Annotated in this window: 101 protein-coding genes, 6 tRNA genes, 1 pseudogene and 1 riboswitch (2 of these 109 running past the window's edge); of the genes and pseudogenes, 26 read left to right on the forward strand and 82 right to left on the reverse strand. The window is 60.0% G+C overall.

What is annotated here, in order from left to right; genetic code table 11:
- Together rapA and rluA are read left to right on the forward strand one after the other, a co-directional pair.
- Positions 1-2,587, forward strand: the 3' portion of a protein-coding gene (gene rapA, locus I6L41_RS14155) for an RNA polymerase-associated protein RapA (protein WP_216959597.1). It extends 281 nt beyond the left edge of the window; only the last 2,587 of its 2,868 coding nucleotides appear in the window; its start codon lies beyond the left edge, outside the window; the stop codon is at positions 2,585-2,587.
- Between the two features lie 115 nt (positions 2,588-2,702).
- Positions 2,703-3,359 (forward strand): bifunctional tRNA pseudouridine(32) synthase/23S rRNA pseudouridine(746) synthase RluA, encoded by a 657-nt coding sequence (rluA, locus tag I6L41_RS14160; protein WP_069528708.1) that lies wholly within the window; start codon positions 2,703-2,705, stop codon positions 3,357-3,359.
- A gap of 60 nt (positions 3,360-3,419) precedes the next feature.
- Here the strand turns inward: rluA and I6L41_RS14165 are convergent, their stop codons facing one another.
- The 5 genes from I6L41_RS14165 to treR form a co-directional block, all read right to left on the reverse strand.
- A complete protein-coding gene (locus I6L41_RS14165; protein ID WP_005336040.1) occupies positions 3,420-3,608 on the reverse strand; it encodes a hypothetical protein in 189 nt (62 codons plus the stop codon).
- Positions 3,609-3,728: 120 nt separating this feature from the next.
- On the reverse strand, positions 3,729-4,328 hold the full coding sequence (locus I6L41_RS14170; RefSeq protein WP_216959600.1) for a sugar O-acetyltransferase: 600 nt from the start codon (positions 4,326-4,328) through the stop codon (positions 3,729-3,731).
- A 3-nt stretch (positions 4,329-4,331) separates the two neighbouring features.
- Entirely contained in the window at positions 4,332-5,993 is a 1,662-nt protein-coding gene (gene treC / locus I6L41_RS14175; RefSeq protein ID WP_216959602.1) for an alpha,alpha-phosphotrehalase, read from the reverse strand.
- 66 nt (positions 5,994-6,059) lie between these two features.
- Positions 6,060-7,490 (reverse strand): PTS trehalose transporter subunit IIBC, encoded by a 1,431-nt coding sequence (gene treB / locus I6L41_RS14180; RefSeq protein ID WP_005336043.1) that lies wholly within the window; start codon positions 7,488-7,490, stop codon positions 6,060-6,062.
- Between the two features lie 201 nt (positions 7,491-7,691).
- A complete protein-coding gene (gene treR / locus I6L41_RS14185) occupies positions 7,692-8,630 on the reverse strand; it encodes a trehalose operon repressor TreR (protein ID WP_216959604.1) in 939 nt (312 codons plus the stop codon).
- Between the two features lie 137 nt (positions 8,631-8,767).
- Here treR and I6L41_RS14190 point away from each other — a divergent pair, with 137 nt between their 5' ends.
- From I6L41_RS14190 to pbpG, 6 genes are all read left to right on the forward strand, one after another.
- Entirely contained in the window at positions 8,768-9,718 is a 951-nt protein-coding gene (locus I6L41_RS14190; protein WP_216959606.1) for an AEC family transporter, read from the forward strand.
- Positions 9,719-9,780: 62 nt separating this feature from the next.
- On the forward strand, positions 9,781-9,975 hold the full coding sequence (locus I6L41_RS14195; protein WP_005336048.1) for a heavy-metal-associated domain-containing protein: 195 nt from the start codon (positions 9,781-9,783) through the stop codon (positions 9,973-9,975).
- A gap of 130 nt (positions 9,976-10,105) precedes the next feature.
- Complete coding sequence (gene ansB, locus I6L41_RS14200) at positions 10,106-11,164, forward strand: L-asparaginase 2 (RefSeq protein WP_005348754.1); 1,059 nt, start codon at positions 10,106-10,108, stop codon at positions 11,162-11,164.
- Between the two features lie 243 nt (positions 11,165-11,407).
- Complete coding sequence (locus tag I6L41_RS14205) at positions 11,408-12,700, forward strand: hemolysin family protein (protein ID WP_216947898.1); 1,293 nt, start codon at positions 11,408-11,410, stop codon at positions 12,698-12,700.
- Positions 12,701-12,718: 18 nt separating this feature from the next.
- Entirely contained in the window at positions 12,719-13,384 is a 666-nt protein-coding gene (locus tag I6L41_RS14210) for a DedA family protein (protein ID WP_005336051.1), read from the forward strand.
- Positions 13,385-13,543: 159 nt separating this feature from the next.
- Positions 13,544-14,371: a D-alanyl-D-alanine endopeptidase gene (gene pbpG, locus I6L41_RS14215; protein ID WP_158110306.1), complete on the forward strand. Its 828-nt coding sequence runs from the start codon at positions 13,544-13,546 to the stop codon at positions 14,369-14,371.
- Positions 14,372-14,714: 343 nt separating this feature from the next.
- Here the strand turns inward: pbpG and I6L41_RS14220 are convergent.
- The 12 genes from I6L41_RS14220 to pncC all read right to left on the reverse strand — a co-directional run bounded on the left by I6L41_RS14220 (position 14,715) and on the right by pncC (position 22,252).
- Positions 14,715-14,791 (reverse strand) — tRNA-Arg (locus I6L41_RS14220).
- Positions 14,792-14,819: 28 nt separating this feature from the next.
- Positions 14,820-14,896: transfer RNA gene (locus I6L41_RS14225), tRNA-Arg, on the reverse strand.
- Between the two features lie 29 nt (positions 14,897-14,925).
- Positions 14,926-15,002, reverse strand: a tRNA-Arg gene (locus I6L41_RS14230).
- Between the two features lie 29 nt (positions 15,003-15,031).
- Positions 15,032-15,108: transfer RNA gene (locus I6L41_RS14235), tRNA-Arg, on the reverse strand.
- 100 nt (positions 15,109-15,208) lie between these two features.
- Positions 15,209-15,285, reverse strand: a tRNA-Arg gene (locus tag I6L41_RS14240).
- Positions 15,286-15,288: 3 nt separating this feature from the next.
- Positions 15,289-15,381, reverse strand: a tRNA-Ser gene (locus tag I6L41_RS14245).
- Between the two features lie 213 nt (positions 15,382-15,594).
- Positions 15,595-15,783: a carbon storage regulator CsrA gene (csrA, locus tag I6L41_RS14250; RefSeq protein ID WP_005305164.1), complete on the reverse strand. Its 189-nt coding sequence runs from the start codon at positions 15,781-15,783 to the stop codon at positions 15,595-15,597.
- A 103-nt stretch (positions 15,784-15,886) separates the two neighbouring features.
- Complete coding sequence (locus I6L41_RS14255) at positions 15,887-17,125, reverse strand: aspartate kinase (RefSeq protein WP_216959609.1); 1,239 nt, start codon at positions 17,123-17,125, stop codon at positions 15,887-15,889.
- A gap of 16 nt (positions 17,126-17,141) precedes the next feature.
- A complete protein-coding gene (gene alaS / locus I6L41_RS14260; protein ID WP_216959611.1) occupies positions 17,142-19,766 on the reverse strand; it encodes an alanine--tRNA ligase in 2,625 nt (874 codons plus the stop codon).
- 295 nt (positions 19,767-20,061) lie between these two features.
- Positions 20,062-20,571 (reverse strand): regulatory protein RecX, encoded by a 510-nt coding sequence (locus I6L41_RS14265; RefSeq protein ID WP_139742581.1) that lies wholly within the window; start codon positions 20,569-20,571, stop codon positions 20,062-20,064.
- 44 nt (positions 20,572-20,615) lie between these two features.
- A complete protein-coding gene (gene recA / locus I6L41_RS14270) occupies positions 20,616-21,680 on the reverse strand; it encodes a recombinase RecA (RefSeq protein WP_040068994.1) in 1,065 nt (354 codons plus the stop codon).
- Between the two features lie 80 nt (positions 21,681-21,760).
- On the reverse strand, positions 21,761-22,252 hold the full coding sequence (pncC, locus tag I6L41_RS14275; protein ID WP_216959613.1) for a nicotinamide-nucleotide amidase: 492 nt from the start codon (positions 22,250-22,252) through the stop codon (positions 21,761-21,763).
- A 322-nt stretch (positions 22,253-22,574) separates the two neighbouring features.
- On the opposite strand from pncC, the gene mutS reads away from it, so the two are divergent.
- Positions 22,575-25,094, forward strand: a complete 2,520-nt coding sequence (gene mutS, locus I6L41_RS14280) for a DNA mismatch repair protein MutS (RefSeq protein ID WP_216963967.1) — start codon at positions 22,575-22,577, stop codon at positions 25,092-25,094.
- A gap of 76 nt (positions 25,095-25,170) precedes the next feature.
- Here the strand turns inward: mutS and I6L41_RS14285 are convergent, their stop codons facing one another.
- The 4 genes from I6L41_RS14285 to I6L41_RS14300 all read right to left on the reverse strand — a co-directional run bounded on the left by I6L41_RS14285 (position 25,171) and on the right by I6L41_RS14300 (position 28,369).
- Positions 25,171-26,034 carry a patatin family protein gene (locus I6L41_RS14285; protein ID WP_216959615.1) on the reverse strand — a complete coding sequence of 288 codons (864 nt, stop codon included), beginning with the start codon at positions 26,032-26,034 and terminating at the stop codon, positions 25,171-25,173.
- A 277-nt stretch (positions 26,035-26,311) separates the two neighbouring features.
- Positions 26,312-27,211, reverse strand: coding sequence for a hypothetical protein (locus I6L41_RS14290; protein ID WP_216959619.1), 900 nt, complete (start codon positions 27,209-27,211; stop codon positions 26,312-26,314).
- A gap of 74 nt (positions 27,212-27,285) precedes the next feature.
- A complete protein-coding gene (locus I6L41_RS14295; RefSeq protein WP_005341581.1) occupies positions 27,286-27,975 on the reverse strand; it encodes an LrgB family protein in 690 nt (229 codons plus the stop codon).
- Positions 27,968-28,369, reverse strand: coding sequence for a CidA/LrgA family protein (locus tag I6L41_RS14300; protein ID WP_041202734.1), 402 nt, complete (start codon positions 28,367-28,369; stop codon positions 27,968-27,970). Before I6L41_RS14300 ends, I6L41_RS14295 begins: the two co-directional genes overlap by 8 nt.
- Positions 28,370-28,503: 134 nt before the next feature.
- On the opposite strand from I6L41_RS14300, the gene I6L41_RS14305 reads away from it, so the two are divergent.
- Complete coding sequence (locus I6L41_RS14305) at positions 28,504-29,388, forward strand: LysR family transcriptional regulator (protein WP_216959623.1); 885 nt, start codon at positions 28,504-28,506, stop codon at positions 29,386-29,388.
- Here the strand turns inward: I6L41_RS14305 and I6L41_RS14310 are convergent.
- From I6L41_RS14310 to ybaK, 4 genes are all read right to left on the reverse strand, one after another.
- A complete protein-coding gene (locus tag I6L41_RS14310; RefSeq protein ID WP_216959626.1) occupies positions 29,382-30,266 on the reverse strand; it encodes a transporter substrate-binding domain-containing protein in 885 nt (294 codons plus the stop codon). The two genes, I6L41_RS14305 and I6L41_RS14310, sit on opposite strands and share 7 nt — an antisense overlap.
- Before the next feature lie 111 nt (positions 30,267-30,377).
- Positions 30,378-31,169 (reverse strand): ABC transporter substrate-binding protein, encoded by a 792-nt coding sequence (locus tag I6L41_RS14315; RefSeq protein WP_216959630.1) that lies wholly within the window; start codon positions 31,167-31,169, stop codon positions 30,378-30,380.
- Between the two features lie 68 nt (positions 31,170-31,237).
- Positions 31,238-32,131, reverse strand: a complete 894-nt coding sequence (locus I6L41_RS14320; protein WP_139494800.1) for a hypothetical protein — start codon at positions 32,129-32,131, stop codon at positions 31,238-31,240.
- Between the two features lie 147 nt (positions 32,132-32,278).
- Positions 32,279-32,743 carry a Cys-tRNA(Pro) deacylase gene (gene ybaK, locus I6L41_RS14325; protein WP_113740402.1) on the reverse strand — a complete coding sequence of 155 codons (465 nt, stop codon included), beginning with the start codon at positions 32,741-32,743 and terminating at the stop codon, positions 32,279-32,281.
- A gap of 218 nt (positions 32,744-32,961) precedes the next feature.
- On the opposite strand from ybaK, the gene I6L41_RS14330 reads away from it, so the two are divergent.
- The 3 genes and pseudogenes from I6L41_RS14330 (at position 32,962) to I6L41_RS14340 (ending at position 34,590) form a co-directional block, all read left to right on the forward strand.
- The gene (locus I6L41_RS14330) at positions 32,962-33,390 is read left to right on the forward strand and encodes a GNAT family N-acetyltransferase (protein ID WP_139495009.1); all 429 of its coding nucleotides are present in this window, start codon (positions 32,962-32,964) and stop codon (positions 33,388-33,390) included.
- Positions 33,390-33,722 (forward strand): annotated as a pseudogene (locus I6L41_RS14335) (GNAT family N-acetyltransferase); the annotation flags it as partial. The gene I6L41_RS14330 and the pseudogene I6L41_RS14335, both read left to right, overlap by 1 nt.
- Positions 33,682-34,590, forward strand: coding sequence for a helix-turn-helix domain-containing protein (locus I6L41_RS14340; RefSeq protein ID WP_216959631.1), 909 nt, complete (start codon positions 33,682-33,684; stop codon positions 34,588-34,590). The pseudogene I6L41_RS14335 and the gene I6L41_RS14340, both read left to right, overlap by 41 nt.
- 219 nt (positions 34,591-34,809) lie before the next feature.
- On the opposite strand, the gene I6L41_RS14345 is transcribed toward I6L41_RS14340, so the two are convergent.
- The 10 genes from I6L41_RS14345 to I6L41_RS14390 all read right to left on the reverse strand — a co-directional run bounded on the left by I6L41_RS14345 (position 34,810) and on the right by I6L41_RS14390 (position 45,904).
- Positions 34,810-35,349, reverse strand: coding sequence for a transposase (locus tag I6L41_RS14345; RefSeq protein WP_139430450.1), 540 nt, complete (start codon positions 35,347-35,349; stop codon positions 34,810-34,812).
- Positions 35,350-35,928: 579 nt separating this feature from the next.
- Positions 35,929-37,149 carry a 2-iminoacetate synthase ThiH gene (gene thiH / locus I6L41_RS14350; protein WP_216959632.1) on the reverse strand — a complete coding sequence of 407 codons (1,221 nt, stop codon included), beginning with the start codon at positions 37,147-37,149 and terminating at the stop codon, positions 35,929-35,931.
- Positions 37,150-37,169: 20 nt separating this feature from the next.
- Positions 37,170-37,937, reverse strand: coding sequence for a thiazole synthase (locus I6L41_RS14355; RefSeq protein ID WP_139748027.1), 768 nt, complete (start codon positions 37,935-37,937; stop codon positions 37,170-37,172).
- A 1-nt stretch (position 37,938) separates the two neighbouring features.
- Positions 37,939-38,145 (reverse strand): sulfur carrier protein ThiS, encoded by a 207-nt coding sequence (gene thiS, locus I6L41_RS14360; RefSeq protein ID WP_005308183.1) that lies wholly within the window; start codon positions 38,143-38,145, stop codon positions 37,939-37,941.
- Positions 38,142-38,936, reverse strand: a complete 795-nt coding sequence (locus I6L41_RS14365; RefSeq protein WP_216959633.1) for a HesA/MoeB/ThiF family protein — start codon at positions 38,934-38,936, stop codon at positions 38,142-38,144. The genes thiS and I6L41_RS14365 overlap by 4 nt, the downstream gene beginning before the upstream one ends.
- The gene (thiE, locus tag I6L41_RS14370) at positions 38,926-40,533 is read right to left on the reverse strand and encodes a thiamine phosphate synthase (protein WP_216959634.1); all 1,608 of its coding nucleotides are present in this window, start codon (positions 40,531-40,533) and stop codon (positions 38,926-38,928) included. The genes I6L41_RS14365 and thiE overlap by 11 nt, the downstream gene beginning before the upstream one ends.
- A complete protein-coding gene (gene thiC / locus I6L41_RS14375; protein WP_302054508.1) occupies positions 40,530-42,521 on the reverse strand; it encodes a phosphomethylpyrimidine synthase ThiC in 1,992 nt (663 codons plus the stop codon). Before thiC ends, thiE begins: the two co-directional genes overlap by 4 nt.
- 280 nt (positions 42,522-42,801) lie before the next feature.
- A riboswitch (TPP riboswitch) is annotated at positions 42,802-42,914 on the reverse strand.
- A gap of 271 nt (positions 42,915-43,185) precedes the next feature.
- Complete coding sequence (gene aerA, locus I6L41_RS14380; protein WP_216963973.1) at positions 43,186-44,649, reverse strand: aerolysin AerA; 1,464 nt, start codon at positions 44,647-44,649, stop codon at positions 43,186-43,188.
- Positions 44,650-44,909: 260 nt separating this feature from the next.
- Positions 44,910-45,395, reverse strand: a complete 486-nt coding sequence (locus tag I6L41_RS14385) for a hypothetical protein (RefSeq protein ID WP_005357761.1) — start codon at positions 45,393-45,395, stop codon at positions 44,910-44,912.
- Between the two features lie 86 nt (positions 45,396-45,481).
- Entirely contained in the window at positions 45,482-45,904 is a 423-nt protein-coding gene (locus I6L41_RS14390) for a hypothetical protein (protein ID WP_005340092.1), read from the reverse strand.
- 88 nt (positions 45,905-45,992) lie between these two features.
- On the opposite strand from I6L41_RS14390, the gene I6L41_RS14395 reads away from it, so the two are divergent.
- Together I6L41_RS14395 and I6L41_RS14400 are read left to right on the forward strand one after the other, a co-directional pair.
- Entirely contained in the window at positions 45,993-46,661 is a 669-nt protein-coding gene (locus I6L41_RS14395; protein ID WP_005340090.1) for a response regulator transcription factor, read from the forward strand.
- The gene (locus tag I6L41_RS14400) at positions 46,658-47,902 is read left to right on the forward strand and encodes a HAMP domain-containing sensor histidine kinase (protein WP_216959635.1); all 1,245 of its coding nucleotides are present in this window, start codon (positions 46,658-46,660) and stop codon (positions 47,900-47,902) included. Before I6L41_RS14395 ends, I6L41_RS14400 begins: the two co-directional genes overlap by 4 nt.
- 95 nt (positions 47,903-47,997) lie before the next feature.
- On the opposite strand, the gene rimK is transcribed toward I6L41_RS14400, so the two are convergent.
- Both rimK and metH read right to left on the reverse strand, forming a co-directional pair.
- On the reverse strand, positions 47,998-48,894 hold the full coding sequence (gene rimK / locus I6L41_RS14405; RefSeq protein WP_005340088.1) for a 30S ribosomal protein S6--L-glutamate ligase: 897 nt from the start codon (positions 48,892-48,894) through the stop codon (positions 47,998-48,000).
- A gap of 231 nt (positions 48,895-49,125) precedes the next feature.
- Positions 49,126-52,821 (reverse strand): methionine synthase, encoded by a 3,696-nt coding sequence (metH, locus tag I6L41_RS14410; protein WP_216959636.1) that lies wholly within the window; start codon positions 52,819-52,821, stop codon positions 49,126-49,128.
- 216 nt (positions 52,822-53,037) lie between these two features.
- Between metH and I6L41_RS14415 the strand changes: the two genes are divergently transcribed.
- The gene (locus I6L41_RS14415; RefSeq protein ID WP_021231596.1) at positions 53,038-54,315 is read left to right on the forward strand and encodes a sodium:proton antiporter; all 1,278 of its coding nucleotides are present in this window, start codon (positions 53,038-53,040) and stop codon (positions 54,313-54,315) included.
- A gap of 506 nt (positions 54,316-54,821) precedes the next feature.
- Positions 54,822-54,998: a hypothetical protein gene (locus tag I6L41_RS14420; protein WP_005340085.1), complete on the forward strand. Its 177-nt coding sequence runs from the start codon at positions 54,822-54,824 to the stop codon at positions 54,996-54,998.
- A gap of 153 nt (positions 54,999-55,151) precedes the next feature.
- On the opposite strand, the gene I6L41_RS14425 is transcribed toward I6L41_RS14420, so the two are convergent.
- Positions 55,152-55,649, reverse strand: coding sequence for a GNAT family N-acetyltransferase (locus tag I6L41_RS14425; protein ID WP_042081371.1), 498 nt, complete (start codon positions 55,647-55,649; stop codon positions 55,152-55,154).
- 128 nt (positions 55,650-55,777) lie between these two features.
- The gene (locus tag I6L41_RS14430) at positions 55,778-56,599 is read right to left on the reverse strand and encodes an HDOD domain-containing protein (RefSeq protein ID WP_005357745.1); all 822 of its coding nucleotides are present in this window, start codon (positions 56,597-56,599) and stop codon (positions 55,778-55,780) included.
- A 168-nt stretch (positions 56,600-56,767) separates the two neighbouring features.
- Here I6L41_RS14430 and I6L41_RS14435 point away from each other — a divergent pair, with 168 nt between their 5' ends.
- On the forward strand, positions 56,768-57,034 hold the full coding sequence (locus tag I6L41_RS14435; RefSeq protein ID WP_033112538.1) for a hypothetical protein: 267 nt from the start codon (positions 56,768-56,770) through the stop codon (positions 57,032-57,034).
- Between the two features lie 77 nt (positions 57,035-57,111).
- Here the strand turns inward: I6L41_RS14435 and aphA are convergent, their stop codons facing one another.
- Together aphA and I6L41_RS14445 are read right to left on the reverse strand one after the other, a co-directional pair.
- Complete coding sequence (gene aphA / locus I6L41_RS14440) at positions 57,112-57,831, reverse strand: acid phosphatase AphA (protein ID WP_216959639.1); 720 nt, start codon at positions 57,829-57,831, stop codon at positions 57,112-57,114.
- Positions 57,832-57,937: 106 nt separating this feature from the next.
- A complete protein-coding gene (locus I6L41_RS14445) occupies positions 57,938-58,612 on the reverse strand; it encodes an adenine nucleotide alpha hydrolase (protein WP_216959642.1) in 675 nt (224 codons plus the stop codon).
- Positions 58,613-58,790: 178 nt separating this feature from the next.
- Here I6L41_RS14445 and I6L41_RS14450 point away from each other — a divergent pair, with 178 nt between their 5' ends.
- The 3 genes from I6L41_RS14450 (at position 58,791) to I6L41_RS14460 (ending at position 61,330) form a co-directional block, all read left to right on the forward strand.
- Positions 58,791-60,107 carry an MFS transporter gene (locus tag I6L41_RS14450; RefSeq protein WP_216959645.1) on the forward strand — a complete coding sequence of 439 codons (1,317 nt, stop codon included), beginning with the start codon at positions 58,791-58,793 and terminating at the stop codon, positions 60,105-60,107.
- Positions 60,108-60,246: 139 nt separating this feature from the next.
- Positions 60,247-60,963 (forward strand): MarC family NAAT transporter, encoded by a 717-nt coding sequence (locus I6L41_RS14455; protein ID WP_216959649.1) that lies wholly within the window; start codon positions 60,247-60,249, stop codon positions 60,961-60,963.
- 163 nt (positions 60,964-61,126) lie between these two features.
- Positions 61,127-61,330 carry a hypothetical protein gene (locus tag I6L41_RS14460; RefSeq protein ID WP_033112613.1) on the forward strand — a complete coding sequence of 68 codons (204 nt, stop codon included), beginning with the start codon at positions 61,127-61,129 and terminating at the stop codon, positions 61,328-61,330.
- A gap of 123 nt (positions 61,331-61,453) precedes the next feature.
- On the opposite strand, the gene tldD is transcribed toward I6L41_RS14460, so the two are convergent.
- The 26 genes from tldD to I6L41_RS14590 all read right to left on the reverse strand — a co-directional run bounded on the left by tldD (position 61,454) and on the right by I6L41_RS14590 (position 90,980).
- Positions 61,454-62,902 carry a metalloprotease TldD gene (tldD, locus tag I6L41_RS14465; protein ID WP_042032236.1) on the reverse strand — a complete coding sequence of 483 codons (1,449 nt, stop codon included), beginning with the start codon at positions 62,900-62,902 and terminating at the stop codon, positions 61,454-61,456.
- Positions 62,903-63,035: 133 nt separating this feature from the next.
- Entirely contained in the window at positions 63,036-63,854 is an 819-nt protein-coding gene (locus I6L41_RS14470) for a carbon-nitrogen hydrolase family protein (RefSeq protein ID WP_216959652.1), read from the reverse strand.
- Between the two features lie 25 nt (positions 63,855-63,879).
- A complete protein-coding gene (locus I6L41_RS14475; RefSeq protein ID WP_110304192.1) occupies positions 63,880-64,200 on the reverse strand; it encodes a Dabb family protein in 321 nt (106 codons plus the stop codon).
- Between the two features lie 34 nt (positions 64,201-64,234).
- A complete protein-coding gene (locus tag I6L41_RS14480; protein WP_216959655.1) occupies positions 64,235-68,128 on the reverse strand; it encodes a YhdP family protein in 3,894 nt (1,297 codons plus the stop codon).
- Positions 68,129-69,598 carry a ribonuclease G gene (gene rng, locus I6L41_RS14485; RefSeq protein WP_005340056.1) on the reverse strand — a complete coding sequence of 490 codons (1,470 nt, stop codon included), beginning with the start codon at positions 69,596-69,598 and terminating at the stop codon, positions 68,129-68,131.
- Positions 69,599-69,693: 95 nt separating this feature from the next.
- On the reverse strand, positions 69,694-70,281 hold the full coding sequence (locus tag I6L41_RS14490) for a nucleoside triphosphate pyrophosphatase (RefSeq protein WP_005340055.1): 588 nt from the start codon (positions 70,279-70,281) through the stop codon (positions 69,694-69,696).
- A 2-nt stretch (positions 70,282-70,283) separates the two neighbouring features.
- Positions 70,284-70,769, reverse strand: coding sequence for a rod shape-determining protein MreD (mreD, locus tag I6L41_RS14495; RefSeq protein WP_005340054.1), 486 nt, complete (start codon positions 70,767-70,769; stop codon positions 70,284-70,286).
- Positions 70,769-71,659, reverse strand: a complete 891-nt coding sequence (gene mreC / locus I6L41_RS14500; protein ID WP_100647004.1) for a rod shape-determining protein MreC — start codon at positions 71,657-71,659, stop codon at positions 70,769-70,771. The genes mreD and mreC overlap by 1 nt, the downstream gene beginning before the upstream one ends.
- Before the next feature lie 42 nt (positions 71,660-71,701).
- Positions 71,702-72,742, reverse strand: coding sequence for a rod shape-determining protein (locus I6L41_RS14505; protein WP_005340051.1), 1,041 nt, complete (start codon positions 72,740-72,742; stop codon positions 71,702-71,704).
- 204 nt (positions 72,743-72,946) lie between these two features.
- The gene (locus tag I6L41_RS14510) at positions 72,947-77,368 is read right to left on the reverse strand and encodes a DUF6701 domain-containing protein (protein WP_216959659.1); all 4,422 of its coding nucleotides are present in this window, start codon (positions 77,366-77,368) and stop codon (positions 72,947-72,949) included.
- Positions 77,369-77,502: 134 nt separating this feature from the next.
- Complete coding sequence (locus I6L41_RS14515) at positions 77,503-77,928, reverse strand: MSHA biogenesis protein MshP (protein WP_216959662.1); 426 nt, start codon at positions 77,926-77,928, stop codon at positions 77,503-77,505.
- Between the two features lie 37 nt (positions 77,929-77,965).
- Positions 77,966-78,895: a PilW family protein gene (locus I6L41_RS14520; RefSeq protein ID WP_216959666.1), complete on the reverse strand. Its 930-nt coding sequence runs from the start codon at positions 78,893-78,895 to the stop codon at positions 77,966-77,968.
- Positions 78,895-79,455: a prepilin-type N-terminal cleavage/methylation domain-containing protein gene (locus I6L41_RS14525; protein ID WP_158113706.1), complete on the reverse strand. Its 561-nt coding sequence runs from the start codon at positions 79,453-79,455 to the stop codon at positions 78,895-78,897. The genes I6L41_RS14520 and I6L41_RS14525 overlap by 1 nt, the downstream gene beginning before the upstream one ends.
- Entirely contained in the window at positions 79,442-79,930 is a 489-nt protein-coding gene (locus I6L41_RS14530) for a prepilin-type N-terminal cleavage/methylation domain-containing protein (RefSeq protein ID WP_159142878.1), read from the reverse strand. The genes I6L41_RS14525 and I6L41_RS14530 overlap by 14 nt, the downstream gene beginning before the upstream one ends.
- Before the next feature lie 57 nt (positions 79,931-79,987).
- A complete protein-coding gene (locus I6L41_RS14535; RefSeq protein WP_100647010.1) occupies positions 79,988-80,422 on the reverse strand; it encodes a prepilin-type N-terminal cleavage/methylation domain-containing protein in 435 nt (144 codons plus the stop codon).
- Positions 80,423-80,436: 14 nt separating this feature from the next.
- A complete protein-coding gene (locus I6L41_RS14540) occupies positions 80,437-81,108 on the reverse strand; it encodes a prepilin-type N-terminal cleavage/methylation domain-containing protein (RefSeq protein ID WP_159142877.1) in 672 nt (223 codons plus the stop codon).
- 77 nt (positions 81,109-81,185) lie between these two features.
- A complete protein-coding gene (locus tag I6L41_RS14545; RefSeq protein ID WP_115522196.1) occupies positions 81,186-81,647 on the reverse strand; it encodes a hypothetical protein in 462 nt (153 codons plus the stop codon).
- A gap of 87 nt (positions 81,648-81,734) precedes the next feature.
- Positions 81,735-82,955 carry a type II secretion system F family protein gene (locus I6L41_RS14550; RefSeq protein ID WP_019446485.1) on the reverse strand — a complete coding sequence of 407 codons (1,221 nt, stop codon included), beginning with the start codon at positions 82,953-82,955 and terminating at the stop codon, positions 81,735-81,737.
- 3 nt (positions 82,956-82,958) lie between these two features.
- Complete coding sequence (mshE, locus tag I6L41_RS14555) at positions 82,959-84,668, reverse strand: MSHA fimbrial ATPase MshE (RefSeq protein ID WP_216959669.1); 1,710 nt, start codon at positions 84,666-84,668, stop codon at positions 82,959-82,961.
- Between the two features lie 74 nt (positions 84,669-84,742).
- Positions 84,743-85,837: a tetratricopeptide repeat protein gene (locus tag I6L41_RS14560; protein ID WP_216959672.1), complete on the reverse strand. Its 1,095-nt coding sequence runs from the start codon at positions 85,835-85,837 to the stop codon at positions 84,743-84,745.
- Positions 85,834-86,724 (reverse strand): MSHA fimbrial biogenesis protein MshM, encoded by an 891-nt coding sequence (mshM, locus tag I6L41_RS14565; RefSeq protein WP_120416286.1) that lies wholly within the window; start codon positions 86,722-86,724, stop codon positions 85,834-85,836. Before mshM ends, I6L41_RS14560 begins: the two co-directional genes overlap by 4 nt.
- Before the next feature lie 92 nt (positions 86,725-86,816).
- Positions 86,817-88,484, reverse strand: a complete 1,668-nt coding sequence (gene mshL / locus I6L41_RS14570; RefSeq protein WP_216959675.1) for a pilus (MSHA type) biogenesis protein MshL — start codon at positions 88,482-88,484, stop codon at positions 86,817-86,819.
- Between the two features lie 70 nt (positions 88,485-88,554).
- Entirely contained in the window at positions 88,555-88,884 is a 330-nt protein-coding gene (locus I6L41_RS14575; protein WP_216959678.1) for an MSHA biogenesis protein MshK, read from the reverse strand.
- Positions 88,877-89,524 (reverse strand): hypothetical protein, encoded by a 648-nt coding sequence (locus I6L41_RS14580; protein WP_005340017.1) that lies wholly within the window; start codon positions 89,522-89,524, stop codon positions 88,877-88,879. The genes I6L41_RS14575 and I6L41_RS14580 overlap by 8 nt, the downstream gene beginning before the upstream one ends.
- Positions 89,524-90,117: a PilN domain-containing protein gene (locus I6L41_RS14585; RefSeq protein WP_216959681.1), complete on the reverse strand. Its 594-nt coding sequence runs from the start codon at positions 90,115-90,117 to the stop codon at positions 89,524-89,526. The genes I6L41_RS14580 and I6L41_RS14585 overlap by 1 nt, the downstream gene beginning before the upstream one ends.
- Entirely contained in the window at positions 90,117-90,980 is an 864-nt protein-coding gene (locus I6L41_RS14590) for a hypothetical protein (protein WP_026035092.1), read from the reverse strand. The genes I6L41_RS14585 and I6L41_RS14590 overlap by 1 nt, the downstream gene beginning before the upstream one ends.
- Before the next feature lie 87 nt (positions 90,981-91,067).
- Here I6L41_RS14590 and I6L41_RS14595 point away from each other — a divergent pair, with 87 nt between their 5' ends.
- Positions 91,068-91,991 carry a 1-aminocyclopropane-1-carboxylate deaminase/D-cysteine desulfhydrase gene (locus tag I6L41_RS14595; RefSeq protein WP_216959684.1) on the forward strand — a complete coding sequence of 308 codons (924 nt, stop codon included), beginning with the start codon at positions 91,068-91,070 and terminating at the stop codon, positions 91,989-91,991.
- A gap of 76 nt (positions 91,992-92,067) precedes the next feature.
- Here the strand turns inward: I6L41_RS14595 and I6L41_RS14600 are convergent, their stop codons facing one another.
- Entirely contained in the window at positions 92,068-93,996 is a 1,929-nt protein-coding gene (locus tag I6L41_RS14600) for an EAL domain-containing protein (protein ID WP_216959687.1), read from the reverse strand.
- 504 nt (positions 93,997-94,500) lie between these two features.
- On the opposite strand from I6L41_RS14600, the gene I6L41_RS14605 reads away from it, so the two are divergent.
- Entirely contained in the window at positions 94,501-96,027 is a 1,527-nt protein-coding gene (locus tag I6L41_RS14605; RefSeq protein ID WP_216959690.1) for an EAL domain-containing protein, read from the forward strand.
- Positions 96,028-96,307: 280 nt separating this feature from the next.
- On the forward strand, positions 96,308-97,405 hold the full coding sequence (locus I6L41_RS14610) for a calcium:proton antiporter (RefSeq protein ID WP_040069504.1): 1,098 nt from the start codon (positions 96,308-96,310) through the stop codon (positions 97,403-97,405).
- Positions 97,406-97,550: 145 nt separating this feature from the next.
- Here the strand turns inward: I6L41_RS14610 and hutH are convergent, their stop codons facing one another.
- The 10 genes from hutH to ftsY all read right to left on the reverse strand — a co-directional run bounded on the left by hutH (position 97,551) and on the right by ftsY (position 109,449).
- Positions 97,551-99,083, reverse strand: coding sequence for a histidine ammonia-lyase (gene hutH, locus I6L41_RS14615; protein WP_216959693.1), 1,533 nt, complete (start codon positions 99,081-99,083; stop codon positions 97,551-97,553).
- Between the two features lie 4 nt (positions 99,084-99,087).
- A complete protein-coding gene (hutU, locus tag I6L41_RS14620) occupies positions 99,088-100,797 on the reverse strand; it encodes a urocanate hydratase (RefSeq protein WP_216959695.1) in 1,710 nt (569 codons plus the stop codon).
- 53 nt (positions 100,798-100,850) lie between these two features.
- Positions 100,851-101,795: a formimidoylglutamase gene (hutG, locus tag I6L41_RS14625; protein ID WP_216959698.1), complete on the reverse strand. Its 945-nt coding sequence runs from the start codon at positions 101,793-101,795 to the stop codon at positions 100,851-100,853.
- Positions 101,788-103,023: an imidazolonepropionase gene (gene hutI, locus I6L41_RS14630; RefSeq protein WP_254203315.1), complete on the reverse strand. Its 1,236-nt coding sequence runs from the start codon at positions 103,021-103,023 to the stop codon at positions 101,788-101,790. Before hutI ends, hutG begins: the two co-directional genes overlap by 8 nt.
- A gap of 155 nt (positions 103,024-103,178) precedes the next feature.
- Entirely contained in the window at positions 103,179-103,883 is a 705-nt protein-coding gene (gene hutC, locus I6L41_RS14635) for a histidine utilization repressor (RefSeq protein ID WP_041202413.1), read from the reverse strand.
- Between the two features lie 11 nt (positions 103,884-103,894).
- Positions 103,895-104,554, reverse strand: coding sequence for a carbonate dehydratase (gene can, locus I6L41_RS14640; RefSeq protein ID WP_042076162.1), 660 nt, complete (start codon positions 104,552-104,554; stop codon positions 103,895-103,897).
- A 125-nt stretch (positions 104,555-104,679) separates the two neighbouring features.
- On the reverse strand, positions 104,680-105,534 hold the full coding sequence (rpoH, locus tag I6L41_RS14645) for an RNA polymerase sigma factor RpoH (RefSeq protein ID WP_005339997.1): 855 nt from the start codon (positions 105,532-105,534) through the stop codon (positions 104,680-104,682).
- Between the two features lie 451 nt (positions 105,535-105,985).
- Positions 105,986-106,939, reverse strand: coding sequence for a permease-like cell division protein FtsX (gene ftsX, locus I6L41_RS14650; protein WP_041209605.1), 954 nt, complete (start codon positions 106,937-106,939; stop codon positions 105,986-105,988).
- A complete protein-coding gene (gene ftsE, locus I6L41_RS14655) occupies positions 106,939-107,607 on the reverse strand; it encodes a cell division ATP-binding protein FtsE (RefSeq protein ID WP_033112579.1) in 669 nt (222 codons plus the stop codon). The genes ftsX and ftsE overlap by 1 nt, the downstream gene beginning before the upstream one ends.
- Before the next feature lie 51 nt (positions 107,608-107,658).
- Complete coding sequence (ftsY, locus tag I6L41_RS14660) at positions 107,659-109,449, reverse strand: signal recognition particle-docking protein FtsY (protein WP_216959701.1); 1,791 nt, start codon at positions 109,447-109,449, stop codon at positions 107,659-107,661.
- A gap of 110 nt (positions 109,450-109,559) precedes the next feature.
- Here ftsY and rsmD point away from each other — a divergent pair, with 110 nt between their 5' ends.
- Both rsmD and I6L41_RS14670 read left to right on the forward strand, forming a co-directional pair.
- Positions 109,560-110,189, forward strand: coding sequence for a 16S rRNA (guanine(966)-N(2))-methyltransferase RsmD (rsmD, locus tag I6L41_RS14665; RefSeq protein WP_042081417.1), 630 nt, complete (start codon positions 109,560-109,562; stop codon positions 110,187-110,189).
- Complete coding sequence (locus tag I6L41_RS14670; RefSeq protein ID WP_005342853.1) at positions 110,173-110,484, forward strand: DUF1145 domain-containing protein; 312 nt, start codon at positions 110,173-110,175, stop codon at positions 110,482-110,484. The genes rsmD and I6L41_RS14670 overlap by 17 nt, the downstream gene beginning before the upstream one ends.
- Positions 110,485-111,339: 855 nt before the next feature.
- Here the strand turns inward: I6L41_RS14670 and I6L41_RS14675 are convergent.
- The 4 genes from I6L41_RS14675 to I6L41_RS14690 all read right to left on the reverse strand — a co-directional run.
- Entirely contained in the window at positions 111,340-112,326 is a 987-nt protein-coding gene (locus I6L41_RS14675; protein WP_005339987.1) for a YafY family protein, read from the reverse strand.
- Between the two features lie 287 nt (positions 112,327-112,613).
- Entirely contained in the window at positions 112,614-113,000 is a 387-nt protein-coding gene (locus I6L41_RS14680; protein WP_042081419.1) for a SirB2 family protein, read from the reverse strand.
- Complete coding sequence (locus tag I6L41_RS14685; RefSeq protein ID WP_005357666.1) at positions 112,997-114,853, reverse strand: monovalent cation:proton antiporter-2 (CPA2) family protein; 1,857 nt, start codon at positions 114,851-114,853, stop codon at positions 112,997-112,999. The genes I6L41_RS14680 and I6L41_RS14685 overlap by 4 nt, the downstream gene beginning before the upstream one ends.
- Positions 114,854-114,920: 67 nt before the next feature.
- Positions 114,921-115,343: the 3' portion of an NAD(P)H-dependent oxidoreductase gene (locus tag I6L41_RS14690; RefSeq protein ID WP_005339958.1), read on the reverse strand. 174 nt of this gene lie beyond the right edge of the window; the window shows 423 of its 597 coding nt (coding positions 175-597); its start codon lies beyond the right edge, outside the window; the stop codon is at positions 114,921-114,923.

Here is a 115,343-nt window from a genome sequence, read left to right on the forward strand (position 1 = left end):
TGCCCTCAAAGAAGTGTTTCTCAACAACTTTATCAAGTTCAACAAGCCGCAGGATCGCCTGTTCGCCGGTCAGATCGATCGGATGTCCCGCTTCACCCTGCGCTACGAGGCGCTGGTCAACCAGCACCAGCGTCGTCGCAACCCGACTCGCGGTCTGGCCGGTGGCCGGGTCAGCCTGATCCCGCACCAGCTCTATATCGCCCACGAGGTGGGTCACCGCTACGCTCCACGCGTACTGCTGGCCGATGAGGTGGGTCTGGGCAAGACCATCGAAGCGGGCATGATCATTCATCAGCAGCTGCTCTCCGGCCGCGCCCATCGGGTGCTGATCCTGCTGCCCGAAACCTTGCAGCACCAGTGGCTGGTCGAGATGTTGCGCCGCTTCAACCTGCACTTCTCCCTGTTTGACGAGGAGCGCTGCATCGAGGCATTTGCCGATGCGGAGAACCCCTTCGAGACCGAACAGCTGGTGATCTGCAGCCTCGACTTCCTGCGCAAGAAGCGCCGTCGCTTCGAGCAGGTGCTGGAAGCCGAGTGGGATCTGCTGGTTGTCGACGAAGCGCACCATCTGGAGTGGAGTGAAGAGGCGCCGAGCCGTGCCTATGAGATGGTGGAAGCGCTGGCTGAGCAGGTGCCGGGCGTACTGCTGCTGACCGCAACCCCGGATCAGCTGGGCCACCAGAGCCACTTTGCACGTCTGCGCCTGCTCGATCCCGAGCGTTTCTACGACTACGAGGCCTTCCTCGCCGAGGAGCAGGCCTATGGTCAGGTCGCCAGCGCCGCACAAGAGCTGCTGGATGGCGAGACCCTGAGCGATGAAGCCAGACAGATCCTCGCCAGCCAGCTGGAAGGGCTGGACTTGAGCGATGCGACTGCACGCCAGCAGGCGGTAGCCAAGCTGCTGGACCAGCATGGCACCGGCCGGGTGCTGTTCCGCAACAGCCGCGCCAATATTCAAGGCTTCCCCGAGCGTCACCTCAACGTCTACCCCATGCCGCTGCCGGAGCAGTACAAGACTGCCATCAAGGTGATGGGCATGATGGGTGGCAACGGTGGCGATCTGCAGACCCGCGCCCTGCGCTACCTCTATCCCGAGAAGATCTTCCAGCAGTTCGAAGGCGACAACGCCACCTGGACCCAGTTTGACCCGCGAGTCGAATGGTTGCTGGAGCTGCTGCTCTCAGCCCGTCAGCAGAAGGTGCTGGTGATCTGCTCCGAAGCGGCCACCGCCATCGCGCTGGAAGAGGCGCTACGCACCCGTGAAGGGATCCGTGGTGCCGTGTTCCACGAAGGGATGTCGATCCTCGAGCGGGACAAGGCCTCCGCCTATTTCGCCCAGCAAGAGGGTGGCGCCCAGGTGCTGCTCTGCTCCGAGATCGGTTCAGAGGGTCGCAACTTCCAGTTTGCCAGCCATCTGGTGCTGTTCGATCTGCCCCTCAACCCGGATCTGCTGGAGCAGCGTATCGGCCGACTGGATCGTATCGGTCAGCAGAATACCGTCGAGATCCACGTTCCCTATCTGGAAGGGACTGCCCAGCGCGCCCTGCAGCTCTGGTATCACGATGGTCTGGACGCGTTCGAGCAGACCTGCCCGACTGCCCGCCCGGTATTCGAAGCGGTACGTGACGAGCTGTTCGAGCTGCTGGCCGCCAACACCGGCGATCAGGCAGCCCTCGACGCCCTGCTGGTCAAGACCCGCGAACTGCACGAGCCGCTCAAGGCACGACTGGAGCAGGGCCGCGATCGCCTGCTGGAGATCCACTCCAGCGGTGGCGCCGCCGCCCAGCAACTGGTCGACAAGCTGGCCGCCGAAGATGACGACACCGGCATGATCTCCTTCGCTCTCAAGATGTTCGACGAGATCGGCGTCAATCAGGATGACCGTGGCGAGAATGCGCTGGTGCTGACTCCCGGGGATCACATGCTGGTCTCCAGCTTCCCGGGCCTGCCGCAAGACGGCATGACCATCACCTTCGATCGTAACACCGCCCTGTCGCGGGATGACATGGCGCTGCTCTCCTGGGATCACCCCATGATGCGCGGCGGTATCGACCTGATCCTGGGCTCCGAGATCGGTGCCACCTCGGTCGCACTGCTCAAGAACAAGGCGCTGCCCATCGGCTCCATCCTGCTTGAGCTGATCTTCGTTGCCGAGTCTGCGGCCCATCCCCAGCTCTACCGCTTCATGCCGCCGACGCCGATCCGTCTGCTGATGGACAAGAACGGCCAGAATCTGGGTGAGAAAGTGGCGTTCGATGCCTTCAACCGCCAGCTGACTCCGGTCAATCGCCACCTCGGCAGCAAGCTGGTCACCGCGTCCCAACCGGTGATCCACGGTCTGATTGGCAAGGGCCAGGCCATTGCCGAAGAGCTGAAAGCCGGGATTGTCGACAAGGCCCGCGCCCAGATGGCGCAGACCCTGCAGCAGGATCTGGATCGTCTGGAAGCGCTCAAGGCGGTCAACCCGAACGTGCGCGACAGCGAACTGGATTATCTGCGCAATCTGCAGGCAGAATTGCACCACCTGATCGATCAGACCCAACTCAAGCTGGATGCAATCCGCTTTATCGTGGTCACCCATAACTGACAAGGTACCGACCGACAGCGGCCAGACCCAGCTCAAACTGGATACCCAAGGCCGCTTTGTCGTGGTTACCCATAACTGATGGGGGCTTGCCCCCACCTTCTGATGCGAGACATTTATGTTTGAATACTCACCGCCTCTGGAACCCTGGCTCGATATCCTGTTCAAGGACAAGGACATCATGGTGGTCAACAAGCCCACTGGCCTGCTAAGCGTCCCCGGGCGCGGCCCCGAGAATGAAGACAGCGTCCTGCATCGGGTGAAACAACAGCACCCCAAGGCGGCGGCAGCTCATCGCCTCGACATGTCCACCACTGGCGTCATCGTCATTCCTCTCAATCCCAACTCTCATCGGGAGCTGAGTCGGCAATTTCGCGAGCGGGAGACCGAGAAGCACTACCTCGCCTGGGTGTGGGGTGAGCCGGAGGCAGAGTCGGGTCAGGTAGATCTACCGCTCTGCGTCGACTGGCCCAACCGCCCGAAACAGAAAGTTGACCACGAAGAGGGGCGTCACGCCCTGACCCTGTGGCAGAAACTGAAGGTGGAGAACGGCAACAGTCTGATCAAGTTGACCCCCATCACAGGTCGCTCGCACCAGTTGCGCGTCCATATGCTGGAGCTGGGGCACCCGATCCTGGGTGACAACCTCTATGCCCATCCGGATGCGCTGGCGGCGGCACCGCACCTTTATCTGCATGCGGCCAGTCTGACCATCAGCCACCCCCGCAGCGGCGAGCGGATGACCTTCGAGGCGCCAGCCCCTTTCCCGGTCTGATCCCGCAAATCGCAGAGATAAAAAAGCCCCCATCGCGAGATGGGGGCTTTTTCATTAGGGTCAGACGCGAATATCGATCTTGCTTCCCAGAGAAGCGCTGGCCGATGTCGGTGCAACCGGCGCTGATTGCGCTGCGTTTTGCAGCAGCTTCAGCGCAGCTTCGCCCTCTTGGGTCTGCTGTTTCTTGGCCAGACTGGCCGTCATCAGAGCAGAACCAAACGACGCATTTGCAGAACTTGATATATCCATAGGGTTCCTCCTGCACTCAACAGTATCGACCAAGCGGCCCCGAACATAAGCACTGAATGCAAAACAATCTGAAAGTCGCTTTTCTATCAGTCAGATAGCAATTGCATTCATGGCCCCTGCTCACCGCTGGATGACGCCTTCAAGCTCCTGTGCCGTCATCGGCCGAAGCACCTTGCAAGGGTTGCCGGCCGCCACCACATTGGCGGGCACATCTTTGGTCACCACCGAGCCGGCACCGATGACGCTGTTGTCACCGATGGTGACGCCGGGGCAGATAACCGTACTGCCGCCAATCCAGACGTTGTGACCGATCCGCACCGGCTTGCCAAATTCCACCCCCTTGATGCGTGACGCCACCGCCACCGGGTGAGCGGCGGTGTAGATCTGCACCCCGGGCGCCAGCAGCACGTTGTCGCCGATGTGCACCTCGCAGACGTCGAGGATGGTGCAGCCTACGTTGGCGTAGAAGTTCTCGCCGACGAAGATGTTGGCACCATAGTCGCAGAAGAATGGCGGATTGATGGCACACTCCTGGCCGCGGCCACCGAGCAGCTCGTGCAGCAAAGCATCCCGCGCCGGTTTCTCCTGCCAGCAGGTGTTGAAGGTGTGATAAAGCCTTCGGCAGCGCTCACGTGCCGCTTTGAGCTCGGGATCGCCCGCGTCATAGGGCTCCCCCGCCACCATCTTCTGCCACTCGGCACCGCGCACCACTTTCGTCATCGCCTACTCCATCAGCCAGATCAGGGATTCATAAGGGCGCAGCATACCCGATTGCGGTCGGGCCGGGCTATCGGGGTAGTTGCCGAGCAGCAGCCGACCTTGCCCGCTTTGCAACTCAGCAGGCAAGGCAAACTCCACCGGCTCGCCGTAGAAGTTGCTCACCACCAGCAGGGTCTGACCGTTGGCACGGCGGGCATAGGCCCAGATCTGCGGGTGCCCGGTCAGCAGCTCCTGATAATCCCCCTGAGTGAAGATGGGGTGCACCTTGCGAAGGGCGATGAGATCCCGATAGTGCCAGAACACCGAGTGCTGGTCGGCCAGCGCCGCCTCGGCATTGATCTCGGAATAGTTGGCAGCTGGCTTGAGCCAGGGCGTCCCTTGGGTGAAACCGGCATTGGCCGCAACGCTCCACTGCATCGGGGTGCGCGAGTTGTCGCGGGACTTGGCACCGAGAATCGCGAGGATCTCGGCCTCGCTCATCCCTTCCGCCTGCTTGATGGCGAAGATGTTGCGGCTCTCCACATCCTGATAGTCATCGATGCGCTGATAGCCGGGGTTGGTCATGCCGATCTCCTCCCCCTGATAGATGTAGGGGGTGCCCTGCAAACCGTGCAGCGTGCTGGCCAGCATCTTGGCGGCTACAACTCTATGCTCGCCCTCATCGCCGAAACGGGAGACGATGCGCGGTTGGTCGTGATTGCACCAGAACAGCGCCGACCACCCCTTGCCGTGCATGCCGCTCTGCCAGTGGTTGAAGATGCGCTTGAGTTCGAGGAAGTCGAACGGCGCCTTGGTCCACTTGTCGCCGTTGGGGTAATCCACCTTCAGATGGTGGAAGTTGAACACCATGGAGAGCTCGGAGCCATCGAGGGCGCCATAGCGCTGGCAGTGCTCCAGCGAAGTAGAGGACATCTCCCCCACCGTCATTGCGCCGACAGGAGCAAACACGTCACGGCTCACATCCTGCAAAAATTCGTGGATGCGCGGCCCGTCGGTATAGAAGCGGCGGCCATCGCCTATCTCGTCGTTGGGGAACGCCTGATCCTTGGAAATAAGGTTGATGACGTCGAGGCGGAAACCGTCCACCCCCTTCTTGGCCCAGAAGTGGATGATCTTTTTCACCTCGGCGCGCACTGCAGGATTTTCCCAGTTGAGATCCGCCTGCTCGCGGGCAAACAGGTGCAGGTAGTACTGACCGGTGGCGGGATCCAGCTCCCAGGCGCTGCCACCAAACTTGGATTGCCAGTTGTTGGGCACGCCGCCATCCACCGGATCGCGCCAGATGTAGTAGTCGCGGTAGGGGCTGTTTTTATCCCCCAGCGCCGACTTGAACCAGGCGTGCTCGGTGGAGGTGTGGTTGACCACGATATCCATCACGATGCGGATATCGCGCGCGTGGGCGGCGGCCAGCAGCGCCTCGAAGTCAGCCATGGTGCCGTAGGCGGGGTCGATGGCAAGGTAGTCGGCGATGTCGTAGCCGTTGTCCACCTGCGGGGAGACGTAGACAGGGGTCAGCCAAAGGGCATCGACCCCCAGGGTTTTGAGATAGTCGAGGCGCGCCATGATCCCCTTGAGGTCGCCGGTGCCACGGGCCGCGGAATCCTGAAAGCTCTTGGGGTAAATCTGGTAAATCACGGCACTCTGCCACCAGGGTGTTTGGCTCATGGGTCTTTCTCTTGTCTCGAATATGAAATGGAGAGGGCGACCCGCGGGTCGCCCTGATAATCAGTGTCAGGCGCTGGCTTGGGCCAACTTGCCAGCGGCTTGCTGGCGCTTGTAGACCAGCAGGGTCAGCACCACCGGCACCACGATGGCGACCAGCATGGCGATGGCAAATACCGCCCAGTATTGCGGCTGGATGGAGAGGATGCCCGGCAGGCCCCCGACCCCGATGCCGTTGGCCATCACCCCGGCGAAACCGCAGATGAGGGCGGCAAGGCTGGACCCCACCATGGCGCACAACATGGGGAACTTGTACTTGAGGTTGATACCGTACATCGCCGGTTCGGTCACCCCGAGGTAGGCGGAGATGGCAGCAGGCACCGAGATCTCCCGCTCGTTCTCCTTGCGGCTAATCAGAATGATGCCGACAACCGCAGACGCCTGAGCGATGTTGGAGAGGGCGATCAGCGGCCAAATCGGGGTGCCACCCATGCTCTGCATCAGTTGCAGATCCACCGCGTTGGTAGTGTGGTGGATGCCGGTGATGACCAGCGGCGCGTAGAGGAAACCGAACAGGGCGGCACCGATGGGAGCGAAGGAGCCGGTCATGGCGGCCTTGGCAGCGAAACCGACGCCATCACCAATCCAGCGACCGAACGGGCCGATAAAGGCGTGGGCCACGATCACTGCCAGCAGCAGCGAGACAAACGGCACAATCACCAGATAGAGGTAAGCCGGAATGATCCGCTTGAGATTGGTCTCAACCCAGGCGAGGAAGACACCCGCCAGCAGCGCCGGAATGACCTGGGCCTGATAACCCACCTTCTGGATCACGAACAGGCCGAAGTCCCACACCTCGGGAGTCTGCTGACCAATACCGTAGGCGTTCATCAATTGCGGCGACACCAGCGTCACCCCCAGCACGATACCCAAGATCTCGGAGCCACCCATCTTCTTCACTGCAGACCAGCAAACACCGACCGGCAGGAAGTGGAAAATCGCCTCGCCCAGCAGCCAGAGGAAGGCGTGTACCTGAGCCCAGAACTGGCTGATCTCGGTGAGGGTGTGAGTGCCATCGTCGAACATCTTGATGTCGCCGATGACGTTGCGAAAGCCCAGGATCAGACCACCGGTGATGATGGCGGGCAGCAGCGGAACGAAGATCTCCGCCAGATGGGAGATACCCCGCTCCAGCGGGTTCATGTTCTGGCGCGCCGCCTGCTTGGCGGTCTCCTTGCTGCCACCGCTGACGCCGAGCTGTTCGGTCAGCGCCTTGTACCACTGCTCCACCTCGTTGCCGATCACCACCTGGAACTGACCGCCCTGGGTGAAGCTTCCCTTCACTGCCGGAATGGTTTCGATGGCCTTGCTGTCGGCCTTGGCCGGATCGTTCAGGACGAAGCGCAACCGGGTCAGGCAGTGGCTGACGGTGGCGATGTTCTCCTTGCCGCCGATCTTGTCGATCAGGGTGGCAAGCTGCTGTGCGTTGATCTTGGACATGGGTCTTCCCTCTGTGACGCCATTGAATAGTGGTCTGTATCGCCCTTTTGAGCCAGTCTGTCGGCCGGAGCGTTTTTGGTATCGTTCCCATTTAGCATGCCGACAATCTGGCCAGATCGAAATGGGAACGTTCCCAATTCGTGGCCAGCATCACAAAAAGCGCACTTTTTGTTCAATCGGAAGTGATGGGGCTCACAGGGTTCAACAGGGGGCGATTGTCACCAGCGGAGGCTGATCCTGCTCAATCTGACCGAGCAGCTGACGCGCCGCCTGCTCCCCCGCCCCCTTGTAGCCAAGATCGAGACTGAGGGCGTTGGGGAAGAGGAAGCTGAGCATGGGGTTGTTGCCAAGGCCGGTCACCAGCACCTCGCTACGCCCTTGTTCTTGCAGGTATTTTGCCGCACCAATGGCGAGGGTGTCGCTGGCGCAGACCAGCGCCTGGGTGGAAGGCGTCAGCAGCTCGGCCGCCAGCCGGTAGCCGCTCTGCAGGCTGAGATCGCCGAGGGCGCTGCGCGGGCACAACCCCTGCTCTGCGCAGTAAGCGAGATAAGCATCTAGGCGGCGCTGGCCGGTGGTGAGATCCGAGGTATCCACCCCCAGATAGGCGATGTCGTGGGCGCCACGGCTTGCCAGCTGCGCCAGCATGGTGCGCACCGCACCGGCGTCGTCAAAGCAGACCGAGGAGAAACCGGGATGTTCACGGGCGACCAGCACCAGCTTCTCTTTCAGCGACGCCATGGCGGCATAGTCCAAGTCATTGAAGGCGAACAGGATAATGCCATCCACTCCGCGCCGCTCCAGCACCGCCAGATGCTCCTGCACCTTGGCGGGGGAGAACTTGCTCTCCATCAGCACAGCATCGTAGCCACGCTGGTAGAGGGTCTCCAGCATGCCGCGCACCGCCTGATTCTCCGAGCTGGAGTCGAGCCGCGAGACGATGATCCCCACCACCTGCTGGCTCTGGCTGCGCATGGCCCGCGCCGATTTGCTCGGCACGAAGCCGTGCTCGGCGATGATCTGCTCCACCCGCTCGCGGGTCTCCTGCTTCACCTTGGGATCCTGATTAAGCACCCGGGAGACGGTAGACTTGCCGACGCCACTCAGTCTGGCGATATCGAGGATGGTCAGTTTCTTGTCCATGAATTGGCTCACAGGAGGCTAGGCGGTGGAATTGCCCACATTGTTGTGATTAACCCCTGTGAATACAAGCCCATGGCGTTAGAATGCCCTTTTTGCCCCGCCGTCAGGGTGTGTGGGCACAGCACAGGATGCCCATCATGGATCTGCTGGCCAGTCTGCTCTTCTCCCTCTCCATCACAGGCCCCATCTGCGTGGTGCTGCTGCTCGGCATCTTGCTCAAGCGGTTGGGGCTTTTGCCGGATCCCTTCACCGAATCCGCCTCGCGACTGGTGTTTCAGGTCACCCTGCCCGCTCTGCTCTTTCTCAGTATTCTGGGTACCAACTTCGCCACCATGCCGAGCCTCTGGTTTATCGGCTATGGCCTGCTCGCCACCGTTATCAGCTATCTGGTACTGGAGCTGTTGGCCGGACGTTTTATCGGGGAGCAGCGGCTGCGCGGCATCTTCGTGCAGGGGAGCTTTCGCGGCAACAGCGCCATTATCGGGCTCGCCTATGTGCAGAACGCTTACGGCCACGAGGGGTTGGGTGCGGCGGCCTTCTATGTCGGCGCGGTGACCGTGCTCTACAACATTCTCGCGGTGATCACCCTCACCCGCAGTCTCGGCGGTGCCACCGGCATTCGCCCCATCCTGCTCGGCATCATCAAGAATCCGCTGATCATCGCTATTGTGGCGGCGCTTCCGTTTACCCTGCTCGGTATCAAGATGCCGCAACTGCTGCTCACCACCGGCAGCTACTTCGCCAACATGACGTTGCCGCTGGCGCTGCTCTGCACCGGTGCCTCTCTCAGCCTCGACGCCCTGCGCGGTGGGGCAGCCATTGCGGGCTGGGCCAACATCATGCGGCTCTGTCTCATTCCGGCTGCGTTCACTCTTGGGGCTGCCCTGCTCGGCTTCAGCCATCTGGAGCTGGGTATTCTGTTTCTCATCAGCGCCACTCCGACTGCCGCCGCCAGCTATGTGATGACCCGCGCCATGGGGGGCGACAGCGTGCTGGCCGCAAACATCATCGCCACCACCACCCTCGGCTCACTGCTCACCACTAGTCTGGGGGCAACTCTGATGAACTATCTGGGTCTTATGTACTGACGGCTTGACCTTGCCGGAGGCGGCAGCTTTAGGCTGGCGCTCATCAACAGAGGAGATATCCCATGACCATCGAACTCACCGTGTCCGGCATGTCCTGTGGTGGCTGCGCCGCCAGTCTGCAAAAAGCGCTGCTGGCCCAGCCTGCGGTCATCACCGCAACCGTCGATTTCGCCAGCAGCAAGGCCGTTATCGAGAGCGAGCTGAGCAAGGCAGAACTGATCGCCCTGATCGAAGCCAAGGGGTTCTCTGCGAGTTAAATTATCTCCATATAGGTATAAAACAGGTTAAAAATCTGTACTCACCTGTCTTTTGGTGAGTTTTATCACAGACCCGGGTTATTAAATGGGCAAACTTGCTGCGATTATTCCAACCATAAGGATTTGCAGCATGACCCTACCGATCCGCAAGACCCTGCTCGCCGCCGTCGTTGGCCTGACCCTCTCCCCCATGGCAATGGCCCTGCCCAACGTCCATATTCTGGCAACCGGCGGCACCATTGCCGGGGCTGGCCAGTCGGCTACCCAGTCCAACTACGAGGCTGGCAAGGTAGCCATCGAGACGCTGATCGCCGCGGTGCCCGAGATGAAGAACGTCGCTGACGTGCAGGGTGAGCAGGTGGTGAAGATCGGCTCCCAGGACATGAACGACGAGGTGTGGCTCAAGCTGGCCAAGCGGGTCAACGAGCTGCTGGCCAAGGATGACGTGGATGGCATCGTCATTACCCACGGCACCGACACCATGGAAGAGACCGCCTACTTCCTCAATCTGACCGTCAAGAGCGACAAGCCGGTGGTGCTGGTCGGCGCCATGCGCCCCTCCACCGCCATGAGTGCCGATGGCCCGCTCAACCTCTACAACGCCGTGGTGACCGCCTCCGACCCCGCCTCCAAGGGCCGTGGCGTGATGGTAGCGATGAACGACACAGTGCTCGATGCCCGCGACGTCACCAAGACCAACACCACCGGGGTGCAGACCTTCGCTTCCCCCAACTTTGGCCCGTTGGGTTACATCCACAACGGCAAGATCGACTATCAGCGCAGCCCGGCCCGCCTGCACACCAGCAAGACGCCGTTTGACGTGAGCAAGCTCGACAAGCTGCCGCAAGTGGGCATCGTCTACAGCTACGCCAACGCCACCGACTTGCCGGCCAAGGCGATGGTGGATGCCAAGTTCGACGGCATCGTCAGCGCCGGGGTGGGCAACGGCAACCTCTACCACACCCTGTTTGATACCCTGGCCAAGGCGAGCAAGGATGGCATCCGCGTCGTGCGCTCCGCCCGCGTGCCGACCGGCGCCACCACCCTGGATGCCGAGATCGATGATGCCAAGTACGGCTTCGTGGCCTCCGGGACTCTCAACCCGCAGAAAGCGCGGGTGCTGCTGATGCTCTCCCTGACCCAGAGCAAGGATCCAGCCCAGATCCAGCGTTGGTTCCAGCAGTTCTGATAAGGCGTTTCGGAACTGAGATGAGAAAGGGCGGGACTTCCCGCCCTTTTCCATCCTGACATGCCAGCTCGCCCATTACGCCGTTTGGCGGGGCCATCCCTCCCTTTTCCGGCCATCTTTTTCAGCCATCCCAGAGCGCTGTCATCAAATTAGCGAGCCGGATCACCCGCTTTCACAAGCGCATCGCCGCCAAATTCATTACACTGCCAGCGATCTTATCCACTCAAGGAGTGCTGTTGCTGTATGGAAATATTGATCCTGCTGGGATTGATTTTGCTTAATGGCGTCTTCGCCATGTCAGAAATCGCCATCGTCACCGCACGCAAGGCTCGCCTCGGCAAGCTTGCCTCTGAAGGCAACCGCTCCGCCGCCATTGCCCTCAAACTGGGCGAAGACCCGACCCATTTTCTCTCTGCCGTCCAAATCGGCATCACCAGCATAGGTCTGCTCAACGGTATCTACGGCGAATCCCTGCTGGCCCAGCCCTTCTCCCTCTGGTTGCAGGAGTGGGGGCTCCCGGCCAAGAGTAGTGGCCTGATCGCCACCATCATAGTGGTGGTGGTGGTTACTTATCTCTCCATTGTGGTGGGGGAGCTGGTGCCCAAGCGGCTCGGCCAGCTCAATGCCGAACGCATCGCCTGTCTGGTGGCCCGCCCGATGCACTGGCTCGCCACCCTGACCCGCCCCTTCGTCTGGCTGCTGTCGGCCTCCACCAATGCCAGCCTGCGGCTGCTGCGGGTCAACCAGAACGGCAGCGCCAACGTCACCGAGGAGGAGATCCACGCCATGCTGGTGGAGGGCTCTGAAGCCGGGGTGATCGAGGATCATGAACACACCATGCTGCGCAACGTCTTCCGTCTCGACGAGCGCAGCCTCTCCTCCCTGATGGTGCCGCGCAGCGATATCCGCTATCTGGATCTGGCGCTGCCGCTGGAGAGCAACCTGCAGCGACTGGTGGAGTATCGCCACAGCTATTTTCCGGTCTGCGACGGCAACCTGTCAGAATTGGTGGGTATCATCAATGTCAGCAAGGTGCTGCACGCCTATATCAAGGGGGAGCCCATCGATCTGGCTGCCCTGACCCAGGAGGGCAGCCTGCTGCCCGAGACCCTCAACGGCGTCGAGCTGCTCAACCACTTCCGCACCCACAGCGAACAGATGGCGCTGGTGGTGGACGAATATGGCGAGTTGCAGGGGCTGGTCACCCAGCAGGATCTGCTGGAGGCGCTGGCGGGGGATTTCCAGCAGGAGGATGGCGAGGACAACTGGGCCTTCCGGCGCGCCGACGGCAGCTGGCTGCTCGATGGCCTGATCCCGTTGCCGGAGTTGAAGGACTGTCTGGAGCTGGTTCGTCTGCCAGAAGAAGAAAAACATCACTATCACACCCTCGGAGGGCTTATCATGCTGCTCCTTGGTCGTGTTCCACAAACCGGAGACCTGGTGACACTGGAACAGTGGCAACTGGAAATTGTTGACATGGATGGCCTGCGCATCGACAAGGTGCTCGCCATGCCCTTGACCGATCAACCCAGCTAACCTGCGGAGTTTGCAAGTATGGAGCAGTTTTACCAACTGGCTCACGCCTTTATGAATCACGATCTGAACACACTTTCCGATCCCAAGATGGCCTTCATGATCTGTGGTGTGATTCTGACGTTTCTGGTACTGGAAAACGGATTCATCCCTACCGCCTTTCTGCCCGGTGACAGCCTGCTGATCCTCACCGGCGTACTCATCTATCAGGATGTGTTGTCTCTCGGGGTGATCCCGCTGTTGATCATGGCCACCTTTGTCGGCACCTGGCTCGGTTACATGCAGGGGCGCTTTCTCGGCCACACCCAGCTCTACCATCGGCTGATGTCCCACGTGGAAGAGCGACACCAGCAGAAGGTCTACCACCTGCTGGACAAGTACGGGATCATCACCCTGATCACCGCGCGCTATATCGCCTTCGTGCGCACCGCCTACCCCTATATCGTGGGTGCCACCGAACTGCCCCAGGGGCGCTTTCTCATCGTCAATCTGATCAGCTCCATCATGTGGATCTGCCCGCTGGTCGGGTTTGGCTACTACCTGAGCCACACCAAGCTGGCCGCCGAATACCAGACCCAGTTCTTCAACATCATCATCTATCTGCCGGTGGCCCTGCTGCTGGGTGGCATGGTGGCGCTGGTCTGGCGCTGGATCAGCAAACGCAGGGCCGCGCAGCCGCGGGATTGACCCCTCGCCCAACGCCCGACCTGAAAGCCCTCGCCAGAGGGCTTTTTTGATCGCCTATTTTGCGCAAATAGCAGAAATAGTCCCGCTCGGCCCTTGTAAAGCTGGGGTAAAAATGAGTGAATCTAGCGCCTTTTTTTGGATGGGAACGGAGTCGGTTGTATGTGGTGTCGGATTCGCGCAGCAGCGCTGGTTGTCGGGTTGATGGGAATGCTGGGATTGCCTGCGGTCAACGCGGCACCCAACCCAGCCAAACTGGAAGTACGCTCGAGCAGCGCCCTGGTCGTGGATGTAAAAACGGGCAAGACGCTCTACCAGAAGAATGCCACCAAGGTGCGTCCCATCGCCTCTCTCACCAAGCTGATGACAGCGCTGGTGGTGCTGGATGCCAAGCAGAATCTCAACCAGACCATTACGGTCGACAAGAACGATCTGGATCGGGTCAAACACACTCACTCCCGCATCCGCATGGGCACCAAGGTGACCCGCCGCGACGCCCTGCATCTGGCGCTGATGTCCTCCGAAAACCGGATGGCCTCGGCACTGGCGCGTCACTATCCGGGCGGTCGCAGCGCCTTCGTGCGGGCCATGAACAATAAGGCCAGACAATTGGGAATGCGTAATACCCACTTCTACGACTCCACCGGCCTCTCCACCCGCAACGTCTCCACCGCCCAGGATCTCGGCAAGCTGGCCGCCGCCGCCTATCGTCAGCCGCTGATCCGTCAGTTCACTCAGGATGAGAACCGGGAGATGCGCTTCAGCACCCCCGCCTATAGCCTGATGTTCAACAACACCAACCCGCTGGTGAAAAACCCGGATTGGGACGTACGCCTCTCCAAGACCGGCTTCACTGACGAAGCGGGGCGCTGTCTGGTGATGCGCGCCAAACCGGACAGCCGCGAGCTTGCCATCGTGCTGCTCAACTCGGTGGGCAAACGCACCCCTATAGGCGATGCCAACCGCATTCGCAAATGGCTGAAAAGCTGAGTAAATATCTCGACACAAAAGGATGCTGCGGCATCCTTTTTTATTGCCCGCAGAACGCCTCTGCAGGCCTTGCAGGATGTTGATGAGCGAACCCTTAGTGATGGCTGCGCGGCATCTGCCGTTACAACAGCAGGCATACAAGGCGCCTATAGATGAGGCAAAGGGTGGTGAGGCGGGGCAACGATCAGAAGAACTGTGCGCAATCACAGAAAGGGGAAGAAATAAGGACAAGAACAGCCAGGTAAACGGGCGATCCACCCGCAACAGCGCACGGGGATCCGCACCAAAAAGTTAAATATCGCCCATAAAAAAACAGCCCCGACCGAAGTCGAGGCTGTCTGTATGGTGCGCCCGAGAGGATTCGAACCTCTGACCACCTGGTTCGTAGCCAGGTACTCTATCCAGCTGAGCTACGGGCGCTCATAAACTTTTGGTACTGCTTGAAATATGGTGCGCCCGAGAGGATTCGAACCTCTGACCACCTGGTTCGTAGCCAGGTACTCTATCCAGCTGAGCTACGGGCGCTCACAAACTTTTGTGTACTGCTTGAAAAATGGTGCGCCCGAGAGGATTCGAACCTCTGACCACCTGGTTCGTAGCCAGGTACTCTATCCAGCTGAGCTACGGGCGCTCACAAACTTTTGTGTACTGCTTGAAAAATGGTGCGCCCGAGAGGATTCGAACCTCTGACCACCTGGTTCGTAGCCAGGTACTCTATCCAGCTGAGCTACGGGCGCCCTGTTTTAAAACGATAAAAAAAGCTTACTTATCAGTAAGCCTTTTCCAAAGTGTCGACTTGCTGATGGTCAACACATGACTCTTGCTTGAGTCGTAATATGGTGCGCCCGAGAGGATTCGAACCTCTGACCACCTGGTTCGTAGCCAGGTACTCTATCCAGCTGAGCTACGGGCGCAAATGGCGGAGAAGGGGGGATTCGAACCCCCGATGCGGGTATAAGCCGCATACTCCCTTAGCAGGGGAGCGCCTTCAGCCTCTCGGCCACCTCTCCGTTTGCGGGGCTGATAATACTTCACAGGGATTTTTAGTCAAACACTTTTTTGGAGAAAAAAGTGCGTTCGCTCAGCATTTGGTCAAAGCGTGGAATATTCAAACAATATCAGCACTTATCCCGCAGTTTCGCGCCCTGCAGGGCAATTTCAGGGGGCCGGAAAAACAAAAGGCGACACATGAGGTGTCGCCTTGTCACAGCCATTAAAGCCGCTTAGAAGCCGGATTGACCCGGTACTTTCTCAGCCTGGATGCGCTGGTAGATCTCTTCGCGGTGTACGGAGACCTCTTTCGGCGCGTTAACACCGATACGGACTTGGTTACCTTTAACGCCCAGTACGGTGACAGTCACTTCATCACCAATCATCAGGGTTTCCCCTACACGACGAGTCAAAATAAGCATTCGCTTGCTCCTGTATCCTGTTTTGTTTTTATATCGATATGCGACATTATCTTACAAAGATACCGATATGGTAAATGGTTGAAACTAAATCAATCAGCGATTGTTAGCCCAAAGGCTGCTCTTGGGGCGCTTGATCCAATCCAAAAGCGGCGTGCAGGGCCCGCACCGCCAGCTCCAGATACTTCTCGTCAATCACCACCGAGATTTTGATTTCAGAGGTAGAAATCAACTGCATGTTGATCCCCTCCTCGCCCAATACCTTGAACATGGTGCGCGCAACACCGGGATGGTTCCACATGCCGACACCGACAATGGAGACCTTGGCAATCTCGCCATTCCCCTGCACGCAGGAGGCACCCAGCTCAGTGGCGGTCTCCTCCAGCAGCGCACGGGCACGGCGGTAGTCGTCACGATTCACCGTGAAGGTGAAGTCGGCGGTGCCATCTCCCAGGGTATTTTGCACAATCATGTCGACATCAATGTTGGCGTCGCTGATCGGGTTCAGGATCTGCGCAGCCACGGTCGGTCTGTCCGGCACACCCAGAATGGTCAGGCTGGCCTCGTTGCGGTTAAAAGCGATCCCGGATACCAGGGGAGCTTCCATCCTCTCACCTCCATATGTGATTAAGGTTCCCTCTCCGTCGACAAAGCTCGACAGCACCCGCAGCGGGACGCGGTACTTGCCCGCAAACTCCACCGAGCGGATCTGCAGCACCTTGGCGCCGAGACTGGCCATCTCCAGCATCTCCTCAAAGGTGATGGTATCGAGACGACGAGCCTTGGGCTCGATGCGCGGATCCGTGGTGTATACCCCATCCACATCGGTAAAGATCTGGCACTCATCGGCCTTGATGGCCGCCGCCACGGCAACCGCCGTGGTATCCGAACCGCCGCGGCCCAGCGTCGTGATGGCGTTATGCTCGTCACGGCCCTGGAAACCGGCGATCACCACCACCTTGCCCGCAGCCAGTTCGGCATGAACCAGCTCGGTGTCGATGTTGGTGATGCGCGCCTTGCCATAGGCGGAATCGGTATGAATCCGTACCTGATCGCCAGTCATCGAGACCGCCGGGCAACCGCGTTTGTTCAACGCGATGGCCAGCAGCGCTATGGTGACCTGCTCACCGGTGGAGACCAGTACATCCATCTCGCGCCGGTTGGCATCAGGATCCAGTTGCTGGGCCATGCCCAGCAACCGGTTGGTTTCGCCCGACATGGCGGAAACCACCACCACCACGTCGTGTCCCTGGGCGCGGGTCTGCTCGACCCGCTCAGCTACCGCCTCAATCCGCTCCAGTGTGCCGACCGAGGTGCCGCCGTACTTCTGTACATAGAGTGCCACAGATCACCTCGCCCGATTACAGGCGCTCTTCCAGCCAGGAGTGAACGGATTGCAGCGCTGCCGGCACCGCCTCAGGCTGGGTACCACCCGCCTGTGCCATGTCCGGACGGCCACCGCCCTTGCCACCCACCTGCTGGGCAACCAGATTGACCAGCTCACCGGCCTTGACCTTGCCGGTCAGGTCGTTGGTGACACCCGCGATCAGGTTGACCTTGCCGTCGGCACAGGTTGCCAGCAGCACAACACCGGACTTCATCTGGTTCTTCAGCTCGTCCAGCATGCCGCGCAGGGATTTCGGATCGGCCCCTTCCAGCGCTGCAACCAGCACCTTCTGACCGTTGATCTCGATCACCTGACCCAGCAGGTCGTTACCGGCCTGAGCGGCCAGCTTGGCCTTAAGCTGCTCCAGCTCGCGCTCCATCATCTTGGCCTTGTCCAGCATCTGGCGAACCTTGTCGGCGATGCAGAACTGGTCACCTTTCACCAGTGCAGCAGCCTCTTCGATCTGCTCGCCAACCTGATGCATGAAGTCGATGGCGGCTTTGCCGGTCACCGCTTCGATACGGCGCACGCCAGCAGCGATACCGCTCTCGGCGATGATCTTGAAAAAGCCGATATCACCGGTGCGCTTGGCGTGAGTACCGCCGCACAGCTCGGTGGAGTAGTCGCCCATGCGCACGACACGCACGTCGTCTTCATATTTCTCACCAAACAGCGCCATGGCACCTGCGGACTTGGCCGCTTCCAGATCCATCAGCTGGGTGGTGATTTCGTGGTTGGCGCGGATCTGGTTGTTGACCAGCTCCTCGACCCGGCGAATGGTCGCCATGGTCAGCCCCTCGAAGTGGGAGAAGTCGAAACGCATGCGCTCGGCTCCAACCAGAGAACCTTTCTGGGTGACGTGCTCGCCCAGAGCCTGACGCAGGGCAGCGTGCAGCAGGTGAGTCACGGAGTGGTTCAGGGCGATGGCCTGACGACGATCGCCATCAACCACGGCTTCCACTTCGGCGCCCTTCTCCAGAGTGCCCAGCTCCATGTAGCCCTTGTGGATAATCGCCTTACCCGCTTTCAGGGTGTCGGTCACGGCAAAGATACCGTCGTCCACTTTCAGGGTACCGCTGTCGCCGATCTGGCCGCCGGACTCGGCGTAGAAGGGGGTCTCTTCCAGCACGATGACCGCTTCGTCACCGGCGATAAGACCGCTCACCTCTTCCACACCCTTGTAGATACCAACCACGCGGGTACGCTCGGTCAGGGTCTTGTAACCGGTGAAGGGGGTCTCGAAGTCGAGCTTGAGCATCTCGTTGTAGTTCACGCCGAAGCTGGAGGCCTCTTTGGCGCGAGCACGCTGCTTCTCCATCTCGGCCTTGAAGCCCTCTTCGTCGATGCCGATCTCGCGCTCGCGCACCACGTCGGCAGTCAGGTCGGCCGGGAAGCCGTAAGTGTCGTAGAGCTTGAACACCACTTCGCCCGGAATAACCTTGGCATCGCCCAGGTTGGCCAGAGCATCTTCCAGCAGCAGCAGACCGCGATCCAGGGTGCGGACGAACTGCTCCTCTTCGATGCGCAGCACACGCTCGACCAGCGGCAGCTGGGCGATCAGCTCGGCAGCGACGTCTTTCATCTGCACTGCCAGCTCGGCAGCCAGTTTGTAGAAGAAGACATCGGTAGCCCCCAGCTTGCGACCGTGACGCACGGCACGGCGGATGATGCGACGCAGCACATAGCCACGACCTTCGTTGGACGGCATCACGCCATCTGCCACCAGGAAGGCGCAGGAGCGGATGTGGTCAGCGATGACGCGCAGTGACTGGCTGCTCAGATCGGTGGTGCCGACAATCTCGGCCGCTTTCTTGATCAGCGCCTGGAAGATGTCGATTTCGTAGTTGGAGTGGACACCCTGCATGATGGCGGAGATACGCTCCAGGCCCATGCCGGTATCCACGGACGGACGCGGCAGCGGCTCCATGGTGCCGTCAGCCTGACGGTTGAACTGCATGAACACCACGTTCCAGATCTCGATGAAACGGTCACCATCCTCTTCCGGTGAGCCGGGACGGCCACCCCAGATGTGATCGCCGTGGTCATAGAAGATCTCGGTGCAGGGACCGCACGGGCCGGTATCGCCCATCGCCCAGAAGTTGTCGGAAGCGTAAGGGGCACCCTTGTTGTCACCGATGCGGACGATGCGATCGGCCGGGACACCAACCTCTTTTTCCCAGATGTCGAAAGCTTCATCATCAGTCGCGTAGACGGTCACCAGCAGGCGATCTTTCGGCAGCTGCAGCACCTCGGTCAGGAAGCCCCATGCAAACTTGATGGCATCCTGTTTGAAGTAGTCACCGAAGCTGAAGTTGCCCAGCATTTCGAAGAAGGTGTGGTGACGAGCGGTATAGCCGACGTTTTCCAGATCGTTGTGCTTACCACCGGCACGCACGCAACGCTGGGAAGTCGTCGCGCGATTGTAGGCACGCTTGTCTGCGCCAAGGAACACGTCCTTGAACTGGTTCATACCCGCGTTGGTAAACAACAGGGTCGGGTCGTTATGCGGTACCAGCGAGCTGGAGGAGACAACCTGGTGCCCCTGGGAACGGAAATACTCGAGAAACGCAGCGCGAATCTCTGACGTGGACATATACATGGAAAATCCTGCTTGATTCGAATACGGACTTTTAACCGCATTAATGTAAGTTTTCTGCGGGGTAAAGTAAAACGGACAGGACCGCCACGGGCGAAAAAGCGCACATAAACGGGCCAGATAAGAGCGCCGCTGCCCACAGTGGCTTTTTTCACTGTCGAGAGGCAAAAAAGCAGCGCATAAAGAGGGATGAGATGAACAAAAGGCTGCTTTTTCGGGATTGTGCGCGCAAGCTACTGAGCCGGCAGGAAAAACATACAAAAAGGAGAGCTGAAACGACGTTTGCCACGCAGTGGCGTTACTCTTCCCGCTCCTGCAGGGCAGAGATAGCGTAACGTGCCTGATCCTGGGTAAAGCCGCGCCCCAGCAGATATTTGAGCCACTTCATCCGCAGCTTGAAATCCGCCAGATCGGCCACCCGGGCGCGCCGTTCGAGCAGGGCAAACGCCAGTTCGAACCAGTCCAGCTCCGGCTGATCGAATGCGGCATCAATCTGCATATCGTCGAGTCCCTTGCGGCGCAGATCGAAGCGGATCTTGATGGGGCCATGCCCCTTGGCGGCACCGGCCCGTACTGCCATACCGCCGTACCGCTCGTCATTGACCCAGTTGTAACCGCGGCAGTAGTCGACCACCGCCTCGATCACCTCTTCATTGAAGCCCTGCTGGCGCAGCCGGTTGGCCAGCTCTGACTCGGCACTCTCGCGGCGGGCCAGGCTGCGCATGGCAAAGGCGCGGGCGGCGGTAAGCTGCTCTGCAAAGGTCGGTTCGGCAGGCTCGACCGGTTCGGTAACGGATTCATCAACCATCATAAATAACAAGGCCGGGTATCTACCCGGCCTTCCTTTGTTCCTTATTCGAACTCTTGTTCGCTTTCGGCATCGAACTCTTCTGCCTCAACCGGTGCAGCCTTGTCATCGACAGGTACGGCACCAGAGAGCAGCAGCTCGCGCAGGCGAGCCTCCACTTCGCCAGCCATCACCTTGTTCTCGGCGAACAGCTTCATCACGTTGGCCTTGCCCTGACCGATCTTCTCGCCGTTGTAGCTGTACCAGGCGCCGGCCTTGTCGATCAGCTTGTGCTTGACGCCGAGATCCACCAGCTCGCCCTCTTTGGAGATACCGGCGCCGTAGAAGATCTGGAATTCAGCCTGCTTGAAGGGCGGGGCCACCTTGTTCTTGACCACTTTGACGCGGGTCTCGTTACCGACCACTTCGTCGCCTTCCTTGATGGCGCCGATACGACGGATATCCAGACGCACGGAGGCGTAGAACTTGAGCGCGTTACCACCGGTAGTGGTCTCCGGGCTACCGAACATGACGCCGATCTTCATCCGGATCTGGTTGATGAAGATGCACAGGCAGTTGGCGTTCTTGATGTTGGCGGTCAGCTTGCGCAGCGCCTGGGACATCAGACGGGCCTGCAGACCAACGTGGGAGTCACCCATCTCCCCTTCGATTTCCGCTTTCGGCGTCAGGGCCGCCACGGAGTCGACGATGATGACGTCAACCGCGTTGGAGCGAACCAGCATGTCGCAGATCTCCAGCGCCTGTTCGCCGGTATCCGGCTGGGAGATCAGCAGGTCGTCGACGTTGACGCCCAGCTTGGCAGCGTAGATAGGGTCGAGGGCGTGTTCCGCATCGACGAAGGCACAGGTTTTGCCTTTCTTCTGGGCTTCCGCGATCACCTGCAGGGTGAGGGTGGTTTTACCGGAAGATTCCGGGCCGTAGATTTCGACGATACGGCCACACGGCAGACCGCCAATGCCCAGCGCCACGTCCAGCGAGAGGGAACCGGTAGAGATGGCTTCGATATCCATGGTCTTGCTGTCGCCCAGACGCATGATGGAACCTTTGCCGAACTGCTTTTCAATCTGACCCAGCGCAGCCGCCAGTGCCTTCTGTTTGTTCTGATCCATGCCAATCTCCGCTGGAAATCGTGAGTAAGAAGTGAAGTTGGGCTAAGTATACTGTCTATTCATACAGTATCAAGCCCAATTTATCTGAGCAGGGCCAACAGACCCGACAAGGCCTGTCTCACCGCCTGCTGGCGCACCTGCCGGCGATCCCCGTCGAAGCGGGCGAGCAGGGAGTGGTGACGGCCGTTGCGGTCGGCCCAGGCGAACCAGACGGTGCCGACCGGCTTGCCTTCGGTGGCGCCGCCGGGGCCGGCGATGCCACTGATAGCAACGCTGATGCAGGCAGACGAGTGCGCCAGCGCGCCGCGGGCCATCTCCAGCACCACGGCTTCGCTCACTGCACCGTGCTGTTCAAGGCTATCGCTGCTCACCCCCAACATCTGCTGCTTGGCCTCGTTCGTGTAGGTGACAAATCCGCGATCGAACCAGCCGGAGCTGCCCGCGATATCGGTGATGGCGCTGGCCACCCCGCCGCCGGTACAGGATTCGGCGGTCGCCGCCAGCCAGCCCCGCTGGCCAAGGGCCCGTCCCAGCTCGATGGCAAGGTGCTCTATCTCTGCATCCAGTTTCATCACGACTCCTTCTGATCCGCTCAAGAGGCACATTATGCGATCCTGCTAGCGCCGCCCGCAACCACGGCAGACCGCCCTTGCCTGCAGCAAGGTGAGGTGCTGCACCTGTGTCATGCCTTCAATAGTGCAGAACAACCGCGCCCGGAACACCCGCTCCCCCGTCGCGGCGCTTATGTGTAGAATGGCGCCATCAAGCTCAAGGCTCATCACCGCAGACACTGGCCCGCAGAGGCCCCTTCTGGAACAGAACATGACCGCACAACACCAAGCCAGCGGCGCCACAGGCTCCGCTTCCGGCGCCAATCTCAGCGCCCACACGCCCATGATGCAGCAGTACCTTGGCCTCAAGGCCGAGAACCCGGAGATCCTGCTGTTCTACCGGATGGGCGACTTCTACGAGCTGTTCTATGACGATGCCCGCAAGGCCTCCCAACTGCTCGATATCTCCCTGACCAAACGTGGCCAGTCGGCGGGCAGCCCCATCCCGATGGCGGGGGTGCCCTATCACGCCATCGAGGGCTATCTGGCCAAGCTGGTGCAGCTCGGCGAATCGGCCGCCATCTGCGAACAGGTGGGGGATCCCGCCACCAGCAAGGGGCCGGTGGAGCGCAAGGTCATTCGCATCATCACCCCGGGCACCGTCTCCGACGAGGCGCTGCTCAGCGAGCGGCAGGACAACCTGATCGCCGCCGTCTACCACGATGGCCGCCGCTTCGGCTACGGCACAATGGACATCGGCTCCGGCCGCTTCTTCATCAACCAGTTCGAGAAAGAAGAGACCCTGCTGGCTGAGCTACAGCGCACCAATCCAGCCGAACTGCTCTACCCAGAATCGTTCGAATTCCTGCACCATATCGAGGGTCGCCGCGGCCTGCGTCGTCGCCCGGAGTGGGAGTTTGAGCTGGGCACAGCTCGCAAGCTGCTCTGCCAGCAGTTCGGCACCCAGGATCTGGTGGGCTTTGGCGTCGACAAGAGCGAGACCGCCCTGTGCGCCGCTGGCTGCCTGATGCAGTACGTCAAAGATACCCAGCGCACCGCCCTGCCCCACATCCGCAACGTGCGCCTCGAGCAGCCGGATCACGCCGTCATCATGGATGCCGCCACCCGCCGCAATCTGGAGCTGACCCAGAATCTGGCCGGTGGCTATGAAAATACCCTGGCCGAGGTGCTGGATCGCACCGCCACCCCCATGGGCAGCCGCCTGCTCAAGCGCTGGATCCACCAGCCGATCCGCGATCGGGTGATCCTGAAAGGTCGCCAGAGCACCATCAAGGAGCTCATCGAGCAGAACCTCTACGATGAACTGGGCAGCCTGCTGCGTCAGGTGGGTGATGTGGAGCGGGTGCTGGCCCGTCTCGCCCTGCGCTCGGCCCGCCCGCGTGACCTCACCCGACTGCGTCAGGCCTTCGCCCAGCTGCCCGAGTTGCAGCGCCTGCTTGCGGACAACGAGCACGAAGCGGTGCAACAGCTGGCCGAGCGCGCCAGCACCTTCCCCGAGCTGCTCGACCTGCTGGAGCGCGCCGTGATGGAAGTGCCGCCGGTGCTGATCCGCGATGGTGGCGTCATCCGTGACGGCTTCAATCAGGAGCTGGACGAGCTGCGGGATCTGGCCAACGGCGCCACCGCCAGCCTCGCCCGCATCGAGGAGCGGGAGAAGCTGCTGACCGGCATCAATACCCTCAAGGTGGGCTACAACAAGGTGCACGGCTTCTATATCGAGGTGAGCCGCGCCAACAGCCATCTGGTGCCGGCCCACTACATCCGCCGTCAAACCCTCAAGAACAACGAACGCTACATCATCGATGAGCTGAAGAAGTACGAGGACAAGGTACTCACCGCCCAGTCCCAGGCGCTGGCGCTGGAGAAACGGCTCTACGAAGAGCTGCTCGATACTCTGCTGCCCCACCTCGGCGATCTGCAGGATTCCGCCGCCGCACTGGCAGAGCTGGACGTGCTGGCCAACCTGGCCGAGCGGGCCGAGACCCTCGACTATCGCTGCCCGACCCTCATCGACGAAGACCAGATCATCATCGAGGCGGGCCGCCATCCGGTGGTTGAGCAGGTGATGACAGATCCCTTTATCGCCAACCCTATCCGGCTGGAGCGGGAGCGGCGGATGCTGATCATCACGGGTCCCAACATGGGCGGTAAATCCACCTATATGCGCCAGACCGCGCTGATCGTGCTGCTGGCCCATATCGGCGCCTTCGTGCCCGCCGACAGCGCCCGCATCGGCCCCATCGACCGTATCTTCACCCGCATCGGGGCGTCAGACGATCTCGCCTCCGGCCGCTCCACCTTTATGGTGGAGATGACCGAGACCGCCAACATCCTCAACAACGCCACCGCCCGCAGTCTGGTGCTGATGGACGAAATTGGCCGCGGCACCAGCACCTACGACGGACTCTCGCTGGCGTGGGCCTGTGCCGAACAGCTGGCGAGCAAGATTGGCGCCTATACCCTGTTCGCCACCCACTACTTCGAGCTGACCCGCTTGCCCGAGCTGATGAGCGGGCTGGCCAACGTCCACCTCGATGCGGTGGAGCACGGCGACACCATCGCCTTTATGCACGCAGTGCAGGAAGGCGCGGCCAGCCGCTCCTACGGCCTGCAAGTGGCGGCGTTGGCCGGGGTGCCGAAATCGGTGATCCAGCAGGCCCGTCACAAACTGCATGAGCTGGAGAGCGCCACCCCGGTCGCCGCCGGTGAAAGCCGCCCGGCTCCGGTGACCCTCGCCCCGCAGCCTCATCCGGTGGTGGAAGAGCTGGAAGCGCTGCGCCCAGACGAGCTAACCCCCCGTCAGGCACTGGATCTGCTCTATCGCCTCAAGCAGATGCTGTAATCAGCGACTACCGCACAAGCATGCAAAAGGGGAACCGCGAGGTTCCCCTTTCTATATTCAGCACCCGGCAAACCAGTCAGGCCACCGCTCGCGCCTCTTCACGGGCCCGCAGCAGGCTCTGACGCCCCTGCCAGTAACCCTGCAGATAGCCGGACTCCAGCTTGACCGGATCCTGGGTAAAACGGGAAACCATGAAATCGGCCGGTGGCGCGATCACCTCGATGTCGCAATCGGCAGGGGGATTGGCGATGAAATCGAGCGCCCGGTTGTAGGCGCGATCCCGCTCAAGCATGGCTTGTGCCAGTGCAGGCTGGGTTTTCAGCAAGGCTTTGACCATCCAGCAGAAACGGGCCGGCTTCTTGCGATATCCCCAGGGTTCCGACAGCACCACCGTCATCCGCCGCGCCCCGCGCCGATAGGCCTCTATCACCGGAATGGAGTCGCTGATGCCGCCATCGGCCATCGGGCGACCATCGACGCAGGGGGTATCGTGCTGCACCACCGGCAGAGCGCAGGTAGCGGTCAGCACCTCATCCATGTTGTCGGGCCGCACCGGCAGATAGATGGCCTTGCCGCTCGCCACATCGGTCGCCACCGCGTAAAAGGGAATGCCGCGGGCGCAGAAGGTCTCGAGATCGAGCGGGAAGCGATGGCGACTGGCCTGCCATAGCCAGCCGATGTCCACCAGATCGCCCCCTTTGACGAAACGCAGGGGATCGAGAAAACGGGAACTGCAAGCCAGCTCGGTGATGATGTGGTGACTGCGGCGCGGCTGTTCGCTCAGATAGGAGACCAGATTGGTGGCACCGGCCGAGACGCCCATGACGAAATCGAACGGGTAGTGGTGACTTTCGACAAACGCATCGAGCACGCCGCTGGCAAAGATGCCGCGCATCGCGCCCCCTTCGACAATCAGGGCGCAAGAGTGGGGATTAAACATAACAAGGCTCCGTCAGCTGTAATACCTGCCGGGATCGATCCCGGCCCAGTGATGGACGCCTTCATGCAGAACATCAAGACGCCGCAGCAGGACGATTCAGGCTCACTCGCACAAGCCAGAAGCGGGCAGGAGCAAACCTGAACCGTGAAGCGACCCCCAGTATATGCAGCGCACCAACCTTCAAAAAATGAATTTAAATAATAAAAAACATGCCTTTTTGGCATGATTTAGTACATCAGCAGAGACGGCCCTTTATCCGGTAATAGCACCATCAGGATCAAGGCAGCCCGGGCCCGAACGTCCCGTCGACGGGGTTGTAGTGGTAGGCCCGATAGTCAAAGTCCACCTTATCAAGGCGCGGATTGGCCAACTCGAACAACAGGCGCCTGGGGAGCTGCGCCTGCTCGAGGGAAGGTTTGAAGTGGCGCAGCCAGAGCTGTTGCAGCGAACCATCCCGCCACGCCAGCTTGAGGCCAACCGAGAGGCGGCGGATGGCGGCCTGATTATCCTTCTGGGTGTAGAAGAGGTGGAGGAAGGGATAGTGCAGCGCCACTCGCCGATCCACGGTGAGGCCGGGCAGATCACTGTGCTGCTCCTGCTCGATAAAGAGCTCGTTGGCACCGCGGCAGAAGAGGTCGATGCGGCCACGGGCCACCAGCTTGAACAGCCGCTCGTAACCGTCGATCTCCTGCACCTTGAATCCCCCATGACGCAGGATCTCCGCATCCTGCCAGCCACGTCCCTGCCCGTGCAGAAATTGCAGCAGCTCGGCCAGGGTATTGACCCTTGCCACCGCATCGGCCTGCTGCGGACTGACAAAGCAGATGCGATAACCGAGGATGCCCAGCTCCACCGGAAAACGGACGTAATCCAGCGCTCCGCTCTCCGCGGCCGGACGCAGACTGTCGGCCACAAACAGATTGGGGTATTGCTGAGTCTGCACAATCTGTCGCATCCGGATACGGTTCATCGGCGGCGCGGTTCGCAGCTCGTAGTCACCGAAGCTATCGCGGGTCTTCTCCAGCGCCAGCTGCAACAGATCGCGAAAATAGAGGGTACGCAAGTCCCGATCGCTCTCGGGGCTGATATGAGTGATGACGTCGCTCGCCCGCAGGGGGGCGGCAAGGAGGGAAAGACTGCACAACAGCAAGCAGGAAGCGAGGCGATGAAAGGTCATACTGCTCATCCCGGAAATACAGGCTCACTAGAGTGTAGCGCCGGGACGAGCCGCCTTCTAAAGGGAAGCCAGGCCTACCAGAACATCCGGCCCAGCAGGGGCGCCAGCAGCACGGTCACCATACCGGCGATCATCATCACCATACTGGAGACCACTCCCTCCTCATTACCCATCTGATAGGCCCTGGCGGTACCGGCGCCGTGGGCCGAAGCACCAAACCCCGCCCCCTTGCCGAGGCGGCTGCGAATGGCCAGCACGGTGAGCACGCTCTCCCCCACCGCCATACCGATGACGCCGGTCAGCACCACAAACAGCGCGGTGAGGTCGCTCTGACCGCCGATGGCGCGGGTCGCCTCCACCGCGAATGGTGTGGTGATGGAACGCATCGCCAGACTGCGCTGCAACATGTCGGAGAGATCCAGCCAGCGGGCCAGCAGCACGGTACTCCCCACCGCCATGATGACCGAGGCGACCACCCCGACCGACAGCGACAGCCAGTGGCGACGAATGAGCTGGCGGTTCTCGTAGACCGGCACGGCGAAGGCGACGGTCGCCGGGCCCAGCAGCCAGAGCAGCCAGTGGGATTCCGCCATGTAATCCTGATAGGGGATGTGGAACAGCAGCACCACGGCCACCAGCAGGGTCGGTGCCAGCAGCAGCGGCATCAGCGGCAGGATCCGCTTTTTGCCGTAGAGCCATTTGCTGGCGTAATAGAAGAGCAGGGTGAGGGCGAAACAGATCAGCCCAAGCAGGGTATCAGACATGACGGCGACTCCGGCGGGCCAGTTTCAGTTCGAGGCGGTAGACCCGGTCCACCACCAGCGCGGTAGTACCGAGCACCAGCGTGGTACTCACCAGCAGCACCACCATGATGCGCCACCCCTCCTGCAACAGCAGCTCCTGATAGTTGACCACCGCGACTACGGCAGGCACGAAGAAGAGCAGCATCTCCGCCAGCAGCCAGCGAGCCCCCGCGCTGAACCACTCAGCCTTAACCACTCCGAGCAGGATGCAGGCCAGCAGCAACAGCATGCCGGTGAGGTTGGCGGGCAGCGGCAGGTGAAGGGTACGAACCGCGGTATCGGCCAGCAGCCAGATGGCTGCCAGCAACACAATCTGGAAGGGAGTCTGTAACCAGCGCAAGCAGAGGGCTTTCATGATCATCGTCTTTCTGTGAACCGGCTCACAGTATAGAGTTGAGCAAAACCTGCCAGAAATGAATTAAAATTATCAAATTCATGCCGCATAGGCATACTTCATCCCGTACCCGCCAACACGAGTCGAGAGAGTCCATGGATATTCGCGCCCTGCGCTATTTTGTCGAACTGGTGCGGGAAAAAAGCTTCACCCGCGCCTCTGAAAAGCTGTTCGTCACCCAGCCCACCATCAGCAAGATGATCCGCAATATCGAAGAGGAGCTGGGCCAACCCCTGCTCAACCGGGAAGGGCGTCGCTTCACCCTGACCGACAGCGGCCAGGTGCTGTTCAACCGGGCCCAGACCATATTGGCGGAGATGCAGCAACTGGAGGCCGAACTGGCGGATCTGCAGAGCCTGCAACACGGCCGCCTGACCCTCGGCATCCCACCCATGGTGGGCCACGTCTATGCAGATCTGATCCGCGCCTACCGCACCCGCTATCCCAAGGTGGAGCTGACACTGGTGGAGTACGGCGGTCGCCGCATCGAACAGGCAGTGCTGGAGGGGGAGCTGGATCTCGCCATCACCATGCTGCCGACCAAAGAGGGGGGCGCCCTCAGCGCGCTGGAGCTGGATCAATACCCGATCCGGGTGGTGCTGCCTGATCAACCGCGCTGGCATGGCGATGCACCGCTGCGGCTGGAGTCTCTGCAGGAGGAGCCCTTCCTGCTCTATACCCAGGCGTTTACCCTGAGCGAGCGGTTGGAGCAGGCGTGTCAGGAAGCGGGCTTTGTGCCACAGGTGGCGGCGCGCAGCAGCCAGTGGGATTTTCTCACCGCCATGGTACGCAGCGGCATGGGGGTCGCCTTCTTGCCGGAGCCGGTCTGCAACCGGCTGACCCCGGATGGTCTGGTGCTGCGGCCGCTGGAGCCCGAACTGAGCTGGCGACTCGGGGTGATCTGGCCGAGCGAGCGCTATCTGTCGCGCACCGCCGAGGCCTGGCTGACCCTCTGCCGCCAGCGGCAGGCACCTCAGTAATCGCCGAAGCGATCGGTCTGCGGATTGTAGAAGTAGGGGCGGTAATCGAAGCTGATCCCGTCGAGGAAGGGATTATCCAGCCGCAACAGTCGGCGCTGGGAGAGCTTGGCAAAGGCGATGGCCGGGCCAAAGCTCTTGCGCCACAGCGCCTGTAGCGAGCCATCCTGCCACGCCAGCTGCAACCCCCGCTCGACCCGCTTGAGCGCCTCGCGATTGTTGGGATTGGTGTAGAAAACCCGGGGCAGCGGGTAGTAGATCAACAGTGCGTCATCCACCAGCAGATCCGTCATCTCCTTGTGGGTAAGCTGCTCGCTGCGCAGCTCGCTCACCCCGCGGCAGAAGAGATCGAAGCGGCCCCGCGCCACCATTTTGAACAGCTTCTCGTACCCCTCCACTTCCACCACCTCCATCCCGGCGTAACGCAGGATATCCACATCCAGCCACCCCTTGCCCTGACCGAAGGTAAACTGGCGCAGCCCCTTGAGGTCGGTCACTTTGCTCACCGCCGCCTTTTGCTGCGGGCTGACAAAACAGATGCGGTAGCTGACGATCCCCAAATGGATGGGAAAACGGACATAGGCGAGCCCCAGCTCCTCGCGGGTGCTGCTGTAGCTGTCCATTACAAAGAGGTTGGGATAGCTGTCGAGCTGCATGCTGAGCCGCTCGCGCGCCTTGGTCATGGGCGGCGCAGGCTCCAGCAGATAGTCGCCAAACTGGTCGCGGGTCTTGTCGAGGGCGAGCCCCAGCAGCTCCCGATCATAGGTGGTGCGCGGATCCCGCTCGCTCTCCGGGCTGATATAGGTAAACCGGGTGGCCGCCTGTCCGGTCAGCGACAACATGCAGAGCAGAGCGGCAGCAAGCAGATGCAGGGGTGACATAAACCGCGCCTTGGCTGAAGGGGTACTTTCAGTGTAGCCCTGAGCGTGGGTGCTCGACCCTGCCACCACCCCACGCTCTCCTCCCCTTTTCGGCCAGCCGCATCCATCAGCCTACTCCCCCACCGGAGGCGTGCTTCTGAGCGCTGTGGCATAACGCTGATAGGCAGCAGAGTCGCGCACCTGCTCGATAGCATCCCACAACTGCCGGCTTTGTCGGGGATGGGCCTGATAAAAGCGGTGAGAGAAAACCAGATAGTAGGGCTTCTCCACCAGCACCGGCGACAGCCGCTCGATGCGGGCCTGCAACTCGGGATGTGCCGCCAGAATACTGTCAGCCACCTCGGTCTGGATGGCGGTCGCCTGCGCCCGATCCATCACCAGCTTTTTCAAAATGATCAGCGGGTCACGGCTGGAGTCATCCACCTCGGCTCCCGCAGCCAGCAACAACTCAACGATGGAAAATCCTGACTGGGCAGCAACCACGCCATTGACCCTGAGGGTAGTGCCATCCCACTGGCTCTTGCCCCCCTTGAGCTGGTAGAGGCTGTAGCTCTCGGTCAGCAGCCGCTTGGCAGGGTCGGGTTTGCCCTCACGCATGGGATAGACCCCCACTGTGGTCGCCCGCTCGACGCTGTAGCTCATCTTGATGGCCGCATCCATCTGGCCACTGCTCACCCGAGAGAGGCAGCGCTTCCACGGTAGCGGCGTCAGCTCGATCTCGGCATCAAGAGCGGTAGCAACCGCCTTGAGGTGATATTGCACAACCCCCTCCCCCGATTGCAGCAGCCAGGGGTGGGAGTCACTGTTTTCAAAGCAGGTACGCAGCGTAAAGGCAGGGGCCGCACCGCCGGTGGCAGGCAGCAGCAACGCGATAAAGAGCAGGGAGCGGGCAGATGCGCGCATGGGCCATATCCTTGGCGGCAATGATCTCTCCCTTACTCTATCAGAGCCTGCGCACCTGATAACTCGCCTCAGGGCAGTGAACCGAAATCATCCGCCAGCGGGTTGTAAAGGTAGGGACGATAGTCAAAACCGCCCTTGGGTAACTGCGGATTGCCGAGCCGGAAAATCTGGCGAGCCCCCAGATTGGCAAACACCAGCGAGGGTTGGAAGTGATGGCGCCAGAGCCGCTTGAGCGAACCATCCTGCCAGGCCAGTTGCAGACCGCGCGCAAGGCGCTCGCGCTCCTGAACGTAGCGGGCATTGCTGTAGAACACGTGGATCAGCGGATAGAAAATGGCCAGATGGCGATCGACCGTCAAACCGGCCACCTTGCCCTGATGAGATTGCCACTCCGGCAGGATCTCGTTGGCCCCACGACAGAAGAGATCGATGCGCCCTCGTGCCACCATACGAAACAGCGACTCGTAGTTATCCACCTCATGCACAGTCAGCCCGCCGTGGCGCAGGATCGCCGCATCCTGCCAGCCGGTGCCCACCCCTTGAGTGAAGTGGCGCAACTGATCCAGGGTGTTCACCCGCGCCAGCTCGGCAGCACGATCCGAGCCGACGAAACAGACCCGATAGCCGAGGATCCCCATATCGATCGGGAACGGGATCGATGCCACCTGATCCGCCACCGCCTCCCCCTGATAAGGCCAGCTGTCGACAATAAAGAGGGCGTTTTTGCCCTGCTCCTGCACCTCGATCCGCATCCGCGCCTTGTTCATCGGCAGGGAGTCCAGCAACTCGTAGTCACCATATTCGGAGCGAGTTTTCTCTAGCGCCAGCTGCATCACCTCACGGTAATAACGCATCCGCATGTCCTGACTGTTTTCAGGACTGAGCAGGGTAAAACGGGTGGCAGCCAGCAAGGCAGAGGGGAAGGATAAACAGAGGCAAAGCAACAGAAGTCGGTACATCATGGCTGAACTCATACAACGGGGTTCACCCAGTATAGACTGGCACACTCCCCGTTGAGCACGGGGCAATCACGGCTTGCGCGTCCGATCACAGGTAGGACAATCCGGGCCGCCACAGGCCCGGAGAGCAAGTTCACACCGTGCCCGGCACTACTCTTCGCCGATGGGAGCGGCGATCCACTTCATCAGCGTCAGCATATCTTGCGGCGCCACGCCGACCGAGAGGCCGCGCTTGCCGCCGCTCACCAGGATCTCGTCAAACTGCAGCGCCGACTCATCGAGCACGGTAGGCAACTGTTTCTTCTGCGCCAGCGGGCTGATGCCACCCACCTTGTAGCCGGTCAGCTTCTCCGCTTCCGCCGGTTTCATCATCTCCACCTTCTTGAGACCGGTCGCCTTGGCCAGCTGTTTCAGACTGCACATACCGGATGAGGGAACGATGGCCACCACCGCCTGCTTGTCGTGATGGGCGACCAGAGTCTTGAACACCTGCGCCTCCGGCAGCCCGAGCTGGGTCGCGGCATGCTTGCCGAAATCATCGTGGGCTTCGCACTCGTAGGGGTAGAGCTTGTGGGGGATTTTGAGCTTCTTCAGCAGGTTGATGGCAGGAGTCATGATGGTTGCCTTGAATCGAATCGCATAAAAACAAGGCCAAACAGTCTGCGCCTCACTCTGGGGTGATGCAAGGGGGATGGAAGTGGCAAGGGCCATTGACTGGCCGCCATACCATGCACGCTTGGTGGCGAGCGACCAGAACACTTGACCAAACAGAGTCCAAACGGGTATTGCTTTAACCCTTTGACGCCGCCACAACCCATACCGCAGGAGCCCATATGCAACTCACCCCACCCCAACCGCCTCAGGACGATGATGTTGAAGCGCTGCGCATTGGCCTGACGGGCTACAACGTAAGCCAGGCAGGCCCTCAACTGTACGAACTTCGGCGCGAGCGGATCGCCAGCTTTATCAAGGATGAAGAGGGCAAGGTACACGGCGGCATCATCGCCGACATCAAGTGGGGCTGGCTGCACGTCGACTGGCTCTGGATCGACGAAAGCATCCGCCGCGATGGCTGGGGCGGCCGCCTGCTCGGCGCCATGGAGCAATACGCCCAAAGCAAGGGCATCAGCAACTACCATCTGGAAACCACCAGTTTTCAGGCCCTCCCCTTCTACCAGAAGCAGGGTTACGAAGTCTTTGGCCAGCTGCCCGATATGCCGCCGGGGCATATCAGTTACTTTCTGAAAAAGCAGGATAAGTGATGACACTCCCGCGCCTTGCCAACACTCAGCTCGTGATCCGCCCGTTCGAACCGGTCGATGCCGACGAGTTTGTCCGCGCGGCCCACGAATCCATCGAGACGGTCGGCAAATGGATGAGCTGGTGCTCCCGTTCATTTACTCGGGAGAGCGCGCTGGAGTGGTTTGCCAGCTGCGATCAGGATCGCGAGGCGGGACGCGCCTTTGACATGGGCATTTTCTGCGCCACCACCGGCCAGCTCTTGGGTGGCGCAGGTATCAACCAGCTGTCGCCCCATCATCGCTACGGCAATATTGGCTATTGGGTACGCCAATCCCGCCAAGGCTGCGGCATTTGAAGATAATGAAGTAACCTTCAAGTCACATATTCTTGGGGTAGAATCTACAACACAGGAGTGCCCTCGATACTATCAAGCTGTATTTTTAGCTTTTTATGAATTAATGTTCGTTGATCAAATGAAAATATCTGATCGAGCGGCCTTGTTCGAACAACTGCGTAATACTGGCAATACTGTAATTAAAGTTACCGAAGGTGGACGCTGGGCTGCTCACTCAAGAAAAAATAGTATTGAGGATCTCAAGGCTATTCTTCTTAGACATTTTGAACCATCATTAGAGAAAATTGAGGCTAATGCTTGGGTTACAGAAATAAATAACATACTGACAAGTTCAAGCACAGAGCAATCATTTTATGACTTTAAGCAAGGGATTATTAGGCTTGATGAAAGCAATGAAGTTGACATTGATAGTGTCAGGAAAATAGTTCAAACATGTGTAGCTATATCAAATATAGGCAAAAAATCTGAGGGATTTATTTTGATTGGAGTATCAGATACAGAGCTCTGCAGTCAAAAGATCAAAGATATTTATGGTATAGACTCAATTCCAGTTAATGGATTTCATATTAATGGCATCGATGCCGAAGCACTCCGAAAATACAATAAACTTGATGTGTACTTCTCTAGATTAAAGCAACTAATAGAAGGCTTTGATTTTGAAACATCTTTAAAACAACAAATACTAAAAGATATCATGCTCTGTAAATATCATGATAGACATATAATAAAAATAACTATAAAAAGTGTTGGTAAAGTTTGCCAGTTTGACAATGGATTCTATTTAAGACAAGGGACAAGCACAAAACATCTTGTTAATGCAGATGAGATCTCCGCCTTGTTTAGTAATTATATGTCTGGAGTGTAGCACTCCATAACCAGAGATTAAATCTCTCTTGTTCGGGGAGACTAACTCGCTAGCCATGGCTGTAGGATGCAATTAACGAGTTATTTGCATCCGAGGCTTGGTAAAACCGTAGGGTGCAATGAACGAAGTGAATTGCACCTCTATCTTCACAACTATCATAATGAAAGCGGTGCAATGCGCTCCGCTTATTGCACCCTACGTTAACCACGTTAACACCGATTATTTATTGTTGTGTGGCATTTCATATTCTGGCGTGGCGGTGTCTCCCCAAGATAATGGATACCGGCCCTGTTGAACCCAACGATGGAAGGTAGAATATGGCCAGTCTTTCGGGGTTGTTACCAATCCATGTTTGACGGGATTAATATGGATATAATCGAGATGATGATTGAAATCTTCCTGATCGCGGATCAGGTGCTCCCAATAACGTCGCTGCCAAATGCCCCGTTCACCGCGACGCCAGCGAGATTCTGAACGAGCCTCTGAATTGGGGAGCCCTCGTGAGAACCTGCTTTTTATTTGGCGCCAGCGCAACGGAAAATTGGTATCCCCTTCCGGCAACTCCAACAGTGCATGTAGATGCTCGGGCAAGACAACCCATCCGTGGATCCGGAATGGGTGGCGCTCTTGCACCTCCCTGACAACTGACCTCAGCAGATCAATCTGCTCGATCAGTAGATGGTTGTTCTGACGCTCAGCCAGCACGACCGTAAAAAACCAGGTTCCCCCTGGTTGCCATACCCGTTTGTAATTCGACATGTATTGCCCAACCCACAATCAACCATGTTGTTAAATGTGGTTCAAACGAAGCAAAACGTAGGGTGCAATGAACGAAGTGAATTGCACCTCTCATCACAATAGCGGTGCAATGCGCTCCGCTTATTGCACCCTACGACAACTCCCTGAGGCTATGGAGGGCACGGTTTTGGCTCCCCCTCCAATCCGCCGAGGAGAAGGTGAAAGGTCAGGAGCGCCATCAGGGATGATGGCGCAGACGCAGCCGGCACAGGGATGTGCCGTCTGCGGCGGTCCGTCCGACCTTGCACCTGCCATGAGGGAAACCGCGTAGCGGTCGGATTGGTGGGGGAGAAGACCTTTGGTGACTTTGGGTCTTTCCAAAGTCACTCGCCCCAGCCCGAAGGGCGGGCGAAAACCCTTCGAGGCCAGCGGCCTCGCATCCTGCACGGCGAAGCCGTGCCATCGACTATCTCCTCGGACGATTACGCCTACCGGCTAATCGACCCTACGATTGCACGGTAAGGCCGTGCCTGCTCGCCACAGGCACGGAGTCTGGTTGGACGCCGGGATGCCACCGGCAAAGGGGGGGCGTGGCCGCCCCTATCGGCCCAAGAACGGCTCCCAATCTTTAAACACCGGCTGCAACCCGGCCTGCCGCACGGCGGCGGCCACTTCCCCCACCGGGCGATCGTCATGGATGGCGAACTGCTCCAGCTCCTCTTTATCCCCCTCGGCATAGCCACCCGGCTGGGTGCGCGACTCGGCGGACATCTGGGTGATGCCAAGGCGCACCGCGCCGTTGCGAAACGTGGCGGACTCGCGGGTGGAGAGGGACAAGTCCAGCGTGGGCGAGAAGAGGCGCCAGGCGCAGATCAGCTGGGCCAATTGGCGATCCGACATGACTACGGCAGGCTCCAGCCCACCGGTGCAGGGGCGCAGGCGCGGGAAGGAGAGCGAATAGCGGCTCTGCCAGTGGTGGCGCTCAAGCCAGCTCAGATGCTCGGCGACAAAGTAGCTGTCGGCGCGCCAATCCGAGGAGAGGCCGATTAGCGCCCCCAACCCGATTTTGTCGATACCGGCACGGCCCAGCCGATCCGGCGTGGCGAGGCGCCATGCGATGTCCCGCTTGTTGCCACGTAGATGGTGGCGGGCGTAGGTGGGGGCGTGGTAGGTCTCCTGATAGACCATGACGGCGTCGAGGCCGAGGCTCTTCAGTTCGGCATAGTCGGCCTGCGAGAGGGGCTGAACCTCCATCCCCACCGTGCTGAAGTGGCGACGGATGATGGGCATCACCTCGCGAAAATAGGCGAGCCCCACCTTGTGCTCGTGCTCGCCGGTCACCAGCAGCACGCTGTCAAAACCGCGCGCCTTGATGGCCAGACACTCGCGCTCAATCTCCTCTGTATTCAAGGTCTTGCGCTTGAGGCGGTTGCTCATGGAGAAGCCGCAGTAGGTGCAGTCATTGGCGCACAGATTCGACAGATAGAGCGGCACATAGAAGCCGATGGTGTTGCCAAAGCGCTGGCGGGTCAGCCGCTCGGCCTCGGCTGCCATCTGTGGCAAATACCCTTCGGCGGCCGGGGATATCAGCGCCATAAAATCGGCCAGGGTGCGGCGGGGAGCACTCAGGGCACGTGCCACATCGGCGGCGGTCTTGGCACGGATCTGCATGCCGATATCGTCCCACTCCAGCTCCTGCCATCGGTCAAGAAAGGTAGGCTCCTTAGCCCTCCCCCCCGGCGCCCTCACCCCCAGCCCCTCTCCCAGAGGGAGAGGGGGGCAAACCTCTGGCTGCCCTTGGGGCAAGGGGGAGATGTTCATGGTCGCCCCTGTTTCATGACTCATAACGCCCCCAAAAAATCGGTGAGCGGGCTGGAGGCTTGGGCCTGCAGGGCGCGGGCGCCAAGGCCAGCTTCATAGGCGCTGCGACCGGCAGTGCAGGCCAGGGCAAAGGCGCGGCCCATGGCGACCGGGTCGCCGCTCACCGCGATGGCGGTGTTGACCAGCACGGCATCGGCGCCCAGCTCAAAGGCGGCGGCGGCGTGGCTCGGCGCACCGATCCCCGCATCCACCACCACAGGCACATTGGCCTGCTCGACGATGATGGCGAGAAACTCCCGGGTCACCAGCCCCTGATTGGAACCGATGGGCGCGCCGAGCGGCATCACGGCGGCGCAGCCCACCTCTTCCAGCCGCTTGCAGAGCACGGGGTCGGCACCACAGTAGGGCAGCACCACAAAGCCCTCTTTCACCAATTGCTCGGCGGCTTTCAGCGTCTCGATGGGATCGGGCAAGAGGTAGCGCGGGTCGGGGTGGATCTCCAGCTTCAGCCAGTTCGTCCCCAGCGCCTCGCGGGCGAGGTGGGCGGCAAATACCGCCTCGGCGGCAGTCTTGGCGCCGGAGGTGTTGGGCAAGAGCTTGACCCCGAGTTGCAACAAGGGGCTCAGGATATCGTCGTGGGCCTTGCCCGGTTCGAGCCGCTTGATGGCCATGGTGACCAGTTGGGAGCCGCTCGCCTCGATGGCGGCGGCCATCAGTTCCGGGCGGGCAAACTTGCCGGTGCCGGTGAAGAGGCGCGACGAGAAGGTGTGATCGGCAATCTTGAGCATGTCAGCCCCCTGCTATGGCGGTGAAGAGGTGGAGTTCATCCCCGTCGTTGAGACGGGTCTCGGCCCAGCGGCCACGGGGCAGCACGGCGCCGTTAAGGGCCACCGCAACCCCCTGTGGATTAACGTCTTGCGCCGCCAGCAGGTCGGCCACACTCTGCCCTGCCGCCAGCGACTGGGCTTTATCGTTGAGTCGAATGGTGAGGGTCATGGGGTGATCTCCTTATCGTGTGTCGGGCATCGGCGCTGCCCGCAAACCGGGCAATCGGGATCGGGAGCCAGAGTGAGGGTCTGCCACTGATGGGTCAAAGCATCGAAGCGGCGCAATGTGCCGGCGACCGGGCTCGGCATCCCGAGCAGCAGTTTCAGTGCCTCCAGCGCCTGCAAAGAGCCCATCACCCCGACCAGCGGACCGGTGACGCCGCTGGTCTCGCAGCTCTGGGCGAGCTTGGTATCCAGCGGATAGAGGCAGGCGTAGCAGGCGTGCTCCGAGCTGGTACGCGCCATCAGCTGCCCCTGCCAACCCACTGCGGCGGCGGAGATCCAGGGCTTGCCCTGAGCCACGCAGGCGGCGTTGATGGCATGGCGGGTGGCGAGGTTGTCGCAGCAATCGATCACCAGATCTACCTCGGCCACAAACTCCGGCAGGCTGGCGGCATCGAGCCGCTGGTTGATGGCAATCAGCTCCACCAGCGGGTTGTGGGCGGCCAAGCGCTCGCGGGCCAGCTCCGCCTTGGAGTGGTTGACCGCCTCGCTATCGAACAGGATCTGGCGCGGCAAGTTGCTGGAATCGACCGTGTCGCCATCGGCCAGCCACAAGGTGCCCACCCCGGCCCCGGCCAGATAGAGGGCGAGCGGTGAGCCAAGCCCGCCCAAGCCCACGATCAGCACGGACTTATCTTTCAGCCGCGCCTGCCCCGCCTCCCCCACTTCCGCCAGCATCAGCTGGCGGCCGTAGCGCAAATACTCTTTGTCACTAAGAGAAGCGGCATCAGAGAGCATGTTCTGCCTCCCGAATAACGGTGGCCGAGCGTGGCTCATCCCCCGCTCCCACGGCAGAGAGCAGCCGCTCGGTCGCCCCCTGCCAGTCGTCGCTGGCAGTGATGGCCGAGACCAGCGCGATACTGCCGACCCCGCTTGCCTTGACCGCCGCCACCCGATCCTCGCTGATGCCGCCGATGGCCACCGTCGGCCACTCCGCCATCAGGGCGCGGTAGCGGTGCAGCCGCACCAGCCCCTGAGGGCGCGAAGGCATCGCCTTGGTATTGGTCGGGAAGATATGACCCAGCGCCATATAGGAGGGGGCCAGCTCGCGCGCCCGCATCAGCTCGAAGTAGCCGTGGGTGGAGATGCCAAGGCGCAGCCCGGCCGCCTGAATGGCGGCGAGATCCGCCGTCTCCATATCCTCCTGCCCCAGATGCACGCCCCATGCGCCCGCCTCGATGGCCTGCTGCCAGTAGTCGTTGATAAAAAGCCGCGCCCCATGACGGCGACCGAGCGCGACAGCCTCGGCAATGGCCGGTGCCACCTGAGCGGCGGGCAGATTCTTGATCCGCAGCTGAATGGTCTTGACCCCCTGCCCCAGCAGGCGGCGCAGCCACTTGACCGAATCGACCACCGGATAGAGGCCGAGGTTGTGTTCGGTGGCGGCAAAGGGACCCTGCGGCAGGCGGGCGCGGCTTGTTTCATAAAGCCCGAAGCGGCGATCGAGGGTTGAACCCGCCAGCACGGCACGGGGGAAGTGGGCCAGATCGGCGGGCCAGCCGAGATGGGCGATGGGCCCCGGGCCAGCCCCCACTCCCTGCGCCGCCGCCAACCCCTGTTGCAAGTAGGCGCGAGCGAGGGTGATGGCATCCTCCACCGGATAATCCTGCGCCACCACGGCGGCGATGGCGCTGGCGTAGCAGCAGCCGGTGCCGTGGCCGTGGCGGGTATTCAGGCGCTGTGCGGCGAGCCAGAATTCGCGGGTCTCGTCCTGGTAGTAGTCGAGGCAGAGCTCACCGCTCCAACCCAGATGGCCGCCCTTGACCAGCACGGCGCTGGCGCCGAGTTCGCGCAGCCGCTGGGCAGCGAAGCGCACCAGCACAGGGCTGGTCGCAGGAATGCCGGTCAGGGCTTCCAGTTCGGGGCCGTTGGGGGTGATGAGCGACAGACGTGGCAACAGCTGCTCGCGCACCGCCTCCAGCATATTGGGCTCCGCCATCGGGGTGCCGGTGCTGGCGATGGCCACCGGGTCGTAGACCACGAAGGGGGCCTCGATAGTTGCCAGTCGGCGGGCCAACACCTCGACGTGGAGCCGGGTCGGCAGCAGACCGATCTTGATGGCGGCGGGCGGCAGATCGACGCCGAGGGCATCGATCTGGGCGGTGAAAGTCTGCATCAGCACGGGGTCAACCATCTTCACCGCAACCGAGTTCTGGGCGGTGATGGCGGAGATAACCGAACAGCCGTGCACGCCAAGGTCGTGCAATGTGTGCAAGTCGGCCTGAATGCCGGCACCGCCACCGGAGTCTGAACCAGCGATGGTCCAGACAACTGGGCGAGAGTCCGTCACGGGCGACAGGTCGGCGGGGCTGACAGCCCCGCTTGCGCTGCTCACGCCTCCTCCCCTGCGGCCTGTTTCAGCACCGCCGCCTGATGGTAGAGCTCGCCACCGGTCTCCTTGAAGGTCTCTGCCATGCGGGCCATGCCGCTCTCCACCTGAGCCACTACCTGCTCCTGCCGGCCATCCATACCGACCAGCTTGATCTCCACAGCCTCCAGCTTTGCTGCGTAATCACGCACATCCTGGGTGATCTTCATGGAGCAAAACTTGGGCCCGCACATGGAGCAGAAGTGGGCCACCTTGCCGGACTCCTGCGGCAGGGTCTCGTCGTGGTAGGCACGGGCGGTGTCGGGGTCGAGGGCCAGATTAAACTGATCCTCCCAACGGAACTCGAAGCGCGCCTTGGACATAGCGTTGTCGCGGATCTGGGCGCCCGGGTGACCCTTGGCCAGATCGGCGGCGTGGGCGGCGATCTTGTAGGTAATCAGCCCCTGCTTCACATCCTCCTTGTTGGGCAGACCCAGATGCTCCTTGGGGGTGACGTAGCAGAGCATGGCGCAGCCGTACCAGCCGATGAGCGCGGCACCGATGCCGGAGGTGAAATGATCGTAACCCGGAGCAATGTCGGTGGTGAGCGGGCCCAGCGTATAGAACGGCGCCTCGTGGCAGTGCTCCAGCTGCTCGGTCATGTTGCGCTCGATCATGTGCATCGGCACGTGACCCGGCCCCTCGATCATCACCTGCACGTCGTACTCCCACGCGATCTTGGTCAGCTCGCCCAGAGTGAGCAGCTCGGCGAACTGCGCCTCGTCGTTGGCGTCATAGACGGAGCCCGGACGCAGACCGTCGCCCAGCGACAGGGCCACATCATAGGCGGCGCAGATCTCGCAGATTTCGCGAAAGTGCTGGTAGAGGAAGTTCTCTTTATGGTGGGAGAGGCACCACTTGGCCATGATGCTGCCGCCGCGCGAGACGATGCCGGTGAGGCGCTTGGCGGTCATCGGCACGAAACGCAGCAGGACGCCGGCGTGGATGGTGAAGTAGTCCACCCCCTGCTCGGCCTGCTCCAGCAGGGTGTCGCGGAACAGCTCCCAGGTGAGATCCTCGGCGATGCCGTTGGTCTTCTCCAGCGCCTGATAGATGGGCACGGTACCGATGGGCACCGGGCTGTTGCGCAGGATCCACTCGCGGGTCTCGTGGATGTAGCGGCCGGTGGAGAGATCCATCACGGTGTCGGCCCCCCAGCGGGTCGACCAGACCAGCTTCTCCACCTCCTCTTCGATGCTGGAGGTGACCGCCGAGTTGCCGATGTTGGCGTTGATCTTCACCAGAAAATTGCGGCCGATGATCATCGGCTCCGCTTCCGGGTGGTTGATGTTGCTGGGGATGATGGCGCGACCGGCGGCCACCTCATCGCGCACGAATTCGGGGGTGATGTTCTGGGGCAAACGGGCACCGAAATCGCGGCCCGGATGCTGGGTGCGCAGGAGCTCGGAGCGCACCCGCTCGCGACCCATGTTCTCGCGAATGGCGATAAATTCCATCTCGGGGGTGACGATGCCGGCACGGGCGTAGTGGAGCTGGGTGACCCGGCGGCCCGGCTTGGCGCGGCGCGGTTTCGGCAGATGTTCGAAGCGCAGGTGGTCGAGCCCCTCGTCAGCCAGACGCTCCTGAGTGAAGGTGGAGCTGAGGCCCGGCAGTTCGTCGGTGTCATCCCGCTCCAGCACCCAGTTCTCCCGCAGGCGCGGCAAGCCGCGGCGCACGTCGATGGCGACCCCCTCCTCCCCGTAACGGCCCGAGGTGTCGTAGACCGGCACCGGCTCGTTGGGCTCGAACCGGGGATCTTCTTTGGTGCCGCCGACGAAGGTGTCAGCCAGCTGGATCTCCCGCAGGGGCACCCGGATATCGGCGCGGGAGCCTTCGATAAAGATGCGGCGGGAGTTGGGGTGAGCCATCCCCTTGAGGCTGTCGATAAAGGCCTGGGCGCTGGAGCGCTGCTCGCGGCGGCTGGATTTGGCGATATCAGATACGGAAGTAGACATAGCAAAACTCACATTAACTGGTTGAAGTTATGGGTGTTTGCTTGTCTGGAGTTCGAGGAGAAGATGAACTTGCGGCGGGGTGTTTATCTCGGGAGGGAGTGCGCGCGGGATGGATCTCCGCGCTGCTGTTCTGCCGCTTCCCGCTCTCTGCATGCTGTGGGCAAGGCGCCCCACGTGCTGGACAACCGGACGGGACAGACTCCCTCCTGTGCGCCCTGACCCATCAAGGGTGATCCCTTCGATAAGCGGAAGAGGCTTGTTCCTCCTCCGGCGCGGTAACCCGCAAGTTACCCTTGTTCCCTTCGCAGGTTTTAACCTGATCAGGTTCCACGGATCCCGAATTAACGGTCTCAGCTTCGCGTCGTTCGACGGTCAGCACTCCGACAAGATGGCGCCAGTATAAGGGGGAAAATCTAAAGCACAAGCCGTTAACAATCTGGCCAACACGCCTCTTGCAACAAATGAGTGAACAATGTCTCGATCACGGGACCACCCCAAACAGAGGTCAAACCTGCGTTGGCATCACCTTGGCACGCTACAGGTTCCCACTGTGATCATTCAGGGACAAGAGGAGAAAAAGAGGGAAAATCGAGGGGCGCAGGGCAAGTGCATCGTCTTGCACAGAACAGGAACAGGCCCCTATGAAAGGGGCCTGCGAGGGAGGTTATTGAACCGGAACTATGGTCAGGGATACATTGCCAAACCCTTCGTTGGCAAGGGCCTCCTGATCCAGATCCACACCGGTCAGAGCCACACCTTCAGCAGAGGCGTTACGCAACTGGGCAGCCTTCGCGGAACGAGTCTGGGGCTGACCAATCTCGATATCGCCAGCAAACTGGCTCTCGGCATAGAAGTCACCGGTCACCGCCGAACGGATCGGGCGCAGCACACGACCCAGGTTATTCTGCATGGTCGGCAAACCATACTCGCTGATGGTCCAGTTCCAGTCCCACCACTTCACTTCACCCGGGATATAACGCTTGTCCCACTGGTAGCGGATGCTGCTCGCCTTGTCGCGGAACGGGCCGACGGCAAAGGTGTGCTCCCAGGTGGGGCGATTCTCAGGATGGGTATACCAGGCATTGCCGCCCCAACGCAGGAAGCCCTTCATGGTCAGGTCATAATTGACCTCGGCCTTGAACTCGTAGGGGTAGGAGATGTTGGACTTGTAGAGAGCAACCCGCACCGGCAGGCTGGAGTGAGGCGGTACCGTGGGGCGCGCTTCAACCGAGACGGTCTCGGTCGTCGAGCCCCCTTTCTGGGAAGCCCAGCTCTGGCTCGCTGCGATCTCGATGGCCAGTTCGGTCTCACCCACCAGCGGCCACTGAAACTTGTTCTTGGTGGTCACCTTCTCGCTCAGGCTGTAGGTATCGGTCTTCGACCAGTTGGTGGCCTTGTCGTACTTCAGGGTCACCACCACCTGCTGGGGCAGGTCGGTGTAGTTGGTCGCATTGGCCGTGATGGTCTTGACCAGCTGCTTGCCGCTCTCGGTGACCTGACCATGGCTGAAGGAGTCGGGTTCCAGGGTATATGAGAAGTTGCTTACCTTGATGGAGCTCTTCTCCCCGCAACGATATCCGGAGCAGCCGCCGTCATTATTTCCCTTTATCAGCCAGCCATCGCCAACCCGGGTAACATCCATATCTTCCCCGACATAGGGGCTATGATTTCCACCCACCCAGGCGTATCCCAAATAATGGGCGAGATAACTGACTGGCTTGATAAAATAATCATTGTCGTGGACAATCCGCCATTGCACATCGACCTCATCACCCGCCGGAATATTCCAGTCAGAGAGTGTTGGTATTTCTCCTGAAACTGGTGAGTTAGGATAACACCAGGTTTCTCCGGCAGTGCCCTGTTTGATTTCGCCATTATATCCCGGCCCCATAATCACCCAGCGATCAGCCAGCCCGGTGATCTGCCACTGCCCCATGCGGCTGACCAGATTACCCTTGATACTCATGGCTTCATCGCGGGTCAGAGGACGGTAACCACTGGCACAGACGCCCGTGCCAAGGCCCGCCCACTTGACCTGATCAGGGTAGACAGGTTCAGCCGCCTGCACCTGAGCGAGCATCAATGAAGACGCCAAAAACGCCAGATTGGCGGTAATTATTCTATTCATCATTTATCCCTCTTTCAGACATACGATAATTGTTATTGTGTAGAAATATCCTTTTTCATTTGACAGGTATGGACTCCGACAAAACCTGACACAAATAAAATAAACCACCAAAAAACATCCATGACAAACAAAATAATGGTGATACAGGAAAATAATTAGAGCGATGACTTTATTGAGGAATAAATCATAAATATTGTGACAGTCATTATTTAATGGCTGCCACAATATGGTGAAACCATATTAAATAAGAAGATGCTGAATTACTCTTCCGGATTGATCACTTCAATTCCCTGCAATATTCCATCCGCCGAACGGATCAATACCAGCTCGCTCCCGGCGTGCAGATCGGCGACCGAACCGTTGACCCAGCGCACCTGCGGATTGAGTGGCACAGTGCCCAGGGTTGCCAGCGTGAGCTGCCGATCATCGAAGGATTGCAGGCGATCTTGCGCCCGCTGCCAGGGCTGATTGGCCAGCGGGGCTCTGGCGGCCAGCAGCTCAATGCGGGTGGCAACGCCATCTGCCACCAGCAGGGCGAGCTGGTCGCCGGGTTTGAGTGGCTGCGGCCAAATTTCCCCCTGCCGCCAGATGGCGGCACTGCCCTGTTCCACCTCGGCCCCCTGAAATTGCAGGCGGATGCCGTCGCTGTGCTCCAGCTCCACCAGCCACAATTCGTCGGCTCCCGCCTGCGCCGCCCAGAGCGGCACTCCCAGCATCCATGCACACCACTTTCTCGATTGTTCCATCTTCGTTCGTCCCTGAACAAAAAGCCCATGCTGGACAAGCATGGGCTTCATTCGGGAGCATTTCTAATCGGAACGCAGAGATCGGATCAGTCATCCTCGCGGCAACGGCTCAGGCGCATGCCGTCAAACTTGCACTCCAGCTCCAGCCAGCGCCCTTCAAACGGCGCCAGACTGTTATCCGAGGTGGTGTAGCCCCATATCCGCCCCCCTTCCACCGGCCCCTCCAGATCCATCTCGTCCTTGTCATCTTCGTCGAGGGCTTCGACCTTGCGCACATAGCGCACGCCGTTCTCCACCACCCCTTTCATCTCGACCCAGGTACCACCGAGATCATCCTCGTTGAGCCAATCCTTGAAGCGGGTCTGGTCGTCGATCACGAACGGCATGCCGTTGACCATCAACTGGCCAAGCTGCCAGGTAGTGCGGCCGGTCAGTTTGAATTCGGTCGCCTGTGCGGTGCCAAGTGGCAACAAGATCAGCAACAGAAGGGCGCAGAGAGACTTCTTCATCAGGGATCCTCGGGGTTACACTGGCAAACAGGATGCCGAATCCGGTGTGAAAAGAGCGTGAAACGCTCGCCAACCAGGAGAGCAAAGCATGAAGATTTTGGTAGTGGAAGACAATCCTCAGGTGGCGGAAACCATCATGGATTATCTGGAGCTGGCCGGTCACCGCCTCGATTGTGCCTATCACGGTCAGGCGGCGCTGCAACTGCTGGAGGAGCAGCGTTTTGACGTCATCATCATGGATGTGATGATGCCGCGCCTCGATGGCCTCAGCACGGTGGCGCGCCTGCGCGAGCAGGGGATTGCCACTCCCGTGCTGTTTCTCACCGCCCGCGACAGCCTGGAGGACAAGCTGGCGGGCTTCAAGGCGGGAGGGGATGACTATCTGGTCAAGCCGTTCGCCATGGAGGAGCTGGAGGTACGGCTGCAAGCTCTGAGTCTGCGTGGCCCGCGCGGCGATGTGGGGGCCATCAGCTTTGGCGATCTGACGGTCGATGTCGCCAGCGGCCGCGCCACCCGTGCCGGTGAGCCCCTCAAGCTCGGCAAGATCCCGTTCCGGATCCTCGCCCTGCTGGCCCGCCGCGCCCCCGCCATCGTCAGCCGTCAGGAGGTGCTCGACACCGTCTGGGGGGATGAGGAGCCCGACTCCGATGCCTTGCGCAGCCATATCTACGCCCTGCGCAACGCGCTGGACAAGCCCTTCCCCACTCCCATGCTGGAGACCCTCCACGGCCAGGGCTATCGACTGGTGAGCGCATGAGCCTGCCGAGCCTGCGCCGCCGCCTGATCATGGCGCTCGGCGGCGCCGGGGTGGTGCTGCTGATCCTGCTCTCCGGCTTGATGCTGGTGGCCGAGGACAAGATGGAGGAGCTGAGCCTGCGCCACTGGCTGGAAGCCGAAGTAACCCGCTACAGCGATGACTGGCTGCGACTCGGCCCGGCTGCGGCGGCTCCGAGCCCCAGACAGTTCTCCAGCTACTGGACCGAGGCGGGCCGTCTGCCGAAATGGCTGAAGCCCTACCAGACTCCCGGCTTTTTCGAGCATCAGCTGGGCAAGGAGGACAAACACTTTCTGGTGGCCCGCCACCCCTCCGGCGAGGGACTGCTCTATCTGGTGTTCAATGACGACGCCGACGACTACCTCGACCCCTACGAAGACAAGCTGCATCTCGCCACCCGGCTGATCGGGGTGACCCTGCTGCTGGGCTGCCTCGGCTTCGGTATCTGGCTGGTACGCCATATCACAGGGCCGCTGCAACGGCTGCAACAGAGGGTCGCCCACCTCACCCCGGATCAGGCGGATTTCGAGCCCGACGCCCCCTGGCAGGAGCTGCGGGATATCGAGCTGGCGCTGCTGGCCGGCAAGCAGGAGGTGAGCGCGGTGTTCGCCCGCGAGCAGGAGTTCAGCCGCTTCGCCAGCCACGAGCTGCGCACCCCCAACATGGTGATCCAGGGCTCGGCCGCGCTGCTTGGCAAGGTGACAGATCTGCCAGCACCGGCCGCCCGCGCCACCACCCGCATCCGCGCCGCCGCCGACGAGATGGCACTGCTCACCGAGACCTTCCTGCTGCTGGGCCGCAAGGAGGCAGTGGAGCGACCGCTGCAACAGGTCACCCCGCTGATCCGTCAGGAGCTGGCCCGCCTCGCCCCACTGTTGCAGCGTGAGGCCCTCGATATCCGGCTTAATCTGGACGAGAGCAGCGAAGTCAACGCCCCCCTCTCCCTGCTCGCCATCGCCCTTGGCAACCTGCTGAAAAATGCCCTGAGCTATGCCGAAGGACATATCGACATCGAGCTGTGCGGCCCGGAGCTCACCATCAGCAACCCGACGGCGGCGGCGCCGGATCAGATCCTCGGCTACGGCTGTGGCCTCACCATCATCCAACGCATCTGCGAGAAGCTGGGCTGGCAGATCGACACCCGGCTCGAGGATGGCGTATTCAGCGCCCGGCTGGCGATGATCACTGCCGAACAGTTCCCTCTCCCTTTGGGAGAGGGTTAGGGTGAGGGCGCAGTGGCACCGCCAACCCACCAGCCAGATAGCAACAAGGCGCCCGAGGGCGCCCTGTTACTATCTGACAGATGCAAGCCCGCGGCTCACTCCGCCGGTTTGTTCTTGCGGCTCGCCTTGAGTTCGAGGAACTCGATGATCTTGCCGGCCACATCCTTGCCGGAGGCGGCTTCCACCCCTTGCAGGCCGGGGGAGGAGTTGACCTCCAGCACCAGCGGGCCGCGGGCGCTGCGCAGGATATCGACCCCCGCTACATCCAGCCCCATGATCTTGGCGGCCTGCACCGCGGTAGCGCGCTCTTCCGGAGTGATCTTGATCGCCTCGGCGGTGCCGCCACGGTGCAGGTTGGAGCGAAACTCCCCCGGCTGTGCCTGACGGCGCATGGCGGCAACCACCTTGCCGTTGACCACCAGACAGCGGATGTCGGCGCCATTGGCCTCGCGGATATACTCCTGCACCAGAATGTTGTTGTTGGTCTGGATAAAGGCCTCGATCACACTCTCGGCGGCCTTCTGAGTCTCGCAGAGCACAACGCCAATCCCCTGGGTTCCCTCCAGCAGTTTCACCACCAGCGGCGCCCCGCCCACCATGGTGATGAGGTCGGGCACGTCGTGGGTGCTGTGGGCATAGCCGGTGATGGGCAGGCCGATACCGTGGCGGGAGAGCAGCTGCATCGCCCGCAGCTTGTCGCGGGAACGGCTGATGGCCACCGAGCTGTTGAGGGCCATGGTGTTCATCATCTCGAACTGGCGCAGCACGGCGGTGCCGTAGGCGGTAATGCTGGCCCCGATCCGCGGGATCACGGCGTCATAGCTTCCCAGCTCCCCACCCTCGTAGTGAATGGAGGGGTTATGGGAAGCGATATTCATATAGCAGCGCAGGGTGTCGAGCACCTCTACCTGATGACCGCGCGCCTGTGCCACCTCGACCAGACGGCGGGTGGAGTAGTTTTTCGGCTCACGGGATAAAATGGCGATCTTCATGACAATTCCGCTAGAAGGCTGTGCCTGGGCAGGATGGGGCGGGAGAGTATAAGGTGCCACAGCGCCAAGACAACGCCAATTGTTTATCCTGACAACAAGACAAACCACACCAAACCGCACGCTACCACATCACTGTGACCAACAGGTTAAACGGCGGCTCTGCGCAGGTTGTTCAACCCAAGCAAGGATGCCGCCGTTTCTCGTTAAAGATCAACCGGTGTCACGCGGGAGTCAGTTCAGGTTTGGCCCCAACCAGCGTTCGGCCTCGGCCAGTGTCATCCCCTTGCGAACGGCGTAATCTTCCACCTGATCGTGCTGGATCTGCGCCACCGCGAAGTATTTGCTCTCGGGGTGGGAGAAGTACCAGCCCGACACCGCCGCCCCCGGCCACATGGCGTAGGATTCGGTGAGCTGCATGCCGATAGCCTGCTCCACCTTCAGCAGTTCCCAGATGCTCCCCTTCTCGGTGTGCTCCGGGCAGGCAGGATAACCGGGAGCCGGGCGGATGCCCTGATAGTTCTCGCGGATCAGCTCCTCGTTGCTGAGGGCCTCGTCGGGAGCATAACCCCAATGAACCTTGCGCACCTGCTCGTGCAGATACTCGGCAAAAGCTTCGGCCAGACGGTCGCACACCGCCTGAATAAGGATGGCGTTGTAGTCGTCATGCTGCGCCTTGTAGGCCTTGGCGATGGCCTCCTCACCGATACCGCCGGTCACCGCGAAGGCGCCGATCCAGTCGGGCTTGCCGCTCTCTTTCGGCGCCACATAGTCCGCCAGACAGTAGTTGGGGAAGCCCTGCTTCTCGCTCTGCTGGCGCAGGTGATGCAGCACCTTGATGACCTCGGTGCGGGACTCGTCACTGTAAACTTCGATGCTGTCCCCTACCGCGTTGGCCGGGAACAGGCCGATCACCCCGGCGCAGCGCACGCTCTGATCCTTTTCCAGCTGGTCCAGCATGGCGTTGGCGTCGGCAAACAGCTTGGTCGCCTCCTCGCCGATGATCTCGTCCTCGAGGATGCGCGGATACTTGCCCGCCAGCTCCCAGCTGAGGAAGAAAGGCGTCCAGTCGATGTAGGGGCGCAGCTCCGAAATGGCCACATCTTCGAACTTCTGCACCCCGAGCTCGTGGGGCTTGGGTGGCTGGTAGCCAACCCAATCCAGCTGATGCCGGTTAGCGCGGGCGTGGGCCAGACTGACCGGGCGGGAGCGCGGCTGCTTGCGGGCATGCTGATCCCGGGCGATCTCGTACTCCTTGTCGATGCGGGCGACAAACGCCTCCTTCAGATCCGGACTAAGCAGGCTCTGGGCCACCCCCACCGCGCGGGAAGCGTTGGAGACATAGACCACGGGCTCCGAGTAGTTCTGTTCGATCTTCACCGCAGTGTGCGCCTTGGAGGTGGTAGCACCACCGATCAGCAGCGGCAGCTTGAAGCCCTGACGCTCCATCTCTTTGGCCACGTGCACCATCTCGTCCAAGGACGGGGTGATGAGACCCGACAACCCGATGATATCGGCGCCGACCTCACGCGCAGTCTTGAGAATGGTCTCGCAGGAGACCATGACCCCGAGGTCGACAATCTCGAAGTTGTTGCACTGCAGCACCACCCCGACGATGTTCTTGCCGATGTCGTGCACGTCCCCTTTCACGGTCGCCAGCACGATTTTGCCGTTGCTGGAGCCGCCCGACTTTTCCGCCTCGATATAGGGCTGCAGATAGGCCACCGCCCGCTTCATCACCCGCGCTGACTTCACCACCTGCGGCAGAAACATCTTGCCCGCGCCGAACAGGTCGCCGACCACGTTCATGCCATCCATCAACGGCCCTTCGATGACGTGCAGCGGCTTCTCGGCGCCAGCGCGCGCCTCTTCGGTATCCTCTTCGATAAAGTCGGTGATCCCCTTGACCAGTGCGTGCTCCAGCCGCTTGCCCACCGGCCAGCTGCGCCACTCCTGATCCCGCGGATCCTCAGCCTGGGCACCGGCACCGCGATACTTCTCGGCGATGGCCAGCAGCTCCTCGGTGGCATTGTCATTGAGGTTGAGCACCACCGCCTCGACCTTCTCTTTCAGCTCCGCCGGAATGTCTTCATAGATGGCGAGCTGACCGGCGTTGACGATCCCCATGTCCATGCCGTTCTTGATGGCGTGATAGAGGAAGACGGCGTGAATGGCTTCGCGCACCGGCTCGTTGCCGCGAAACGAAAACGAGACGTTGGAGACGCCGCCGGAGATCATGGCGTGGGGCAGGTGCGTCTTGATGTCCTTCACCGCCTCGATGAAGTCCACCGCGTAGTTGTTGTGCTCGTCGATGCCGGTCGCTACCGCGAAGATGTTGGGGTCGAAGATGATGTCTTCCGGCGGGAAACCGACCTGATCCACCAGGATCCGGTAGGCACGCTGGCAGATCTCGAACTTGCGGGCGCGGGTATCGGCCTGCCCCGCTTCATCGAACGCCATCACGATGACGGCGGCGCCGTAGCGGCGCAGCAGTTTCGCCTGCTGAATGAACTTCTCCTCCCCCTCTTTCATGGAGATGGAGTTGACCACCGGCTTGCCCTGCACGCACTTGAGGCCCGCTTCCAGCACCTCCCACTTGGAGGAGTCGATCATCACCGGCACCCGGGCAATATCCGGCTCACCGGCGATGAGGTTCAGGAAGCGCACCATGGCCGCTTCGGCGTCAAGCATCCCCTCGTCCATGTTGATGTCGATGATCTGGGCACCGTTCTCTACCTGCTGCTTGGCAACGTCGAGCGCCTCGTCGTAGAGCCCCTCTTTGATCAGCCGCTTGAACTTGGCTGAACCGGTAACGTTGGTGCGCTCCCCCACGTTCACGAACATGGACTCGGGGGTGATGATCAGCGGCTCGAGACCCGACAGGCGGCAGGCCACCGGCAGCTCGGGCAGCACGCGCGGCTTGATGCCCGCCACGGCATCGGCCATGGCGCGGATATGGGTCGGGGTGGTGCCGCAGCAGCCGCCGACCATGTTGAGGAAGCCGCTCTGGGCCCACTCGCGGATATGCTCTGCCATCTCACCCGCATCGAGGTCGTACTCACCGAACGCATTGGGCAGACCGGCGTTGGGGTGGGCACTGACATGGGTCTCGCTGATGCGAGACAACTCCTCCACATATTGGCGAAGCTCATCGGGCCCCAACGCACAGTTGAGGCCGAACGACACCGGTTTTACGTGGCGCAGCGAGTGGTAGAAGGCTTCGGTGGTCTGGCCGGAGAGGGTTCGGCCGGAGGCATCGGTAATGGTGCCGGAGATCATCACCGGCAGGCTGTAGCCCAGCGCCTCGAACACCCCTTCCACCGCGAAGGCGGCGGCCTTGGCGTTGAGAGTATCGAAGATGGTTTCAATCAGGATTATGTCGGCGCCACCCTCGATCAGCGCCTGGGTCGATTCGGTATAGGCGGCCACCAGCTGGTCATAGGTGACGTTGCGCTTGCCGGGATCGTTCACATCCGGCGAGATGGAGGCGGTGCGGTTGGTGGGGCCCAACACCCCTGCCACGAAACGCGGCTTGGCGGGATCTTTTGCCGTCCACTCGTCGGCCACGGCGCGGGCCAGACGGGCGGCTTCACGGTTGATCTCGGCGGAAAACTCTTCCATCTCGTAATCGGCCATGGCGATGCGAGTGGCGTTGAAGGTGTTGGTCTCGAGAATGTCGGCCCCGGCAGCGCAATACTGCTCGTGGATCTCGCGGATCACCGCCGGACGGGTCAGCACCAGCAGATCGTTGTTGCCCTTGATGTCGGTATGCCAGTCGGCAAACCGCTCACCCCGATAATCCGCCTCCCCGAGTTTGTAGCCCTGGATCATGGTGCCCATGGCCCCGTCGATGATCAGGATCCGCTCACTGAGGCAGGCTTCCAGCTTCTTTGTTACGTCCGACTGCTTGCTCGGCTCTCTGCTCGACATTACGTTCGACACCGCGTGTTCCTCTTACATCCATGCAACTGCGTAAACAGCATCCTAACAGCAAACAAATAAAATGGAAATCTAGCCGTCTATCAGTCCAAATACGCCACCATATACTCATTTATGGGTAATGAGTAACATAGGGCCCGAGAGTAACCTATGCCCGTCCTGCATAGGGATACGTGCTTGCTGTCTACCAACGAGAAAAAAATAACTATGAGCGTCTACTACACACTCTGTTTTCTGGCAGCGTTGGCGATTTTTATCGCCTTTGCCAACCAGTATGTTGTGAAGATCCAGACCACCATCGCCATTACTGCGGGCTCCATGCTGATCTCCGCACTGCTGGTGCTGTTTGGCAAACTGGGCTGGTTCAATCTGGAACCTCTTGCCGTCAAGACCATGGAGAGCATCGACTTCCAGAACTTCCTGCTGAAGGGGATTCTGGGCTTCCTGCTGTTCGCCGGTGGCCTCGGCATCAACCTCAAGGCGCTGCGTAGCCAGAAGTGGGAGATCACCATTCTGGCCATCATTGCCACCCTGCTCTCCACCTTCCTCATCGGCTACGGCTTCTGGTTTATCGCCAAGCTGCTGGGCTGGGAATTGCCGCTGGTCTACTGCATGCTGTTCGGCGCGCTGATCTCCCCCACTGACCCGATTGCCGTACTGGCCATCGTCAAGAAGATGAAAGCGCCACCCCAGATCGCCATCCAGATCGAAGGGGAATCCCTGTTCAACGACGGTGTTGGCCTCGTCATCTTCGCTACCGTGTTTGCCGTCGCCTTTGGCGGGGTTGAACCCACCTTCGGCAGCGTGGCCGGTCTGTTCCTGCACGAAGCCCTCGGCGGCATCCTGTTCGGTGCCGTGCTGGGCCTCATCGCCCACGTGATGATCAGCGCCACCGATGACGGTTCATTGGAGCTGCTGCTGACCCTCTGCATCCCGACCGCCGGTTTTGCCTTTGCCAACATGATCGGCGTCTCCGGCGCACTGGCCATGGTGGTCACCGGCATCATGATCGGCAACTGGACCCGTCACTCCGGCTTCTCCGAGCAGAGCAGCCATCACCTGGATCACTTCTGGGAGTTGATGGACCAGTTCCTCAACGCCCTGCTGTTCCTGCTGATCGGTCTGGCGCTGGTACTGCTGGATCTCGCCTGGCGTGACTGGATCCTGCTGGTCATTGCGGTGCCGCTCTGCCTGGGTGCCCGCTTTATCAGCGTGTCGCTGCCCTATGTGGCTTTCCGCCGATTCCGCAATTACAACACCTTCTCGGTACGGATCCTCACCTGGGGTGGCCTGCGCGGTGGTCTGGCGATGGCGATGGCACTGGCACTCCCCTCCGGCGTCATGATGATACCGGAACATGGCGTCGACCTGCGTCAGGTCATCCTGGTGATGACCTACTCGGTGGTGATGTTCTCCATCGTGGTGCAAGGCATGACCATCACCCCGATGATCACGGCTGCCAAGAAGGCCTGTGGCGACTACTGAGTCGGCCCACTGTGCTGATTGCAGAATGAGAGAGGGCTCCCGTCGGGAGCCCTCTTTTTATGGCGGATAGTTGCGAATATTTGCTGCTGATAGCACCTTGATTACACAGAGGAAAAGCGTACGGACTTCAACATCGGCAAATTATTGTTTGCTTTTTATTCATTTCGAGGAGAGAATGCGCGTCGGCTAGTTAATCAGCCCTGTTTATGTTTACCCTGCAATGCTTCACCTCACGATGAATCCTGCCAGTACCCGCATAACCTTCTTCTGATTTACTCGCCTTGAGAACCGTCAGGCTGTCTGCCTGCGTTGCCCGGTTCTCACGGTGCAGACCCGATCTGCCCACCCAATTTGATTTATGCATCAGCATATTCCTTGAAAGTGCAGACGCCCCTTAACCGGGCTGGGTATTCCTGCGCGCTTGTCGTTCATCCAATCGACCGCGCCCATTGACCTGACATTTGCCAATACAAGGAGCAAACACCTAATTTATATAGAGAAATACCATGATGAAAGCAGTACAAACACACAAGCCCCTGCGTCGCAGCAAGCCCATCAACCTGCCTGTGCAAGAGCACGACAATGATGCGTTTCTGATCCAGTTCAGCACCCGCTTCAGCGGCGGTTTCGCCATCTCCTGTGATGGTATCGCTGGCGAGTTCTCCATCGAAGACCTCAACTGACCCTGCCTGCCCTCCGGCAGCGCTCGATGCAGACAGGCCGCAACTCACGGCGGCCTCTTTGCTTCTCTCACGCCTTTAGCCAGACCCGGCCTCTTGCTTGTCACTCAGCCTGACAGCCACCTCGCCATTCGCTTTGCCGCTCTCTGACCTTGATCACTGCTCCAGCAGCAGGCACTCATCGGCATCTTCGCTCAACTTGACCAGTCGACTGCGCACCAGCCCCAGCTTGGCCAGCAGGCCGATGGAACGCTCGTTGCCCGGAGTGACGATGGCAACTACCTGCCCGATCCCCAACCGGCTTTTGCCATCGGCAAGGGCGGCCTGCGCCGCTTCAATGGCGTAGCCCTGACCGCGATATTGCGGCAGGAAGGCGTAACCGATATCGACCTGCTCCAGGGTGTCGCGCTTGATCAGGCCGCAGATACCGAGGCTGACACCGTCCTCTTTGCGCTCCACCAGATAGAGTCCGTGACCATAGCGGGCATAGCTGACCGCCGGCCCCTGCTGGATATACTCCTGCGCTTGCTCCAGGGTGCGAATGCCCCGATCACCGATGTAACGATAAAAGTCGCCGTCATTGAGCAGCTCAAGGATGAAGGGGGCATCGGTGGCGATCATTTCGCGCAGGATCAGGCGGGAGGAGGCAATCATGGCAAGGGCTCTCAAACGGAAAGTGAAGGGCAAAGAGTGCCCCGTCACTCACGGGCTGGCAAGCCTGTGGCACCATCAGCCATGAAAAAGGGGCCGCGTTGGCCCCTGATGAGATGGGATAAACGGGCTCAGGCAGCCAGCAACCCAGCGTAGCCATTACCCTGCTCGCGCAGCGCAGTGAACTGGGCGGCGCAATCGGCCCAGCTCAACCCCAGCGCATCTGCCACCTTGTGGGGCCACTCGGGTGGCGCCTCTTCCCCCACATCGGATTGCGCTGCCAGCACGATCGCCAGATGGATCAACCCGGCCTCGGCGGAGAACTCCTTGGCCAGCATGGGGTTGTAGTGATACTCCACCGCATTGCTGATGGTCTCGGGGAACTTCCAGTAGCGTGCCATGGCCGCCCCGACCTGGGCATAATTGAAGCCGACCACCAGCTCTTCCGCCTTGGCCCGTCCCTTGTGCAACTCCAGATCGTGAATGTGGTGAACTGTGTTTTCCGGCAGGCCTACGTGCATCACCAAGCGGCCGAGATCGTAGAGCAGGGCGCAGGTAAAGACCTCATCCCCCTTCATCCCCTTCTTCACCGCCAGACGACGCGCCAGCTCCGCCACGTTGAACACGCAGCCCCAGAAATGTTTGAGGTCAATGCCGGGCACCGCAGTGACCGATTCGGTCAGCCCGCAGGCCAGCACCATGTTGCGCACCATCGCCAGTCCAAGCCGCACCGCAGCTTCATTGACGGTACCGATCTGGCGACTGCTGCCGAACTTGGCCGAGTTGGCCAGACGCAGCAGCTTGGCGGAGATGACAGGGTCCTTGTTGATCAGCTTGCTGATCTTCAGCAGATCCGGATCCTTTTCATTGAAGGTCTGGATCAAATCGCGCATCACTTCCGGGATCTGGGGCAGTAGCTTGGGCTCAGCCAGCAGGGAATCTATCGTGGGCATAGGCGTGTCCATCCATGTTATCTGTGTTCCAACCTGTTTGCCGCGGCAAACTCCCGTTAATTATGAGTAACAAATGGCTGCGTGATCGGATTGTTTGTGTTGATGGTAAACGGGAGCCGCTCCGCTTCGGGTTATACTGCGCTCCTCACTCACTGATGCGAAAAACCGATGAACGACTCTCAGGAATTTTTTGACGAAGACGCACTGCTGGAGATGGTGGAGAACCAGCTCAACGACGGTCACCCGCCCCACGTGAAAGCTACCTTGATGAGACTGGTGATGAAGGGCACCCCGCGGGAAGAGGCACTGCAATATATCGCCTGCGCCCTCGGTGCCGAGCTGATGGCGATGGAGGCCGATCAGGGCCCCTTCAATCTGACCCGCTATGGCGAGTTCCTCGACAGCCTGCCCGAGATGCCCTGGGCAGACGACTGACCCGAGCTTGATGACGGATGCAAAAAGGGCGGGTGCCGATGGCCCCGCCCTTTTTGCATCTGCTGAACACCAAGCGATCAGAACTGGGAGTTGATGATCACCTCTTCCCCCAGCGCACCTGCCAGCGGCAGTGGCCGATAGGTGGAGTTGGCCGAGCGCAGCAGACGAATGCCGCGAATGCCGATCTCCTGCGCCGCCTTGATGTCGCCATCGGCATCGCCGTAGAAGATCTTCATCTGCTTATCCTTGAGCCACTGCACCTTGGTATTCTGCCCCGGCTGGTCGCCGGCAAAGATCACCGGGTTTAGCTGGTCGGCCGGAATATTCATGGTCTGCTGCAAGGTCTTGCTCACCGTCTCGGTCTTGGTGGCCGAACGACCGGTGACGAAATAGATGTGATCGCCGCGCTTGAGGTGCATGGCGATGAGCGCCTTGCCCACCTCTTTCGGCACGCTGAACGCATCCCAGCCATTGTTCATCTTCTCCCAGAAGGCAGGGTTCTTCAGGTAGCTCTCGTCGTTGGGGGAGAACTCCTGCTTGCCGCGATAGAACCCCGGGCTGGAGAAGAGCAGGGTGTCGTCGATATCAAAGCCGACGGCCATTGGCGGCAATCCATCCAGACTCTTGGCTATCTGATCCACCGAGACCCAGTGGATGGGGGCCTGCTGGGCCAGAGTCACAGTGGTAACACCGGCAGGAACCGGCTGGAGCGTCGCTGCCTCACGGGCAACTGCTGGCATGGCGAGGGTGGCAGCCAACAGGGTGGCAAGCAGCGCCGGACGGGCGTTCAGTTTCATAAAAAAGCGCCTTTATCTTCAAACAAAAGAGGGGGCCAATAGTGCCCCCTTGCTGCCTGGCAAACTGTGAATCTCCCGGCAAAAGGGGGCATTTGGCGCCCGATAATTAATCTTCGATTGGCAACAGATCGGTAAAGACAAAGCCATCGCGCACCACTGTCTCGCCGACCCGGATCCCGAGTGGGCGCGCAAACATGGGGCCGTCGTAGGCCAGGGTGTGAAACTCGCCGTTCTCGCCGCACGGATCGACCCCCTCCGGCAGCGCCGCCAGCAGTGCCTCGTCAAAATCGTGCCCCCCCAGGCTGGCATCCAGCTTGTTCGGGTCGAGAGCACTGATCCGCGCCTTCAACCCGGCGGCCACCATCTGCGGCGCCAGTTCACGGGTATTGCTGCCCCACAGCGGGAACAGTGGTTCGATGCCTGTGCCTGCCAGCTGCTTTTCACGGTAGGCGCGCACATCCTCGAGGAACAAGTCGCCAAAGGCCATATGGCGGATCCCCTGTGCCACCACATCGGCGATAAAGCCGGTCATGATGCGGGCGTAATCCTCGTTGCTGCAGGGCCAGGGCAGATCGATGGTGATGAGGGGCAGCCCGACGCAGGCGGCCTGCTCGGTCAACAGCTGCTTGCGCACCCCGTGCATCGCCACCCGCTCGAATGCCTGATTGAGGGTGGTGAACAGCCCAACTACCTCGATGGCTGGATCTTGCCGCAGCTGATGCAGTGCCCACGCACAATCCTTGCCGCTGCTCCATGAGAGCAGTACCCGTTTCTTTTCCATCAATCCTCCGTCGTGGGGCGCTCCGGGTTTCCCAAAAGGCTGCCCCAAAAAGATGCAAGACAGTGTTGCGAATTGCGCGATTTACATGCAAGTGGCGAGCAGCATACTCTCGATCACCTGTATATGCCCCTTGCCCGGGCTCAACAATAACTAAAAAAGCGATGGGAAACATAAGGATATGACGACAGTGACACAACAGTACGATCACACCCGCCCCCTCAACCGGCAGGACTACAAAACGCTGGGACTGGCCGCCCTCGGCGGTGCGCTGGAGTTTTACGACTTCATCATCTTCGTCTTCTTCGCCGTGGTCATCGGTGAACTCTTCTTCCCGGCCGACATTCCGGAGTGGCTGCGCCAGTTCCAGACCTTCGGCATCTTCGCCGCCGGCTATCTGGCTCGTCCGCTCGGCGGCATCATCATGGCCCACTTTGGCGACCTCATCGGTCGCAAGCGGATGTTTACCCTCAGCATCATCATGATGGCGCTGCCCACCCTGCTGATCGGTCTGCTGCCAACCTATGCGGTGCTCGGTATCGCCGCACCGCTGCTGCTGCTGCTGTTGCGGATCCTGCAGGGTGCCGCCATCGGTGGCGAAGTGCCGGGAGCCTGGGTCTTCGTGGCGGAGCACGTGCCCGCCCGCCGGGTCGGTATCGCCTGCGGCACGCTCACTGCCGGGCTGACGGCCGGCATCCTGCTCGGCTCTCTGGTAGCCACCGCCATCAACCGCGGCATGAGCCCGAGCGATGTGACCGACTGGGGCTGGCGACTCGCTTTCGTCCTCGGTGGTGTGTTCGGCATCGTCGCCATGTACCTGCGCCGCTGGCTGCACGAAACCCCGGTCTTTGCCGAAATGCAGGCCAATAAAGCACTGGCCGACGAGCTCCCCCTCAAGACGGTACTGCGCAGCCACAAGAGCAGCGTAGTGGTCTCCATGCTGCTCACCTGGCTGCTCTCCGCCGGGATCGTGGTGGTGATCCTGATGACCCCCACCTACCTGCAGAAGGTCTATGGCATCACCCCGGCCGAGGCGCTGACTGCCAACTCACTGGCCATCGTTGCCCTCACCCTTGGCTGCATTCTCTATGGCCGGGTGATCGACCTGCTGGGCAGCGGCCCCACCTTCATGCTCGGCTCCCTGCTGCTGGCTGGCTCCAGCTACGCCTTCTATCACGGGATCGCCTCCGGCATGAGCAAGCTGGTGCCGCTCTATATGCTGGCAGGCTTCGCGGTCGGGATTGTCGGCGCGGTCCCCTACGTGATGGTCAATGCCTTCCCGCCGGTGGTGCGCTTCTCCGGTCTCTCTTTCTCCTACAACGTGGCCTACGCCATCTTTGGCGGACTGACCCCCATGCTGGTCACCCTCTGGATGGCAAGCGATGTGCTGGCCCCCTCCCACTACGTGGTGAGCCTCTCGGCACTCGGTTTTGTCATCGGCTGCTGGCTCTGGCTGCAGCAACGCAACCGGCCACAGCAAGCGCCGCAAGCGGCCTGACCCGAACAACAAAGCCCCGGCACCTGCCGGGGCTTTGTTGTACTGCTTATGTTCAGTTTGGCCAACATAAGATAGCCTCCCTCTGGGGCATGCCACCCGCTCGCCCCCATGACTTTCAACTCTTTATCCGAGGCTCAAGATGTTCTTTCAGGTCGTATTACTCACCTTGCTGGCACTGCTGCCCATGGTCAACCCGCCCACCACGGCCACTCTGCTGCTGGGGCTGAGCAAGGGGATGTCGCGCGAACATGTGCGCCGCCAGGTCAATCTGGCTGCCATCTATCTCTTCTGCACCCTCTGCATCACCTTCTTCATCGGATCCTCCATTCTGGATCTGTTCGGGATCTCCATTCCGGGTCTGCGTCTGGCGGGCGGCCTCATCATCGGCTTTATCGGTTTTCGCATGCTGTTCCCCGCCCCCAGCCAGCAGAGCGGGGTCGATATCAACCAGAGCATCGCCTTCGTTCCGCTCACTATGCCCAGCATGTGTGGCCCGGGCACCATGGCACTGGTGATCAGCGGCGCAGCCCAGATTGCCGAGCTGCCGGCCGAGTACGAGCGTCTGTCCATCTATGGTGGCGTGGTAACGGCATTTGCCCTGATGAGCCTGATCAGCTGGGGCGTGCTCAAACTGGCAGACCCGGTCTGCAAGATCCTCGGTGCCACCGGCATCGATGCCATGACCCGCATCATGGGCTTCCTGCTGGTCTGCATGGGTATGCAGTTCTGCATCAACGGCATCAAGGAGGTTGCACAGGATCCGGTATTCCATGGTGCACCTGCGGTTCAAACAACTCCCCATTTGCCGCAAATGGACGGCCATTTTGATCAACTGCCGAAGCCGCACCAGCAGTGATTGAAAACGGTATCAAAAAGTCCCTGACGATCTGCACTGATCTTGTTCCTGATCATGTTATTGACACATGAATGAGTTAGTTTGTTTTTCATACAGACTGTATTCAGATGGACGCTGATAGGTTTGTTGATGAATACCCACTCAACTTCAGGAGAGTATGCAGATGGATAAGATGCTGACCGAAATAGGGAGCCATAGCCTGTTTCATGAGTACCTGAACGTGGTTGGGGTCACAAGCCCATCCCTCGCCAAGATCGAGCAACGTTGGGAATACAAGGAGCAGGAACAACTGGTGGCCAAGATCCAGATCGACAAGCAGGGCAACGCCCGCTACTTCATCGACGCCCGCGCAATATCAGTCAACTGATACTCTGTATCCTTACCAGCCCCGGCCTACTGACCGGGGCTTTTTGTTTTCTATGACTCCGAATAACAAAAACCCCGGCGCATGGCCGGGGTCTGCATAGCACCGGGTTACTACTCACTTCGCTTACTGGGTGCCACCCACGGTGAGCTGATCCAGTTTGAGGGTGGGCTGGCCGACACCGACCGGCACGCTCTGCCCCTCTTTGCCGCAGATGCCGACGCCGCGATCCAGTGCAAGATCGCTACCCACCATGGAGACCTGGCTCATCGCCTCGGGGCCGTTGCCGATCAGGGTCGCCCCCTTGATGGGGGCGGTGATCTTGCCATCCTCGATGAGGTAGGCCTCGGAGGCGGAGAAGACAAACTTGCCGGAGGTGATATCCACCTGACCGCCGCCGAAGTTGGGGGCATAGATGCCCTTCTTCACCGAGGCGATGATCTCGGCCGGATCGTACTGACCCGCCAGCATGTAGGTGTTGGTCATGCGCGGCATCGGCATGGCGGCGTAGGATTCGCGGCGACCGTTGCCGGTGAGCGGCACCCCCATCAGACGAGCATTCTGCTTGTCCTGCAGGTAACCCTTGAGGATGCCATTCTCAATCAGCACGTTGTAGCCACCCGGCGTCCCCTCGTCATCGATGGAGACGGAGCCACGCCGACCCGGCAGGGTGCCGTCATCGACGATGGTGCAGTGTTTGGAGGCCACCTGTTCGCCGATGCGGCCAGCAAACGCGGAAGAGCCCTTGCGGTTGAAGTCCCCCTCCAGACCGTGGCCCACCGCCTCGTGCAGCAACACGCCGGGCCAGCCGGCGCCGAGCACCACCGGCATGGTACCGGCCGGTGCATCGATGGCGTCGAGGTTGACCAGCGCCTGACGCACCGCTTCGCGCACATAGCCAAAGGCGCGGCTCTCCAGCCCGTCCAGTTCGAGGAACCAGTCGTAACCAAAGCGGCCACCGCCACCGGCACTGCCGCGCTCGCGACGATCGCCCTTCTCGGCAATCACGGTCACCGACAGCCGCACCAGCGGGCGAATATCGGCAGCCAGGGTACCGTCGGTCGCAGCCACCAGCACCTCTTCGTAAACACCGCTGATGGAGGCCATCACCTGATTGATGGCGGGATCCAGACTTCTGGCGAACTTGTCCATCTGCTCCAGCAGGGCGATCTTCTGCTGCTTGTCGAGGGTCTGCAGCGGATCCATGGCCGGATAGAGCAGGTTCGCTTCGGTGCGCGCCCATGCCTTCACCTTGCCGTGAGCACCGGCCGCGGCGATGCCGCGAGCAGCAGTCACCGACTGTTGCAGCGCCAGCAGGCTCAGCTCGTCCGAGTAGGCAAAGCCGGTCTTCTCGCCGCTGACGGCGCGTACCCCGACCCCCTGATCGATGTTGTAGCTGCCATCCTTGACGATGCCATCTTCCAGCATCCAGGACTCGTGCCAGCTGCGCTGGAAATAGAGATCGCCGAACTCCACCTGATGGCTCATCAGGCTGCCGAGCAGCTGCTGCAGGCGCCCTTCGTCGAGATCGTTCGGGGCCAACAGGGAGGCACTAACCTGGCTCAATAGACTCAATCTTCTTCTCCACTCTCGTAACGAGCTGTTTTAAATCGTCTTGCCGACGGGTTGGCGACAAGCCACACCATCACAACAAACGGGCATGCTCCAGCACAGGCAAACGGCTGCGTTTCAATTTTTCACCACACCATCAGAGCAAACGGGCGTGTTGCAGCACTGGCATGGTGCGATGCAATTCGTCGATAAATCCGGGCTCCATCTTCGCCAGCACTGTGCCGCGCCCGCACTCTTTGCTCGCCAGCACCCGACCCCAGGGGTCGATCACCATGCTGTGGCCCCAGGTCTGGCGCCCCGTTTCGTGAGTGCCGCCCTGATTGGCCGCGACTACGTAGCACTGGTTTTCGATGGCGCGGGCCCGCAGCAGCGGCTCCCAGTGCGCCTCGCCGGTCACGGCGGTAAAGGCGGCAGGCACCAGCAGCACGCGGGCACCGGCTCGGGCCAACTGGCGGTAGAGCTCGGGAAAGCGCAGATCATAACAGATCGAGAGGCCGAGGGGACCAAAGGGAGAGTCCACCAACACAGGCGCCTCCCCCGGGCTGAAGGTCTCCGACTCACGGTAGCGACCGTGATTGTCCGCCACATCCACGTCGAACAGGTGGATCTTGTGGTAGTGGCCCCTGAGCTCACCGCTGGGGTCAAACACCAGCGAGCTGGTGTGGATATGGTCGGAACCTGCGATGGTGGTCGGCATTCTTGTCGGCATAGCCCCGGCCACCAGCCAGATGCCGTAATCTCGTGCCCATTCGGCCAGCTGCTGCTGGATCGGGCCCTCACCTATGGTCTCGGCCCCATCCAGATAACCCTGCCGTTCGCCAAACAGGGCAAAGTTCTCCGGCAACAGCACCAGCAGCGGCCGCTCTTTGGGCAAGGCCGCCAGTTCAGCGGCGATCTGCTCCCGGTTATCCTGCCAGTGACGGCCAGATACTAGCTGTATTGCGGCTAACCACATGACGTTCTCCTTGTCGCTTGGGCCATCAGACGGTGACAGCATCCCCCGCCTGCAGGGTGTAATCCAGCACTATGATGCGCTCCAGCACCGGACGGAAGATGGCCTTGAGGGCATCGTGATCAGGATGGGGCAGATAACGCTGGCGGGCGGCTTCGTCGGCGAAGGTCATCAGTACGCTGTGGGTAAACCCCTCGGCCCGCCCCTCCGGGCTGTCATCCCGACCCCACTCCACGGCGGTCACGCCGCTGACCTGATGGGGAATTGCGAGAAAGGCGGTACGCACCGCATCTATCCGGGCAGGCTGGGTGCCCGGCTTGAAGGCGATCAGCAGGATATGTCGGATCATGGCTCACTCCTTGTGATGGTGCCGGGCCGCTCGTTCAGCGCTGAGCGGGCCCTGCGTGTTTGGGGCTCAGCAGGAAAGGGGTCACCTCTTGCGTCGGCAGGCCGGGGGCAACGGCGTCAACCGCCTCTTTCTGCTGCTGGTTGAGCTTGATGCGCGCGCGATCTCGTCCCGCCTCGATCAGCTTGGGTGCGTCGAGCGGCCCCGAGATGCGAAAATCGATGCGGGTCACCACATCCACCACCGGCTCCAGCAGTTTGGAGAGGGCCAGCACATAGAGACCCGTGACCGGCGTGATGGAGAAGGCCGCCACCACCGGGAGGGTGCCCCCCAGATTGGGGGAGAAGCTCAGCTCGTAGTCGAGCCGCCAGCGCACCAGATCGGCGATCCCCTCGCCGCGCAGGTTACCTGCCGCCCCCTTCATATAGAAATCATCGTTGCTGACCTGCCCCTGCTTGATGGTGGCAGAGGCGGACATGGATTCGAAGTAGAAGCCCTTGTCGAACACATCGCGAAAATCGAGCTGCAGCTTGCGCAGCAGGGAGTCGAGGCTGAGCAGGGAGAGCAGCCGTGCCCCCTTATCGTTGATCTCCCGCAGGGTGCCACCCTCCAGCTGATAGTTGGCACTTCCCCCCAGAGTCGGCAGGCTCGGGCGATAGGGCACATCCTGCCAGTTCAGATCAAAAGCGAGGGAGCCGGGGGCATCGCCGATGGGCGAGGTGTAGCCCAGCCGCTTGAGCAGCAGTTCGCTGTTCTTGCTGGTCAGCTTGCCACGGGCGCGGGTCTCCATCCGGTTGCCATCGGCCAGCCAGTCGACGCTGCCGGTGAGCTGACTCCCCGCCAGCCGCACATCCAGCCCCTTGAGTGTCACCTTGTTGGCGCCGGGCACCAGCTCCCCTTTCACTTCACCAAGAGGTAGCTCGCCAAAGCGGCAATCGACACAGCTCACCTTCAACCAGGGGATGGAGGCCATGATGGCGTTATCCTGCCTAGCATCGGGATCCGGGCTGAGATCCGAACTCTTGCCGGACCAGTAGATGCGGGCAAACTTGGCATCCACCGGGCGATTGGCCACTGCGGGCAGGCGGATCACCCCCATCACATCGGGGCTGTCGATCATCACTTCGGTCGCCTGATTGGTCGGCCCCACGGTGAAACGCGCCGCCTTGAGGGTGGCACTGCCGATATAGGCGCGAGCCAGCTGTCCATCCACCCACCACTCCTGCGGCAGAAAGGCGGGGCCGACCACCGCATTGCCGGTCTGGTTCTGCGCTGGCAACCACTGCTTGAGTCTGGCCAGCCAGCCGCCCACATCGGCCTCCTGCTGGTTGATGGCGAGCAGCATGGGGGCATCGCGCATTACCCGGGCGCCCGGCTGGCCCACATCAACTCGCACCCGGCTGAGATAAGGTACCCCTTCGCCGTAGACCAGTCGGGTCTGCATATCCACATCAGCCCCCAGTACGGCACGAATGTCGGAGCTGCCATCCCGGCCACGGGCGATCACCTTGAGCGGTAGCCGGCTGGCACTGCTCTTGGCCAGCGGCAGCGGCAGATCCAGCCCCATCCCCTGCAGGTTGGAGTCGAGCGCCAGCTGGAAACTAAATGGCTTGCTGTCGGGCAGGGTCAACCCGAGCTTGCCGCCCCAGTTACTGCGGCCGTTGAGAATGCCGAATGAAGAGATGGCGGCGGGCTGGCGGCGGCTATCCCACTGCCCCTTGAAATCGAGGTCGACCTGATAGTGATCCGGATGCTGGCGCCCCTGATAGTCGAGGGTCAGCGGCTGGTTCCACAGGCTCGCCTTGAGGTTGCTGAAGCGGGTCTGTTCGTTGTCATATTCGAGGCGCCCCTGCACCTTCTCCAGCGGCAGGTCCAGACTGGCGACCCGCACCTTGTTGTTGCTGAAGGTGGCATCACCGCTCGCCTTGACCTCGCTCTCGCCATCGAGAGGAATATCGAGCTTGACCGAACCAGCCATCGGGCCGCGGATCTCGATCTCCCGCAGCGCCTGACCTACCGAACTGCCCAGCGGGGAGTCCTGCAGGTAGTCGCTGATGGCCTTGCCCTCCCCCTGCACCTTGGCATCCACATAGAGGTGGGCGCCGGGGGAGAGATCCGGGATCCAGGCATGCACCGAGTCGGAGCTCGCCTTGCCGAGTTTGGTGGATCGGCTGCGCATATCGAGGCCGGCATTCTGGAACAACAGGTCGATCTGCAGGTCGGTGAGCGGTTGCCAACCGGGGAAGAACTCGTAGGTGGCCTGCTCCAGCGGCACCGCCACCTGGAAGATGCCCTTGCCGTTGTCGTAGGGAAAGTCCCTGAACTCGCCATACCAGAGCAGGTCGGCCCCCTTGGCCTTGCCCCCCTTGATGGCGCCGCTCAGGTAATCCACCAGCCCCTTGTCCATCGCCTGCAGCGGGAAGTAGCGATCCGCATGGCCCGCATTCTTCACATCGATGCGACCGGTCAGCGCGAGGAAAGGGTGCTCGAACAGATCGAGGCGGAAACGGCTGGACAGGGTCAGATCCGGGTTATCCAGCGCGATATCCTGCCCGTAGAGCACCCAGCCCTGTTCCTCGCGCCACCAGTCGAGGCGGGCCGAGAAGTGGTCGACCGGGATTGGCACCTTGAAGTGACGGGCGGGATCCACCTTGTCGTTCGCCAGCGCCAATCTGGCGCTACCGCCGGTCGGGGTAAGCCAGAACTCGCCGTTGAGATCCTGCATCCCGGGTATATCCTGCCAGGCCTTGAGGCGCACCTTGCTGAAGCGGCCACTGAGGGAGAGCTCCTGCCAGTCGGCATTGGCCAGCAGCGTCAGATCCTGCACCGAACCCTGCGGATTGGTCTGGCGCAGGGTCTCGCAGAGTGTGGGGTAGAGCGCCGAGACCAGCTGACTGATCTGGGTGATCTTGTCGAACTCTATGCTGGGCAGATAGCCCTGCACCCGATCCCCGATCCGTTCCAGTTGCAAGCGGCTCTGCAACCAGGGTTTGCCATCCAGCTTGAAGGTGACGTTGTGGCTGGCCAGCTGCCAGTCGGTGCCCTCACGGCGCAGCTGGATCTTGCCACCATCGAGGCCGAAACGGTGCATATCCCCTTTCTTGGGATCCTTCCAGATCAGGTAGTTGTTGCCAAACGCCAGCAGGGTATTGCCCAGCTTGCCGCTGTCAAACTCGCTCCAGAGCTGGAAGTCGAGCTGACCGGCAACCTTGGGTTCGCCCGCATGGATCTTGGTCAGGGTCGGGGTGATATCGAGCTGGCGGGCCCCCAGATAGAGCTGACCCTTGAGGCGATCGAGCCGGGCAGTCGGGGCGTCCACATCCAGAATCAGATCGAGGGTGCTCTCACCCACCCCGTTGATGAGGTAAGCCTTGCCGACCCCCTGATGGCGCTTGCCACGGTTCTGCCAGCGCAGTTGGGCGATGTCGAGGGCGCGCAGATCACCGAGGGAGGTGGTGACGCTGAGGCGGGTGTTGTGCACATCGAAGGTGGAGAGCTGGGTCAGCAGAAAGCGCAGCAGGGCGCCCTGCTGGGGATCGCCGGAGGGGCTGTCGTCAGCCGGTTGGCGCAAGTCGATGGTGATATCGCCATCGCTCAGAATCAGCTCACCAAACACCGGCTTGAGCTCGTTAATGGTGCGCCAGAAGTCGAGGTGCACCCAGGCTTTGCCGAGCTGTACGGTAAAACGCCCCGAATCCGGGGCGATGGCAAGTTGCTGCAGTTCGAGAGCGGGCCCGGACTGTGTCCAGTCCAGCCCCACTTGCTCCACGCTGACCTTGAGTTGTGAATCGCCCAGCAGAGTGTGGATCAGACTCTCCCGGTATTGATTCAGCAAAGGGCCCCCGACCCGTACCAAGGTGACCAGCATGGCCATCAGTACGAATAGGACCCCCAGGGCCAACCAGCCCCGACTCAGCCAGCGATAGACCAATTACATCATCACCACGTCGAACTGCTCCTGACCACAGAGGGGTTCGCTCACTACCCGCACCTGCTTGCCGATAAACACTTCCAGCTCCGCCAGACTGTGGGACTCCTCGCCATGGAGGTAGTCGGCCACGGCCGGGGCCGCGTAGACGGTGAACTGATCCGCATCGTAGGCACGATTGACCCGAATGATCTCCCGCAGGATCTCGAAGCAGACCGACTCCACCGTCTTGACCCGGCCGCGCCCCTTGCACTCGGGGCACTCGGAGCAGAGCACATGCTCCAGACTCTCGCGGGTGCGCTTGCGGGTCATCTCCACCAGACCGAGCTGGGAGAAGCCGTTGACGTTGGTCTTGGCACGATCCTTTGACAGCGCCTGCTCCAGACTGTGCAGCACCCGACGGCGGTGATCCTCGGACTGCATATCGATGAAGTCGATGATGATGATGCCGCCAAGGTTGCGCAGGCGCAGGTGACGGGCGATGGCCGCCGTCGCCTCGACGTTGGTATTGAAGATGGTCTCTTCCAGATTGCGATGGCCGACAAAGGCGCCGGTGTTGATATCCACCGTAGTCATGGCTTCGGTCTGGTCGATGATGAGGTAGCCGCCGGATTTCAGCTCCACTTTGCGCTCCAGCGCCCGCTGGATCTCGTTCTCCACGTCGTAAAGATCGAAGATCGGCGACTCGCCGGGGTAGTACTCCAGCTTGCTGGCCAGCTCCGGCACGTACTCTTCGGTGAAGCGCTTGAGCTGATCGAAGCTCTGGCGGGAATCAACGCGGATCTTGTCGAGCTCGGCACCGACAAAGTCGCGCACCACCCGAAATGCCAAACTGGGATCCTCGTAGAGGATCTTGCAGGGTGGATACTTCTGTTTGCGCTCGAGGATCTTGCGCCACAGCCGTTTGAGGAAGGCGGCATCCTGCTCCAGCTCCTGCTCCCCCACCCCTTCGGCGGCGGTGCGGATGATGTAGCCACCCAGCTCGTCCACATAACCGGCCACGGTGCGCTTGAGGCGCTCCCGCTCTGCTTCGGACTCGATACGTTGGGAGACACCGACGTGGGCACTGCCCGGCATAAAGACCAGATAGCGGGATGGCAGGGTGATATCGGTAGTGAGACGGGCACCCTTGGTACCCAGCGGATCTTTCACCACCTGCACCATGATGTCCTGCCCCTGACGCACCAGCTCGGCGATGTTACCGACCTGGAACTGCTCCTTCTCCTTCACCGCCACACACTCGGTGTGGGGGACGATATCAGAGGCGTGCAAAAAAGCTGCCTTGTCCATGCCGATATCGACGAAGGCCGCCTGCATGCCCGGGAGTACCCGGCTGATCTTGCCTTTGTAGATATTGCCCACGATGCCGCGTTTGGCCTGACGTTCTACATGCACTTCCTGCAGCAGACCGTTTTCGACCAGAGCGACCCGGGTTTCGGAGGGGGTAACGTTAACCAGCAGTTCTACCGACATAAGTAACCTTGCCTGTTCCAGTTTTGAATTCTATAGAGCCAATCCGGTACAACGCGCGCAAGGGAGAAACGCAGCAGAGCACAGCTGACGGGAAATTATTTGAGCTGTTCCAGATGATGCTTGATCAGCAAGTCTGTCTCCAGCAGGGGCAGGCCGACCACGGCGCTATAGCTCCCTTCGATGCGGCTGACAAACTTGCCGGCAATACCCTGAATGCCATAAGCCCCGGCCTTGTCACAGGGCTCACCGGTCTGCCAGTAGGCCTCGATCTCGGCCTCGTCCAGCTTGCGAAACGCCACGTTGGTGGTGACCAGACGCACGTCACAACGATCCTTGCTGGCCAGCGCTACCGCCGTCATCACCTGATGCACCTTGCCGGAGAGGGACTCCAGCATATCCTTGGCATCCAGCAGATCGGACGGTTTCTCCAGTACCCGGTCGCCCAGCACCACTATGGTGTCGGCGCCAAGCACCGGCAACGCCGTCGGCGCACACGCCACGCCCGCCATCGCCTTGTCACGGGCGAGGCGGCAGACGTAATCCTGCGCCTTTTCACCCTCTTCCCGCTGCTCGGGCACATCCAGTTTCAGCACCTCGAAGCGGTAGCCAATCTGGGTCAGCAGTTCACGGCGACGGGGAGAAGCCGAGGCGAGATAGAGTTGTGGTTCGTTGTTTTTGTTCATATTTACCTGATATTGAAGCGGCGCCGCACCTTGCGCAGCACCAGAAACACCCAGGGCCATATTAGCATCGTCGTCAACGTCGACCAAAAGTAGGAGAAGTTGAGACTGGCCTGGCTGAACAGATGCTCGGCCCAGAATACCGTCATTTTACCCACCAGCGAGAGGCCACCGATGATCAGTGCCTGCTGCCAGAGGGAGAAGTTGCGGATCTTCTGGAACTGGAAGGCCGCCAGATAGGTGGTGATGGCCATCGCCATCGCCCGCACGCCGAGGGTACTGCCAAGCAGCACATCCAGCAGCAGGCCCGCCACCCAGGCGGTGCCGACGTTGGTCCGGTGCGGCAAGGCCAGTGCCCAGTAGATGAGCACCATGGCCAGCCAGTCCGGGCGGAAGGGGTCAAATTCGAAAGGAAGCGGCAGGATCGACAGGCTCAAGGCCAGCAGGATCGAGATCCAGATCCAGATCCTGCCGCTGGCGGGTTCTAGCATCAGCGGGTGGCTCCTGCGGCGGACGCAGCGGGAGCCGCCCGTTCGCCATCCTCATCATGTACTTCAGGCTTCTTGTCGGTCCACAGCAGCAGCAGATAACGCAGTCTGTCCAGCTCCACCAGCGGCTTGGCCTCGACCTGGGCGAAGGGCTTGCCCTCCACATACTCGGAGCGGGTCACAGTCGCCACCGGATAACCTTCCGGGAAGCGGCCACCCAGACCCGAGGTGACCAGCAGGTCACCCACCTGAATATCGGTGTTGCGCGGCAGGTTGCGCAGCTCAAGCTTGTCGAGCTCGCCACTGCCGGAGGCAATGGCACGCAAGTCGTTGCGCAGCACCCGCACCGGAATGCCATGGCTGGAGTCGGTGATCAGCAGCACGCGACTGGTGGTGGAGCCCACGTGGAGCACCTGACCAATCACCCCCTGATCGTTGATCACCGCCTGACCGTTATAGACGCCATCCAGCGCCCCCTTGTTGATCAGCACCTGATGGCTGAAGGGGTCGGAATCCACCGACAGCAGCTCGGCCACCATCTTGCGGGACTCTTTGTGCACCGGTGAACCCAGCAGCTCGCGCAGACGCTGGTTCTCGTGCTCCAGATGATCCATCTTGAGCAGGCGAGAGCGCAGGGTAAACAGCTGTTGCTCCTGCTGTTTGGTCTGCTCGATGAGATCGGCGCGGGTCTGCACCTGGGTCGACATGGTGTCGAGCAGGGTACCAGGCGCATTGGCCATGTATTGCAGGGGACTGACTAACGAACTGAGGTAGACGCGGACATGGGTAAACACACCGAAGCGGGAATCCGCGACGATGGCAGCGATGGAGATGATGACGGCGAGAAACAACCGTAACTGAAGCGAAGGGCCTCTACCAAAAATGGGTTTCATGGGTCGTCAAAAAAGAGCCGGCACGCTGGCCGGCTTTGGGTCTTATTCGTAGTGGAACAGATCGCCACCGTGCATATCGATCAGCTCCAGCGCCTTGCCGCCGCCACGGGCCACACAGGTGAGGGGATCTTCGGCAACGACGACAGGAATGCCGGTCTCTTCCATCAGCAGACGGTCGATATCTTTCAGCAGTGCGCCACCACCGGTCAGCACCATGCCGCGCTCGGAGATGTCGGAAGCCAGTTCCGGCGGAGACTGCTCCAGCGCCACCATGACGGCAGCCACGATACCGGACAGCGGCTCTTGCAGCGCTTCCAGGATTTCGTTGGAGTTGAGAGTGAAGCTGCGCGGTACACCTTCAGCCAGGTTGCGACCACGCACTTCAATCTCGCGCACCTCTTCGCCCGGATAGGCGGAGCCGATCTCGTGCTTGATGCGCTCGGCAGTCGCTTCACCGATCAGGCTGCCGTAGTTGCGACGGACGTAGCTGATGATGGCTTCGTCAAACTTGTCGCCACCGATACGGACGGACTGGGAGTAGACCACACCGTTCAGAGAGATGATGGCCACTTCAGTGGTACCACCACCGATATCAACCACCATGGAACCGGTCGCTTCGGATACCGGCAGGCCGGCACCGATGGCAGCAGCCATAGGCTCGTCGATCAGGTAGACCTCACGGGCACCGGCGCCCAGTGCGGACTCCTTGATGGCGCGACGCTCAACCTGGGTTGAACCGCACGGTACACACACCAGCACGCGCGGGCTGGGGCGGAAATAGTTGTTGTCGTGAACCTGTTTAATGAAGTGCTGCAGCATCTTCTCGGTCACGTAGAAATCGGCGATCACGCCATCTTTCATCGGGCGGATTGCGGAAATGTTGCCCGGGGTACGGCCCAGCATCTGCTTGGCGGCATGACCGACAGCAGCGACCGATTTGGCGTTCCCGCGCTCTTGGCGAATGGCGACAACTGAGGGTTCGTTAAGGACGATCCCTTGATCTTTTACATAGATCAGGGTGTTGGCAGTTCCCAAATCGATCGACAGATCGTTGGAAAAGACGCCTCTGAGCTTTTTGAACATGGCTACGGGAAATCCTAAGAATTTGGAGGTGCAGAAAACCGGCTAACTTTACCAATGCCCACCCCAATGGGCAAGCGCTCAAACTGTCGCCAATCAATCAGGCGCGACAAAAATGCGAGTCATCACTCACTCGCACACGCTTGCAAACACTAATAAACAAGGATTTAGGGGGATGCTGTTGAGCCATTCCCCCTTTCACATCATTCAGTGCAATACTTCGCGCCGATAAATAATTCTGTCATTACCCCGGCTGGAGCCGAAAATGGCCTCACCTTGCAGGTTGCCGTCATTGGCACTGGACGGATCCGACAACCAGACAGGTCGGGATGGCTGCTTGGACAAATCAACCTTGTAGGGAATGCGCACCGAGATGTCCGGCTTGGCAAAGTGGAACAGGATCTCCCCGTCTTTCGCCAGTGCAGCATCCCCACCCGGTGCCGAACTGCCCAACCCCAGCTTGATCTTGCGACCCGCCCCCAGATTCAGCTCGCGAGTCGCCGCATCAAAGGTGTGACTCGGATTGAGGAAAGTGAACCCCTGATTGGCCAAAGAGAGCTGGGTACATTGATCTTCCTTGTTTTGCAGCCAGTTGCCCGCTTCGTAATATTGCATCTGCAGTGGAATGGCCAGCGGCGCCGAGGCCAGGCCAGCCGCCGTGCCAACCTGCAGGCGACCAAAATAGGCTTTCATAGGCACACTGTCTATCTGACGGGCATTACAGCCGCTGCCACTGCAGTTACCTACCACGGCATCATTGAAATTCGGGCTGGCAATCAGCGTTCTTTCACCATCGTTATCCCTCATATACAGACCAAACAACAAAGACTTGTAGGGACCATCCGGTTGCGTGCCAGAGAGGCGCACAAACTCGCTGCTACCGGTAGTCAAGGCCGCACGGCCATTGAGCCATGGTAGCGGCTGCAGACTGCGCAAGCGGCTTGACAGGGATTTCCCATCCTTATCATTGGCAACTGAGAGATAGGCTTCGCCCTTGGCAAAGGGCCCCGTATAGTTTCGGGTCTGTACGCCCGTCGTATTACGAGCCAGCACATCCAGCATGACGCCAAAGGGCTGCCCCATATAGGAGAACGCATTGCAGGCTGGCACTATGTCGCCGCTCACCAGATTGAAGTCGGCAGGAATAAAACGCCCCACCGGCTGGCTCTGGGTTGATGGGATGGTGTAATTGAAGTAGCCATTGGCTGGTGGCGTCGCCGTCATCCGGAACACTCCCACCTCGCTCACAGTCTGGCTAACGCTATTGAGACTGTTGGCCGCGGCCACATGGTTATAGGTGGTAGTACCCAGCGTTGCATTGGTGCCCGGATTGGGTGCCACCAGCGTACTGCCCAGAGCAATATTGGGCAGGGAAAAGTTGGGCGTAGTCTGATTCCCGACGCAGATATCCCCATCATTGGCGGATTCCCAGGCCATCGCCTTGATATCTACCTGGAACGTCTCCCCCGCTTTTTTGAATACCGGACAACTGCTGTCACCTGCCACGCAGACCCCTTGCGGGGGCGTGATGCACAGGCCGACCGGACGCGCCACAAACGTGTCGGACCCCGTCATCACCAGACCCGCCGTCTCACCACTGCCATTATGACTGGCTGAAAGCTGCATCTGACCCGCATCCGGGTAGGTCACTTTTTTCAAGGTCGCTTTACCCTGATTATCAAAAGTCAGGTTGAGGGTGGTTGGCGTTGGTGAAGGAACACTGGCGGCATAAGTTGCAATGGCGTTGCCATCGATGGAGATCTTGCTACCAAAGTTATTGGTATTTGGATTGTTGTACGTTCCCCAAAAGCCGACAGACCTCACGCCGGTAAACCCGGGCACACATTGCTTGGTAATGTCGTCTTTTTTGACCGCACTGATAGTCACATCCTGAGGCTGGTTGGAATAAGTATCAGGCACATCAAAGAAGAAACCGCTATCGGCAAAGTTCAGGGTACAGGCTGCGGTACTGGGAGTCCCGGCCCCGGCTTTGCACAAGGTTTCACTCAGTGGTTTGACAGCAGGAACGGAATTGTTCACGCCCAACGTAACTTGGGTCTGAGTATTGTTACGCAACAAAACTTTGCCCGTTCCACCGGTAAAGGTCACCGTATTGCCATTCACATTGTTGTCACCAGACAATGGGTACCAACCACCATCCTGGAGACTCTGTGGCAACAAGGAAACAGCAACTTGTTCGGTAATCAGCAGACTGCAATCTGAATTTGCACACGCCTTGATAGTGATCTCTTCCGGATTGCAGGTCAAAGGTTGACCCGAGTACTGCAACTCGAAATGATCTACCTGAACGCCTACCTCTCTTGATTTCAGCGCACATATTTCTACGTTATCGAGTTCGTGAATATTGGTCAGGGCACCTGTAGAACCTGTCAATGACACATAAAAGTCTTGCGGTAATGGACTTTGGCCCAATGCAGGATCCAGCGCATCAAACGAATCGATAAGAGAGATAAACCCGTTTCCCGTATCACGCTCTACTTTGACCATCGCTCGCCCACTGGTTCGTGAATCAATCGTCAGACGGTAACGATGGTTGGCGCTACCGTTACCATCTACCTTTGGACTCAAGCAACTGGTATTAACATTGGTAGTTCCGTTATTACAGGTGCCTCGCAGATAGTTATATCCGGAAAAATTGGATCCCGAGCCACGCACGACAACCGATTGCGGGCGATAGCCCACACTTCCCCCCCCCCCAAAGGATGAGAAGTTGCCATATTCATCCAAACCAAATCCGAGCCAACCACCAGCAAATCCAGGTGAGTTACTCGGTTGATAATGGCCATAACCCAAAGGCCCCCCAGCAGCACCTGGCTGTGGCGTCACCGACGCGTCAGAAAGCACAACTGTCATGCCATCTGCACCAGTGCTCGTGCCACCATAGGCGTAGTGATTAAATGTCAGCGTCACCAGATTGCCAGCAGCAGGAAATAACCGCTGATAAGTCGCGGAGGTTGCTTGTCCCGTGCTGGCTTGAGTCATCCGTAAACGTCGGTCTGCCGTAATGGATGGTATAAATCCGCCAGCACTCTGCTTGACGGCCCACCTATCACCGAGCGGCTGGGAGAAGTTATCGGTCTCACAAATCAATGTCGAGCCACCACAGGGATGACGTTGACTATATAACTCAGCTATCTGAGAGTCAGACAAGGCCAAACCATAAATAGCAACCTCATCAATTCGTCCATTAAAGCTGCGACTATCGATATAATCTCGGCCAATCTCCAAATTTTGTGTATTTGTTCTTAATGTGTTTGCATCATTACCTTTAACCGTATCAGCGACGCCATTGATATATATTTTTTGACGTTGATTGTTAGCAGCCATTGCATCATAGCGAATGACTATATGGGACCACTTATTTAACGGTATTTTGGTGTTTGTTGTCAGTGTCTGGTTCACGCCAGAACTTCTTTCCCAATACCAAAACACTCTGCCTTGACTATCTAGATGAAACTCATAGTTGCCATCTTTTGACACGATAGAATACAAATTTCCAGCCGATGGCAGACTTACCGGATATACCCAAGCAGAAACAGTTAACTGATTGGAAAATGACAGGCGAGCGTCATGTGGCACTTCAATATATTGATTACTGCTGCCAATAAACTCACCATAACCACAAGTGCCAAGATTATTCGCGTTTGCAGGTAATGCAGGCGACACCGTATTGGTTTTAGCTCCCCTCATTGCGCGACCATGCAGCATATCAGCAACAGCGTTTTTGACCTCTCCTGCAACACCAGTCCACTTACTCTCTTCAAGCTGATACAAGGCAACAGGTGCCGGGACACAAGCATTTACCGGATTTGACACTGGTAGGCAAGTACCAGTCACAGAGCTATTGTTGACATTCACCACCCCACCGGCATTATTTGTTGCAGCAGTCAGATTGCCATAAACCGTAGAATTGGTAACAGTGATATTATTTGATGTGGTCGAGATAATGACAGGACTTCCCTGAGACCCCAGTTGGCTACCTGTAGCATTAAAAGAGCTAGCCCCAGAGACACTTCCACTAGTCATATTAACTGAGTTGAACGTCACTGGATTATTTGAGCGCATGGTAATATCGCCACTATAAGTTCCGCCAGATATCGTCACCGAGCTATTTGCATTGATATCTCCTGATAACTGCACATTAGTCACACTGACAGAGTTACTACTACTGGTGATATTTCCCTGAACAACTCCAGAGTTTAGCGACACGTTCCCACTGGTAGTAATACTTCCGTATAAGTAGATATTATTTAGCGTGATACTTGAGCTGCCAGCTAAAACATCACCATATATGGTGTTTTGATATCCTTGAGATACAATTCCACCAAAACTAGCCTTAAGATTTATTCTACTTGAGACACTGCCAATCTTGTTATTCGTGAGAGAAATCCCGGCATCTGCACTCAGCGTTGAATCTTGACTAGCGACAATCACATCACCGTCGTTTAATGTTACCTGACCATTACCACCAGTACAGGTGTAAACATTTCCTGACTTTTGCCATGTGGTATTACATGGTGGGTATTGATTGATGGATAAATTATATTGTTGCGCCACAGCTGTACCGCAGAAAAGTAATAAACCAACCAGCCATTTAAAATCCATCACTTTCCTCTCCACTTGTATCATCTGCCGCAATATCGATCGTCAGTACAAAGTGCAGGCGAATGACTTGCACTGAAACAGCGATAACCACTCCAACCAGAAGTGACTAACACAACCGACATCATCGCCATCACGATTCATGGCGCTCCTCCATCATAAGCTTCGACCATCAGGGTTCGGCTCACGGCAAAATCAGGGTTGGCACTGTTAAGGTCCGAGCTGCCACAGGTTCCGACACTCTCGAGACGATAGCCATTGGTCACAGATCCGTTGTAGGTCACCGGCACCGTGGCGCAACGAACAACTGCCTGGCAGTTGGTCAGCCCTGGATTGCTGGCAAAGCTCAGTGGGCTACTTGCCAAGCAGACCGCAGGTGGGGTCGGTTGGGCAAGCGTGCGCTTGGGGAACAACCGATAGAGAGCCACTTCCAGCCCGCTCTGGGCGATCAGCAGGGCCCGCACGCTGCGCACCTCCACGGTATTTTTCTCGCCGCTATCGACCAGAAAACGGCCCATTGCAGCCGCCAGCAGTGCCATCACCACAATCACAAACAGGGCGATCATCAAGGCACTGCCTCGCATCCGTCCGAAAGCCTGTGGATCAGGGCACATTGAACACCTCTATCTTGTGGTTGAAGGTGACCGACTCCCCCTTGCGCTCGAAGACAAAGCGCATGCCAAACTCCCCTTCGGCGTTAAACGCCGAGGTTTCCCGATAGAAGGTGCCAATACGAAGGGAATCCGCCATCAACACGCCATGTGCAGGTAAGGGTGCTCCAATGGGGGCTGTGGCACGGGTCAGCGTGTTTCCTTCCACACAGTAGCGAACCTGCTGGTTGGCAAAGTAGACCCGGCTGCCTGGAGAGAGGCCAGTCAGACTCTCGGTGCTGGTATAGCGGATGGTTTGCGCTCCGGATACGGGCATCAGCACATCGGTAACCCTGGCTACACAGCGGCCATAATCGCAGCCTGCAGTAAGCGAACCGACATTTTTGTCCGGCACGGGGAATACAATCAGCTGATCGTCTTTTTTGACGGCGGTGGCATCCACATCCAGCGGATTGGCAGCAGAAGCCGGGGTCGCCATCACCAGCTCAAGGGTGGCCGTGCTCCCCGACATGGCGCGGTTAAGTGCCAGATAGCGGCTCGAGGTGCTGATGGGCCAGAACCGCAAACAGGCACCGGTGTCGTCCCATGTCCCGCCAGTCGTCTCGATCCGCTCCGAGCCTGGCACCGCATCACGCAATTCGCGGTTAAGCCGCTCCATGGCGAAGCGGGCATCGCTCATCAGTTGCTCACGACTACTGGCATCGCCATAAATCTGGGTACCGATACCGATAAACTGGCTGGTAAAGGTCGCCATAATCCCGAGCAGCAGGATGACCATCACCAGCTCGACCAGGGTAAAGCCACTGTTACCCCGAGGTTTGCGGTAGGTTCGATTAGCCGCCAGTCGTAATCTGGCGCCGGAGTTGGCTAGGGGCGCTGATATTCTGGTAGAGAGGCAACCCCCAACAGCAGAGCGATCCATCAGTAATTTCCCCGATAGAAGGAGAAGTCGAGCACGCTCCCATCCGGCAGCTTGATCTGCAGATCAATACGCTTGCCCACAGAGCAGGGGGCGGCACAACTCTTGAAAGTGCCATCGCTGAAATCGGCTCCGCTTACCATAATTTTCAACTGATAGTTGCGATACTCCTCACCGCTGACTCCCGCTGCAGTCTGAGTCAGGGTGTTGGCATCCACCCAATTACCTGCGGTATCGAAATCATCCACATCGTTATAGGCATAGGATGCGGGCTCACCATCCGGGCCATAACTGGTGGAGCAGGGAGAGATGGTCACCCCTGCCACCTGCTCGCCACAACGATAACGACCACCGTTGTGATCCGAATGTTCATCAAACGACTTTTGCAAGATCTCGCCGGAGAGGCGCTGGGCCAGCTGGGCGGCGCGTACCTGCTGCACCGGATCCACCGCCTGTGGCGCCTGATTGATAAGCAACCCCAAAATGCCGGTCAAAGCCACCGCCAGCAGCACTATGCCAACGATCAGCTCAATCAGGGTGAAACCGCGCTTAAGGGATCTCATGGATATATCCCTCTGACTCAATCTGGATACGGCTGGTTTCGCGACCATCACTCACCAGCAAGGTACAACCGGTGACGCAGCTGCCCAGCGGTCTGCCCATCTGATCGAAGCGCAGCACGAAGTTGTTGCGGTTATTGAGGGAGATAGATATACCGGCAGAGGGGGTCACCAGCCGACCACGGGTGCGCAGATTGTCAGTCCAGCCACTGCTCAGATCATCGCTGGCAGGACACGCAGCATAAGTACGGTGGGCAAAACGGGGGGAAGCAACCACCAGCTGGGTGCAGCGGTTAGCGGGCTCATGCATATTGACGGTCTGCACCAGCCGCAAGCGGGTCAGCAACTCGTCACGTACGGTTTGAGTTTCAAAGCCGCCTTTGCCCAGCCATTTGGGCACGGCAAAGGCGGCCAGAATCCCGAGTAACAGGATCACCAGTACCAGTTCAATCAGGGTAAAGCCCTTGGTTGCAGGCATGGGATTTCTCATCAGGGAAAAGAGAAAGCGAGGCCAAAGCCTCGCTCGTCACAACAATCAGTTAGTACAACCCGAAACAACCACACTATATGAACCACCAGCAGCAGATGCTTCATTGTATTTGACTTGGCAATTCGCATTATTGCCAGCAGCCTGAGGTTTGAACGTTCCTTTGGATGCAGATACTTCACTCCAACCATCCAACGTAACGGCATTTGCAATAGTATTTGCTGTCGGATAACCATATATGGCCTCAACAGTGGTGCCAGCAACTGATACTGCAACAGAAGATGCTTCAATGCCTTGAATCGCAGCTTTGCTGTAAATCATCTGAGCAGAGCTCTGCAAGGATGCTTTAACACCATCAGCAGCTGCTTTACGAGCATCATCCTGCAGATTCAGGAACTTGGGTGCAGCGGTAACCGCCAGAATACCCAGAATGATGATCACGATAACCAGTTCGATCAGGGTAAAACCCGCCTGTTTTTTCATTTCACTTTCCTCTGTTAATTAATATTTGTGGTCACCTGACCGGACGCCGGGCGGTAACTGAAACTCATAAATGCATCAGTCTTGCCTTGCGGATCCTGATACTTGCCATCACTGCCCTTACTCAAACTATTGACCAAATAGTAACGGCAGACCGAATCCAGTCCATTACTGCTCACTGTGGCATAGTATTTCAGGTCATTGCCGCTACCGCGCACTTCATTGAAGCTGGCCGTAGCCTTGGGCGGGTTTTGCAGTAACCCCTCCCAAATATTGAGACAACGTTCGGCGGTCAGATTGGCCGGATCCACATCGGGATTACCGCTTGCAACGGTATCCATGGGATAGCCGGGCGACAGCTCGCCGTTGCTGATCTGGGTATCGGTCGGAGTGGTCAGATAGAAGCGACTACCGTCATAAAGCACGGTGTTGAGGCTGTCCTGTTTGGCGCGACCTTCCGCCTCCCATTGCGCCCGCACCAGTGAAACGCCGGTAGCAAAACCGCCAGAGACTCCCTCCACGCTGGCCTTTTTCGCTTCGTCAGTCACATCGAGAAAGCGCGGCAGTGCAGTCACCGCCAGGATCCCCAGGATCACGATAACGATCACCAGCTCAATGAGGGAAAAGCCGGCAGACCGTCTTCTCATCCCGTTTTCCGGCATTGTTGATGCCATTGGTTTCATTGTCATGCTCCCTCCATAATGCCCCACATTATTTCATGCAGGCCCAAAAAAATCATGTAGTTGGGTCATATGATTAGTTTCATTCAAGGCTTTTTCATCACCCGCCCGTCAGAAAACTGATAAACCAGCCAATAACCATCCCACCCCATCTCGCAACCACTGCCATCGGGGCGGGCCAGAACCTGCAGGGGAGGCATGCCCCCCTTCGTCTCACCCATCAGTGCCAGCCACAACTGACGGCAATTTTCCGAAGGGGATTGCAGCGGCACCAGCCCCAGGGGCCAACCCCGGGCGTCAAACTGCCACCCCTTGCCGACAACATGCAGGATCTGCGGACGCCGCTCATCGAGCCAAATGCCGTGCAAACGCTGTGCCCGCTCGGCAAATTGCTCCCCCAACAAGGTGAGGGTGAGCTGCTGCGCCTCTTCCCGGTGGCCCTGATAGCTACGCACCAACGTAGCAACAATCACCATCAACAGGATGATCACGGCGATCCGCCGATATCCGGTCAGCCAGCGATCATCTTGCTGCGTCTGTCTGTTCATCCAGCCCTCGACTCCACCGATCACTTGCCTCTTACGGCTCGCACATGTCCCACCACTCAGGCGTGAAGATATCCAGTTCCAGCAAGATTACTTGCCGCGAACCGCGCGCATCATGTCCCACATGGGGGTGAAGATACCCAGCGCCAGGATCAGCACCATTACCGCCACGATCCCGATCAGGATCGGCTCGATCCGAGCGGTGAGACTCTTGAGGTCATAATCCACCTCCCGCTCGTAATACTCGGCCGCTTCGTGCAGCAGGTCATCGACCTGACCGGTCTCCTCCCCCACGGCGATCATCTGCATCACCAGCGGGGTGAACAGGCCGCTGCTGCTGGCGGTGCGCAGCAGGCTCTCGCCCCGCTCGATACCGGCGCGCATATCCCGCACCCGCCCCGCCATATAAGCGTTATCCACCGCATCGGCCACCAGGGTCAGCGCCGTGTTCAGCGGCACCCCGGCTTTGAGCATCATGGAAAAACTGCGAGCAAAACGGGCCAGCAGGGAGCGCTCTATGATGGTGCCGACGATCGGCAACTTGAGCTGCCAGCGGTGCCAGGTCAGCTTGCCCTTGGTAGTGGCGACCCAGCGGCGCCAACCGAACACCATCCCCGCCAGAATGGCGAGCAGCAGCCACCAGTAGTGGACGAAAAAGTGTGAGGTGGCGAGCAGAATGCGGGTCGCCAGCGGCAACTCCACCCCGAATTTGGCGAACATGCCGGCAAACACCGGGATCACCATGATATTGAGGATCACCATGGCGATACCGATGGCGATCATCACGAAGCTGGGGTAGCGCATGGCGGTCTTGATCCGCTTGCGAGTCTCCAGCTCCAGCTCGAAATAGTTGGCGAGCTGCAAGAAGGCCTCTTCCAGCTGACCTGTGTTCTCACCCACATGGATGATGGCGACGAACAGGCTGCTGAATACCTTGGGGTGCGCCTGCATCGAGCTGGAGAGCGGGCGACCGTTGCCAAGATCTTCCCCCAGCGAGTGAAGCGCCCGCTTGAGCGGCTTGCTGTGAGTGCTCTCCTCCAGCCCGGCAATGGCACGCAAGATAGGGATCCCGGCCCGGGTCAGGGCATACATCTGGCGGCTGAAGATCACCAGTTCGTCCAGCTTGACGCCCCCTTCCAGCAACAGTGACCAGTCGATTGCAGCGGATTTGGCCTTGCCCGGTTTGAGCTCGGTGGGCATCACGCCACGGCGCATCAGCTGCTCGGCGGCTGCCATCTCGTTGGCCGCTTCGACCACGCCACTGGTGGCGTTGCCCTGGCTGTCACGCCCCTTGTAAGCAAAGTTAGCCATCGCTTACCCCAAATCCTCGGCCAGTCGCAGCACCTCATCCACCGAGGTGATCCCCTGACGGGCATAATCGAGGGCTGTGAGGGCCAGCGGCCGATAGTGTTCATGTTGACGGGCCGCCTTGGCGAACCCTTCCGCATCGTTGCGGCGCAGGGCATCCATCATCGGCTGATCCAGCTCCAGCAGCTCGTAGACCCCGATCCGGCCAGAATAACCGGTAAAGTTGCAGCTCTGGCAACCCCGGCCCTTGTGATAGGTGTGTTGGCCGGGCGCCTCGCCGGAGAGTACGGTGAGCCAGGTGGCCTGCCCTTCGTCGGGCGCCTTCTCCTCAACGCAGTGCTCACATACCCGCCGCACCAGCCGCTGGGCGACCACTGCCCGCAGGGCGCTCGCCACCAGATAGCCGGGCGCCCCCATGTCGATGAGGCGCAAGGCACTGGTCACCGCATCGTTGGTGTGCAAGGTGGTCAGCACCAGGTGACCGGTGATGGCGCCACGCAAGCCGATCTCCACCGTCTCGTCGTCCCGCATCTCACCCACCAGCAGGATGTCCGGATCCTGACGCAGGGTGGAGCGCAGCACGTTGGAGAAGGTGAGGCCGATCTTGGGGTTGACCTGCACCTGATTGACGCGGGAGAGACGATACTCCACCGGATCTTCCACCGTGATGATCTTGTTGCTGGACTGGTTGAGCTCGGAGAGAGCGCCATAGAGGGTGGTTGTCTTGCCGCTACCGGTCGGGCCGGTCACCAGGATCATCCCGTGCGGCCGTTTGAGCTGGCGACGGAAACGGGTCAGGATCTCAGGCGGCATGCCGGTCTCGGTCAGCGAGAGGATGCCAGAAGATTGATCCAGCAGACGCATCACCACAGACTCGCCATACTGCACCGGCATGGTGGACATCCGCACATCCACATCGCGACCGCGCACCTTCATATTGAAACGGCCATCCTGCGGCAAGCGCTTCTCGGAGATATCGAGCCCCGCCACCAGCTTGAGGCGCAGCACCAGCGCCTGGGCGATGCGCACCTCGTTGAGGATATTCTCGTGGAGGATGCCGTCGATCCGCTGGCGAATGCGCAGCACCTTCTCGTCCGGTTCGATGTGGATATCCGACGCCCCCACCTGCACCGCATCCTCGAACAGGGAGCGCAGCAGCTTGGCCACCGTCGCCTCCCCCTCGTCATTGGCTCCCAGATTGCTGGAGCCCAGCTCGAAGCCGGAGTCCTGATACTCCTCCTGCAGCTGTTCGGCGAAGCTCTCAATCTCGCGGGTACGGCGATAGAGGCGGTCAAAATAGTCCAGCAACTGCCCTTCCCGCGCGACCGCCAGCACCATCTCCCGCGGGCTCAGCAGGGCGGCGATGGCATCCAGCGCACTCAAATCCGCCGGATCCGACATGGCCACCGTCACCTTGTCGTCGGTGAGGTTGACCGCCAGTGCCCGATAGCGACGCGCCTGCACTTCGGGCAGCAGCGGCACCGCGGCGGCGTCGATGGTGAGGTTGTTGAGATCGAAGAAGGGCACATCCAGCTGGCGGGCGAGGAACTGCAACAGCTGCACCTCGCTGATAAAGCCGAGGTCGATGAGAGTGGTGCCCAGCTTGCGGCCGGTCTGACGCTGCTGCTGCAGGGCAAGCTGCAGCTGATCATCAGAGATGATCTGCTCTTGTACCAGCAGGTCGCCGAGGCGCATTTTCAGTCTGGGTTGTGCCATGTTTGCTCCGATCTCTGTTACTTCACACCCGTTGCCGCATCCGATTCCGCTTCGCTAATCGAGCCTGCTGTTTATCAAGGGGTTAGTTGGCCAATTCGTTGTTCCAGCCAGTTGGTCGATGCCTCGCCGAGGTTGCCGTGCAGCAAGGCGTTGCGATAGGCATCGAGCGCCCTCTGGCTGTGACCCTGACCATCCTCGGCCACACCGAGGCCAAGCCACCAGCGGCCCTGATCCGGCTGCTGACGCAGCAGCTTCACATAGAGCGCCGCCGCATCGGCATTCTGGCCCAGCTCCTGAGTCAGCCCGGCCCAGGTCGCGTAATAGTCCATGTTGCTGGCGAGATCCGGCTGATAACCGGACAGCCAGCCAAGCGCCTGCTGCTGCTGCCCCTCGCTGATGGCAAGGCGGGCCAGTAGCAGACGAAAATCGGCCTGTTGGGGATCGAGCCGGATCCCCTCTTCCAGCAGCTGACGCGCCTCGGTCAGACGGCCCTCGCCGTAGAGCAGCCCCGCCAGCTGCTCGCGCGCCCCCTGGTTGTAGGGGTCGTGGGCCAGCACCTGATAGTAGTTGTCCTGCGCATCGCGCAGGCTTCCCTTGGCCATGGCGGTGGTCGCCTTGCGCTCCGCCAGTGCTGCCAGCTCCTTGGCCGACAGCTCGACCGTCTCGATCTTCAATACGCTCGGCTTGCGCGGTGCGCTGACAACTGCCTGCTGCTCTGCCGCCAGTTCGGCGTAAAGCTCGGGCTGCAGCTCTTCATCGGTCGGCTCCGTCTCGTCAACATCGCTGGAGGCATCAAAGGGCGCTCCATAGGCCGTATCGCCAGAGTCATGCTCCCCAACCTTATCATTCACCTCATCCTGGCTTGGCAGTGGCAGCGCGGCCGCCACCTCGACCGGCTCGGGCTGGCTGACGGGCGCGGCGGCCCTTGCCACAACATCGGGAGTCACCGCATCGGGGGCGATCACTTCGCTGGCAGCCGTAACGGGTTGGGTCTGCTGCCAGTAGATCCAGGTTCGCCAACCAAGGATCCCCAGTGCCAGACCGCAGATCAGGGTCAGCAGCAACATCCACCATCCCTGCTGGCGCGCAGGGGCAATATAGACGGCAGCACCTTCGGATCCTTGCTGGCGCCGATCCAGATCTTTCAGCATATGGTTGATAACGCTCATGGCCAGACTCCATAAGCCAGGGCGCACCCCAGCAACAGTAACAGGGGCCACCAGCGCCGTGGCGCAAAGCGGCTGGCATCGTCGGTATCGCGAATGGCGAGCCGCACCAGACGGCTATCGATCTGGCGCACACCCTGACCATAGGCCAGCATCAGGCACTTCTGCGCCAGGATATTGATAAGTCTCGGGATCCCTCGCGATGCCCGCCACAACAGACGCATGGCTCGACCTGCAAACAGCGGTGCCCCGCGGTAACCGGAGACCTGCAATCTGTGCTCCAGATAGGCGCGGGTCTCGTCAAAACGCAGCGGCCGCAGGCAGTAGGAGAAGCCAATCCGCTGGCGCAGTTGGCGCAGATGCGGCTTGGCCAGTCTGGCATCCAGCTCCGGCTGGCCGAACAGCACGATCTGCAGCAGCTTGCTCGATTCGGTCTCGAGATTGCCGAACAGGCGGATCGCCTCCAGGGTCTCGTCCGGCAGCGCTTGCGCCTCGTCGATCAGCACCACCACCCTGCTGCCCTGCTGGTGCAGGCTGATCAGGTGACGATGGATACGATCGGTCAGATCCAGCTCGCTCTGATCCCGTACCGCCAACCCCAGCTCCAGCGCCAGCGCGATGCGCAGTTCGGCTGGAGTAAGGTGGGGATTGGGCAACCAGGCAAGCCGCACCGGACGCGCTTCCGAACCCAGCTCGCTGAGCAACTTGCGGCAGAGCAGGGTCTTGCCGGTGCCCACCTCGCCGGTCACCTTGATAAAGCCCTCCCCCTGCGCCAGCGCCCAGTTGAGCACCTGCAGCGCCTCTTCGTGAGGCGGCAGGCCGTAGTAGAAGCCGGTATTGGGAGTGAGGCTGAACGGTGCCTCCTGCAGGCCGAAGTGGGTCAGGTACATGAGACCTCACCTGCCACGGCAAGCAAGCAGCCTGTGCAGTCAATACTGCACAGGCCGTTCGGGATAAGGGTGACCGCATCTGGTGTCATGGGTCAGCCCTTGGCCGGATACCACTTGTCGAGCAGCTCGGAGGAGCGTTGCAGCTCGTTTTGCCAGGTATCTTTCTCCACCACGGTCGGTTTGAGCATGATCACCAGCTCCACCTTCTTGGTGCTCTCGCGGCGGTTGGTAAAGGCTTCACCCACCCAAGGAATATCCCCCAGCAGCGGCACCTTGCTGACGATCTCCTGCTTGTCGGTCTTCATCAGGCCGCCGATAACGATGATGTCACCGTTATTGGCCTGCACTACGGTATCGGATTCGCGGATCGAGCTTTTCGCCAACGGCAACACCAGCGTATCGCTGTCTGTCACCTTTATGGTCTTGGTTTGCTCTTCAGTATCGATAACGGAGGGATGGATATGCAGCAGCACCTTCCCCTCTTCATCGATCTGTGGTGTTACATCCAAAGAGATACCTGAGAAGAAAGGGGTCAACTCTACATTGGGAGTTGTTCGGTCACCGCTCGTCGTGCTCACGGTTGTTGTCGATGCGTTGGTGACGAAGTACTCGTCCGTCCCCACCTTGATCACCGCCTTCTGGTTGTTGGTCGCGGTGACACGGGGGCTGGAGAGGGTATTCACATCGCCCTGAGTCTTGAGCAGGTTGACCGCTACATTGAAGTTGCCGTCAGAGACCTTGAAACCGGCGCCGCCACCCAGTGCAGTGAAGATCTGATTAGGGGTGGTGGGTAACTGGGTATTGGCCAGTGAACCGCCACCAGTAATCCCCTTGTTGCCATCCCAGCTGGCGGAGAGACCGCTCCAGTCCACTCCCTGCTCATACCCTTCGTTGAGGGCAACTTCGATGATCCGCGCCTCCAGCACCACCTGCCGCTTGAGGTGACTATCGGATTGATTCAGGAATTCACGCACTGCCTTGAGCTCTTTCGGGTAGGCGCGAATGGTGACCAGACCCGCCTGCGGGCTGGTGATCACCGCGCGACCGTCACCCGTGCCAATCAGGGTCTGCAGAGAGTCGCGCAGATCGGTCCAGTAGTCGCTGTTGGTATCGGTCTCGATGCGGGTGCCATTGCTGCTGTTGCCGTTCGAGTTGTTGCCGGAGGAGTTATTGGTGCTGTTGTTGCTCGATGCACTGTCAAAACTGCTGTCGCTGCTGTTATTGCTGTCATTGGCCGTCACCCCGCCGGTGCTGACCGAGGTGCGGGAGAGACCACGACGGGACATCATCAGATAGTTGACCGGGATGGTTTCGGTACGCAGACCCGCCGGATAGATATGGAAGACATTGCCCTTGCGCTGCACGTCGAAGCCGTACATGTCGCCCACCACCGCCAGCACCTCTGGCAGAGTCACATCCTTGAGCTCGACGGAGACCAGCCCGGCCACCCCGGGGTGAACCGCCACGCTGTAGCGGGAGCCCTTGAACAGGGAACCGAAAAACTCTACCGCCTCCACGTCGTGAGCCGCGATACGCAGCCGCTTCTCCGGCATGCCGACCGGTATCTGCGGCCGGTTCAGCTGCAGCAATTCACTTTGCACCGATTTGGGCAACGCGGTCAGAGGGGCAGCCTGTTTCTGCTGTTCGTTCATGGCCTGTTTGAGGGCATCCTTCGCCTGGGTCGGCTCGGGGTGCTGATACGTGGTACAGCCTGCAGCCATCATGGCCACGGTGATCAGACAGAGACGGTGTTTTTTCATGTAATTAGGGCACCCTGACTTGCAATTAAACTCGATAAAGCCGATTCACCTCTCGAGAGGCAAGCACGACTCAAACCCGGATCTTGCTGGCAAACAGTGTTACCGCATGGCGTTTTCCCGCCTTTTCCAGCACCACGGCATCGGCATTGATGGCCACCAGCGTATAGCCGTCCACCTGTTGCCCGACCCGATAACTCTTGCCATTGAGTACCGCCAGTGCCGGGCCATTGCCCAGCATGACACTCTGCAGCTTCGGCAAACCGGCGCTGCTCTCGCCGGTCGCACGGGCGCCAACCGCCACATCAACCAGCGGCGCGGTGGGATCCTGCAATACCTCGACCTGCTCCGCCTGTGCCAGCAAGCTGAACAGGCAACAGCACAACGCAAATACTCTAGCCACGGATAAACTCCTTGCTGGTACTCAGGGTGTAGATCTCCATCTCCACCACCGCGCCGGGATAGGCTTTGACCTGATAGTCGAACTGCTTCCAGTAGAAGTGACGCGGCAAGGCTTCCAGCGCTTTAAGATATTGATACACATCGAAATAGCCGCCTTCAAGCTGAAGCCGGATACCATGCTTGTAGAGATTGACCTTCTGCTCTCCCGCCATCAGCGGGGTCGGCTCCAGCGAACTGAGGGCCAGCATGTGAAGGTTGGCGGAGCGGGAGAGCAGCGCCTCCAGCACCAGCGGCATCTCGTGCGCCGGGATCAGATCGACGGTCTGGGCCTTCAGCTCATCGTCGATCCGGGCCAGATCCGCTTCGACCTGCGCCAGCTGGTCGCGAACTCCCTGATTGGGATCCCGCTTGAGCCGTGCCTGTTTGCCGAGGTTTTCCAGCTCCATGATCTCGAGGTCGCGCTCGGCGGCGCTCAGGGCCATGCGATCCTGCTGCAGGCGGGTATCGGCACCATCGAGCCAGCCGTAGAGTCCGGCCGCCCCCAGCAGCACCAGACCGGTCAGCAGGATCAACACCCGCTCCCGTTGGCTCAACACGGCGATACGCTGGCCCCATGCCTGCCATTGTGCTTTCAGGTTCATCAGGGTTTCTCCCGCGCAATGCCGCTCAACTGGAAGGTCAGGCGACCCTCCTTGTCACGGCCGAGGGTCAGTTCACCAAACTCCTTGCCTACCAGACTCGGGGTCTGCTTGAAGCGGTTGACCCAGGCCGGTACATCCTGACTGCGTCCGGCAAAGCCGGAGAGGTTGATCCGCCCTTCGTTGATCTCGATGCGCTGCAACGAGAGATTGCTGTTGCGAATGCGGGAGAGATCCGCCATCACGCTGGCGTAGCCCTGGGATTTTTGCAGGGTCAGGCTGCCCAATTGGCGCATCAGCCCCTGCTTGGCCGTCAGCTCATCCTGCTTGTTGACCAGTTGTTGTTGCAGCCGGGGATCTGCCTGATGGCGCGCCAGCTCGGCGTCGAGCCGCTGCGCCTCGCTGCGCTTGAGTTCCAGCTCGGCAGAGCGCTGCGCCAGCGCCCGGCTGACCTGCTGCTGCTGCCAGCTGTAACCGATCCCCGTCAACAGGATCAGCAGCAGCGCAAAGCTCCATACCAGCGCCATCTGATTGAGGCTGGCCCACTGCCGCTTGGGTCGAAACTCGGCGCCATAGAGGTTTATCTGACGTTTCATCACGCATCCTCCCCGATGGCGGCGGCGTAAGCCGAGAGGTATTCAACGCCGGCCAGCACCGCCTTGTTGGCCATGGCGGAGACGGCAAAGCCGAAGGTCTGCTCCATGTGGCGCACCAGGGTACCGATAAAGGGCGAGGCGACGGCAAACTGCATCTGCCCCAGCTCGGGCAATTTCAGCTGGCCCGCCAGATAGTCGAGGGAGCGCTGGATCTCCAGCGCCAGTGAATCGAGCAGCATGCTGTCCGGCTCATGTTCGCCAGTCAGGCTGGTGAAACCGCGCAGCTGGCGGGAGAAGCAGAGCCCGCCCTGATGGAAGACCAGCAGTTGCAGATCCTGCCCCTTGGGCTGCCACAGCAGCATGCGCACCGTGTCATCCGCGTCATAGAGAGAGGTCAGCGCCAATTCGTCACTGATGATGGATTGCAGGGTCGCGATGCCGTTGATGGCATCGGCCAGCTGTTGCACCCGGCTCTTGGGCAGGCAAATCACATTGATGCGCGGACGACCGGCCGGCGGGGTGGGCAAGTCCACATAATCCATCGCCAGTTGCAGCACGGGTTCGCTGACATAATCCTTGATGGCCCAGGGGAGCGCCCCCGCCATCTCGGCGTCAGGCACGGCAGGCTTGTCGATCTGGATCTGTTGATAAAGGCTGGCGGCGAGGGCCACCCGCACCGTAGACTTGGCCAACCCATGACGGCTGAACAGCTCGTTCATGGCCACTGCCCACTCCTGTGGGCCGTTGATGGTGCGCGTCGCGAAGACGGGGGGATTGCCCACCGCAGCCAGCATGATCCTGTCATTGGCCAGCAAGAGCCCGACTTGGCGGCTTGGCGTCGACCGTCTGAACAGTTGTTTCATGTAAGCCCGCCCATCAATAGTGATTAAATGTATGAAATATTAACATAAACAGCAGATTAGCCTCCAGATTAAAAGACGGACTCACCATTGCAAGCCAGCCTTTCCGCCGAGTCAGAGGGTCAAGCCATCCTCCCTTCCCCCCTGCAACGTCTCCACCATCCGTTGCTGACCCGCTATGGCGTCGAGCTGTGGTGCAAGCGGGATGATCTGATCCATCCAGCCATCTCCGGCAACAAGTGGCGCAAGCTCAAATACCACCTGCTGCATGCAAAAGAGCACGGCAAACGGCATCTGCTCTCGTTTGGCGGCGCCTACTCCAATCATATCCACGCGCTGGCGGCAGCGGGGTGCCAATCTGGTCTTCGTACTACCGGTATCATACGGGGCGAATATGACGCCGTCAGTAACTCTACTCTGCGTGATGCCCGGCGCTGGGGCATGGATCTCGTTTTTGTCGACCGCCAGAGTTACCGGCGACGGCAGGATCCCGACTGGCTGGCCCAATTCGATGCACCCGATACCCTGATAGTGCCGGAGGGGGGTAGCAGCCCGCTGGCCATCCCCGGCGTGGCAGAACTGGTCTGCGAAGTGCCCTTCTCGCCGGATCTCTGGGTACTGCCCTGCGCCAGCGGCGGCACTCTGGCGGGCCTGATCGCTGGGAAACAGGATCGGGAGCAGATCCTCGCCATTGCGGTACTGAAAGGAGGTGGCTTTATCGCTGACGAGGTGTGTCGCCTCCATCCCGCGGCTGCCAATATCCCCGGCTGGCGCATCGCGCTCGATCACCACGACGGTGGCTACGCCAAATTCAGCCCGGCCCTCTGGCAGTGGGTGCAGGATTTCAGCACCGACACCGGCCTGCCCCTTGAGCCCATCTATAGCGGCAAGGCAATGTGGGGTCTGTTTCGCGAGCTGGCGGCAGGCCGTATCGCCCCCGGCAGCAAAATCGTCTTTATCCACACTGGCGGCATGCAGGAGCTCGCCGGGCTGCGTGAGCAGGGGCGACTGTGACCCCCGCCTGACGGCAACCGCAAACAGCATCGCAAGCAAGAGAGGGTCGCCCCAAGGCGACCCTCTCTTGTTTATCTCAATCACCAGCCGGTTCCAGCACCAGACGCTGGGGCTCGGCAAACCAGGGCCCCTGCCCGGCATGCACTCCGAGGTGGCGCAGCATCTTCCACTCATCACCACTCTCCACCCCCACTGCCAGCACACGGGTGCGGGTATTGGCGCAGCCCCCCACCAGACTGCGTACCGCCATCTGGTTGACCTGACGGGCATGGATTTCCCGCACCAGGCTGGGGTGCAGCTTGAGGAAGTTGATCTCGAACTCCTTGATGTACTGGGTGCTCACCACATCCTGACCGGCATGATCGATGGCAAGCTGGCAGCCCAGCATCCGCAGGGAGCGCAGAGGCCGCTTGAGCGCCTCGAAGTGGCGGGTCACTTGGGATTCGGAGAGTTGCAGGATCAGCCGCTCGTTAGTGCTGCGCGGCAGCTGGAACAGGGCGAAGAAGAGCCAGCGCTGGAACTCGCGGTTGAGCAGGCTCTGGGCACTGAGGGTCAGGCTGATGGGACAGCTCTGCTCGGAACGCTGGCGCAGCAGGGCTAGGGTCTGCTCCGCCACCAGCCGATCCAGTTGCAGTAACAGGCCCACCTTCTCCGCCATCGGCATGAAGATCCCCGCCTGCAAAGCCCGTCCCTGCTCGTCGTGCAGATAGGTGAGCAGCTCCTGCTGCAGCACCACCTGCCCCCGATCCTGCTGGATCGGCTGGGTATAAAATTCGATGCCGTGCTCTTCGAGACGGCGGCTGATCAGGGTGCGCCAGCGTACCGTGCCCTTGCTGCTTTGTTCCTCATCCAGCTGCTTCTCGTAGAGGAACCAGCCGTTGTGCCCCTGCAGACGAGCGCTCTTGAGGGCCAGCTCAGCCTCCTCCTGCACCTTGAGCAGGCTGTCTTCTGCCTGATAACAGACGGCGCCGAGATAAACCGCCGTCTCGGGGTTGACCTCCTGCGGCCAATGCAGCCGTTGCAGGCTCTTGAGCAGCTGGCTGGCGCTATCCACCATCTCGCTCTCGGACATGTTGGGCAGCAACACCGCAAAAACCTGACCGGCATAGCGGGCCTGCAGGGCACCGTTGTGTTTGCGCACGAAGGCACCTATGGTCGCGCTCGCCTGCATCATCAAATCGTGCCCCAGCAGCTCGAACTGATCGGCCTCCAGCTCCTCCAGACAGGCGAGATCGATCAGCAGCACGCCGCCGCTCATCACGCTCGCCTCCATGATGGCGCTCTCCAGCCGGTTGTCGAAAAACAGCCGGTTGCCGATGCCGGTCATCTTGTCGACGAAGGCGTTGCTGCGAATGAAGTTGTCGAAGCGGCTACGCTCCTTGCGGGCATCCGCCAGCTCGGCGAGCAGATGATCGAGGGCCTGACTGGCGGCCACCGGCCACTCTTCGGCGGGGTCATGACTCAGTTTGGAGAGCTTGTCATCGAGGATCAGCTGGGCGCGAATGCCCAGCAGCTCGGCCCCGCGCAACTGCTGGCGCAGCCAGCGGATGGAGTACCAGAGACCGAACACCACAATAAAGATGCCCAGAGAGATGCCGGACATTGCCTTGATGGAGTATTCCGCCTCCTTGAAGGGGCGCTCCAGTTTGAAGTTCGCCTGCATGCCAGTCTGATGGGGCAGCGGGTGGCTGTATGGCACCAGCAGCTGCTCGTCGACCGGATTGCGCACATCGCGGAACCAGTAGACCCGCTGGTTATTCTGGCGCACCTCCAGCTCGACCACATGGGCAGCCCGCAGCAGGGTGGGCAGCCAGTGGCTCATATCCTCCATGTCGTGAGCAACATCGAGCTGCTTGTCGATCACCTCGACCAGCGCATCGACCTTCTTTTGCTGCAACTCCATGCCCAGCTCGCGAAAGCTGAACACCCCGCCAATCAGCACGGTCGCCATGGCTGCGATCACGCAAAGGGTGATAAATGAGACAAGCTGTGTAGTGAGTTTCATGCGCCTTTCCGTATGCCCAGCATCATCCATGTCGCCTCATGGTAGCAGCGGCGATCGGGCCACAGCTATGGATGAAGATCCCGCTTCTGCAATTTAAGCGGGCAAGCATAACCCAAAGCAGAGGCAGAATACCAAGGATGACAGGCTACAGACGCGGGAAAGGGCGGGATGACAGACAGAAAAATGGTCCCTCAAAGGGGACCAAAAGGAACACTCATATCAAAACTAACACTCTGTGCTACTGACAAAAAACAGATACAGGAGTATTGAACACACGGTGAGTCAAACCGCAGGGCTACTCTAATGCAGTTCGGATAAGCTGAGCAATTGTCATTTATGACAGGTCAGCGATTGAATCTAGCCAAAGTTAATAATAAACACATTTAAAATCATGCAGTTAAAAAATCAATCAACAAGTGTGACAACTCGGACTCAAATTGATTGCACTAATGCTCTATGATGGCAAAGTCCATTTGTGTCTCATGAAACTGGCAGGTACTTCCTTTGCGTAAATCACCCGTCTGGATCGCTCTGTTGCTGTTCGTCCTGCCTGTCGTGGGCAGCCAGTTTCTCGGCCTGTGGTTTGCCAAGCCGATGGCCTTTCATCTGCTGGAAGAGAAGGTTGCCGAGCTCAAGGGAGCCATGGCCGTACGCCACCGGGAGCTGGATGCCGCCATCAACAAACAGCTGGCACAATTTGAGTTCAACTGCGGTGCCAAAGACATGGAGCTGCTGCGCGATCCGCGCTTCTACAGCGCTCATATCCGCCTGCAAGGGTTGGAGCTCGCTTCCGGCAACAGCTGCTCCAGCCTGGGGGTGGAGATCCCGCTGATCAAAGAGCTCCAGAACAGCGGGCAGAAGTTTGGCAAGTTGGGGATCACCGCCACCGTGGCCAAATACAATACCGAGCAGGAGCTGGTGGCTTTTTACCGATCCGGCGACAACCTCGCCTACTGGGTGCTGGATAACAGCTGGAGCCACGACCTGCTGCAACACCCCTGCAGCCACTGCTTCTATCTGGAGTTCAGCCGACAGGATACCGATGCAAGCACAGTCCACTTTCCTCGTGGCGACAAAAAGATCAAACAGGAAGAGAGCAATATCAGCCTGAGTTTCTTCGATCCCAATGAACTCACCAAACAGACGGTCTGGGCGGGTAAAGCGCTGGAGCAATATGCCCATGACCAACTCAATCACTACGGTCTCTGGTTCGGTATCGCGCTCGGTGCCCTGTTAAGCGTCACATACTGGCTGCTGCGCAGCTATCGGCGCTCCCTCAAGGGACTGCTGCAGACAGGGTTGATCCGCAAGGAATTTATTCCCCTCTACCAGCCGATAGTGGATGCCCGTACCCACCAAGTGGTGGGATTCGAGGCGCTGCTGCGCTGGCAGCGGGGAAACGAGCTGATCCCTCCGGGCACCTTTATCGAATATGCAGAGGAGCAGGGGCTGATCCTGCCGATGACCGAACAGTTGCTGGAGCAGGTGATCACCGACCTGCCGCAGCTGGCACCGGAGCAGTGGGTCAGCGTCAATCTGGTGGCGGCCCATATCGAGCAGCCCCTGCTGCGCACCCTGCTCGCTCACAGCCAAAACCCCTCACCCGCCCGGCTCACCTTCGAGCTGACGGAGCGCAAGCCGATCCTCGACATCAAGGCGGCCACCGAGGAGATCACCCTGCTGCAACAGATGGGGTATCACTTCAAGCTGGATGATTTCGGTACCGGCTATGGCGGCTTTGCCTACCTGCAGAGCCTGGGGATCCGCCAGATCAAGATCGACAAGATGTTCGTCGATACCATAGGCACCAACGACCTCAAGCGCAGCGTGCTGGATGCCATCATCGTCTTCGGTCGGGAATCGGGCATGGAGATGATCGCCGAGGGGGTCGAGAGCCAGCTGCAGGTCGACTATCTGAGCCAGCACGGCGTCTATCTGATCCAGGGCTACTTCTTCGGCAAACCCATGCCGCTGAAGATACTGACCCACTGGCAACGAGAGTGGCAGTTGCAACACCAGAAGGCCAGCTAACGCAGATCTGGCAGGATTTGGCCGCGAAATGGCTTGGCTATACGCTCGGCATCACCAAAGAGGTGCCGATGGCCGGTAGCCCCCCAGCAGACCCGGGCCCGGCTCCATAGTGAAATCGAACCGCCTCCTGCCACCCCTTATTTACATTCAGCAACAAAATGATCTGCCCTGACGGGGATAACAACCTTTATCATAAGGAGCCGGTTATTGCGCAACCGATAACCGTGCAGCCTGTTTATGTCATCCGGTCGTCAAGACCCCCAATAGAGAACCATTGCCTATGAAGACAGTTATCCGGCAAGAGATTGCCCTGCCCGTTGGCCTGCTGACCCTGCTCTTTTTCAAGACCCTGGGCAGTGACCTGCTGACAGAGACAACTCCGCTCGGGATCTATCTTCCGGTTTCGGCGGCACTACTGGCCATCGTCACCTGGGCCATCTTCTCGGTGGTGCGCCACTCCGATGCCCTCGCCATCAAGCTGGGCGAGCCCTTCGGCACCCTGATCCTCACCCTCTCGGTCATCTCGCTGGAGGTGGTGATGATCTCCTCGGTGATGCTGACCGGTGAGCCCAACCCCACCATGGCCCGCGATACCATGTTTGCAGTAGTGATGCTGGTGAGTACCGGTCTGGTGGGCTTCACCCTGCTGTTTGGCGGCTGGCGCTACCACACCCAGAGCTTTAATCTGGACGGGGTCAAATCCTATCTGGTGGCCATCATCCCGCTGGCCCTGCTCTGTCTGGTGCTGCCCAACTTCACCGAAGGTGGTGCAATCGGCAGTATGTCGCGCGCCATGTCGTGGATGCTGATCATCATCTCGATCCTGCTCTACGGGGTCTTTCTGCTGATCCAGACCCGCAGCCACAGCCACTTCTTCGTCGACAGCGATCACGAGGATTACGAGGAGCACCACGGCCCGCTGCAGAGCAACGTCTATCACACCATCCTGCTGCTCGCCTACCTGCTGGTAGTGATCCTGCTGGCCAAGACCCTGGCCATCCCCATCAACTACGGGGTGCATGTGATGGAAGCACCCGCGGCACTGGGCGGCTTTATCGTCGCATGTATCGTGCTAGCTCCCGAAGCAGTCGGCGCCATCAAGGCCGCCTTCAACAACCAGCTGCAGCGGGCAATGAACCTCTACTTCGGCTCTGTGCTGGCCACCATCGCCCTCACCGTGCCTGCCGTGCTCTTTATCGGCTCCATGCTGGGTCAGGAGGTACGCCTCGGCCTCTCCCCCGCCGATATGGTGCTGCTGGTCACGACCCTGATGGTCTGTAAAGTGACCTTCAGCAGCGGCCGCACCAATGTGCTCCATGGTGCGACCCATCTGGTGTTGTTCGTGGTTTATCTGTTCCTGATGTTCGAACACGAATAACCGCGTTCAACCAACGTCAGAAACGCAAAGACCGCCCGATTGGGCGGTCTTTTATCATCTGCTCCCGGCTCTCACCGGCGCCTGTGAAGCGGCTTTCCCCTCCTCCCCCACCCTTCTCCCGCCAGGGGAGAAGGGTGATCAAGGCTTACAGGCTGGGCAGCACCCCGGCCGGGATCAGGTCGTTGTAGCTGGCACGGCCCAGCAGGGCGGCTGCCGCTTCGATATCCGGCGCGAAGTACCTGTCCTTGTCGTAGAAACTCACCTCTGCCCGCAGTCGTCCCTTGGCCAGCTCGATCAGCTCGGTACTGCGCAGCGGCGCGCGGAAATCGAGCCCCTGTGCCGCCGCCAGCAGTTCAACAGCCAGAATGCCGCGGGTGTTCTCCGCCATGTCTGCCAGCCGGCGGCCAGCGAAGGTCGCCATGGAAACATGATCCTCCTGATTGGCGGAGGTGGGCAGGCTGTCTACCGAGGCTGGATGGGCCAGGGTCTTGTTCTCGGAGGCGAGCGCCGCCGAGGTGACCTGAGCGATCATAAAGCCCGAATTCACTCCGCCGTTGTTGACCAGAAACGCCGGCAGACCGGACATCCGCGAGTCGATCAGCAGTGCCATTCGCCGCTCGGAGAGCGAGCCGATTTCGGCGATGGCCAGCGCCAGGTTGTCGGCGGCGAAGGCCACCGGCTCGGCGTGGAAGTTGCCGCCGGAGAGGATGTCTTCATCCTCGGCAAACACCAGCGGATTGTCGGAGACCGCGTTGGCCTCGCACACCAACACCTCGGCCGCCTGACGGATCTGGGTCAGGCAGGCCCCCATCACCTGCGGCTGGCAGCGCAATGAGTAGGGATCCTGCACCTTCTCGCAGTTGTGATGGGACATGCCGATCTCGCTGCCATCCACCAGCAGGTGGCGATAGCAGGCGGCCGCGTCGATCTGGCCACGCTGACCGCGCACCTCGTGGATGCGGGCATCGAACGGACGGCGGCTGCCAAGGGCTGCCTCCACGCTCATGGCGCCGATGGTGATGGCACCGGCGTAGAGATCCTCGGCATGGAACAGCCCTTCCAGCGCAAAGGCGGTACTGGCCTGAGTGCCGTTGAGCAGCGCCAGCCCTTCTTTCGGCGCCAGCGCGATGGGCTCGAGCCCGGCAATTTTCAGCGCAGTAGCGGCGTCGATCAGCTCGCCCTTGTGGCGAGCCTTGCCCTCCCCGATCAGCAGGCAGCTCATATGAGCCAGCGGCGCCAGATCGCCGGAGGCGCCGACGGATCCTTTCTTCGGCACCACCGGATAGACTTCGGCGTTGATGAGGGTCATCAAGGCCTCAAGCACCGTCAGCCGGATGCCGGAGAAGCCCCGCGCCAACGAGTTGAGCTTGAGCACCATCATCAGCCGCACGGTAGCGTCATCCATGTACTCGCCAATCCCTGCTGCGTGGGAAAGGACGATGGAGCGCTGCAGCTCGTCCAGCTGCTCCACCGGAATGCGGGTGTTGGCCAACAGGCCAAAGCCGGTGTTGATGCCATACACCACCCGGTTCTGTTCGATCACCTTGGTAACCACAGCTGCGGAGGCGTGGATCCCCGGCAGCGCGGCCGGATCCAGTGAAACATGTACCGGCTCGCGGCTGACGCGGCGCAGGGTGGCAAGATCCAGCTCGCCCGGAGTAATAGTCAATTCAAACATGGTTTTACACCTTTCCTTTGACACCGTTGGCGCCGTCAATCATCGGCAGATCCAGTTTCGCCTCGTGGGCACAGTTGATGGCAATCTCGTAGCCCGCATCCGCATGGCGCATCACCCCGGTGGCCGGGTCGTTGCGCAGCACGCGGCCGACGCGGCGGGCCGAGTCATCGGAGCCGTCGCAGACGATCACCACGCCGGAGTGCTGGGAGAAACCCATACCGACCCCTCCGCCGTGGTGCAGAGAGACCCAAGTCGCGCCGCCAGCGGTGTTGAGAAGGGCGTTGAGCAGCGGCCAGTCGGAGACGGCATCGGAGCCATCCATCATCGACTCGGTCTCGCGGTTCGGGCTCGCCACCGAGCCGGAATCCAGATGGTCACGGCCAATGACGATGGGCGCTTTCAGCTCGCCGTTTCTCACCATCTCGTTGAAGGCCAGACCGAGCCGCACCCGATCCTTGACCCCGACCCAGCAGATCCGCGCCGGCAGCCCCTGAAACGCGATGCGCTCGCGAGCCATGTCGAGCCAGTTGTGCAGGTGAGGATCGTCGGGGATCAGCTCTTTCACCTTCTGATCTGTCTTGTAGATATCTTCCGGATCGCCGGAAAGGGCCACCCAGCGGAATGGGCCTATCCCCTCGCAGAACAGCGGGCGGATATAGGCGGGGACGAAGCCGGGGAAGTCGAAGGCATTTTTCACCCCCTCCTCAAGCGCCATCTGGCGGATGTTGTTGCCGTAATCCAGAGTCGCCGCGCCGCGCTCTTGCATGGTCAGCATCGCCTCCACCTGACGGGCCATGGAGCGACGAGCAGCCAGATTCACCTCCTGCGGGGCACTCTGCTGCAGCTCGCGCCACTTGGCCACGCTCCAGCCCTGCGGCAGGTAGCCGTGCACCGGGTCGTGGGCGGAGGTCTGGTCGGTCACCACATCCGGTGTGATGCCCCGGGCCACCAGCTCGGCGAAGACGTCGGCGGCGTTGCCGAGCAGACCGACGGAGATGGCGGTACCGCCCTGTTTGGCCTCTTCGACCATGGCCAGCGCCTCATCCAGGCTGTGAGCCTTCTTGTCCACATAACGAGTGCGCAGACGAAAATCGATGCGGGTCTCGTCGCACTCCACGGCGATCATCGAGAAGCCAGCCATGGTGGCGGCCAGCGGCTGAGCACCGCCCATGCCGCCTAGACCACCAGTGAGGATCCAGCGGCCCGCAGGCGAGCCGTTGAAGTGCTGATTGGCCACCGCGAAGAAGGTCTCGTAGGTGCCCTGCACGATCCCCTGAGTGCCGATGTAAATCCAGGAACCCGCAGTCATCTGGCCGTACATCATCAAGCCCTTCCTATCGAGCTCGTTGAAGTGCTCCCAGTTGGCCCAGTGCGGCACCAGATTGGAGTTGGCGATCAGCACCCGCGGCGCATCCTTGTGGGTCTGGAACACCCCGACCGGCTTGCCGGATTGCACCAGCAGGGTCTGATCCTCCTCCAGCCGGGTCAGCACCTCGACGATCTTGTCGAAGCAGGCCCAGTTGCGGGCGGCGCGACCGATGCCGCCATAGACCACCAGCGACTGGGGATGCTCGGCCACCTCAGGATCCAGGTTGTTCATCAGCATCCGCAGCGGCGCCTCGGTGAGCCAGCTCTTGGCGGTCAGTTCAGTGCCGCGCGGGGCACGGATCACGCGGTTAGGATCATGACGGGGATCCTGCTGTTGCACAGACATACACACTCCTTGTTGTATCAATAGGGTGCCTTCGGCGATGGGTGGCCAAAGGGTTAACGGGTCAACAGATGAACCAGTCGCGCGGCCACGCGGGCACTGCGGTTATCCTGATCCAGCGTCGGGTTATACTCGGCCAGATCGGCGAGCCTCAGCTTGCCGCTGGCCCGGATATGGGCAATGAGCGGTTCGATCACCGCCAGCTCCACGCCGCGAGCGGCTGGAGCGCTCACTCCCGGCATAACGGCCGCCGGCAGCACGTCGAGATCGATGGTCAGATAGAGGTGATCACAATCGGCGATAAAGGTATCCAGCCCGCTTAGCAAGGTGGGCAGAGCACGCTCGCTCATGGCTTCATCTTTCACATACCAGACCCCCAACTCGTCGGCCCGTGCAAACAGCGCCTGGGTATTGGCGGTCTCGGCCACCCCGAGGCAGGCGTAGCGAAACGGTGTGCCCTGAGCGGCGCACTGCTCGGCGATCTGGAAGAAGGGGGTGCCGGAGCTGGCCTGCTCCTGTTTCATGCGCAGGTCAAAGTGAGCATCGAGGTTGATAATGCCGACCTTGCCACTGCCACCCAGATGACGGTTAAGGCCGCTCCAGCTGCCGAAAGCCACCTCGTGACCGCCCCCCAGCACCAGCGGGAAGTGGCCCAAATCGAGCGCAGCGGCGACCCGCTCGGCCAGATGGCCGTGGGCGGCGTCGAGATTGCCATCGGTACAGCTCACATCCCCACCATCATAGACGGGGCGACTCAGATGCCAGGCGGTGTTGGCCAGCAGCTTGCGCACCGCTTGCGGCGCACCGGCGGCGCCGACACGCCCCTTGTTGCGGCGAACCCCTTCATCGCAGGCAAAACCGAGCAGTACCACACCGGCAGCGTCTTGTGCTCCGGCGGTCCAGGGCTGCACCTTGTCGTGCCAACGCAGGGCCAATTCGCCATCTTCCGGATCCTGCCGCCCTTGCCAGAGCGACATATCGATCGGGTTGAACTTATCCATGTAGGGTCTCCTCGCCGTTGAAGATGCGGCCCGCCAGCTGATCGACGCCAACCATGTAGCTCAGCTCGGCCGGATGGGCACAGTGCCAGATCAGGAAATCAGCCGCCATGCCCACCCTGAGCTGGCCAAGGCGATCCTGCTCGCCGAGCGCTTTGGCGGCGTGACGGGTCACCCCGACCATGGCCTCCAGCGGGGTCAGGCCAAACAGGGTGCAGGCCATGTTCATGGCCATCCGCAGCGAGACGATGGGGGCGGTACCCGGGTTGATATCTGAGGAGACCGCCATCGCCACCCCCGCCTTGCGCAGGGCGGCAACCGGCGGCAGCTTGGTCTCTTTGAGGAAGTAGAAGGCGGTGGGCAGCAGGGTGGCGACCACGCCACGGTGGGCCAGCGCCAGGATCCCTTCCGGATCCAGATGCTCCAGATGATCCACCGAGAGGGCGCCAAAGTTGGCAGCGAGCGTGCTGCCACCGAGATTGGAGAGCTGATCCATATGCCCCTTCACCGGCAGGCCGTATTGATCCGCCGCCAGATAGACCTGCTCGGTCTGGGCCAGCGAAAAGCCGATGTGCTCGCAGAAGACATCTACCGCATCGGCCAGACCCGCCTCGGCGGCGGCCGGGATGATCTCCTGACAGATGGTCTCGACCCAGCTGTCGGGATCGTCGCGATACTCCGGCGGCACCGCATGGGCCGCCAGCAGAGTGGTTTTGACCCGGATCGGCAACGCCTCTCCCAGTCGGCGGGCCACCCGCAGCATCTTGAGTTCGTCATCCAGCGTCAGGCCATAGCCGGACTTGATCTCCACCGTGGTGACCCCTTCGCGGATCAGGGATTTCACCCTCGGCAGCGCCAGCTCGAACAATTGCTCTTCGCTGGCGGCACGGGTCGCACGCACCGTGCTGATGATGCCGCCACCCCGACGGGCGATCTCGGCATAGGGCACCCCTTTCTGGCGCAGTTCAAACTCTTCGGCACGGCTGCCGGCGAAGACCAGATGGGTGTGGCAATCGATAAGGCCGGGGGTAGCCAGCTTGCCCTGCATATCCTGCCAGTGAGCAGGATGGGGCCCCTTAAGCTCGGTCATCGGCACCAGCGCGTGGATCTTGCCATCCTTCACCCCGATGGCGTGGAGCGGCAGCAGGCCGTAGTCGGCCAGCTCATCATTCAGGGTAGCGGGCGTCACGTTGAGCCAGACCCGCTCGCAGTTCAACAGTTCCTTGTTCATAGCGACCTCAAATGTATATACATATTCTTATAGTCGATCTCTATGACGAAAGAAAGAGCGGCGTTCACATCCTGATAACAGCATCAAACTTAGAGTTTAAGCACAAAAAAGCCCACCAGGAGGTGGGCTTTGCAAAAATCGATTTGTATAGACATTCACTCCAGCTGAGTCTTGGAGCTGAGCTTGTAGCGGGAACCGGGGGAGAGCAAACGGGCGTAGGAGACGAGATGCCCCTCCGACCAGGTACGCCGGTGCAACAACAGGCAGGGGGAATCCACGCGGATCTGCAACAATCCCGCCTCACCGGCGCTGGGCAACACGGCTTCCACCACGTGCTCCATCTCGGAGAGGGGGCAGACATCCATCAGATAGCGGTTGGGGGTCTGTTGGGTAAAATCCTGCTCGCCATAGCCCGGCAAACGCCCGGCATCGACGAAGCGCTCCTCCAATTGCAACGGCTCCCCATCGGCCTGATGGACGATCAGGCTGTGAAAGATGGGGGCGCCAACCCGCAGCCCCAGTTGTACCGCCACCTTCTCGTCGGCGGCCAGCCGCTGCAGCCGGATCACGCGGGCGCTGTACTCACCGCCACGCTCGGCGATCTCGTCGGCAATATTGCGAATAGCCAGCAGCGGCGACTCGGTGCGCCGGTCCGCCACGAAGCTGCCGGAACCGGCGGTACGCACCAGCCACCCCTCAGCCACCAGTTCCCGCAGCGCCCGGTTGACCGTCATCCGGCTCACGGTGAACTGCTCGCACAGGGCCGCTTCGGTCGGGATCCTGTCCCCCGCCTGATAGTGACGTTCGCGGATCCCGTCCAGAATATGCTGTTTGATCTGCAGATAGAGGGCTGGCGCCACCATGAAGCACCCTAGCGCCGACGGTGGGGCGGACGCATGTCCGGCCAGGCGCGGTAGACATCGGGGATCTGATCCGGGCCGCTGATGCAAAGATCGAGATCGTGCAGCAGACCGTCTTTAATCCCGTAGATCCAGCCATGCACCGCCAGCTCCTGCCCCTTGCGCCAGGCGTTCTGGATGATGGTGGTGTGGCAGACGTTGGCGACCTGCTCGGCCACGTTCAGCTCGCACAGGTAGTCGAAGCGCTCATGTTCATCCTCGATGGCCTCGAGCTCTTCACCATATTTGAAGTAGACATCCTTGATGTTGCGCAGCCAGTTGTCGATGAGACCCAGCTCCTGATTCTGCATCGCGGCCTTGACGCCGCCGCAGCCATAGTGACCGCAGACGATGATGTGCTTCACCTTGAGCACTTCTACCGCGTATTGCAGCACGGAGAGGCAGTTGAAATCGGTATGTACCACCAGATTGGCGACGTTGCGGTGGACGAAGACGTCCCCCGGCAGCAACCCCATCAGTTGGTTGGCGGGGACCCGGCTGTCGGAACAACCGATCCAGAGGTATTCGGGGGCCTGCTGGGCAGAAAGAGTGGCAAAGAAATTGGGATCTTCGGCTTTGATCCGTTCGGCCCACTCACGGTTGTTGGTAAACAGGTCGTTCAACAGTTTCACTTCTGCTCTCCCTAATGTGGCAGTGGCGGCAACATAACACACTCAAGGGTAACCAAAGCAAGGCCGACCAGATCCTTGCGAAACAAAAACAGGGCCATCAGGCCCTGTTTTTATGAGAGGAAGCATCAGGCTTCCATGGCATCTTTCAGCTTCTTGAGTGCGTTTTTCTCAAGCTGACGCACACGCTCGGCAGAGACGCCGTAGGTATCGGCCAGCTCCTGCAGAGTGGTCTTGCTGTCATCATCGAGCCAGCGGGCGCGGATGATGTGCTGGCTGCGCTCATCCAGGGTGGCGAGGGCCGAGCTCAGACGACGGGTCGCGTGATCGTCCCAGTTGTCGTTCTCGATGGTGGCGGCCAGATCGGAGGATTTGTCCTCCAGATAGTGAACCGGAGCGAAACCGCCCTCTTCCTCATCGTCACCCACCAGATCGAACGCCTGATCGTAGTTGGCCATCCGCGCTTCCATTTCGGTCACGTCAGCGGCAGAAACGCCGAGATCGGCCGCCACGGCCTGAACCTCTTCGTGGTTCAGCCAGCCCAGACGTTTTTTGGATTTGCGCAGGTTGAAGAAGAGCTTACGCTGGGCCTTGGTGGTGGCCACCTTGACCATGCGCCAGTTGCGCAGGACATATTCGTGGATTTCGGCCTTGATCCAGTGCACGGCAAAGGAGACCAGACGCACGCCGACCGTCGGGTCGAAGCGCTTGACCGCCTTCATCAGGCCGATGTTGCCTTCCTGAACCAGATCGGCCTGAGGCAGACCGTAACCGGCATAACTCTTGGCGACATGAACGACAAAGCGCAGATGCGACATAACCAGCTGACGAGCAGCCTCGAGATCGCCATCCTGCTGCAAACGCTCAGCCAGTTCACGCTCTTCCTCTGCGCTCAGCACAGGAATAGAGTTTACTGCCTGGATATAGCCTTCCAGACTACCTTGCGGAATCAGAGCCATAGTGCGCTGCAATGAAGTTCCCATCTGTTACCTCTTACTTTTCAATCGAATCAGTCTAACACCCTGAGAGGGTCTGTCTACTGACCGGATGCCATTCTGCGGCGTGTATCAAAGAACATGCCCAGTTTTAGACCGGCTTATCTTAAGCCTGCAGGATGAATCATGAATGAACAGTCAAAAAAAGGGGGTCACAATGAAGGACCCCCGAAAAGTAGCATGCTAAGTCCATTGTTGCGGAGCTCGCAACCTTCACATGCTTGCCAAGTCTGACGAGCAAGGCAGAGGGGCCACACCCGTATAAATGCTTCAGCTTTAATAGACTGCTTATAAATCAGAAGGTTCACTGGATCTAGCGAAGATCCGGAAGATCATTGTTATTCAGAATACTCTGACTATGGGGGCCAAGCCAGAAACGGCCACTCTTTTACTTGATCCGCTTCGCAAAATCCAGCAATTCACAATGTTGATAAATTAATCAGGAAGGCTCGATGTCGCGAATGTGGCGGTGAACCGAGAACCAGGAGGCTATCAGCCCCAGCAGAGCGCCCAGCAGGATCAGGTTCACCCCGTCCACCAGACCCATGCCAACCAGCTGGAAGTTACTGTTATACAAGCCCGCCAGCTCTTTCACCACCCCCTCGCTCCAGATCACCATCACCTCGGTCAGCCACCAAGCCAGCATGCCACCAATGACTCCGAACCAGATACCGGTATAGAGGAAAGGACGGTGAATAAAGGCATCGGTCGCCCCCACCAGTTTCAGCACCTCGATCTCGGAGCGCTGGTTGAGGATGTTGAGGCGCAGGGTATTGCCGACAATCAGCAACACGGCGGAGAGCAACAGCACAGCGATACCGGTAATGGTGTGGCGCAACAGGTTCATGATCCCCTGCAACCGAGTCAGCCACTGCAGATCCAGCTTGCCCTGTTCCACGCCATCTTCGTTGTTGAGCTTGCCGAGCAGCTCGGCGGCCCCTTCCGGATTCTGCCAGCGCGGATCCGGAATGACGCTCAGCACCGGCGGCAGCGGGTTGCTGTCGAGGTAGTCGAGGGCATCGCCGAAGCCGGAGATCTCGCGAAACTCCCGCAGTGCATCGTCGCGGCTCATATAGGTGACCGAATCCACCTCGGGGTAGAGCAGGATCCTGTGTTGCAGGTCGAGAATGCTCTGCTCCGGCAGATCCTTGCGCAGATAGAGGGAGATCTGGGAGCTGGTCTGCCAGCTCCCCTCCACCACCTCGGCATTTTTCAGCAGCACATGGAAGCAGGAGGGCAGCGCCAGACTGACGCCAAGCACCGCCAGCGTCATCAGGGAAGCGAGCGGGTTGCGCCACAGCTCACCCAGACTGGCAAACGCCTGACGCACGTGGTCAACCCCGTACATCATCAAACGGCGCAGCGGCGGCTGCTTGTGACGAACAATAGCCATCAGAGCTCCTCCCCTGCCGAATACATCCGCCCCGCCTTGAGGGTCAGGGTGCGATAGCGCATGCGGGCGATGAGCCCCAGATCGTGAGTGGCGATCAGTACGGAGACGCCGAAGCGGTTGAACTCCTCGAACAGCCGCATGATATCCATGGAGAGCTGGGGATCCAGGTTACCGGTCGGTTCGTCAGCGAGCAGCAACGGCGGCTTGTTGACGATGGCGCGGGCGATGCCGACCCGCTGCTGTTCACCACCGGAGAGCATGCGCGGCTGGTAGCGCTCCTTGCCGAGCAGCCCCACCTTGTCGAGCGCCGCAGCAACCCGCTTGTTGATGTCCGCATGGCTATAGCCATCGATCACCAGCGGCAACGCCACGTTGTCGAACACGGTGCGGTCCATCAGCAACCGGTGATCCTGAAAGATCATCCCGATCTGGCGGCGCACATAGGGGATCTGGCTGCGCTGGATATGGCTGACGTCGTCGCCATGAAAGAAAACGCGACCATCGGTCGGTCGCTCCATCACGCTGATCAGTTTGAGGAGGGTACTCTTGCCCGCCCCCGAGTGTCCGGTCAGGAAGGCCATCTCCCCCTTGCGCAGGTGAAAGCTGACCTTCTGCAGCGCCTGATGGCCACCGCTGTATACCTTGCTGACCTTGTCAAAACGAATCATAACGGTTCCCTGACATTGACAAACCCCGACCGAAGTCGGGGCATGGGATGTTTACTCATCGCGACTAAACAGGGCCTCGATAAAGTCGTTGGCGACAAAGGGACGCAGATCGTCGATCCCCTCGCCCACCCCGATATAGCGGATCGGGATCTGGAACTTGTCGGCCACCGCGAAGATGACGCCGCCCTTGGCCGTGCCATCCAGCTTGGTAAGGGTGATACCGGTCAGGCCCACTGCCTCGCTGAACAGCTTGGCCTGGCTCAGGGCGTTCTGGCCGGTGCCGGCATCCAGAGTCAGCATGATCTCGTGGGGCGCCTCTTCGTCCAGCTTCTTCATCACCCGCACCACCTTCTTGAGCTCCTCCATCAGGTTGCTCTTGTTCTGCAGGCGGCCGGCGGTATCGGCGATCAGCACATCAGCCCCGCGGGAGCGGGCAGCCTCGATGGCGTCATAAATAACGGAAGCGGAGTCGGCGCCGGTGTGCTGGGCAATCACCGGAATATTGTTGCGCTGACCCCATACCTGCAGCTGCTCGACCGCAGCGGCACGGAAGGTATCGCCAGCGGCCAACATCACACTCTTGCCCTCGGCCTGGAACTGCTTGGCCAGCTTGCCGATGGTGGTGGTCTTGCCGACGCCGTTCACGCCGACCATCAGGATCACGTAAGGCTTCTTGCTGGTGTCGATCACCAGCGGCTGCTCTACCTTGGCCAGCATCTCGCCCATGTCCTGCTTGAGCAGGCCATAGAGCGCCTCGGCATCCTTGAGCTGCTTGCGATCCGCGTGCTGCACCAGCCCCTCGATGATACGAGTAGTGGTATCCACACCGAGATCGGCGGTCAGCAGCTGGGTTTCCAGCTCTTCAAACAGCTCATCGTCGATCTTCTTGCCACGGAACAGGCCGAAGAAACCGGAGCCGATATTCTCCTTGGTGCGTACCAGACTGCGCTTGAGGCGAGCAAAGAAGCCCTCCCGCTGCGGTTTGTCCTGGGTGTCGTCGTCCACCTTGGCGGCCAGCGGCAGAGCGGCCAGGGCGGCGGCCTCAGCCTCCATCGCGGCGACCAGGCGCATATCTTCCGCTCGCTGGGCTTCTTTGGCGATACGGGCTTCTTCCGCAGCCTGAGCTTCAGCGGCAATGCGAGCCTCCTCCGCAGCGCGAGCTTCGGCAGCAATGCGAGCTTCTTCCGCAGCACGGGCTTCGGCAGCAATACGAGCCTCTTCCGCAGCGCGAGCCTCGGCGGCAATGCGAGATTCTTCCGCGGCGCGAGCCTCGGCAGCAATACGAGCTTCTTCCGCAGCACGGGCTTCGGCAGCAATACGAGCCTCTTCCGCGGCGCGAGCCTCGGCAGCGATACGGGCCTCTTCCGCAGCACGGGCTTCGGCAGCGATTCGGGCCTCTTCCACTGCGCGGGCTTCGGCAGCGATACGTGCCTCTTCTGCAGCCCGAGCCTCAGCGGCAATACGAGCCGTTTCAGCAGCTTGTGCTTCTGCGGCAGTGCGAGCGGCTTCAGCGGCACGCTCCTCTTCGGCGATCAGCGCTTCGTTGACGATCACCGGCTCCAGATCGGAGGCGCACTCCTCCACCACCAGCGGGCCGTGATCGTCCAGCTCGGTCGGCAGGCAGCAATCATCTTGCAAAACGGGATTCTGTGCGCTGGCAGGCACTTCGGGGGCAACAGCCGGCGTACTATCGGAAACAGTTATATCGGAAACGGGAGCGGGGGTAGCAGTGACCTCGGGCTCAACGGTAACGGGGGTGGCTTGGGGTGTCTGTGGTTGGACAGCCTCAGCCTCTTCTTTCTTGCGGCCGAAACCCAGCCAGGAAAACAAACCTTTTGCCATCTAAAAATACTCACATCAAAGGCTGACTGCTAAGATAGCCGTCCCTTGGCGGGTCGGCATAAAAATGAACCGCCTTATACTACCACTTTATTTTCTGACGATGAAACGCGATGCCCAGAGTGAAATCCAGCCGTAGCAACCCGAGCAAGAGTCCCGCCCCGCAAGGAAAATCGGGCTTTGTAAGAATCATCAGCGGCCAGTGGCGAGGCCGCAAATTGCCGGTCAAGGATGTGGAGGGGCTCAGACCCACCACTGATCGCGTCAAGGAGACCATCTTCAACTGGCTGGCCCCCCACATTCGCGGCACCCGCTGCCTGGATCTGTTTGCCGGTAGCGGCGGCCTCGGACTGGAGGCGCTGTCGCGCTATGCCGAGCAGGTGACCCTGATCGAAATGGACAAGGGGGCCGCCGACCAGATCAAGAAGAACCTGACCGCCCTCGGCAGCAGTCAGGGTCAGGTGATCCAGTCAGATGCAGTGAGCTGGCTACAAGGCCCGGCCACGCCGTTTGATCTGGTATTCCTCGATCCGCCGTTTCGCCGCGAGCTGCTGCCGCAAGTGTGCGAACTGCTGGAGCAGCGCGGCTGGCTGGCACCGGACGCCCTCATCTATCTGGAGCGGGAAAAAGAGATGGCCGATCTGGCGCTGCCCGCCAGTTGGCAACTACTCAAGGACAAGCAGGCAGGTCAGGTCTGTTATCAACTCTATCTACGGGAGGTAAACAATGAAGCGGGTCTTTAATCTGTTGGCGATGGGGCTGATATTGTTCTTCTGGTTTGGCGTGCTGGTGAGCCTGATTGCCCCGCTGCCCGGCAAACTCAACGGCTTTCTGCCGGTCTGCGGCGTGATCGTCGCCCTGCTGCACTGGCTGCAGGCCAGCATGATCAAGGCAGCTTGCAAACGCTACTTCGCTGTCACCAAAGCCGAATTTGTCACTGTGCTGATATTTGGCGTGTTTGGTATGGTCGACATTCGTCAGCGCCTGCAAGAGATCGTCAACGCCGCCCAGCGCGGCAATCTCTCGGACAAACCATAAAAGAAAAGGGGACGGCGGTAGCCGTCCCCTAGAGTCGTGTCGTCCTGTCCGTAGAACTGCAATGCTCCCTGCAATCCCTGACGTTATCCTAATCCTTTGGAATATCCCCTTTCCAATCCGTTGGCGTGTCCTGCGGCGTTCCTGGCCTGGCAATTCATCCTGAACTGCTTCACTGTCTCCATCCTGGAGGTGTCCATTACCACGTCCTGTGGGGTTCCTTGCGTCTTCCTGACAGATAACCATCCGGGTTATCTCACTTCATCCTGAAGTATTCCTCTCGCATCCGGCGAGGTCCTGTTCATCCTGAAGAACGAGGTTCCGTTCGTTCTGCTCCCATCCCGAGAGTGTCCTGCCGCATCCCGCGGTGTTCCTTTATTCATCCGTGACGATAACCATCCTGATTATCGAACTCATCCTGAGGTATCCCTTGTCCACATCCTGCGGACTATTCCATCTTTATGCGCTGCCCTGCATCCTGCCGGACCAGCTTCGTCCTTGTGAGACCCATACTAAGGAAATGCGCACCCCGAACAAGGGCCATCCGATGATAAAGATCCGATACAGCTCCCATCTCAAAAAATGAACTTAAAAACTAACCCTTTAATATCAGTTAGTTATTTAGTTTCACAGGAAAGCTCGATCATTCTGGCATGGCTTCGCGTACGGCTCAAAGCGCCAGCCTCTTACAGTCGCTATGGCAGATCTCTTACACGGGTTTCGCCCCCGAAAACGGGGCAGGAAAACGGTTCAATCCTGACGTTAAGACTTAAAAATTAGTTGAATAAATATGCTTAAAAAAAACGCAAAAAAAAGAGCCGAGACCAGGCTCGACTCTTCAACATTCCATTTTTTTAATCAGCTCAAGCGGTTGGCCGGATTGAGATAGGCCTTGCGCAACGATTCCGGTGCCAGCACCTCCAGTTCACCGCCGATGTTGTTCAACCAGCTGCGAAACTCCGGGGTGTCCTGCACTTCGGTCTCCACCACCACGCTGCGCTTGTCATAGCGGGTCATGCGCGGATTGTTGCCGGGGATCTGGTTATCCACCAGGGACTGGCTGTTGGCATCGATCCGGCCGACGAAGCGGATCGGGCCGCTCACATCCTGATAGCCCTGATCGCGGATCAGCTTCTGGATATTGAAATCCTTCGGCTGGGTGGCGCTGAAGTTGGTCAGCTCCACGTTCTTGATATGGTCAAACGGGATGCCGTAGACCTTGGGATCCAGCTCGGACAGAGTGCAGAGCAGGATCGGACCATCCGGCTGATTGAGAATGCCAAGCGGGTTGATACGGTCGTAGCAGAGCCACACGGTACGCTCTTTGATCACGCGCTGGATCTCGGCACTGAACTTGCGACCACGCCAGAGCGCATCGCGGATCAGGGTGCTGCGGCGGATCTCCGGGTTGCCGGCAAACGGGCGCGGTGACTGGTGGACACTCTCCAGCCAGCGTTCGGCCAGTTCACTCTGACTGTCGCGGATCACCTGGCTCGCCTTGTCGACCAGCGGGTTCAATTCGGTCAGTACACTCGCCGGCAACAGTTGACTCGCCTGATCACTCCAGGTTTTCAGGGCCACCGCCAGCGAGAGCGGCATGATATTGGCAAAGTCGTTGAGGCCGTGGCGCTCGAAGCACCAGCCATGGGGTTTGCTGCGCTCGTCCGAGGTGAGGTCGAACAGTCCCATGCCGGACATCTCCTCCAGGTCCCGTTGCACGGTACGCAGACTGACGTGGATACCTTCCTCTTCCAGTTTTACCTGGAGTTGGCTGGCGGTCAGCTTGTAAGGGCGGTGCGGGATGCAACGCGCCAAGGTCAGTTGTCGTAACAGCTTCTTGCTCATGGTGCTTGCCTTCACTGGTTTAGCGTTGACTGTATGCTAGTCGTGACTTGCGACAGTCTATGTCGCAAGTTTTGCTGCGACAACTGTCGCCATTTTCATACAAAACACACTAAACAATTGATTTATAAAGACAATACACTCAAGAAAGGAGCCGCTAGAGGCTAAAATTAGCCAAAAATCCCTCAAATGAAAGTTCTATGTTGCGATTTATTGTTAGCATAAAACTCCGATTAATTAATTCATCTCAGAATATGATTTCAGGGGAGAGCATGACTCTCCCCTTTTGCTCACATCAGCCACGACCAGGCTGACTTGGTGATGGCCGCACCGACCATGTAGCCAAACACCGCCAGTGCCGCCACACCGGCCACCAGCTTCTGACCGCGGGCCGGGCGCTTGAGCGCCATGACACCCAGACCGATATAGAGCACCAGTGCAATCAGCTTGGCCATCAGCCAGGGTTGTTGACCCGGGCTCAACTGCAAGGCCACCGCCAGCAACACACCAAACAGCAGCAGGAAGGTGTCGTTGATATGAGGCAGGATCTTCAGCCACTTCTGCTGCAACCGATCGCTGCCGGCCAGCGCCAGACTCCAGCGATAGATAAAGAGCAGCAGACTGACCAGCGCCAGCGTCATATGCAGGTGTTTGAACATGGGATAATAGGCAATCATTTTGCTTCCTTGTCGTCGTCGGGTAACCCGCTATTCCAGTTGTGGGCATGGATACGCTCCTGCCCCTCCTCGTCGTCTTGCAACAGATCGGAGAGGATCTCCCGGTATTGCAGGCTCTTGTTGATATAAGTGTGTTCGTCGTCGAGATAGTTGACCTGCTCACGCAACAGCCAGTTATCGTGCTGCTTGAAGGTCTGCCCCGCCCGCCAGGCCTGGTTGGCCCGAAAACCGAGCTGGGTCAGGGCTTCCACCCCCAGATCGACCGCCGAGCCCAGAGTTTCCCGGTGCACGCTCTCGACCCCGTGGCGCAGGATCTCGTGGGCATGGGGTCGATCCAGCGCTCGCGCCAGGATCTTCAGGTGCGGGAAGTGCTTCTGCACCATCTCGATCACCGCCAGCGAGGTAGCCGGATCGTTGATGGAGAGCACCAGCAGCTTCGCCTTGTGCGCCCCGGCGGCATGGAGCAGGTCGATCCGGCTGGCATCGCCATAGAAGACCTGATAGCCATACTTGCGCAGGGTCTCTATCTGGCTGGCATCCTGCTCGAGGATGGTGGTACCGATGCCGTGACCGTGCAGCAGACGCCCCACGATCTGACCGAAGCGGCCGAAGCCCGCGATGATCACCGGATGCTCCACCAGCTCAGGTTGCTCATGCTGCGGTGCGTCGCTCTGGTTACGGTAATCGAACCAGGGCTGGATCACCCGATCGTTGAGGATCAGCAGCAGCGGGGTCAGCGCCATGGAGAGCGCCACCACCAGCGTCAGCAGCGAGATGGTCTCACCGGGCAGCACCCGATTTTGCGCGGCAAACGAAAAGAGCACGAAGGCAAACTCACCGCCCTGTGCGAGCGCCAGCGCGAAGGTCCAGCGCTGACTCGGCGAGATGCGGATGATGAAGCCGAGCGCCATCAGCACCAGCCATTTGAGCACCATCAGGCCAACGACGAGAGTGGGTATCAGGAAGGGGTGCTCGGCAAACAGCCCGAAGTCGATCCCCGCCCCCACCGACATAAAGAAGAGGCCGAGCAGCAGCCCCTTGAACGGCTCTATGTCTGCCTCCAGCTCATGGCGATATTCGCTGTCGGCCAGCACCACACCGGCGAGGAAGGAGCCGAGAGCGGGCGAGAGCCCCACCGATTCCATCAGCACAGCGATAGCGATCACCAGCAGCAGAGCGGCGGCGACGAAGATCTCCCGCATGTGGGACTGGGCGATGGCACGAAACACCGGCCGCATCAGATAGTGGCCACCCAGCACGATGCCTGAGATGGCCGCGACCACCAGCAGACCATGTTGCCACCCCGCCAGCTCGGAACCGCCATTGCTGGCGACCGGCGCCATGGCCAGCAGCGGCAGCAGCGCCAGGATCGGAATGACCGCAATATCCTGAAACAGCAGCACAGCAAAAGCGGAGCGACCACTCTCGCTCTGCATCAGCTTGCGCTCCTGCAGGCTCTGCAGAACGATGGCGGTGGAGGAGAGCGCCAGAATGAGGCCGATGGCCAGCCCCTGTTGCAACGGCAGACCGATCAGATGCGCCACGCCGGTCAGTGCCGCCGTGGTGAGCAGCACCTGCAGGCCGCCGGTGCCGAGGATCGGCCCCTTCAACTGCCACAAGAGGGCAGGACGCAATTCAAGACCGACCAGAAACAGCATCAGCACCACGCCAAACTCGGCGAAGTGCATCACATCCTTCTGTTCCCCCACCAGCCCCAGCAGAAAGGGGCCTATGATGATCCCCGCCAGCAGGTAGCCGAGCACCGAACCCAACCCCCAGCGTTTGGCCAGCGGCACCGCGATGACGGCGGCAGAGAGATAGATAAAGGCATCAAACAGGATCCCGTGGCCCATCAGTCAGCCCTCCGTGTGAACATCAGATCCGACTCATAAGCTCGACCAACAAGCTGTCCGTGTTTCATCAGAGCACCTCCAGCAAGTCGCGCAGATAAGGGCGCCCGGCCAGTTGCTCTGGAGTCAGCTGATCGTCACGCAGGGCGCAAAGCAGCTGGCGGTAGTCCTGCCCGCAACGGCGCAGAGCGGCGGGATCCTTGATCTTGTGAAAGGAGTGCAGCACGAAAGGGGGCAGCCAGTTCATGCCGCACAAGGTGGCCGCCTGCTGAAATGGCAGCAGAAAATCGAGCAGCGGTCGGCTGTTGTACCCCTCGCTGCAGTAGGACTCCGGCGCCCCGCCAGTGGTGATGGCGCTCAGCCACTGCTTGCCCTTGAGGGCGTGGGCTTCGGGGCCGTAGGCATAGCCATACTCCAGCACCAGATCCATCCACTCTTTCATGATGGCCGGGCAGGAGTACCAGTAAAACGGGTGCTGAAAGACGATGATGTC

The organism is Aeromonas sp. FDAARGOS 1411, from assembly GCF_019047125.1.
GTDB classification, from domain to species: domain Bacteria; phylum Pseudomonadota; class Gammaproteobacteria; order Enterobacterales; family Aeromonadaceae; genus Aeromonas; species Aeromonas veronii.

Bases quoted from the DNA above. Each gene is read 5' to 3' on its own strand.
- rluA (WP_069528708.1), top strand. From the start codon at position 2,703: ATGTTTGAATACTCACCGCCTCTGGAACCCTGGCTCGATATCCTGTTC.
- I6L41_RS14165 (WP_005336040.1), bottom strand. From the start codon at position 3,608: ATGGATATATCAAGTTCTGCAAATGCGTCGTTTGGTTCTGCTCTGATG.
- I6L41_RS14170 (WP_216959600.1), bottom strand. From the start codon at position 4,328: ATGACGAAAGTGGTGCGCGGTGCCGAGTGGCAGAAGATGGTGGCGGGG.
- treC (WP_216959602.1), bottom strand. From the start codon at position 5,993: ATGAGCCAAACACCCTGGTGGCAGAGTGCCGTGATTTACCAGATTTAC.
- treB (WP_005336043.1), bottom strand. From the start codon at position 7,490: ATGTCCAAGATCAACGCACAGCAGCTTGCCACCCTGATCGACAAGATC.
- treR (WP_216959604.1), bottom strand. From the start codon at position 8,630: ATGGACAAGAAACTGACCATCCTCGATATCGCCAGACTGAGTGGCGTC.
- I6L41_RS14190 (WP_216959606.1), top strand. From the start codon at position 8,768: ATGGATCTGCTGGCCAGTCTGCTCTTCTCCCTCTCCATCACAGGCCCC.
- I6L41_RS14195 (WP_005336048.1), top strand. From the start codon at position 9,781: ATGACCATCGAACTCACCGTGTCCGGCATGTCCTGTGGTGGCTGCGCC.
- ansB (WP_005348754.1), top strand. From the start codon at position 10,106: ATGACCCTACCGATCCGCAAGACCCTGCTCGCCGCCGTCGTTGGCCTG.
- I6L41_RS14205 (WP_216947898.1), top strand. From the start codon at position 11,408: ATGGAAATATTGATCCTGCTGGGATTGATTTTGCTTAATGGCGTCTTC.
- I6L41_RS14210 (WP_005336051.1), top strand. From the start codon at position 12,719: ATGGAGCAGTTTTACCAACTGGCTCACGCCTTTATGAATCACGATCTG.
- pbpG (WP_158110306.1), top strand. From the start codon at position 13,544: ATGTGGTGTCGGATTCGCGCAGCAGCGCTGGTTGTCGGGTTGATGGGA.
- csrA (WP_005305164.1), bottom strand. From the start codon at position 15,783: ATGCTTATTTTGACTCGTCGTGTAGGGGAAACCCTGATGATTGGTGAT.
- alaS (WP_216959611.1), bottom strand. From the start codon at position 19,766: ATGTATATGTCCACGTCAGAGATTCGCGCTGCGTTTCTCGAGTATTTC.
- I6L41_RS14265 (WP_139742581.1), bottom strand. From the start codon at position 20,571: ATGGTTGATGAATCCGTTACCGAACCGGTCGAGCCTGCCGAACCGACC.
- recA (WP_040068994.1), bottom strand. From the start codon at position 21,680: ATGGATCAGAACAAACAGAAGGCACTGGCGGCTGCGCTGGGTCAGATT.
- pncC (WP_216959613.1), bottom strand. From the start codon at position 22,252: ATGAAACTGGATGCAGAGATAGAGCACCTTGCCATCGAGCTGGGACGG.
- mutS (WP_216963967.1), top strand. From the start codon at position 22,575: ATGATGCAGCAGTACCTTGGCCTCAAGGCCGAGAACCCGGAGATCCTG.
- I6L41_RS14285 (WP_216959615.1), bottom strand. From the start codon at position 26,034: ATGTTTAATCCCCACTCTTGCGCCCTGATTGTCGAAGGGGGCGCGATG.
- I6L41_RS14290 (WP_216959619.1), bottom strand. From the start codon at position 27,211: ATGACCTTTCATCGCCTCGCTTCCTGCTTGCTGTTGTGCAGTCTTTCC.
- I6L41_RS14295 (WP_005341581.1), bottom strand. From the start codon at position 27,975: ATGTCTGATACCCTGCTTGGGCTGATCTGTTTCGCCCTCACCCTGCTC.
- I6L41_RS14300 (WP_041202734.1), bottom strand. From the start codon at position 28,369: ATGAAAGCCCTCTGCTTGCGCTGGTTACAGACTCCCTTCCAGATTGTG.
- I6L41_RS14305 (WP_216959623.1), top strand. From the start codon at position 28,504: ATGGATATTCGCGCCCTGCGCTATTTTGTCGAACTGGTGCGGGAAAAA.
- I6L41_RS14310 (WP_216959626.1), bottom strand. From the start codon at position 30,266: ATGTCACCCCTGCATCTGCTTGCTGCCGCTCTGCTCTGCATGTTGTCG.
- I6L41_RS14315 (WP_216959630.1), bottom strand. From the start codon at position 31,169: ATGCGCGCATCTGCCCGCTCCCTGCTCTTTATCGCGTTGCTGCTGCCT.
- I6L41_RS14320 (WP_139494800.1), bottom strand. From the start codon at position 32,131: ATGATGTACCGACTTCTGTTGCTTTGCCTCTGTTTATCCTTCCCCTCT.
- ybaK (WP_113740402.1), bottom strand. From the start codon at position 32,743: ATGACTCCTGCCATCAACCTGCTGAAGAAGCTCAAAATCCCCCACAAG.
- I6L41_RS14330 (WP_139495009.1), top strand. From the start codon at position 32,962: ATGCAACTCACCCCACCCCAACCGCCTCAGGACGATGATGTTGAAGCG.
- I6L41_RS14345 (WP_139430450.1), bottom strand. From the start codon at position 35,349: ATGTCGAATTACAAACGGGTATGGCAACCAGGGGGAACCTGGTTTTTT.
- thiH (WP_216959632.1), bottom strand. From the start codon at position 37,149: ATGAACATCTCCCCCTTGCCCCAAGGGCAGCCAGAGGTTTGCCCCCCT.
- I6L41_RS14355 (WP_139748027.1), bottom strand. From the start codon at position 37,937: ATGCTCAAGATTGCCGATCACACCTTCTCGTCGCGCCTCTTCACCGGC.
- thiS (WP_005308183.1), bottom strand. From the start codon at position 38,145: ATGACCCTCACCATTCGACTCAACGATAAAGCCCAGTCGCTGGCGGCA.
- I6L41_RS14365 (WP_216959633.1), bottom strand. From the start codon at position 38,936: ATGCTCTCTGATGCCGCTTCTCTTAGTGACAAAGAGTATTTGCGCTAC.
- thiC (WP_302054508.1), bottom strand. From the start codon at position 42,521: ATGTCTACTTCCGTATCTGATATCGCCAAATCCAGCCGCCGCGAGCAG.
- aerA (WP_216963973.1), bottom strand. From the start codon at position 44,649: ATGAATAGAATAATTACCGCCAATCTGGCGTTTTTGGCGTCTTCATTG.
- I6L41_RS14385 (WP_005357761.1), bottom strand. From the start codon at position 45,395: ATGGAACAATCGAGAAAGTGGTGTGCATGGATGCTGGGAGTGCCGCTC.
- I6L41_RS14390 (WP_005340092.1), bottom strand. From the start codon at position 45,904: ATGAAGAAGTCTCTCTGCGCCCTTCTGTTGCTGATCTTGTTGCCACTT.
- I6L41_RS14395 (WP_005340090.1), top strand. From the start codon at position 45,993: ATGAAGATTTTGGTAGTGGAAGACAATCCTCAGGTGGCGGAAACCATC.
- I6L41_RS14400 (WP_216959635.1), top strand. From the start codon at position 46,658: ATGAGCCTGCCGAGCCTGCGCCGCCGCCTGATCATGGCGCTCGGCGGC.
- rimK (WP_005340088.1), bottom strand. From the start codon at position 48,894: ATGAAGATCGCCATTTTATCCCGTGAGCCGAAAAACTACTCCACCCGC.
- metH (WP_216959636.1), bottom strand. From the start codon at position 52,821: ATGTCGAGCAGAGAGCCGAGCAAGCAGTCGGACGTAACAAAGAAGCTG.
- I6L41_RS14415 (WP_021231596.1), top strand. From the start codon at position 53,038: ATGAGCGTCTACTACACACTCTGTTTTCTGGCAGCGTTGGCGATTTTT.
- I6L41_RS14420 (WP_005340085.1), top strand. From the start codon at position 54,822: ATGATGAAAGCAGTACAAACACACAAGCCCCTGCGTCGCAGCAAGCCC.
- I6L41_RS14425 (WP_042081371.1), bottom strand. From the start codon at position 55,649: ATGATTGCCTCCTCCCGCCTGATCCTGCGCGAAATGATCGCCACCGAT.
- I6L41_RS14430 (WP_005357745.1), bottom strand. From the start codon at position 56,599: ATGCCCACGATAGATTCCCTGCTGGCTGAGCCCAAGCTACTGCCCCAG.
- I6L41_RS14435 (WP_033112538.1), top strand. From the start codon at position 56,768: ATGAACGACTCTCAGGAATTTTTTGACGAAGACGCACTGCTGGAGATG.
- aphA (WP_216959639.1), bottom strand. From the start codon at position 57,831: ATGAAACTGAACGCCCGTCCGGCGCTGCTTGCCACCCTGTTGGCTGCC.
- I6L41_RS14445 (WP_216959642.1), bottom strand. From the start codon at position 58,612: ATGGAAAAGAAACGGGTACTGCTCTCATGGAGCAGCGGCAAGGATTGT.
- I6L41_RS14450 (WP_216959645.1), top strand. From the start codon at position 58,791: ATGACGACAGTGACACAACAGTACGATCACACCCGCCCCCTCAACCGG.
- I6L41_RS14455 (WP_216959649.1), top strand. From the start codon at position 60,247: ATGTTCTTTCAGGTCGTATTACTCACCTTGCTGGCACTGCTGCCCATG.
- I6L41_RS14460 (WP_033112613.1), top strand. From the start codon at position 61,127: ATGGATAAGATGCTGACCGAAATAGGGAGCCATAGCCTGTTTCATGAG.
- I6L41_RS14470 (WP_216959652.1), bottom strand. From the start codon at position 63,854: ATGTGGTTAGCCGCAATACAGCTAGTATCTGGCCGTCACTGGCAGGAT.
- I6L41_RS14475 (WP_110304192.1), bottom strand. From the start codon at position 64,200: ATGATCCGACATATCCTGCTGATCGCCTTCAAGCCGGGCACCCAGCCT.
- rng (WP_005340056.1), bottom strand. From the start codon at position 69,598: ATGTCGGTAGAACTGCTGGTTAACGTTACCCCCTCCGAAACCCGGGTC.
- I6L41_RS14490 (WP_005340055.1), bottom strand. From the start codon at position 70,281: ATGAACAAAAACAACGAACCACAACTCTATCTCGCCTCGGCTTCTCCC.
- mreD (WP_005340054.1), bottom strand. From the start codon at position 70,769: ATGCTAGAACCCGCCAGCGGCAGGATCTGGATCTGGATCTCGATCCTG.
- mreC (WP_100647004.1), bottom strand. From the start codon at position 71,659: ATGAAACCCATTTTTGGTAGAGGCCCTTCGCTTCAGTTACGGTTGTTT.
- I6L41_RS14505 (WP_005340051.1), bottom strand. From the start codon at position 72,742: ATGTTCAAAAAGCTCAGAGGCGTCTTTTCCAACGATCTGTCGATCGAT.
- I6L41_RS14515 (WP_216959662.1), bottom strand. From the start codon at position 77,928: ATGATCGCCCTGTTTGTGATTGTGGTGATGGCACTGCTGGCGGCTGCA.
- I6L41_RS14520 (WP_216959666.1), bottom strand. From the start codon at position 78,895: ATGGATCGCTCTGCTGTTGGGGGTTGCCTCTCTACCAGAATATCAGCG.
- I6L41_RS14525 (WP_158113706.1), bottom strand. From the start codon at position 79,455: ATGAGATCCCTTAAGCGCGGTTTCACCCTGATTGAGCTGATCGTTGGC.
- I6L41_RS14530 (WP_159142878.1), bottom strand. From the start codon at position 79,930: ATGCCTGCAACCAAGGGCTTTACCCTGATTGAACTGGTACTGGTGATC.
- I6L41_RS14535 (WP_100647010.1), bottom strand. From the start codon at position 80,422: ATGAAAAAACAGGCGGGTTTTACCCTGATCGAACTGGTTATCGTGATC.
- I6L41_RS14540 (WP_159142877.1), bottom strand. From the start codon at position 81,108: ATGACAATGAAACCAATGGCATCAACAATGCCGGAAAACGGGATGAGA.
- I6L41_RS14545 (WP_115522196.1), bottom strand. From the start codon at position 81,647: ATGAACAGACAGACGCAGCAAGATGATCGCTGGCTGACCGGATATCGG.
- I6L41_RS14550 (WP_019446485.1), bottom strand. From the start codon at position 82,955: ATGGCTAACTTTGCTTACAAGGGGCGTGACAGCCAGGGCAACGCCACC.
- mshE (WP_216959669.1), bottom strand. From the start codon at position 84,668: ATGGCACAACCCAGACTGAAAATGCGCCTCGGCGACCTGCTGGTACAA.
- I6L41_RS14560 (WP_216959672.1), bottom strand. From the start codon at position 85,837: ATGAGCGTTATCAACCATATGCTGAAAGATCTGGATCGGCGCCAGCAA.
- mshM (WP_120416286.1), bottom strand. From the start codon at position 86,724: ATGTACCTGACCCACTTCGGCCTGCAGGAGGCACCGTTCAGCCTCACT.
- mshL (WP_216959675.1), bottom strand. From the start codon at position 88,484: ATGAAAAAACACCGTCTCTGTCTGATCACCGTGGCCATGATGGCTGCA.
- I6L41_RS14580 (WP_005340017.1), bottom strand. From the start codon at position 89,524: ATGAACCTGAAAGCACAATGGCAGGCATGGGGCCAGCGTATCGCCGTG.
- I6L41_RS14585 (WP_216959681.1), bottom strand. From the start codon at position 90,117: ATGAAACGTCAGATAAACCTCTATGGCGCCGAGTTTCGACCCAAGCGG.
- I6L41_RS14590 (WP_026035092.1), bottom strand. From the start codon at position 90,980: ATGAAACAACTGTTCAGACGGTCGACGCCAAGCCGCCAAGTCGGGCTC.
- I6L41_RS14600 (WP_216959687.1), bottom strand. From the start codon at position 93,996: ATGAAACTCACTACACAGCTTGTCTCATTTATCACCCTTTGCGTGATC.
- I6L41_RS14610 (WP_040069504.1), top strand. From the start codon at position 96,308: ATGAAGACAGTTATCCGGCAAGAGATTGCCCTGCCCGTTGGCCTGCTG.
- hutH (WP_216959693.1), bottom strand. From the start codon at position 99,083: ATGTTTGAATTGACTATTACTCCGGGCGAGCTGGATCTTGCCACCCTG.
- hutU (WP_216959695.1), bottom strand. From the start codon at position 100,797: ATGTCTGTGCAACAGCAGGATCCCCGTCATGATCCTAACCGCGTGATC.
- hutG (WP_216959698.1), bottom strand. From the start codon at position 101,795: ATGGATAAGTTCAACCCGATCGATATGTCGCTCTGGCAAGGGCGGCAG.
- hutI (WP_254203315.1), bottom strand. From the start codon at position 103,023: ATGAACAAGGAACTGTTGAACTGCGAGCGGGTCTGGCTCAACGTGACG.
- rpoH (WP_005339997.1), bottom strand. From the start codon at position 105,534: ATGGGAACTTCATTGCAGCGCACTATGGCTCTGATTCCGCAAGGTAGT.
- ftsX (WP_041209605.1), bottom strand. From the start codon at position 106,939: ATGGCTATTGTTCGTCACAAGCAGCCGCCGCTGCGCCGTTTGATGATG.
- ftsE (WP_033112579.1), bottom strand. From the start codon at position 107,607: ATGATTCGTTTTGACAAGGTCAGCAAGGTATACAGCGGTGGCCATCAG.
- ftsY (WP_216959701.1), bottom strand. From the start codon at position 109,449: ATGGCAAAAGGTTTGTTTTCCTGGCTGGGTTTCGGCCGCAAGAAAGAA.
- rsmD (WP_042081417.1), top strand. From the start codon at position 109,560: ATGCCCAGAGTGAAATCCAGCCGTAGCAACCCGAGCAAGAGTCCCGCC.
- I6L41_RS14670 (WP_005342853.1), top strand. From the start codon at position 110,173: ATGAAGCGGGTCTTTAATCTGTTGGCGATGGGGCTGATATTGTTCTTC.
- I6L41_RS14675 (WP_005339987.1), bottom strand. From the start codon at position 112,326: ATGAGCAAGAAGCTGTTACGACAACTGACCTTGGCGCGTTGCATCCCG.
- I6L41_RS14680 (WP_042081419.1), bottom strand. From the start codon at position 113,000: ATGATTGCCTATTATCCCATGTTCAAACACCTGCATATGACGCTGGCG.
- I6L41_RS14685 (WP_005357666.1), bottom strand. From the start codon at position 114,853: ATGGGCCACGGGATCCTGTTTGATGCCTTTATCTATCTCTCTGCCGCC.